This is a genomic window from Mucilaginibacter pallidiroseus (assembly GCF_007846085.1).
Taxonomy (GTDB): Bacteria; Bacteroidota; Bacteroidia; order Sphingobacteriales; family Sphingobacteriaceae; genus Mucilaginibacter; species Mucilaginibacter pallidiroseus.
The window spans coordinates 749,730-865,072 of record NZ_VOEJ01000001.1 but is presented as its reverse complement, the minus strand read 5'-3'; the positions used below and the strand labels follow the sequence as shown (position 1 = coordinate 865,072).

The window sequence follows — 115,343 nt, the reverse complement described above, 5'->3', positions numbered from 1 at the left end:
TTTGCTGGAAGAGAAAAACCAAGCCATTGAAGAGGCCCGCCAGTCTATAACGCAGAAGGCAAGCGAACTGGAAACCACAGGCCGTTACAAGTCCGAATTTTTGGCTAACATGAGCCATGAATTGCGCACACCACTTAACAGTATCCTGGTGCTTGCTCGTATCTTAAAAGATAACAAGCCGGCTAACTTGTCTGATGATCAGATCAAATATGCCAGCGTTATTTTTAATGCCGGTAACGATTTGCTTACGCTGATAAATGATATCCTCGATCTGTCAAAAATTGAATCGGGCAAGCTGGAAATGCAGAACGAAGATGTGCGCATATCCGAAATACTTGGCGATATGCAATCGCTGTTTGCCGAGTTTGCTATCAACAAAAAAATAAATTACCAAACAAAAGCCTTAGACACTCCGCTTACTATTTATACGGATAAGGTGAGGGTTGAGCAGGTAATTAAAAACCTGTTGTCAAACGCGTTTAAATTTACGCCGGAAAACGGTAGCATCAGTATTACCGCTAAACCCGGCTCGCGCGAAAATACAGTTAGCTTTAGCATTAAAGATTCCGGTATAGGTATCCCTGCCGAGAAACAAAAACTAATTTTCGAGGCATTCCAGCAGGCTGATGGATCAACAAGCCGTAAGTATGGTGGTACAGGTTTGGGCCTTTCTATAAGCCGCGAACTGGCCAGTTTACTCGGCGGCGATATTACGCTATCTAGCGAGCCGGGAATAGGCAGCGAGTTTACGCTTACACTGCCATATGAAGCTAAAAAGACAGTAACAGATGATGTGGTGCCAACAGTAGAAAGTTTTACACCTACGGCTACCTTCCTGGGCACAGCTGCCAAACAACGCCCAAGCACGCCAGACCGCGACCCATTAGTTGTTATTGTTGAAGACGATAAAAACTTTGCATCCATATTGGAAGATTATGCCCGCGACCATGGCTATACGTCGGTAATGGTGAATGAGGGCACCAACGCCGTGGAAATTGTTAAAGAACAACAGCCTGATGCCGTGATCCTTGATATTATGCTACCTGGTAAGGACGGCTGGCAAATATTAAAGGAACTGAAGCAGGATGAGGAAACAATGCATATCCCGGTGCACCTGATGTCGGCAGGGGAGGCGGCAGCTAATCGTGTACGTAAGGAGGGCGCTATCAGCTTCCTTAAAAAACCAGTAAATACCGAAACGCTCGATAAACTATTCGGCGATATTATGGCCAACAGCGGTACCAAGTTTAAGCAAATACTTTTAGTTGAAGATCATAAAGCGCAAAGTCAGGCGCTTAAGGATCTGATGCAAAGCCAAAACATCACTGTTGACCAGGCCTTCGATGGCGAATCGGCTTTCAGGATGTTGCACGAGAACGAGTACCAGTGTGTAATACTTGATCTCAACCTTCCGGATATATCAGGCCTTGATTTGCTTGATAAAATTAAAGAGGTTGACAAGTTTGCGTCGTTGCCGGTAATCATCAATACGGCAATGGAGCTTGACAAAACATCTGTTAACAGGCTTATGCACTACGCTAATGCAATGGTGGTTAAAACCAGCAAATCGTCTGACAGGCTGATTGATGAAGTAAACCTGTTCTTAAATAAAATAAGCGAAACTGCGCCCCAGGCTTCAAGCCCTGGTAACACAGCAAAATCAAAAACTATTAACAAGGGTAAAGATGCTATTAAAGGCAAAAAAGTACTTGTTGTTGATGATGATATGCGTAATATTTTCGCTCTGAGCAGTGCGCTTGAGAGCTACGACCTGAACGTTGTTATTGCCAATGATGGCGAAGAAGCTATACAAAAACTCGAAGAGGTAAGCGATATAGACATTGTGTTGATGGATATAATGATGCCTAAAATGGACGGTTACGAAGCTACCCGGCATATACGCAAGCAAAACAAATGGGCAAAACTTCCGGTTATTGCTTTAACTGCCAAGGCAATGAAAGATGACAGGGAGAAATGCATTGCTGCGGGCGCCAATGATTATATAACCAAGCCTGTTGATATTGACAGGTTAATTGCGCTGATGCAGTTGTGGTTGGATAGCTGATTATAAATGGGGACAACATCTAAAGAAACCTTGAGTTCCGGAGAGATACTGGAAATTATTGATATTGTAAAGCGCATACACGGCTTTGACTTTGGTGACTATACAAAGGCATCCTTAAAGAGAAGGATGGAACGTATAGTGATGCTAAAAAAGATAAGCTTTTATGACCTGAAACATATGCTTGTAAACAGTACCGATTTTTTCCAGGAGTTTTTGGAAGAAATTACGGTAAATGTTACCGAAATGTTTCGCGACCCGGCCTACTATAAGGCGCTGAATAGTCAGGTGCTGCCATATTTATCAACCTATCAACATGTAAAAGTTTGGTGCGCAGGCTGCTCATCGGGAGAGGAAGCTTACTCATTGGCTATACTTTTAAATGAAGCTAATTTGAGTCAGCGGTCATTTATATATGGTACTGATATTAACACAGAGGTTTTAAAAGAGGCTCGAAAAGGCATTTACAGCCTACGTAAAATAAAAAGCTATGCCGAAAACTATACGATGACCGGCTTGCCCGGTTCTATTACAGATCATTTTACAATTATGTATGATGCCGCTGCAGTGCATAGCGAACTTAAGCAAAATACCTTGTTTTCGGTACACAATCTGATATCTGATACCGTGTTCAATGAGTTTCAGATGATTACCTGCCGCAACGTTTTTATTTACTTTGAAACCGAGCTACAGGAGCGTATACTTGATTTATTTTACCGTAGCTTGTGCCCCCTTGGCTACCTGTGTTTAGGTAACAAAGAAACCATCCGGTCCGACGCTTTTCGTAAAAAGTTTAAGGCTATCAATCAGAAAGAAAATATATACCAAAAAATTGGCTCTTAACAGCGAGATAATCGAACAGTGGCAGCGCTCGTCCGTTCTGCTCATTGGCGGATCGGCAGGTTCGTTTAAAATCATTTTTCGCATGGTTAAATCGTTTCCGCACGATCTTAACAAAACGGTGATCATTGTCATGCACCGAAAAAAGAACTTTTTTAGCGAAATAGAAAAACTGTTTGCTGAGAACAGCCGTATGTTGTTGGTTGAGATTAGCGACAAGGAAGAAATTAGGGGTAATGCAATTTACATCGCACCGCCAAATTATCATTCGCTTATAGAGGCAAACGGGCATTTTAGCCTTGACGTGTCTGATGCGGTTTGGTACTCAAAGCCATCGATAGATGTAACTTTTGAGAGCGCTGCCGATGTATACAAAGATAAATGTACGGCAATACTGCTTTCAGGCGCAAACCAAGATGGAGCCGAGGGCTTGTTGCAATTGCGCAATGCGGGTTCTTTAACCATTGCACAGAGCCCGGAGGATGCTGAAATGGCCGATATGCCCAAGGCTGCTATTAATTTGAACGCTGCTAAATACGTGTTAACCTCAACAGATATTTTTTCACTGATACAGAGCAATACCTGACCCGAGATACAATAGATGACTCCGATAAATATCCTTATAGTTGACGACCGCGAGGAAAATATAATAGCTCTTGAAGCTCTTTTAGAGCGTAACGATATTAAGTTATTCACCACTACATCGCCAAACGATGCCTTGCGTATAGCCTGGGAAAATCCTATTCAGATTGCACTGGTAGATGTGCAAATGCCGGAAATGGATGGCTTTGAGTTAGTGGAGATGTTGAAATCGAACCCTCGCACAAAGGATATCCTGGTAATATTTGTTACGGCAATTTCCAAAGAAAGCAAATACGCTGTAAAAGGATTGGGTACCGGTGCGGTAGATTACTTGTATAAGCCGCTCGATCCCTATATTACATCGGCTAAGGTAGATTCATTTGTCCAGCTTGCCAGGCAACAGATGATGATCCTGGAAAAGAACGAAGAGTTGCAGGCCTATGCCATTGTGGTAAAAAACAGTGCCGACATTATTTGCTCGGTTGATGCCGCAAGTTTGCGGATTAGAACGATAAACCCTGCTGTTGAGCAAATATTAGGTTTTACACCTCAGGAGATGCTTAATAAAAGCCTTGTTGATTTGGCTATTGAAACTGAGCAAGACAACCTGCGCCAAAAGCTCGGTGGTATTATAAAAGATAATTTGTCGTATGCAAAGTTTGAATCGCAGTTTAATACGTTTGATAAGCGAACTATTTGGACTGAGTGCCGTGCATCATACCGTAACAAAACCATCTTTGTAAATATAAGCGACATTTCTCCCCAAAAGAGTTATCAGCAGCAATTGATCAAATCTAAAGAGGCTGCCGAGTATGGACGCAAAGTAAAGGAAACTTTCCTCGCCAATATGAGTCACGAATTGCGTACGCCGGTAAATGGCATTATTGGACTTACCAATATGTTGCGTAAATCGGACGTAGACGAGCAGCAGATTAATTTGATTGATATGCTTGAGTCGTCGTCCAAATCACTGCTTGGTGTTATAAATGATGTGCTTGATATCTCAAAAATTGAGGCAGGCAAATTTAAAATCGTTAATTCGCCCAATAATATTCGCGAGATCATTAATACCGTATATCATCTGCTCAAGTTTAACGCCGACGAGAAGGATATCCAGTTTACAAACGAGTTTGACGAGCGCCTGCCCGAAATGATTATGGTTGACTCGTTGCGTCTGAACCAAATTCTGATGAATTTGCTAAGCAACGCAATCAAGTTTACGGCGCACGGCAAGGTAAATCTTAAGGTTGACGTGTTAGCACAGCAAGCCGATAAGGTAAAAATTCGCTTTTGTGTTGAAGATAGCGGGATTGGCATACCAGCCGATAAACTTTCACGGATATTTGAGTCTTTTGAGCAGGCAGAAGACGACACCGCAAGTAAATATGGAGGCACAGGCCTTGGGTTAACTATCGTTAAAAAATTGGTTGAACTTACAGGTGGCGAACTTAGTGTAAGCAGTGAGGTAGGTAAAGGCAGCGAATTTGGTTTTACAAATTGGTTTGACATTGCTACCGATAAAGCCGAGAAGGTATCAGCAAAAGTTGGCAAAGTCTTGGAGCCTTTCGAGAATGTGAGTGTGCTTGTTGCCGAAGACAATATGATAAACCAGTTTATGCTGCAAAAAATGCTGAAGGACTGGAACGTGAAGGTTGAAGTTGCCGATAACGGCAATAGTGCGTTGGAGCGTTTAAAAGAGAAGGATTTTGATTTGATTTTGATGGATACCCATATGCCCGGCCAAAACGGTTACCAGGCTGCACGTGCCATACGGCTTGATTTTGAGGAGCCTAAGCGCAGTATCCCAATCATATCTTTATCTGCTGCTGCGTTTGAGGACGAGCATCGTGAGGCAATTGCATCGGGCATGAATGATGTGCTAGCCAAGCCTTTTGAGCCGCATCAATTGCATGAAAAAATGACGCAGTTAATTAAGAAATAAGCGAGAATTAAAACAGAGTGGCTTGCCCAACGCCGGCCACTTTTGCTTCGTGATCGATCAGCCAGCGCTTGCGCCAAACACCGCCTGCGTAACCGGTTAAACTGCCATCGCTGCCTATTACGCGGTGGCAAGGCACAACTATCCATAAGTTGTTTTTCCCATTTGCCGCTGCTATGGCGCGTACGGCCAGCGGATCATTCATCAATTTTGATTGTTGAGTGTAGGTAATCGTCGTACCATATTTAATAGCCATTAACTGCTGCCAAACGCGCTGTTGGAAGGCCGAGCCCGGTTGCTGCAAGGGCAAGTCGAAGTTTACACGCTTACCTGCAAAATATTCTTTTAATTGCTCAACGGCCATTTGTAAAGCCGGGGTAGCAGGAGCTGTTTCGTCAAGCTCATCATCCAGCACAGCAATTCGGCTTATGCGATCTTCGTTATCAGCAATAATATGCACAATGCCAATCGGCGATTTGTAATAGCATTCCATAGCCTTATTCTTTTTCAGCGTTAAGTAATGCTTTTGCATATACTCTGGCCATATTACCTGTAAGAAAGCTCTTCGGTAAAAAGTTCATAAACACCGCACCAATGCGGTTCATTAAACCGGGCATATAGTTGAATTTTCGAGCTACAAATGCATGTATAGCTTCTTTAGCAGCCTGCTTTACAGGCATCAGCCAACCCTTTAAATCGTTGAAACTTTTACCTTCCGTCATTTCGGTAGCGATGCCGCCGGGAGCAAATACAGTTATTGAAAAAGTCGGATTCTTAACTTCATAGTGCAGTGCACTACCAAAAGCCGTGATAAACGCCTTACTTCCAGAGTATGCTGCCTGATAAGGAACAGGGAAATATCCTGCCATGCTGGATACAAGCATCAATGCTCCCTCGGTACCAGGCTTGTCGAAATAACTTACAAGTGCATTAGTCATGCGTACTACACCCTTAACGTTGGTGTTGAGAATATTCTCAAAATCGGCCCAGGGCAATTGGCTATGGCGGCCAAAAAAGGTAACGCCTGCGTTTAAAATGGCGCCGTATAAATCACCGTCGGCAATGCTATCGGCAACAAGGCGGTCCGTGTCTTCCGTTTTTGACAGATCGGCCACTATCACTTTTACTTTTACACCGGCGGCCGACTCTAATTCTGTCTTTAGCTCGTTCAGCTTGTCGGCCCGGCGTGCTGCTATAATAAGGTTTGCTTTAAAGTTGTGGGCCAGCTGCCTCGCCATTTCCTTGCCCAGGCCCGATGATGCACCTGTAACCAAAATCCACTTATTTGCCAGCGCCAGTTTTTTCATGCTGCTAAGTTAAAATTCAATTGAAGAATATTTAAACTTTTGGGTTTTACTTTTTTATTTCACGTTCTTTGCAGCATGAAACTGGCGGGGCAAACCATCGAGCTGTTAAAAAAGGAAATATTGCTCGAGTGGCGATCGAAATATGCATTCAACGGGGTATTGCTCTACATCGTATCTACCGTTTTCGTGTGTTATATTTCTTTTAATCTAAATCCTGGTTTTAAAGAAAGCTCCGGGTATTCCATTGTTTGGAACATACTTTTTTGGATCATTATGCTGTTTGCATCAGTGAACGCTATTGCAAAAAGCTTTATGCAGGAGAGCAAGAGCCGTTTGCTATACTATTATTGCATTGCTCACCCACAAGCCATTATCCTTTCAAAAATCATTTACAATGCCTTATTGATGGGCTTGCTTAGTGTGTTGGCTTTTACCGTTTATACGCTCTTCTTTCCAAATAATGTAAACGATTTGCTGTACTACCTTTTTATTGTTTTGCTTGGCAGCACCAGTTTTTCTACAGTATTTACCATGATTTCGGCCATTGCTTCTAAAGCAGGCAACAATGGCACCCTTATGGCAATATTAAGCTTTCCGGTGATTATCCCTGTGATTTTATTACTGGTTAAAGTAAGCAAGTCTGCCATGGATGGGATAGACCGCAGCCTTGGGTATGGTAACGTAGGCATCTTATTGGCTATCAATGCGATAGTAATCGCCTTGTCGCTTTTGCTTTTCCCATATTTATGGAGAGATTGATATAAGAGCAAAGCCCTTAAATTGTTACAGGCAATTTCATCATCACTTCATAAAATTTTCGGAATTTAGTGGCTTAAACCCCAGTTAATATTAATGCGTGCCCTGTGGATTTTTGTTTGTTTGCTTGCCCTGCCTATTCTTGCAGTGGCGCAAAGCGGAGTAATTACCGGTAAAGTTATTATGGCCGGTACAAACAACCCGGTAGCGCGTGCCAGTGTATTTTTGAATAACGCAACATTTGGTACCGCAACCGCAGATGATGGTACATTTACCCTGCGTGGAGTTAAGCCCGGCCAATACGACCTTGTGGTAACAACACTTGGCTACGAAGATTATAACCAAAAGGTATTGGTAGGTTCAAAGGGCGTTGATTTAAGCATCCAACTAACCCAAAAGGTGATGATGATGAAAGCGGTGACTATCATCAGCAACGCCGACTGGAAGAAAAACTACGAACAGTTTAAAAAGGAATTTATTGGTGTTGAAGGTAATGCCAAGCAGTGCAAAGTGATAAATCCACGCATACTGGATTTGATATATTACCGGAAAACGCAAACGCTTGAAGCATCGGCCGATGAATTTTTAGTTGTTGAGAACCGCGCTTTGGGCTACCGCACCAAGTTTTTATTGAAGGCATTTAGCAGCAGTAATTTTACTCATGTAATTATGTATGGGGGCAAGGCCTTGTTTGAGGATCTGCCGGGCAGTGCCGAGCAGAAAAAAAAGTGGCAGGAAAAGCGTGACGAAGCTTACTATGGGTCGCGGCAGCATTTTTTAAGGGCACTATATAAAAATCAGTTGGAGCAGGAGGGGTTTGTAATATATAATTTTAGCCGCAACCTTAACCCCAACCGTTATCCCGAGCCGTTGATACAACAAAAGTTAAAGCGTTATACCAACATAAACCGCGACTCGATGAATTATTGGGCAAGGCAATCCGATGTGCCAAAGTGGGCGAATGAAAATGTTATGCGCCCCGCGCTGAAAGCGGCAGATGTATTAAGGCGCACACCCCAGGAAGGGCTTTTTGCAGTTACTTTTCCAAATTACCTTTACGTCACTTATGTAAAAAAGCGTGAGGAAACCTATTTTAAAGATGTGTACCGCCCGTTGGATATGCCCAATTATGAAACAAGCGTAGTTACCCTTTACAGTCCATACTTCGTTTTCGATATGAATGGCACGGTTGTATCAGATAGTCCGTTGTTTGAGGGGACATGGTCAAAGGCCAAACTTGCAGACATGCTGCCTGTAGATTACGAACCCGTTGGTCCCGCTAAAATTGTAAGCGAATAGATACTGTAGCAACGTCATTCCGTTGTAAAATCTAAATTGGCGTAAGTTGATTGATCGGTTGATCGCTGTTGATATAACCTTATAAATGCGTTTATCTATCAAACTTATAATCATTTAAGTTTACAATAAGCAAGTATTTAACATAGGCGGGCAAAGGCTGCAACAATAACAATAATGTACGCGATTGCTTAACTCAGCACAGCAATTGTTACATTTGCCGCATAATTCTCCAAATGAAGTTTATATATCAAACCTGGTGGAAAGTTTTGGCTGTTGTGTTGATTTTTTACACATTGATTGCCGGCTTGCAATTCAGGGTTCCTCGATTAGACATCCTGCACGAAACTATCCGCAATCTATATTTCCACGTACCTATGTGGATGGCTATGCTTTCGGCGTTGGTACTGTCTGTCTTTTTCAGCATACGTTACCTGGCTGGCGGCCGCGAAGAGGATGACCTTGCATCTGTAGAGTGCGTTAATACCGGGATGATATTTTATGTGCTTGGTTTAATAACCGGGATGATATGGGCCAAGTATACATGGGGCGAGTATTGGAGTAATGACCCCAAACAGAATAGTGCGGCAATTGCGTTTTTGCTGTATTGCGCTTACCTGGTGCTGCGTAATTCAATAGATGAAGAACAAAAACGCGCCAAAATATCTGCCATTTACAACATTTTCGCTTTCCCGATTATGATTGTATTACTGTTTGTATTGCCACGCCTTACCGATTCATTACACCCTGGTGGGGCAGGTGGTAACCCCGGCTTTAATAAATATGACCTTGACAGCCACATGCGCGTAGTTTTATACCCTGCGTTTATTGGTTGGAGTTTACTGGCTGTTTGGATTGCCAGTATTCGTTACCGTATACGCTTAATTGAAAACAAACGTCATGACATCAACTAACATGAAGAAGATATTTTTTTTGGCGGCCATGCTGCTTTGTTTTATTACCGTAAATGCACAGGATACCGGCAATGTTGAGATGGCCGATGTATTGCGCAGCTCCGGCAAGATCTACGTTGTAATTACAACTATAGCAATCGTTTTTATTGGCCTTGCGGTTGCGCTCTTTGCTATAGATCGCCGTCTGCGTAAGTTGGAAAAGGAAAATTAAGAAAGCAAAAGGGCCTTGCCATTGTTTAAACAGCACAATGTGTTTTATTGTTAACACATACTTGCTTGCGACTTAACTAATATTTGCATTATTGATAAAAAATGTACCAAATTTGCACTCCTTTTTAGGAGATTAATTATTTACCAATACTAAATTATGAATATCAATAATCCTACTGCAAATCAGGATACCCATTTCTTTGGGGATGTTTGCAAAAACTTTGATCATGCAGCGCAATTTACCAAGCACGATGCTGGCTTGTTAGACCAAATTAAATCATGCAATAGCGTTTACCGTTTCCGTTTCCCTATTCGCAAAGGCAACGGGTTCGAAGTAATTGACGCATGGCGTGTAGAACACTCTCACCACCAGTCGCCAACCAAAGGCGGTATCCGCTACAGCGAAATGGTTAACGAGGATGAAGTTATGGCACTTGCTGCCCTGATGACATATAAGTGTGCCATTGTTAACGTACCGTTTGGAGGTGCAAAGGGTGGTATTAAGATAAACCCTAAAAACTACACCGTGGGCGAGTTGGAAAACATTACCCGCCGTTACACTGTGGAGTTGATCAAAAAGAATTTTATAGGCCCAAGCATTGACGTACCTGCACCGGATTACGGATCGGGCGAGCGTGAAATGAGCTGGATAGCCGACACTTACGCAACCATGAACCCAGGTCAGTTAGATGCACTTGGCGCTGTTACCGGTAAACCGATTGCATTACACGGTATTGCAGGCCGCCGCGAAGCTACCGGCCGTGGCGTGGCAATCGCCGTGCGCGAATGTGTAGGTGTTGCCGAAGACATGCAGAAGCTTGGTTTAACAACCGGCCTTTCTGGTAAAAAAATCATTGTACAGGGTTTGGGTAACGTGGGCTTTTACTCGGCTAAATTCTTGTCGGAGTTTGGCGCGTTGATCGTAGGTATCTGCGAGTTTGAAGGTGCTATTTACAACGAGGATGGTTTGGATGTTGATGCTGTATTTCAGCATCGTAAAGAAACTGGTTCTATTTTAGGTTATGCCGGCGCTAAGCAGGAGTTTGCAAACACGATGGACGGCCTTGAGCAGCCATGTGATATCCTTGTACCTGCTGCTTTAGAGAACCAGATCACTGCAGAAAATGTAGTAAACATCAAAGCAAAGATCATTGCTGAAGGTGCAAACGGACCGACGTCACCGGAAGCCGAAGCTATTTTTTATAGCAATGGTGGTATCATCATTCCGGATATGTATGCAAACGCCGGTGGTGTAACCGTATCATACTTTGAGTGGTTAAAAAACTTAAGCCATGTTGCATTTGGCCGTATGAACCGCCGTTTTGAGGAAAACTCAAACCTGAACCTGGTAAACATGGTAGAAGGTATCACCGGTATTGCACTTACACCAATACAACGTGCAACTATCGTGAAAGGTGCGTCGGAGCTGGAGTTGGTAAATTCAGGTTTGGAAGATACCATGATCCGCTCTTACCACGAGATCCGCGAGATTTTAAAGAACAACCCGAAAGTGGAAACGCTGCGTAATGCGGCTATGGTGGGCGCAATAAATAAGATTGCTGTATCATACCAAAATCTTGGTGTGTGGCCGTGATCGATAGCTAAGCAACCCATGTTATAAATTTGAAAAAGCGCTTCGTAAGAGGCGCTTTTTTATTAATTGAAATATTATATGATTGCTATTACTATCGATAATAATTCTAAATAACATATATCCTTTGTAATAAACATATTTAGCTACACGTTTTGTATTTTTGCATTACGAATAAAAGGGACAAATACGATCAATGAAAAAAAGTTCAATTTTTGGGATTGTAATTATTGCAATAGCTATCGCGGTAATCATCAGCACCTATTCAAATACAAGCACATACGGGTCATTTAAAGACGCCCGCCAAACCAGCAGCGAGTTGCACGTGGTTGGTAAACTTAACAAAGGCAAAGAGTTGTTTTATGATGCCACCAAGGATGCCAATTACTTTTCTTTTTATGTGAAAGATAATAAGGGCGAAGAATGTAAGGTGGTTTTTGCCGGTACCAAACCGCAGGATTTTGAGCGTTCGGAACAAATTGTTTTAACCGGTAAAATGAAGGGGCAGGAGTTTTATGCTTCAAAAATATTGATGAAGTGCCCTTCAAAGTATAACGAGAAGTTAAACGTTACCGAAGCAAACGCTACCAAAAGCGCGAGCCTATAATTAAATTTAATGGATACAGTTTTTAAAGGCGAACACCTTTTACCGGGTAGTATTGGCCAATTTTTTATCGTCCTGGCTTTTGGTTCGGCGTTACTATCATTTATATCATATTTTTTTGCCACCACAACTGCCGATAAAGCCGACAACTGGTGGTTACGACTTGGCCGCATTGGCTATTGGTTAAATACCTTCTCAATTATAGGCATGGGTGTTTGTTTATTCAACATTTTGTACAGCCATTATTTTGAGTATCACTACGCCTGGTCGTACACGTCACGCACCTTGCCATCATATTACATCGTATCAGGTTTCTGGAACGGGCAGGAGGGTGGCTTTTTGCTATGGATGTTTTGGGAAGCAGTTTTAGGTAATATCCTTATCTGGAAAGCCAAATCATGGGAGAAACCGGTAATGACTACGCTTGCGCTATCACAGGTTGTATTGGGCACCATGATATTGGGCCTGCAAATTGGCAGTATGCATATCGGCAGCTCACCGTTTTTGCTTTTGCGCAATGCTATGGAAGCGCCCATCTTCCAAAATCCTAACTACCTTGATTTTATAAAGGACGGTAAGGGCATGAATCCCTCACTGCAAAACTATTGGATGATTATCCACCCGCCGGTGCTGTTCCTGGGTATCGCGTCGCTTGTTATTCCTTTTGCCTACGCTGTAGCCGGCCTGTGGGTTAGGCGTTTTAAAGAGTGGGTGGTGCCTGCTATTCCTTACGCTTTGTTTGGTTGCATGGTGTTGGGTACAGGCGTTATCATGGGTGCGTTTTGGGCTTATGAGTCGCTTAACTTTGGTGGTTTCTGGGCTTGGGATCCAGTAGAGAACGCTTCTATATTTCCGTGGTTATTCCTGGTGGCAGGTGTACATGTGCTTATCGTATTTAAAAATACCGGGCACTCATATTTTACAGCAACGTTTTTAACGTTAATGAGCTTTGTACTGGTTTGGTATTCATCCTTTCTTGCCCGAAGCGGCGTATTAGGCGAAACGTCGGTACATGCCTTTACAGATCTTGGTTTATTTTGGCAACTGGTTGCAGGCTTGTCCATATTTTTCGTGATTACAGTTTACCTATTGGTAACGCGCTGGAAAGAAATGCCGATCACCAAAAAGGACGAGGAAACATATTCGCGGGAGTTTTGGATGTTTGTTGGTGCGGTATTTTTATGCTTGTCATGCTTCCACCTCATCATTGTAACATCAGTGCCGGTATGGAATGCTATGTTCGGAACAAAGCTTGCGCCACCTACCGAGCCCGTTAAACACTATAACGTTATCCAAGCATCTTTTGCAGTAGTTATTGCCTTGCTAAGTGGTTTTACCCAATTCCTGAAATATAAAAAGACAGATGTGCAGCGCTTTTTCATAAGCACAGTTATCTATCTGATTTTTTCTGCTTTAATTACGGCATTGGTAGTTTACGTAACGGGAATTTATAAACTGCACCTGGTATTTGTATTACTGATGTTCTGCTCGATATATTCTGTTGTAGCAAACGCAAAAATTCTTGCGGATGCATTAAAAGGCAGCTTTAAGCTTGCCGGATCGGCAGTTGGGCATATTGGTTTTGGTTTGATACTGGTAGGTGCCCTTATAGCTGCTGGCGCACGCAGCGTGGTATCCATCAACAATACCGGCGAACGTTATAACGAAGAGTTTGCTAAAGATGAAGACCCGCGCGAAAACATATTGCTTTACAAAAACGAACCTGTAAAAATGGGCCAATACACCGTAACGTTTACAGGTGATACCATTGAAGGTGCACAGCATTTGTTTAATATCAATTACCAACGTGTCGAGGGTAACAAAGTAACAGAACAATTTGTATTAAGGCCAAATGTAATCCAGTCGCAAGGTGGCATGTCATCATCCCCAGATACCAAGCACTACCTTTTTCATGACTTGTACACGCATATCACCATGACCAATGTGATTAGCAGTGAGCAGGCAAACCCGGATGCCGACCAGCATGGCCCGGCGGATGATGACAAGAAGTATGATGCACCTATTGCGCATGAAATAGCCGTAGGCGATACCATGCGTTACCGCGATGGTATTATTGTACTTAAAGGGTTGAACAAAAGTGCAAAGATCCAAAGTATCCCGCTTACCGATAAGGACGTGGCAGTAGGCGCGCAATTAGAGATAACCACTAATGGCCGCAAGTACAACAGCGAACCTGTATACCTTATCAAAGGCAAAAGCGTGTTCGACTTTGGAAAAAAACTGGAAGATGCCGGTTTAAAGTTACGATTTACCAAAATATTGCCTGAGAAAGGCAAGGTAGAAATAACCGTTTACCAGCAAAAGGAAAGCGAGAAAAAGTACATTGTAATGAAAGCTTTATCGTTCCCTTACATCAACTTCTTGTGGGCAGGTACAATCATTATGGTGCTTGGCTTCCTGATGTCGATCTTCAGGAGAAACAAAGAAGTCAAAGCGGTATAATCCGATAAATAATATGCTTAGCCCCGGTATCGTCCGGGGTTTTTTATTTGATTTTATTTCCTATCCAAAAGTGTCATTTGGATAGGAAAGACACTTTTAAGAACACATGAAAATTTAAATGTTTAAGGTGAATGTAAACCATGGCCATGATATAGCTGCTAAAGGCTTTGCGGTTATAAACAACGTTTTTACGGCTAATCAAATAAGCGAAATTGAAAAGGCAATTAAAGAGACCGATTGCAGTAAATCTACCTTTCGCAAAACTGATGATCTGTTTGCGATACGGCAATTTTTGAAGGAAGTGCCGACCGCTTGCAAAAGCATTTTTAGCAGTAAGTTTACGCAACTAATTGAGGCGATTTTTGGGAGCGGTTATTTTGTTGTTAAGTCAATTTATTTTGATAAACCGCCCCAGTCAAATTGGTTTGTTGCATGGCATCAGGATCTTACTATTTCTGTAGCCAAACGTAAAAATGTGGCAGGCTACGGCCCCTGGACCGTGAAGCAAAACCAATTTGCGGTACAGCCACCTTTAAATATACTTAAAGATAACTTTACTATTCGTATTCATCTCGATGATGCTGATGAAGGTAACGGCGCTTTAAAAGTGCTACCGGGTTCTCATCTCAAATCTGTTTATCGGCCGGATAGCATTGATTGGTCAGTCGAGAGCGAGATGATATGCCCCGTAATGGCTGGCGGTATCATGATTATGCGCCCTTTGCTGATGCATGCATCAAACAGAACGGTAAATAGTAAGCCACGCAAGGTAATTCATATTGAATTTAGCAGAATTGAATTAGACGGCGGGCTTACATGGTCTGAGCAAATGGAAATGCGTAATTTTGCTGGCAGCTAACCTTTAACAATTATGCAACAGCAAAGCCGTTCGCCTAAACTTAAAACAATACAGATAATCCATCTGGCTCTATTAGCCGGGATGGTATTGTATGTCGCCATAGTGTTTTTTCTAAAGCAAAGTACAGCAGTGAAATTTGATAAGGACGATGTATTTGCATTTATAGTTCCCGTTGTGGCTATTATGGGTGCGTTTGCAAGTTATTTTTTATTTGGCAAAGCGTTGCCACAAGCCCAGCGGCAGCCAAGTGCGCAGGGCAAACTCGTTATCTACCAAACCGCTTTAATAATGCGTTATGCATTTTTAGAGGGGCCGGCGCTTTTTGCAACAACTGTATATTTCTTAACGGGCAACTTTTTATTCCTGGCAATCGCTATAGCTATTATAGCCTACTTTACAACCTTGCGTCCCACAAAAGAAAAACTTACCAACGACCTGTCATTGAATTATGACGATCAGCAGTTGCTTTTTTAGCCGCTATTACAACTTGCGTGCGGGACGGCCATACAGGCTCAATAATTCCACACTGCCTTACTTTTCCACAATGCAGGTAAAGCGCAGGCAATAAATTAAATTAGCAGATTATTATTTATACTACATCCCTTGGCTAAAAGCGAAACCAAAGAAACCCCTTTAATGCAGCAGTACAATGCCATTAAGGCTAAGTACCCCGGTGCTTTACTGCTTTTTCGAGTTGGCGATTTTTACGAAACTTTTGGACAGGATGCTGTAAAGGCTTCCGGTATTTTGGGCATAGTGCTTACACGCTGGGCCAACGGAGCCGCCGCTTATATCGAGTTGGCCGGTTTTCCGCATCACTCGTTAGAAACCTATCTCTCAAAACTGGTTCGCGCTGGTCAACGGGTTGCAATTTGCGATCAGCTTGAAGATCCGAAATCTGTAAAGGGTATCGTGAAACGTGGTGTCACGGAGTTAGTTACACCCGGTGTTGCCGTGAGCGACAATATCTTACAGCAAAAAAGTAATAATTACCTTGCCTCGCTTTATTTTGAAAAGAATAGCATAGGCATTGCCTTAATAGATATTTCCACAGGTGAGTTCCTGACGGCGCAGGGAAGCCATTCTTATATAGATAAATTATTGCAAAGCTATTCGCCCAGCGAAGTTATTTTCCCCAAGAGCCGTCACTCGGACTTTAAGGAATCGTTTGGTGACAGATTTTACACCTATACGCTGGATGAATGGCCTTATAGCGGCGATTACGCTACCGAGACGTTACTTAAACACTTCGGTGTAAAGTCGCTTAAGGGTTTTGGTATTGACAAACTAAACCTGGGTATTGTGGCTGCCGGCGTAGCACTCCACTACCTTAATGAAACTGAGCACCGTAACCTGCAGCATATATCTGCCATTGGCAGGATTGAAGAGGATAGGTATTTATGGCTCGACAGGTTTAGCATACGCAACCTGGAACTGGTTGGCTCGGCAAATGAAAACGCGTTGACACTTGTAGATGTGTTAGACCAAACATGCTCACCAATGGGGGCACGTATGCTGCGCCGCTGGATAGTAATGCCTTTGAAGGAAATTAAGCCCATTAAAGATCGGCTTGGTGTGGTTGAATACCTGATAGCCGAAGAGGAATTACGCGAAACCCTCCAAAACCATCTGAGGCAGATAGGGGACCTGGAAAGACTGATCTCAAAGATAGGCTTACAGCGCGCTAATCCGCGTGAAGTAGCACAATTAAGAAAAGCGCTTATAGCTACTGAAAACATAAAAAAGATTGCCTCGGAAAGCAATAGTGAGCCACTTAAAGCTATAGGTGACCAGCTTAACCCTTGCGTATCTATCTGCGAGCGTATTACCCGTGAGCTGCACCCGGAACCGCCTATTTTAATGGCAAAAGGTTCGGTAATAAATGATGGCATTAACGAGGAGTTGGACAGGCTGCGTAAAATTGCTTTTGGCGGTAAAGGCTATTTGCTTGAGATACAAAAACGGGAAGCTGAATTAACGGGAATACCGTCGCTTAAAGTATCGTTCAATAACGTGTTTGGTTACTACCTTGAGGTAACGCATAGCCATCGTGACAAGGTGCCTACCGAGTGGATACGTAAGCAAACGCTGGTAAACGCCGAGCGTTACATAACGCCTGAGCTAAAAGAATATGAGGAACAAATTTTAGGTGCCGAGGAAAAGATTCTTGCGCTTGAGACCAAGCTGTATAACGATCTGCTGTATGCGCTGGCCGAATATATAAAGCCTGTACAGCTTAATGCAAACCTTATTGCACGCCTTGATGTGCTGCTTAACTTTGCTACCATATCTATTAAAAATTACTATGTTAAGCCTGATGTGAACGACAGCCGTGTGCTGGACATTAAAGGCGGCCGCCACCCCGTTATTGAAAAAAACCTGCCTATAGGCGAGGAATACATTACAAATGATGTGTTCCTGGACTCGGATTCGCAGCAGATCATCATTATAACAGGGCCCAATATGGCGGGTAAGTCGGCGCTGTTAAGGCAAACAGGTTTAATTGTGCTGATGGCCCAGATGGGTTGTTTTGTGCCGGCTAAGGCTGTGTCTGTTGGCCTGGTAGATAAGATTTTCACAAGGGTAGGAGCGTCTGACAACTTATCTTCTGGTGAATCCACATTTATGGTGGAGATGAACGAAACCGCCAGCATCCTCAATAACCTAAGCGATCGCAGCCTTATACTGCTTGATGAAATTGGCCGCGGTACATCAACCTACGATGGTATTTCCATTGCCTGGGCTATTGCCGAGTATTTGCATAACCATCCATCGGCACGGGCAAAAACATTGTTCGCTACGCATTACCACGAACTGAATGAGTTGAGCAACAGCTTCAACAGGATCAAAAATTATAACGTGTCGGTAAAGGAAGTGGGCCAGCAAATCATCTTCTTACGCAAACTAGTACCTGGCGGAAGCGAGCATAGCTTTGGTATCCATGTGGCTAAACTGGCGGGTATGCCGGGAAAAGTATTGTCGCGCGCTAATGAAATACTCAAGAAGCTCGAAAATGAACGTACCGGTGGCGAGCACATCAAAGAGAGCATTCGTAAAGTGCAGAAGCAAGCAGTGCAAATGCAGATGTTCTCTATAGACGACCCGGTGCTTGTGAAAATTCGCGATACCCTTAATAACCTTGATGTAAATACCCTTACCCCGGTAGAGGCTTTGATGAAATTGGATGAAATACAGCGGGTTATTAAGAGCTGATTGAAGTAATTAGTGAATTACATTGATGATCTGAAATAATTTGCATCTATTTTCCATTATTTTAACTTAAGTGAAAAACCATTCGTTTTTTGCGGCTGATATTTGATCTATCAAATCACTTAAGATTTTAAATCATGGAATCAACTTATAAGTCGAACACGGCCATATCAGGGCCAACCGCTGCAACCGCAAACTCACTACGCAATCTGTACTTCATTAGGGCTGCCTTCTCTATAACGTGGGTAATCCTCGTGGCCTTGTTCAGCAAAACATCACCCGGTTTCGCGAGCATTTTACTAATCATTTATCCGGCATGGGATATAGTAGGTACATTTCTGGATATTCGCGCTAACCCAAATGCTCTTTCTAAGACGCCGCAATATATTAATGTTGCCATAAGCACAATTACAACTATAGCTGTTGCCATTGCGCTGCAAACCGGCGTTCCGCAAGCGTTAATTGTCTTTGGAGCCTGGGCGATATTAACGGGACTTATCCAACTTATATTGGGTTTAAACCGCAAAAAAATATTGGGTGGGCAGTGGCCCATGATAATCAGCGGCGGCCAGTCAATGCTGGGCGGAACGTCTTTTATAGTGCTCGCCAACGACCCGACGAAAGGTATTGGCAGCCTTGCGGGGTACGCAGCATTTGGGGCATTTTATTACTTATTATCGGCTTTTCGTCTAAACAAAAGCGCTGCTAAAACCACTGCAAATAATTAGTAGGTGTTGGGATAGGGAATTTACAAAAAATTGTCTATCCCAAATTATCGTTGTATTCGCTTTCGTATTCTGCTCAACGACGGGTTAGTGATGCCCAGATAAGACGATATATGATACGCTGGGATACGTTCAATGATATTGGGATGCTTATCAAGCAACCTTAAATAACGCTCCTCATGGGAAAAGAATAAGAGTTCTTCGGCACGCGATTGTGAGTAGGCAAAAAATAGTTCGGCAAGCAGCCTGCCAAATTTCGCCCAGCTTTTATTAGCATCGTATAGTCCCGTTAAATCAGCATGGGAGATAAAGAAGATTTCGCAGTCCTCCATTGCTTCGATAAAATAATGACAAGGGAAACGGGCTATAAAACTCCTAAAAGATACTACGAATTGGTTTTCAGTAAAGAAGAATACATTTTTTTCTTCGCCACTTTGTTCATCGCGGTAGTAAATCCGGAATATGCCCTTAACTACCAAGCCAAGATCGTTACAAACCATACTTTGCATGTTAAAAAAGTCGCCTTTTTTCATTCGCCGTGCTTTCCAGTAAGGCTGGCTTTCAACAATATCGTTATCTGTTAATTGGGCAAAACCTTTGAGGTGGTCATAAAGGATATCAAACTTCGCTGTCATTGATTGATGCTTCAATTATGAAATGTTACAGCATCAAATTTCGATAATACAATTCATGTTATTTTTAACCTTAGTTAAAATGATGCTACGGCGACAGGAGATTTGTCAGGCGGGCAAAAAAAAAGCCCCATAAGGGGCTTTTACAGACTATCATAAATTTTCGCCACCCGGGCCTTGCCCTTTGTTGGACGATGATTGATTTGTTGGGTTTTCTAATTCTGGTGTATCGTTCGGCGTTTCTTCCTGTTCGTTGTTTTCCGAGCCATCGTCGGCAACACCATTGGCAACTGTTTCCGGTGTTACGGTTGGTATCTCTTTAGCCAGGTCGTTATCTTCCTGTTTTAACGTATCATTATTAACGTTTGCAATATTTCCGGCTGTATCGAGATTTTGGCCCTGGTTGTTGGCTCTGTCAAATCCTTCTGGTTTGTTTTCCATGGTAGTATATGTTTAGATGTGTGTAAAATGATTAATCTGCTGCGCTAACAAATGCAATGGCCTCATTAAGCTCTGCAATTGCAAAGCCCTTTGATTTACCGGGAACAAATAAGCGGAATGCGTCCGAAAACCATTGCACACCTTTTTGGTCGCTCACAACAGCAATCCTGTTCCACTTGGTAAAGTTCTTTAAGCCCATCTTTACATCGTCCCACCAGGCACCGGCGGTCCAGTTTTGTACGTCAGTTTCCAAAACAAGCAGGTAGTTTATTTCACCTTGTCGGGCTACTAACTCGTCAATCTTAGGCAGCAAAACAGACTCCATATCTTGCTTGGTAACTTCGCCGGTAGCATGTATACCCACAACGTGTTGTGGTAAATCTTTAATGAACTGTAGCATATTGTTAGTTTACAGTATAACCTAAAAAACCGTACCAATTATAGTTACCGTAGTATTTTATATAAAATTACGTCTCCGGTGCACAGAGGGTACTGAGGCCTGTACTTAAAACAAATCGCATATCGTTATCTTTGTGTCAGCAATGCAAGTTAACCGTTTGGCATATTCTCAGTTTATAAAAAATGAAGCCCAAAAACTTGGGTTTTTGTTTTGTGGAATATCGCAGGCTGGCTTTTTAGAAGAGGAGGCACCAAGGCTGGAGAGCTGGCTAAATAAAAACATGCATGGTGAAATGCGCTACATGGAAAACCACTTTGATAAGCGCCTCGATCCGCGTTTGCTGGTAGATGGAGCGAAGTCGGTTATATCCGTTGGATTAAATTACTATAACGATCAGCTACAGCTTGATCCATCGGCGCCAAAAATATCTAAGTATGCATATGGTGCTGATTATCACTTTGTTATTAAAGACAAGTTAAAGCAGTTACTAGATGTTATTAATGAGCAGATAGGTGAGGTGGGCGGCCGTGCTTTTGTGGATTCGGCACCGGTGCTTGACAAAGCTTGGGCGAAAAAAGCGGGATTAGGTTGGATAGGCAAAAACGCCAACCTCATCAGTAAAAAAACAGGTTCGTTCTTTTTCCTGGCCGAGTTGATAGTTGATATAGAGCTTGAATATGATATCGAACCGACTGCCGACCACTGTGGCAGTTGTACCCGTTGCATCGATGCTTGCCCTACAAATGCTATTGTTGGCCCGTACATTGTTGACGGCAGCCGCTGCATATCATACCTTACCATCGAGCTGAAGAACGAGATTCCACAGGAATTTAAGGGCAAAATGGATAACTGGATGTTTGGCTGTGATATTTGCCAGGACGTTTGCCCCTGGAATCGTTTTTCGGTTTTGCACCAGGAACCTGCATTTAAGCCTCATCCCGAATTGCATGGTATAAAGCGTGCAGATTGGGAAGAAATAACTGATGATGTATTCAAGAAGGTATTTAAAAACTCGGCAGTTAAACGTACCAAACTGGAGGGGTTGAAAAGGAATATAGATTTTTTGAAACCAATAAATTGATTTACTTCATACGTCGTAAATAAAAAAAGCAGGTGACATTTACATATCGCCTGCTCTTATGAAGCTAAAAAGTCTTTTATATTTTGCCAAACTTCATTGCCAGTTGCTGTAGCATGTCGCCATCAACGGGCTTAGCAGGTTCTTCCTTCTTTTTAAAAGGTTTATTTGGTTGGTTATTTATTTGCGGGCTACTTTTGGGCGCATTGTTATTTAACGTGGGTTTAGGCGCTTGCTGTGGTTGTGCAGCACGATTTTGCTGGCGTTCCGCATTTTTCTTCGCATTCCAGCGTTTGTAAATTTCGTCAAGCTTGCGTTTGGTATATAGGGGGAAATCACCCTGCATCATCCACGAGTAATAGCTTGGCTCTGCATTTAAAACATCTTCTACGCGTTTGCCTTTGTGCTTGCCAAAGTTAATGCACTCTTCACCATCCTCATTATAAACCATTCTGCCTGCAAAATCTACGGGGCGGCTAAGGTTGGTAAATTTATGTAGCGCTTCTACATCGCCTACCACAGGTATGCTTCTGTTACCTTTTTTATCTTCCCATTCAGTTTCGGCATAACGCTCAATTTGGGCAAGCAACACTTCCATAGTTGCCCTGGTGTCTGCCTCGGCCGAGTGCGCGTTTATAATTTGTTTATCGCAATAAAACTGATATGCAGCTTTTAATGTACGCTGTTCCATCTGATGAAAAATGTTCTGCACATCCACAAAATGCCTGCTCTCCAAATCAAAGTTTACGCCTGCGCGTAAAAACTCTTCCATTAGCATGGGTATATCAAACTTGTTGGAATTGTACCCCGCCAGGTCGGCATCGCCAATAAATGCTGCAATTTCTTCTGCAATCTCCTTAAAACTCTTTTCGTTTTGCACGTGCTCTTCATAAATGCCATGCACTAATGATGATTCGAGCGGAATAGGCATGCCTGGGTTAACGCGAAGCGTTTTAGCCTCATCGGTACCATCCGGGTGCAGTTTTATAACAGATATTTCAACTATCCTGTCCGAACCAATATTTGTACCGGTAGTTTCAAGGTCGAAAAATGCAAGAGGGCGCTTTAAAATAAGTTTCATTTTGTATGATCAGAGTGCAAAGGTGGGCAAATTATCAAATAGTTTAAGTATTATTTTTTTTCTTTAAATTAAAGAGATTGTATAAATTTAAACCTCCTAATTAAGGTCACAATTATATGATTAAACGCTTACTATTGCTGTTAATTGCACTTTCCTGTGCAGCTATTTCTAACGCTCAAAAATTTCCTTATGGCCAGTTTACAGTTGAAGAACTTAATATGCCGAGGTATAACAATGATACATCGGCACATGCTGTTGTGCTGAACGAATTTGGAGAAACCCGCCTTGACGTAACGTCGAACGACAGAATTAAAGTGATTTTTGATTACCATGTCAAAATCAAAATTTTTGATAACAAGGGTTTTGAGAAGGGTACGGTTGCAATTCCATTCTACACAGAAAGTGATGATTCGGAAGATGTTGAGGAAATCAAGGCTATAATTACTTACAAAGATGAACAGGGAAGCGTTAAGCAGGCTGAGCTTGACCCCGGTAAGATTGTACGCGTAAAAGAAAACAAATACTGGAGCGAAGTGCGCTTCGCTATACCTAATTTGCGTGCCGGCTGCGTAATCGAATATTCGTACAGGCATTTAACCCCATATTTTAGCAAGTTCCCATCATGGAATTTTCAGGACGATATTCCAAAGGTACGGTCTCAATATGAAGTTCACATCCCGGCATTTTGGTCATACAATGCTGCATTAAAGGGCTTTTTAAAGTTAACCAGAAACGAATCCAAAGTTGAGAGGGCATGCTTTACCTCGCACGGAGCCAGTTGCGATTGTTCATACTTAACATTTGGTATCGACAATATTCCTGCCTTTATTGAAGAGGATTATATGACCGCACCCAGAAATTATATTTCAAATATCAGTTTTACACTTTCTGAATATACCAACCCGTATACGGGCGTAAAGATCAAGGTAGCAAGAGACTGGCGGGATGTTGATTACAACCTTAAAAAGGCAGATTACTTTGGTTCACAAATACGGCGAAAGGATATATTTAAAGAGCAGCTAACACCTTTACTTGCAGGTAAGCAAACACAAATTGACAAGGCCAAAGCTGTTTATGCTTTTATTCAAAGCAATATCAAGTGGAACGACATGAACTCGCGTGGAAGTGACGATGGCATAAAAAAGGCATTGGACAAGCATTCCGGTAACGTAGCCGATATTAACCTGGCGCTTATAAATGCCCTGAATACAGCCGGCGTTACAGTTGAGCCAATGTTATTGTCAACCAGGGTAAATGGGTTGATAAATAAGCTATATCCTGTGGAAACAGATTTTAATTACGTTATAGCGCGTGCAATTGTTGAAAAGGATACGTTCCTGCTTGATGCAACAGACCCGCTAATGTCCTTTGGAATGTTACCCTTGCGTGCAATAAATGACGAGGGACGTATTATGCACCCTGACAGGCCTTCCTATTGGGCAAAAATTCAGACAAATCAACGTAAGTCTTCTACAACATCGTTCAATCTTACTTTGCAGCCCAATGGAAAACTAACCGGCACAGTAACCATGTATTCGTCAGGATTTGATGGGTACGAAAAGCGTAAGGCGATCAAAAAATTTAATACGACTGACGAGTATATCGAGAACCTGGACGAGCGATTAAACAAGATTAAAATTGTTAAGGCCGCGGTTAATAATATTGACAGTCTTGATAAAACGCTGGTTGAGCAATACGATATCGAGATAGATGCCTTTGACAACCTCAATCATAACAGGCTATCATTAAACCCTTATATATTCGACAGGTTGGCAAGTAATCCTTTCAAGTTAGATGACAGGAACTACCCGGTTGATTGGGGCATGCCTACTGATAGGAGAGTGGTGATCAACGTGAGCCTGCCGGATGGTTATGTGATAGAATCGTCACCAACTGATCTGTCGCTTGGTTTACCTAACAAAGGTGGCCTATATATTACCAATTTTGCAGGTAATGGCAACAAATTTACCTTTTCAAACATAATGCAATTCAATAAATCAATTTATTACCCCGAAGAGTATCCGTATTTGAAAGAGATGTACAACCGCATTATAACTGCTCAAAAAGGCGAAATAGTATTTAAAAAGAAATGATGAAGTTTTTTTTGGCATCAGTATTTGCGTTAGTTGGTTTTAGCGCCGTTGCCCAACAAAATTATGCCGTGAGTTCAGTGCCTAAAGACTTGTTACCATATGCCAGTTCCGTTATACGCAACGAGGAGGTAACATATAAGGTGCTTGATCTTGACAATGTTGTTTACCACCTTAAAAAAGCGGTAACTGTATTTAATAAAAACGGCGATGACGCAGCGCAAATAGATATCGGTTACGATAAAAGAACATCTGTTAAATATGTTAGGGGTTTTGTATTTAATGAGTTTGGTCAACAAACTAATAAATTTACACTTAAGGAATTTAAGGATTACGCAGCAATAAGTAACTCATCATTATTTGAAGATAACAGGATTAAGCATTATGAGCCTGTAAACGCTGGATACCCATATACGGTTGAATACGAGTATGAAGTGAGCTATCGCGAATCGATAAACTTGCGCAGCTGGCTGCCGGTGGAGTCCGTTAACCAGGCAGTTGAAAAAAGCAGTTTTACGCTAATACACAAGCCAGACCTGACCATACGTTACAAGCAAATAAATCTCGCCGAAAAGCCGGTTATCATTACAGATGACAAAGGTTTTAAACTTACCACATGGCAGATAAACGACTCAAAAGCACTGAAGGATGAGCCTTACAGCCCAAATTGGCGCGAATACCTACCAAGACTTTTACTCGCACCGAATGAATTTTTATATGGAAATATAAGAGGCGGTTTTTCGGATTGGAACGGCATGGGCCGCTTTGTAAATACTAAATTACTTGCAGGACGCGACCGCATTTCTCCCGAAACAACATCTGCAATAAAAGCCTTGACTGAGAATATCACCGATGAGCGCCTTAAAGCCAGGAAGATCTACGAATACATGCAGCAGAAAACGCATTATATAAGTGTGCAGGTTGGGGTAGGCGGCTATCAGCCATTTTTAGCATCAGATGTAGATAAGCTCAATTACGGCGATTGCAAGGCGCTTGTAAATTACACGGCGGCCTTATTGAAGGTTGCCGATATTCCTTCTTACTACTGCATTGTAAAGTCTGGCGATGAAAAGGTAAGTCTGCTTACTGATTTTGCCAGTATGAGCCAGGCAGATCACGCTATACTATGTATTCCGCTAAAAAATGATACAGCTTGGGTTGACTGTACAAGCCAGAAAATGCCATTTGGTTATTTGGGCAGCTTTACGGCGGATAGGTTAGTACTTGCCTGCACGCCCGAGGGTGGTAAGCTAATGCGTACTCCTAAGTATAACGCTGCAACAAACCTGCAGGTTGCAAAAGGTTTATTTGCTATTGACAGTGCGGGCGTTTTAAGGGGGAATTTGACTACCACACTTAATGGTTTGCAATATGATAACGACGAAGGCTTAATTGGTGAAACAACGGGAGAGCAGGCAAAACTATTGCAAAAGCGTTACAGCAATATCAGCAACTTATATGTGCAGGGTTTTGATATCAAGCAGGACAAAGGTGATGCTCCTGCCACCACAGAAAATTTAAAAATTGAGGCGGTTAACTTTGCAAGCACTGATAACGGAAAATTGTATTTTTCAATAAATCCTGTAAACCGCATTAACAGGGCACCACGCGATGTTAGGAACAGGGCAACTAATGTTTGTATAACAACAGGTTATACCGACGAGGATGAACTTGTATACATACTGCCTGCAAACTACAAGAGTGACCATAATCTGCTGAACGTGAACATTGATAAACCTTTTGGGAAGTTTAGGGCCAGTATGACTATTAACGGCAACAAACTTACCTACAAACGTTACATGCAGGTTATCGATGGAACTTACAAAAAAGAGTTATACCGGGATTTGGTTGATTTTTACCAAGCAGCTGTAGATGCTGATAATTATAATGCAACGCTGATAAAGCTATAGCTCAACTAAAGATTATAATACCGAGTATAATGCCGACTATCATGATGAGATAAAGCAGTATTTCGTTACCTGCAAAACGCTTATACTTGGTCCAGAAAGAGTAGTCGGCTTTGGGTTTTGACATTGTGCAAAATTATCAAATAAGGTAGCTAAAAGCTAATTAAGGGTTGGTTTAATTTGTTGTAGAGTGATCAGTTACGGATCCGGCCCTTGAAAAGTACTGATATATGCCGCGGTCATGAAGGCGCACTACTATAACGCCCTTGCGGGTGCTTGCATGTACAATGTAACCGTTTTGCAGGTAAACACCCACATGGCTAAACTGCCTGCCGTCGAAGTCAAAAAAAACAAGGTCGCCTTCTTTCAGTTCGTCCTCGTATTTTCGTTTAACCGCGTTGGCCTGCTGGGCCGTTGTGCGTGGTACGGGTTGGTCATAAACCTGTAGCTGCAGTAAAGATACCAGGCCAGAACAATCCACGCCTTCCTTATCCATGCCGCCAAAGCGATAAGGCACGCCCAGCCATTCTTCAATAAAAGTATATAACCTGCCGTTTTGTATATCGTTGCGTTTAACCTGCATTATTGTAGCATACTTGTCGGCAATCTCCTTATCCGGTTTTACCATCACATACGGGCCGCGCTGTTTGGCCAGCATATCGTTCACCGCATCGGCAGTAGGGCGTTGTGTTAGTTTGCGCGAATGACAAGCCGATAGCAAAACTGTGGCCGTAATTAAAAAAAATATCTGCTTCAAATAAAGTCGTTGTAGCGGCATGTATATTACTTGGCGTTGTATAGCTTACTGTTGACGTAGGTAGCCTCGCTGATTATCTTGTTATCCTTGATTTTGAATACGCTGCAATTTCGCACATCATAGCGTATTGGGCTGTCGTGCCCCTCGCGAAGGCCGATCACATCATATTCCACTACAGCAACGGTATCATTAATAATCGTATTGCCCACAAGGTACTTTGCATCAGGCGATACGTAAAAAGTTTGATGAAATACCTGGTCGGCACCGGGCTGGCCATGCAGCTCGCCGGGGTAATCGCTCGTTACAATTACTGCTTTCGTGTCATATTGAGCAATCAATGGTTTTAGCTCGTGCTCGTTTAGTAATTGAAAATGCTCCTTTATTAATTTTGCGTTGCTTTCGGCAGGGCTTGGAGCCGGTTCAGTTTTTTTAGTATCACAGGCGGCAAGTGCTAAGGCAAAAGCAGTGGTGCAAGTAATTAAGCGAAGGTTGGCTATCATGGTTTAAATATAGTGATTGCAAAAATAAACCCCCTGATGTTGTTACAAAAGAGGGTTTACATTTTATTTAAGTAAGATTAAAAGCTACTGCGAACGTTGTTGCCAAATGTTTTTGTGCTCCAGTAACCGCTGTCTAATATTCTTCGGATGGTGAACAAAGGCTCGTTAGGATCGCGCTTTTCGGCCAGTTGGAAAGCGCCAATGAAGCCACGCTTCTTTAATTCAGGTATGCCCTGAGCGTTCCATAAGCCGAATGGGTATGCAAACCAGGTGATTTTTTTGCCTGTTATTTCTTCCAATTTCTTGGTTGGTTTATCTATCTGTGTTTCCCAATCTTTACCGGTAAATTTTTTAAAGTTGTGGTGATCCCATGTATGTGAGCCTATAACATGGCCAGCATCTGATAGTTGCTTAATTTGCTCCTTGTTCATGTAGTTTGGCCTGCCAATAGATACCGTCATTATAAAAAATACACCTTTAAAGCCGTACTTTTTCATCTCGGGCGCGGCTATGGTATACTGGTCAAGGTCGGTATCATCAAACGTAAGCATTATTGGTTTTTTTGGCAGGGCTGCACCGTTTACCAGGTAATTATACAATTGATCGGGCAGGATGGTGTGGTAACCGCTGTCTGCCAGCATCTTCATGTGCTCTTTAAAAGCTGCTATCTGTACTATATAGTCTTTAGCACCTTTCGAGTCTTTCGGGCGCCAGTCTCGTATTTGGTGATAGCATACAACAGGCACTTGTTTACGGGCCATTATTGCAGCTTTATCAATTGGGCCGGTTGCCACCTTTGCCCCCTCTGCAGGAGCATCGGCTGTTTTTTCGGTCGCGGCTGTATCGGCAGCTTTTTTATCGGCGGGGGCCGGTTTTGACTGGCAGGCAACCATGCCTAAAAAGCATAGGGGTAGTAGTGCAGAAAATTGCTTTAGCATAATAGTAGATAAAATTTGGGTGCTAAAATACTATAATTATATATCCGCGTATTAACTGTTAATAAATAATACAACGTGTAATGTTTGGTCCCAAACAGAAAGGCCCCAATGTGTTTGGGGCCTTTCGCATGTTTTAAAGTGGATACTAAAGGGCAATCCTTTTGCCTTCAGCTATTGATCGTTTGGAAGCATCCAGTATCTGCATTACAATAATATTGTATTTTAATGAAGACCTATCTGTAAGCCCGAGCAGCCTGTTTTGCAGCACCCGTTGCAAATAGCTTATAGGGTGGTTTTGATTTGCCTCAAGCGGTGGGGCATTACCACCTGTATTTTTTTTACCGGCGCGGGTATATACATAGTTTGGATCAACAGCATGCATATATCCTTCGTCGCCAAAAACTTCAAGATCTTTTATTGAAAACGGCCAGTTCCATGATGCTTCAATGATGCCAGTGGCAGTGGGATATTCCACTAAAATATTTACATCATCCTCAACTTTCGGATAGGTTTGAGGTTTGTAGTGCTTAGCAATCGCGGTGACCGCAATGGGCTTTTGTCCGTTCATCAACCAGGTCATCAAATCGGCACCGTAGCAGCCAAAGTCAATAAGGGCCCCGCCGCCGTTTAGTTCAGGGTCCGTAAGCCAGCTTACAAACTCTTTGCTGCATCCAATCTCTTTCGGCCCTTCGTGTCCATCATGTACCACCATTTTACGGATCTGCCCAATGCTATCTTTACTGGTCATGTTGTACACGTACTGATATGACGGATACCAGGTAGTTTCGTAGTTTGTTAAGACTTTAACGTAGTATTTAAGTGCTAAAAACTCCATACGGCGAGCCTGGGCAAGTGTAGCAGCTAAAGGTTTTTCAACCATTACCGATATCCCTAAAGGGGCGCAGGTTTCAACTACATCAATATGTTTTGCCACCGGGTTAAAGCCCAATACAGCGTCTGGCTTTTTTGTAACAGCCAGCTTTTTAAGGTCATCAAAAAATAAGGAATCAGGCAACTGATATTGTTGCTGATAGCGGTCACGGAGTTGCTTATCAGCCTCGGCTATGCCAACTATAACTACTTTACCGGCTTTATAGTCGTTCAGGATATTGTGTACATGATCATGCGACAAGCCGGCAATCCCTAACTTCAGCGTGCTTAGCAAGGCCGGGGCAGGGGGCAAAACAGCAACAGCGGCTGCTGTTGTTGCAGGCGCTGTTTTAACTGGTGTTTGTTGTGAAAAGGCGATCGATTTAAATAAACCTGTTACAAATATTAGGCAAATTAAAAATCTTACAGCTTTCATAGTTTCGTTTACTTTTCGGTAGATAAAGAATAAGGTACATCTGTTGTTTTTGTACCCCTTGTTTTATTAGGTGCTGCCGACATTTGGAAATTAAGCGTCGCGCCTTGTTGCAGCGCTTTGTGGCTTAACCAGTTTACACCATATGGCTTTCCGTTAACAGATAGCTGGTTAACATAACGGTTTGCATCGCTATTATTAGCAGCATTTATAACAACCTGTTTGCCATTTTCCAATGTAAGCGTAACTTTTCTAAATAGCGGTGCACCCAATACATACTGGTCTGTAGCGGGGCAAACTGGGTAGAAGCCCATTGATGAGAAGATGTACCAGGCTGATGTCTGGCCGTTGTCTTCATCACCGCAATAACCATCAGGTGTAGCTTTGTATAGCTTGTTCATTACATCACGCACATGCAGCTGAGTTTTCCATGGCTCGCCTGCGTAATTGTAAAGATATATCATGTGTTGAATAGGCTGATTTCCATGCGCGTATTGGCCCATATCTGCAATCTGCATTTCGCGGATCTCATGTATCACTTCACCGTAGTAGCTATCATCAAATATTGGCGGCAAGGTAAATACTGAGTCCAACTTGGCAACAAAGCGTTGCTTGCCACCCATCAGGTCAACAAGTCCTTGTACGTCATGAAAAACGCTCCAGGTATAATGCCAGCTGTTGCCTTCGGTAAAGGCATCACCCCATTTAAGCGGATTAAATGGGCTTTGGAATTTACCGTCCTTGTTTTTACCGCGCATCATGTTGTACTCCTTATCAAAAAGGTTTTTATAATTCATGCTGCGTTGTTTGAAAATGTCAGTCTCAGACTTCGGTTTGCCTAACGCGCGGCCCAACTGATAAATGGCAAAATCATCATACGCATATTCTAAAGTACGCGCGGCGTTTTCGTTTATTTTAACGTCATAAGGTACGTAACCAAGCTTGTTGTAATATTCAACGCCGTCGCGGCCGGTAGCATTTGGCCCGTCGTTATTTGCGCCGTGTACCACAGCTTCCCATAATTTATAGATATCATAACCACGGATACCTTTTATGTAAGCATCAGATACAACCGACGCCGAGTTGTTACCAACCATTACATCGCTGTAGCCCGGGCTGCTCCACTCGGGTAGCCAACCACCTTCTTTATAATCATTGATAAGGCCTTCCTGCATCTCTTTGTTTATTGACGGATAAACAAGGTTGAGGAATGGATACAACGCCCTAAAAGTATCCCAGAAACCGGTACCTGCAAACTTATAACCAGGCAAAATCTGTCCGTTTTGTGCGCTGTAGTGCATTACCTTGCCTTCTTTATTTATCTCGTACATTTTGTTCGGGAAAAACAGCATACGGTAAAGGCAGGAGTAAAATGTACGCACCTGGTCTGTGCTTCCGCCTTCAACTGCCAGGCGACTAAGAGTTTCGTTCCAGGTAGTTTTAGCTTCGGCTTTAACGGCATCAAAAGTTTTGCTGCCTATTTCGCGTTGCAGGTTAAGTTCGGCTTGCTCAAGGCTGATGAATGAAGATGCTACGCGCATATTAACCTTTTCGCCCTTTTTGGTTTTGAAGCTTACAACGGCCATTACGTGTTTAGCATCAAGTTCCTGCTTGCCCGTGGCAACAGTATCATTATAGGTTTGTGACGACGCAATAGGCTTATCTACATAAATCACAAACCAGTTCTTGAAATTCTTTAAAGGTCCGCGTGCCACTTTGGTAGTGTAACCTACTATTTTGCGCTCGCCGGGAATAACTTTAATGTAAGAACCCCTGTCAAATGCATCTACAATAATGTGTGAGCTGTCCGTCTGTGGGTAGGTAAATCTAAATTGTGCAGCGCGTTCTGTCGGGGTGATCTCGGTAGTTACATCATGATCGGCCAGGTAAACGCTGTAGTAGTATGGCTTTGATATCTCGGCTTTGTGAGAGAACCAGCTTTCGCGACCTTTTTGGGCGACTTTCACCTTGCCTGTTACGGGCATTATTGCAAACTGGCCATAATCGTTCATCCATGGTGATGGCTGGTGTGTTTGCTTAAAGCCGTTTATTTTGTAAGCGTCATAGGTATATTGCCATCCGTCGCCCATTTTGCCGGTTTGCGGTGTCCAGAAGTTCATACCCCATGGTACAGCTACAGCGGGGTAGGTGTTGCCATTACTGAGGTCGTATTTTGATTGGGTACCCATTAAAGGGTTAATCCACTCAACAGGGTCGGTAACTTTACTAACCTGTTGCGCAAATAAAGAAGCAGAACAAAGTACAGTACTTAAAAAGAGTAATCCTTTTTTCATGTTTAAAGAAAAGCTTGCTTAGATGTGAATAAATGTAAACCGCCGTAAATATAAAAGACTGGCGGGTATCGCCAGTCTTTTATATTGTATTTGTTACCAACCGGGGTTTTGAGTGAGGTTGGCGTTGGTTGCAATTTCACGCTGCGGTATTGGCCACAGGTAATACTGCTCCCTAAAGGTTACATTCTGCTCATTCGGTGTTGATGTTGCAGGGCCGAAAGTGTTAGCCTTTACATCGTACACCTGGTGAGTACGTTGTATATCAAAATAAGCTTTATTTTCGTAAGCCAACTCGTGATAGCGTTCTTTCCAGATAGCAATGCGGAACTGATCTTTTGTAAGGCCGCTCAGCGGAGCCAGGTTTGCACGTTTCCTTATAGCGTTTACTGCTGCGTAAGCTTCGGTAGTGGGGCCGCTAACTTCGTTAGTTGCCTCAGCATAAATCAGCTGTGCTTCGGGCAGGCGCAAAAACGTCCAGTTCTCATCGCTTATGCCGCTGCTTGCCGCGCTCTCAACATGAAAGTATTTGTATAAGGCATGTACACCAAAATTGATGACGTTTGCTGGATTACCATATTGCGGATAGCTTGAGTAATAAAACTGGCGTTCCTCGGTACGTTTGTCACCGGCTTCGTAGCTGTTAAAAAACTCGTTTGTTGGTATCATTGCTCCCAATTTATCGCCGTATGCACCAATTGGCTGGTTAAAAGGAATAGTAAGCTGTGGTATTGCATTATCCCTGATGCCCACAAGGTAGTTGGCCTGGAATATAAGCTCGCCACGGTTTTTGTTAGCGTTGTCGTGCAGGAAAGCATAATCGGTAAACAGTGTGTAGTTTGGCAATACATCTACCACCTCGGCAGCCGCCTTGGCATAGTTTTCTGTTTTTTGCAAAGGATATCCTGCCATGGTCAGGTATACACTTGACAATAACGTTTTAACTGCACCCAATGATACCTTACCTGTTTGATCGGTAGTTGGCAGGCCTGATGCTTTTGCTGCTTCCAGGTCACTTACTATCAGGGCATAAATATCTGCAACAGGCGAGCGCGATGGGTACAGGTTGGGGCTGGTTACTTCAACAGGCTCGGTAACCAATGGCACATCTCCGTATAACCTTACCAGGTGATAGTAGAAGAATGCTCTTAAAAAATAGGCTTGTCCTAACAAGTTCTTTTTAAGAGTTTCATCCATGGTAATACCCGGTATACGTGCAATAGCAAGGTTGGCATTGGCGATAGCGTTGTAGCTGCTGCGCCAAACCGTTTCAAAGCCAGGGTTAACAGCATCGGTACGCTGGTTTATAACGTTTCCGTTGTTAACGCTTTGCCCTAACGAAGTAGCGTGGCCGGCAAACAGTTCCATCGTTATAAAGGGACTCTCACCGTATGCGTCACCGTTTTGAAACATGTAAAGCGATGTGTAAATACCGTTTACAAAGGTTTGTGCCTGGCCTGCATTTTGAAAATAGTTGCCTTTATCAAAATTGCTGTTGTTTTTTTCGTCCAGATATTTTTTGCAGCCTGTAGTTCCAATTGTGAGGGCTCCTAACAAGGCTATACTATATATTTTTCTATTTAATTTCATGATGTTTTTAACTTTTAATGGTTTAGAAACTTGCATTTACACCAAGCACAAATACCCTTGGTTTCGGATAATCATAAAATTGAATGTTTTGCGTAAAGTTGCTTGATGCACCCTGGTTAAAATTAGGGTTACCATTATAGGTAGATACTTCAGGATCGTAACCGGTGTATTTGGTTATCACAAAAAGGTTTTGTGCCTGCGCATAAACCCTTAGTCTGGTTAGTTTGATTTTATCTAAAACAGATTTATTAAAGGTATAACCCAACGTTACCGCACGGCCACGAATAAAGTTTCCGCTCTCAACCTTGGTAGAATAGATCTCAGTTTGGTAGCGAACATAAGCAGGCCTGGTTTCGGCAATTGAGGTATTTTGGTTATCAGGCGTCCATGCATTCAATACAGTTGCATAGCTGTTTGCCTGGCCGGTACGGTCTTCGCCAGAGTGTTTGGTAAGGTTCATAATCTGGTTACCGTAGTTAAACTGTAACTCCACACCAAGATCAAATGATTTGTAAGTAAAGTTGTTGGTAAAGGTTCCATAACCGTCAGGGATTGATTTACCCAATACAACTTTATCTGCCGATGTAACGCGGCCATCGCCATTGGTATCCTGAATTTTTAGGTCGCCCGGCAATAAACCGTATGAAGCTGCTTGTGTTGCTTCAGCAGTACCCCAGGTACCCAGAACCTTGTAGCCGTAAAAGCTACCTGCAGGCAAACCAACACGCATTAAATTAAATTGAGATAGGAATGTAGGGTCGAGGAAGATATCATCATTAGATGCTCCCAGCGCAAGGATCTTGTTGCTCAGGAAGGAAATGTTGAATGATGTATTCCAAGTGAAGTCTTTGCTTCTGACGTTTACGGTATTTAAGGTTAACTCAATACCTTTATTTTGCAATTTACCGGTGTTTCTGAACACGCTGCTAAAACCACTTGTTTGCGGTAGGGGAGCGTTAAGTAATAATGCCTGTGTTTTTTTCAAATAAGCGTCGGCATCCAAGGTAACACGGTTGTCGAATAAGCCGAATGATACACCAACGTTGTACTCCGCTGTTTTTTCCCATTGCAATTCAGGGTTACCAATGCTGGTTAATGTTGTACCTATTGCCTGTGCACCACCAAACACGTAATTGCTTGTATTGATGTTTGCTAATGAGCGGTACTGGCCTATTTCCGAGTTACCTGATAAACCGTAGCTCAACCTAAATTTAAGGTCGGAAATGGTTTTATTGTCTTTCAAAAATTCTTCTTGTGATACGCGCCATGCAAAAGCCGCCGACGGGAAGAAACCGTATTTAGAGTTTTGACCAAATCTCGATGAACCATCAGCACGGCCGGTTACGGTAAACAAGTATTTCTCCATCAGGTTGTAGTTAACCCTACCGTAAAACGATTGCATTTGCCATGCGGTGTAATCTGAAGTGGGTATACCCGGTATTGCGCCTGCACCTAAGTTATAGTATTGATAAAAGTTGTCAGACAAGCCCCTGGTTGATCCGTACAATCTTAGTTGCTGGAAGTTTTGACGCTCTGTACCTAAAACAACATTCAAAGTATGGTCTTTACCAAACTTGGTGTTGTAGGTAAAGTAATTTTGCCATTGATAAAAAGTACGGTTATACTCATCAATAGATGCTGAGCTGTACGATTGATCGGCTGTTGGGCCGCCTACAAGGCCGCTCGCAAAGCGCGGTATGTAGTTAGCAGCAGTAGTTACGCCCAATACCGTGCGGAACTCCAGATTTTTTAAGATGTTGATAGCAGCGTAACCGTTACCATTAAATACGCGGGTGCGTGCAAGCTCCTGTATCTCTCTTGTTTGTGCAACAGGGTTATCGCCGCCCTCCATGTTAGGATAGTCGGTACGTTTGCCGTAAGTGCCGTCAGGATACTGGATAGGTATGATAGGGATCATCTCGATCAAACCACGAGGGATGTTGTTACCACCAGTGCCATAATTACCTGCACGCTGATCTTGGGCATTGTAGTTTAATGTAGCACCAATTTTTAACCATGGTTTTACCTGGTTGTCTACCGTTAACCGCGCATTGTAGCGTTTAAGGTAGCTGTTAAGGATAATACCCTGGTCGTCGGCATAGTTTAGGAACAAACCGTAGTTGATATTTTCGGCACCACCGGTTACCGACACGTTATGGTTTTGGCTGATGGCCGAACGGGTAGTTTCCTTTTGCCAGTCGGTGTCATATAATGGGTTAAGGTTTGAGTCAAATAGTTTGCCTATTAGCGCTGTACGGATCTTAACCGGATCGTCATCAACATATTTACCGCTTGCCCAACCAGTTGGGTCATATTTCTGGATGTTTGCGTAAGCTTTGTCTTCCAATGCTAAAAATTGGGCCGAGTTTAATACAGCCAGTTTTTTTGCCATGTTGCTTACGCTCACATAACCATCGTAGCTTACCGTGCTCGGGCGGTTTTTTGCACCACGTTTGGTGGTGATCAAAATTACACCATTTGCGCCACGTGTACCATAAATAGCGGTTGATGATGCATCTTTTAATACGTCGATAGAGGCAACGTCATTCGGGTTTATGGAGTTACCACCTTCTGTCCACACTATACCATCCACAACATAAAGCGGGTCGGTATTGGTGTTGATGGAACTATAACCACGGATACGAATTTTTGTACTACCACCCGGCTCGCCCGAGTTGCTTGAAACGTTTACACCGGCAAGTTTACCGGCAAGTTCCTGCTCAAGGTTGGTTTGCGGGCGTTCCTGCAATTGTTTGGAGCCAACGCTACCAACAGAACCTGTTAAGTCGACACGTTTTTGGGTACCATAACCTACAACCACAACCTCGCTTAATGCTTTTGGCACTTCTGCCATCGTAACATCAATTGTAGCGCGGTTGCTTATGGCAATTTCCTGCGATGTAAAACCTATAAAGCTAAATACCAAAGTGCCGTTGCCATCTGGAACGGATAACTTGTATTTGCCATTGGCATCGGTTTGGGTGCCTAAATCAGTACCTTTTAACTTAACGGTTACGCCGGGCAGTGGGCCTGCTGCGTCACGCACGGTACCGGTTACGTCAATAGCTGCAAAAACAGCCGGTTTGGCTTCGTCTTTCTTTTTAACAACAATAGTTTCTTCGAAGATTTTGTAGGTAAGCGGCTGATTAGCAAATGCACGATCAAGCGCCTGGCTAATGGTAACGTTATTTACTTCGATGTCTATTGCGCCTGCTTTTGCAACATCCTGCTTATCATACATGAAATGATAACCTGTTTGTTTTTCAATCTGGCGCAGTATTTTTTCCACGCTCGATTTCTTTTCCTTTAAGGTTACTATCTGGCTGTAGCTTTTTGCATAGACATTGGTAAGGGCTGCAATTATTATAATGGCAGTGAATTTCATAACCAAAATAATTTTGGAAAGTTTAGACCACGCCCAGGGCGTGGCCTTAGAATTAAAATTCATAAGTTTGTTGTGTTTGGGTTAAACATTAAGTTTCAATTCGTCGATTGTAATACTTGGGGAACCCGAATTGTTGCCGGGGGGTGGGTCGAAACACTCTCCGGTTTTTTTATGACCTGCAACATGCCTGTCGAATTGCATTTTACAGTGGGTTCGCCAGTCGGGGTTAACTTGGGGGGCGTATTGGTTTCGTCATAATTATTTGTTTTCTATCGTTTATATTGATTTGATTTTTTTGGCTAATTAACAATAAGCTTTTTGCCCTGAATGGAAACGTTTACACCTGTATACTCAAGCATTTTTAAAAGCTCAGACGCTTTTACCTTGCGCGATAATCTTCCGTTAAATTCACGTTGCGGGATATTACCTTTATAAACAACATCAACGTCATACCACCTTGAGGCCTGGCGTAATATCTGCGCAAGGCCTGCATCCCTAAATTGAAATATGCCGTTCTTCCAGGCTATTTCATCTTCTAAGTCCACATCGTTTATCACATTAGTATTTCCGCTTACGTCTATTTGCGCCTGCTGGCCGGGTTTAAGTTTACTAACCACATTGCCCAGCCTTACATTCACGGCACCTTCAAGCAGCGTTGTTTTCATTAACTTTTCGTCGTTGTAGGCCATTACGTTAAAATGAGTACCCAATACCTCAATAACGCCACGATAAGTTTTTACATGAAAGGGCATAGCAGCATTCTTGGTCACTTCAAAATAAGCCTCGCCGGTAATTTCAACATCGCGGGTTTTGCCCGTAAAACGGGTAGGGAAGCTTATTGATGAAGCTGCATTCAGCCAAACTTTGGTATCGTCGGGCAATATTACCTGGTATTCGCCGCCGCGTGGAGTGGCTATGGTATTTATTGAGATTGCTGCACTGGCATCTGCCTTGGCCGCTGCGTTATAAACCAGCCTGCCGGCTTCCGTTTTCTTAATAATAGTTGAGCCCTGTTTGGCCAGCGTGCCGTTCTGCGCATTGTCCAAAACAATGGTTTGCCCGTTGGCCAACGTAAGCAATGCTTTAGTGCCACCGGGCAGCGCATCATTTTTAGGGCGGGGCTGCACCTTTGTAATTTTTTTTTGCCTTACAGTGGGTTGTTTGCTTAGGTAGGTATACAAACCGGCGCCGGCAAACAGTAACAACGTTGCAGCCATGGCAAATCTGGCCCATAAATAAAGGCTGCTATTTTTTTTATTCGGCCTTGTATTGCGGCCATCATTTAATATGTTGTTGAGAATGCTTTCCATCTTCGATTCATCGAAAATGGGCGCACTCGCTGTCAGCTCATCCCAGGCACGGCGAAGCGCATCGGCCAGGTCATGGTCGTTAGCTCCTGCATTTATTACAGTAAATAGCTCGTCGCGCTCTTGCGGCGTAGCGGTTTTGCTGTAATAGCGTTCAAAAAGGTATAGCAACCTTTGCCTGGATGTATTCATCAGTTAAGTAAGTGTTTTTTCGATAATTGGTATTGGTAGATGAGAGGCTTAGGGATGCCCCTTTTATTGTAAGACACAACAACCCGTTAAAAAGGGGGTATGCGGTTCTGAAAAAATTTAAAAAAATAATGAGGTCAGTAACACCATCATGATTACATCGATATTTGCCTGTATAAAATTGGTGATTGACAGGGTAGATGCTTGAATATATTTTTTAACCGTCTCACGCGAAAGGCCCATTTTACGTGCGATCTCGTCATACTTAAGCCTGTCGTGCCTGCTTAGCAGGTAAGCTTTCTGTTGTTGTGGCGGCAAATGGTTAATAGCTTCATCAATTAGCGCGTAGTAGTTGTTGGGCTCGTTTATATCTGCAACTTCAAAAACAACCGAGCTTTCATCTATAGATACTTGAAAGGCGCGTTCTTTGGCAACTTTGCGCAGGCAGTTAAGCGCGTGATTTTTGGAAGAAACGTATAAAAAGGCTTTAAAGCTGAGTACAGTATCGAGTGTTTCGCGGTTCATCCAAATCTTCATGAACACGTCCGACACTATCTCTTCCGCAAGCTCCATCGACTCGGTAATACGGTAAATATGGTTACCCAATTGCTGGCTGTAGTTGCGGAAAAGCACGCTAAATGCGTGTTCATCCCCAAGGGCTACTTTGTCGAGCAGTTCCCTTTCAGTAAGTACTTCCAGTTCAGACATAGGTATAATTTGGTGCAGCCAATTACCGAAAAAAAATCAGCAGGTGCAACCTAATTATGCCCAAATGTTAAAAAAATTTCGCGTTGTGTAATATTTACACATTTGTAAATGCTTGTAAATTAAACATATACCTGATATGTATTAACTAAAGTATTCTCATTTGCTTTTAAAACAATGAGGGGTTGCCGCCCAATTTGATCCTACCGAGGTGTCTGTAAGCATACTCGGTAACTTCACGACCTCGGGATGTACGCATCAAAAAGCCCTCCTGTATCAGGAATGGCTCGTACACTTCTTCAAGTGTGCCTTCCTCTTCGCCAACGGCTGTGGCAATGGTTTTCAAACCAACTGGCCCGCCCTTAAACTTATCGATAATCGTAGCCAGGATCTTATTGTCCATTTCATCGAGCCCGTGTTCATCTACATTTAGGGCGTTTAGTGCATATTGCGAAATGGCAGTATCAATGTAGCCATTGCCTTTTATCTGCGCAAAGTCGCGTGTGCGGCGCAACAGGGCATTCGCAATACGTGGCGTGCCACGGCTGCGGCGGGCAATTTCAAACGCGCCTTCATCACTGATAGGCGTGCGCAATATGGCAGCAGATCGTAGCACTATAGTGGTAAGTAATTTGGCGTCGTAATACTCAAGCCTTGCGTTGATACCGAAACGCGCACGAAGCGGAGCAGTAAGTAAGCCGCTACGCGTTGTTGCGCCAACAAGGGTAAACGGGTTTAATGATATTTGTACTGAGCGTGCATTTGGTCCGCTTTCCAGCATAATATCAATTTTAAAGTCCTCCATAGCCGAGTATAGGTACTCTTCAACCAATGGGCTTAAGCGGTGTATCTCGTCTATAAAAAGTATATCTCCACTTTCCAGGTTGGTAAGCAGGCCGGCAAGGTCACCTGGTTTATCGAGTACCGGGCCGGATGTAATTTTAATACCGGCGCCCATCTCATTAGCAATAATATGCGATAGAGTGGTTTTTCCTAAGCCTGGAGGGCCATGCAATAGCACATGATCCAAGGCTTCGCCGCGCAATTTGGCTGCCTGCACAAATATCCTGATGTTATCGAGTATTTTATGCTGACCGGTAAAGTCTTCGAAAGCCTGGGGGCGCAATACCTTTTCAATATCACGTTCGGCAGGGGTGAGGCGTTCGCTTTCGGGATCAAGATGCTCGTTCATTGCCAACGAAATTAGTATTTTTTTCGGTAGTCGGAAAGTCTGGACGTCAGAAAGTCCGAAAGACGAACATATGTTGAAGAAGATCTAGACTCCTTACCGACTGCGGACTTGAAATCACCGCTCCGGATACTTCCTGAAAATGCTATTGATTTTCATTTGGATTACCCCAAATATGGCTTCTTTAAAGATACCTTTAGACATTTTTGAGGTGCCAACAGTGCGGTCGGTGAAAATGATTGGGATTTCCTTTACCAAAAAGCCGTGTTTGATACTGGTGTATTTCATCTCGATCTGGAAAGCGTATCCTACAAACTTAATTTTGTCAAGATTAATGGTTTCGAGCACTTTACGCTTGTAGCACATGAAGCCGGCTGTCGAGTCCTGTGTTGTGATACCTGTAATAAACCTCACGTAAACCGAGGCAAAGTAACTCATCAATACACGGCTCATTGGCCAGTTTACCACATTAACACCTTTGATGTAACGCGAGCCTATCGAGGCATCGGCACCATCTATGCAGGCCTGGCGCAGGCGAAGCAGGTCATCAGGGTTGTGGGAGAAATCAGCATCCATTTCAAATATAAAATCATAATGGCGCTCAATAGCCCACTTAAAGCCATGTATATAGGCTGTACCCAGCCCAAGTTTTCCTGAACGCTCAACTAAAAAAAGCTTTTGAGGATAGTCGGGCTGCAGGCGCTTGACAATGTTGCCTGTGCCATCCGGTGAACCATCGTCAATAATGAGCAAATGAAAATCGTGCGGCAGCGACATCACTTTGTGAATCATCCGCTCGATGTTTTCCTTTTCGTTGTAAGTGGGTATAATTACTATGCTATCGGGCACTTAAGGGCAAATGTTTGAAATCCGGGTATAATGTAACGCTGCGAAAATAGCCTTATTTTAAAATGCTTTAAAATAAAAAAACAGGAAAGTGGTGAGCTTCCCTGTTTTGTGACGAGTATTTTACTATACTGCGCTGTAGTACAGCTTTATACTATAGGATTGTCTGGATGGATTTCGTTAGTATGATCGCCTTTAATGTTTAGGCCTTTTGCCAGCGTATCATCAACAAGAAAGCTTTTCTCTTTAATGTACGGGCTTACGATGATGAATAACACAACAAAGAAAGCCATGATACCCACGAACAGCCAAAAATATTTATCGCCCTCGAAATATGAAAATACACCCTTGTTGGCAATGTTTTTACTGATAAGCGTGGTAAAGAAAGTACCTACCGAATAAGTAAAATACCACAGGCCGGTCATGGTACTTTTCATTGATGGCGGCGATTGTGTATAGGCGTATTCAAGGCCGGTAATAGATACCATAACCTCACCTGCAGAAAGTACAACAAAGGCTAGTATTTGCCACCAGATAGAAGGCTGGTGTCCGTTTTGTAAACCTATCTGAATAAGTGCTATAATTACAAAGCTAAAGCCGGTAATAAATAACCCCGCGCCGATTTTTCTGAGCGGAGTAAGTTTGATGCCGATTTTCTCTACCAACGGGTAAATGCCGTAATTGAAAACAGGTATCAAAATCAATAAAAACAATGCGTTAACAAATTGTACCTGTGATGGCAGGATATGGAGGTGCCCAAATAACGCCCCTAAATCCAAATTAAGTTTATCTGCCTGCAAGGCCCATTCAGAGCTGTTCATGTCCCACATTCCCCAAAAAATTGGTATAAAGGCAAACACCGCCATTACCGACCATATAGCGCGGATAGCCTCCGTTTTTTCGGCACCGTATTTAACTTCGGTATTTTGCCAAGCGGTTTTGGTAGGGGCTTTTTTAGAAAAAAGCTGGCCTATCATGTAAGCGCTTACTGTTATAAAGTTTTGCTTTTTTACGCCGCTTGGTGGCACCTTAACATATTGTTTGCGCCCGCTAAAAAATATAACGGTGGCTAAAGCCATTAAAACGCCGGGTACACCAAAAGCTACTGCTGCGCCAAAATGCTCGTACAGGTAAGGGATAAGCAATATACTTACTGTTGAACCTGCATTGATACTGAAGTAAAACCAGCTATAAATTTTGCTCATTAAATGCTGATTGCTATGATCGAACTGGTCACCAACGTTTGCCGAAACGCACGATTTAATACCGCCCGCAGCGATAGCTATAACTACCAGGCCAGCAACGAAACCGTTAAGCGACGTATCAAACATCGACAGAATAAAGTGTCCGAATGTGTAGATGATCGACCCGAAAAGTATTAGCCTGTATTTACCAAAAAACCAATCGGCAAGTACAGCGCCAACAAGTGGAGTAAAATACACAAGGGTTGAGAAAAGGTGGTTGTAGTAGTTTGATTGCGCCTCGGCAGTGGTTGTAAGCGCCGGGTTATGTGATGGATTGAAAAATTGGTTTACAAGGAAAATAGCCAGGATACTCTTCATCCCGTAAAAGCTGAAACGTTCCGAAAATTCGTTTCCTATAATGAATGGAACACTTCGTGGAATTTTGCCTTTGGGTCTCTCAATCTCTAAATCTTTCGCCATAAATCGATATTAAAATTTTGCCTAAAATAGTATAAATATGCCAATCCCGAATTTTATACCGAGAATATTACATGACAGTCGGGTATTGTTTGGGTAAGTTGAGTTGTAAAGTGTGTTTAATTTTTTGAGCGTACCGGCACTGACTTTCTATCTGCACGAGCCTGTATCTTGGGGTCGGTTAATTCGTTATCGTTGGCTTGCGGAATGTTGCGCATATCCAGATTCTCGGTAAACTTCCAGCGGCCGTTTGTCATGCGGTAACCGTCATAGCTTAGGTCAGGTCCGAAGGTCTCGGGGCGGTCTTTCATTTTGTCATCAGGAGGGGCCAGATGGTCAAAAACAATTAGTTGCTCATCCGGCACATATCTTAATAGCATTGATGCCTGGCGGGTGTACTCAAAAACCACACGCTTACGGTTTTTTACGATGCCGCCGTCAAACACCGGTGCGCCGAACACGGGCTGATTATCGCGATTGAACGACAGTACCTCGATCACCTTTTTGGTAGATTTTACATTGTTACCCTTCCAGCCAAGCATTACGTAATAAGGCCTGTCGGCGCTGGTGCGTATAATTTTATAGTATTGCGCACCGTACCAGTGGCGGGTATCGGTAACCGAATCCTCGGGATGTTTTATAAATGGTGAGTTGTCTTCAAGCGGGTACATTTGCAGCTTGCCACCTGTGTTCATCTGGATAGTGCCGTAATAACGGTAACTGCCATCCTGGTTCATAACGTGCCAGCTAAAAATACGGAAACGGTTATCGGGTGCGTTGATGATGCTAATGCTTTTAACCGAGTCGAAACCAAAATTGAATGAGTTTGGTACCCGCAAGGCGCTAACAAGCGTGGTAATAAACTTATAGTTGGCGTTTTTGCGCTCGATGTCGTCAGGGCTGTTTATAAACTTTTTTCCTAGTGATGTAAGGCTATCATGATAAACCCGCAGGTTTTGCAGATCTTTACCTTGCTGGGCGAAGGAAATAAACGGGCTTAATAAAAGCGCAAGCGCAAAAAAGAAACGTGTCATTAATGCTAAATACGGTAATTTAAAATACTTATTGCTAACTAATATTACAAAGCCATATTTTGGATAACCATGGCGCTTGCACCACCACCACCGTTGCATATGCCTGCCGCACCTAACTTGCCGCCATTTTGCTGCAGCACATTAATGAGTGTCACGATAATGCGGGCGCCCGACGCACCAAGGGGATGCCCGATAGCTACCGCACCGCCATTTACATTTACTTTCGCGGGATCAAGCTTTAACAGGTTAGTGTTAGCTACCGCCACTACCGAGAACGCTTCGTTGATTTCAAAAAAGTCAATATCATTAATAGTAACCACGGCTTTATGCAGTGCAAGGGGAATGGCTTTAGATGGTGCAGTTGTAAAATATTCGGGCGCTTGCTGGGCATCAGCATAGGAGATTATTTTAGCCAACGGCTTGATGCCCATTTCGTCGGCCTTTTCCTTACTCATTAAAACCAGGGCAGCGGCACCATCATTTAATGTTGATGCATTTGCAGCGGTTACGGTACCGTCTTTTTTAAATACCGGTTTCAGGGTTGGGATCTTGTCGAATTTTACCGTCTTTGGTTCTTCGTCGTTCTCGAATAGCGTAACGTCGCCTTTTTTATCTTTAAGTTCGACTGGGGTTATCTCGTCTTTAAATTTACCACTGCTTTGCGATGCGAGCGCTCGGTTGTATGATTCGATCGCAAAGTTATCCTGCTCTTCGCGGCTTACATTGCAATCAACCGCACAAAGCTCCGCTGCCGACCCCATGTGATAATCATTATAAACATCCCAAAGGCCATCTTTAACAAGCCCGTCAATAATTTGCCCGTTGCCCAAACGATAGCCGTTGCGCGCTTTGTCTAAGTAATAAGGTACATTGCTCATACTTTCCATACCGCCGGCCAACACAATGTCGTTATCGCCGTTGGCAATGCTTTGGGCCGCCAGCATTATAGCTTTCATGCCCGATGCGCAAACTTTGTTGACAGTAGTTGCAGGGATACTAGGCAGGCCAGCGTATATAGTCGCCTGGGTTGCAGGAGCCTGGCCCAAATTGGCCGACAGCACATTGCCCATAAATACTTCCTGAATGTCATCAGGCTTAAGGCCCGCTTTTTCCACTGCCGATTTGATAACAACAGCGCCTAACCGTGTAGCGGTGAGAGAGGCAAGGCTTCCGCCAAAGCTACCTATAGGTGTACGGGTTGCCGACACTATATAAACTTCTTTCATTTTTGGGAAATTGATAATTGGTAAAAGCAAAGCTATACAATTTAAAATGCCCTGTCAATTATTATGCATGCATAATAATTGACAGGGCAAAAGTCATTACTCTTCGCTTTGTTTTTTCTTGCGCGAGGCTTTTTTGCGGCTCTTCAAAGCTTCCTGCAGCAAATATTCAATTTGCCCGTTGGTGCTTCTGAATTCATCCGTTGCCCAACACTCAATTTCCTTGAGCATTTCGGGATTGATACGTAAAACAAATGCCTTCTTTTCTGCCATAATTAATGTGCCGCCGCCTGCTGTGCCCTTAGTAAAACAATGTGCAACCCTATTAAAGTGAGTAGGGGTATAGGCGGTATACCATCTATGTTTAACGCTTGCTGGAAATTTACGGTGTAAGGCTGCTTAATTTTAAAGGCGTGCTGTGTAAGCTCTAGGATGTCGCCATGAGCTGTACTTGTTAGCGAAAAGGATTTGGAAAAAACCTTTTTGTATTCATAGTTAGCTTCAAAGCCGTTATTCATTGCCAAAGCCATATCTCTTTTCCAGGTAGCGGGATTAAGCGTTCCTATTGTATGATCGTCGCCCTCATTAATTAAAAGCGCTCGCTTAAACCACCCTTTTTGTTTAATGGTCCAGCTGCCTTGTGCCGTTTCAATAATGGCGTAGCGCTTAAAATTATTTTTATAGCTGAGTTTGCCATATACAAACTGTCCGTCGGTAAGCTCGTAGTAGGGCATAAAAAACTTATGCCTTACTATTGATAATTCGTTTGTGCGTACCTGGCTAAACTCTCTGTAATAGTCCATACATGTTAATGATAAAGTGTACCTGCATTAACCACAGGGTTCACGCTCCTGTCTCCGCATAAAACAACAAGCAGATTGCTTACCATTGCTGCTTTGCGTTCTTCATCAAGCTCAATGATATTTTTTTCCTCCATTTTGTTAAGAGCCATTTCTACCATGCCAACTGCACCTTCAACAATCAGCCTGCGTGCCGATATAATTGCAGCTGCCTGTTGACGTTGCAGCATGGCGTGGGCAATTTCCGGCGCGTAAGCCAGGTGTGAGATACGGGCTTCTAAAACTTCGATGCCGGCACGTTCAAGCCTTTCGTTCAACTCTTTTTCCAGGATCATGCTTACCTGTTCGGCGCCGCCGCGAAGCGTTATGCTTGCATTTTCATCTTCAATATGATCGTAGGGGAATGAGTTAGCCAGATGCCTTACGGCAGCCTCACTCTGTATGTTTACATACTGTAGGTAATTTTCTACCGCAAAAACTGCCTTGGCGGTATCCTTTACCTGCCAAACAATTACTGCGGCAATTTCGATAGGGTTACCTACGCTGTCATTCACCTTTAACTGCTGCCCGTTCAGGTTATATGCTTTTAATGAAACTTTGCGCTTAACGGTAAAGGGGTTTACCCAAAAAAAGCCGTCCTGCTTTACCGTTCCCTGGTATTTACCAAACAGCGTAAGCACTTTTGATTCGTTTGGGTTTACAATGGCCAACCCCGGCAGTATAAATACAAAGTTTACAATAGTTATAATTACACCTGCAACAGGATATTGCCCGTAAAAGCACAAGGCCGCTACTGCTATTAAAACAAGCACTAAAACAAATGCGAGATAACCCGATGGAGCTGTTGTGATTTTTTCGTTATTCATGGTTTAAATTGATTTAATTTGATATCATAAAGATATCAACTTTGTATTGACAAAAGCAAGAAAAAATACATAAAACCGAAACTTATACTATTTTTGATAGGTTAAACGTACGTATGGCAAAATTATCATCATCGCGGCAAAAGGCATTATTGCGCAAATACGCCTTAAACCTAAAGTTTGTTATGACCCTGATGAGCATTATACTTATTGTATATGCTTTGCCAAAACAGGCCAAATTTGGTTATGAGTACGAAAAGGGGCGGATATGGAACCAGCGCGACCTTGTATCGCCCTATAATTTTGCCATCTTAAAAAGTAATGCTGAGATAGAGGCCGACCGCAAGGCGGCTTTAGCAACTGTTACACCTATATACCAGCGTAATGATGCCATGACTGCCGATCAGGTAGAAGGTTTTAAAAGCGACCTTGAAATAAAGTGGCATAACGCCGGTATAAATGATAAGCTTAAACCGAAGTATATAAGCACCGGAGCAGATTTGCTTACCTACGTTTACAATAGGGGGGTGTTAAAGCTAAATGCCCGTTATGGCCAAAACGGGGTAGGGTATGACCTTGCCGTTTTAAACAATAATGTATTAACAGAAAAGAATACGGCCGACCTGTTTACCCGTGAAACGGCCATTGCTTATTGTGATAGTGAAATTTCTAAATCGCCCGGCCTTGATAAGGCGTTTTTGTTGAATCTTATACAAGACAGGCTGCAAACTAACCTTGCTTATGATGCCAAGCTTACCGCCCGGCTTGAAAGAGAAGTTACAGAGAACCTATCGATTACGCGCGGTATGGTACAAAAAGGCGAAACCATTATAAGCAAAGGTTCAGTTGTAAATGACGAGGCTTACCAAAAGCTGTCGTCATATAAAAAGGCCTTTGAAGATAATGCGCGTATAAACGGCGATCGTAAGCTGGTTTTGCTTGGGCAATTTTTATTGGTAGGCATTACCACGTTGTTGCTTATGGTTTTTCTTTACCTTTTCCGTAAAGACATTTACAGGGATAACCGCTTGGTTGGTCTGATACTGCTTGTAGTTACAGCCATGTTAGCTACGCTATCGCTGGCGCTTAAAATGCAGTTGCCAAACCTGTACTTTATACCTTATTGTATTGTACCTATCATTATCAGGATATTGTTTGATACGCGTTTGGCGCTTAACATTCACTTACTGGTTGTGCTTGTTGCCGGTTTTTTTGTGCCCAACAGCTTTGAGTTTGCCTTTTACCAACTTACAGCCGGTATGGTGGCTATTTACAGCATCAAGAACCTGATACGCCGCGAGCAGTTTTTAACGTCGGCATTGCTGATAACGCTGATGTATTTCGTGGCTTTTTTGGGCATCTCCCTTATACGTGAGGGTTCATTTACCACAATAGATTGGACAGAGTTTATTCCTTTCGCCGTAAGCGTGTTGCTCACCTTGCTGGCCTACCCGTTGATCTACGCATTTGAAAAGGTTTTTGCTATAACGTCAGACATCACATTAATCGAACTTACAAACACAAATTCGCCTTTGCTGCGCGAAATGGCCTTTAGTGCGCCAGGCACGTTTCAGCATTCCTTGCAGGTAGCCAACCTTGCCGAGAATGCTATCTACGCTATTGGGGGCAATGCATTGTTGGTTAGGGCAGGGGCCTTATATCATGATATTGGTAAGATGGAAAATCCAAGATTTTTTATCGAGAACCAGTCGTCTGGATTTAATCCTCATGATAAGCTGCCGTACGAAGAAAGTGCGCAAATTATTATAAGGCACGTAAGCAAGGGGATTGAAATGGCCCGTAAGGCCAACCTGCCCGAGATTGTGATCGACTTTATCCGCACACATCATGGAAATACTCGTGTAGATTATTTTTACCAATCGTTTTTAAAGAACTTTCCCGAGAAATTCATTGACGAGAATATTTTCAGGTATCCCGGACCCATACCTTTTTCAAAAGAATGCGGCGTTTTAATGCTTGCCGATTCAATAGAGGCGGCATCAAGAGCCTTAAAAGAACCCGATGCTGAATCGATAAGTATTATGGTTGACCGTATAGTAAAATACAAACTCGATCAAAACCAATTGAAAGACAGTGATATAACATTAAAGGATTTGGAAACCATTAAAGATATATTCAAACGCATGCTTATGAGCATCTATCACGTGCGAATTGATTATTAAAAATCTGAATATTTTTTTTGACACATTAACCTAATTGCTATATTTGCAGTCCCTGAAAAAAGGGATATTCTTTAAAATAACGGTGAGGTGCCTGAGAGGCCGAAAGGATCAGTTTGCTAAACTGACGTACGGGAAACTGTACCGAGGGTTCGAATCCCTCCTTCACCGCGGAAACAATATCCAACACAGTAAAAGCCCTTAAATCCACGATTTAAGGGCTTTTTTTATTTATAGGAGTTTTTAATGAGTAAGTCAGTTATAAGAACTCATTTTTTCCATGCATTCACGAAGGGTAAGTCCTGCCAACCGCCGCAATCTGACTATTTGATACACGATAGATAAACTTACTCTTCAGCCTAAGTTTTAAATACAATTACAGATCAGCTCCATACTAAATCTTTGCGTCCTTAAATGTATTCGTACAGCCGGTAGCTGTTTTCCTTAAAATGTATCTGCATTGCCTTGTTTTGTGCAAATCACTTTTCATGATTACGCCGACTTTTGGGTCAACAAATAATTAAAAAGAAAATGGCAAAGACAATTTTTATAACAGGAGCTTCGCGCGGTTTTGGTAAACTATGGGCAGAAGCATTTTTAAAACGAGGTGATAACGTTATAGCTACAGCGCGTGATATAAATACACTTAATGACTTGAAAGCCGTTTACGGCGACAAATTATTAGCCTTGCAGCTCGATGTAAACAATAGGGCAGACGTTTTTGCTGCTATTGAAAAAGCTTCACAAAAATTCGATACTATTGATGTATTAATTAACAATGCAGGTTATGGCCTTTTCGGTGCTATTGAAGAAACCAGCGAAGCCGAAGCAAGGGCACAGATAGAGACAAATGTATTTGGCCTGCTGTGGGTTACCCAGGCAATTTTACCTTTGATGCGTAAACAAGGCCATGGGCACATTGTGCAGGTTTCAAGTGTATTAGGCGTAGCTACTTTACCAACTTTGGGCATTTACAATGCATCTAAATTTGCGGTTGAGGGTTTAAGCGAGACTTTGGCAAGCGAGGTGAAAGATTTTGGCATCAAGGTAACACTTGTAGAGCCAAACGGCTTTGCTACGGATTGGGCTGGCGCATCTGCCGCTGGTACAACACCAATTGATGCCTACGAGCCGGTAAGGAAAGCTTTTCAGGCTGGTACCACAGATGATGCTTTTGGTATCCCCGAAGCTACGATTGATGCTGTTCTTAAATTAATTGATGCAGAAAACCCACCTTTGCGCTTGTTTTTAGGTAAGGTGGCCCTGCCATGGGTTAAACAAGTATATGCCGATAGGCTTGCTACGTGGGAAGCCTGGAACGATGTTGCTGTTGCTGCACACGGTAAATAAATTAGGATTATTTATAAAGCGGAGGTGCCGTACACGGCGCTTCTGCTTTATTATACTTGCGTGACCTTGTATCTGATATTTAAGACTAATTTTATTTTGTCATGAAACACTATAAAAGCCTTATCGAACTTAGCCGTGTGGCGGGCACACCTGCACCGCGCATCCCTTTGATGAATATCGTGGAATGCAATAAAGTATGTTCGCTAGGCTCGGAAGAGTTCACCGGCGATTTCTACATGATAGGCTTTAAAAAGTTCATTTCAGGCATGTTTATGTACGGACGCACGCGTTATGATCATGATAACGGCTCTATGTCGTTTATTAAGCCGCGGCAGGCGTTGGCTTTAAACAAGCTGGAGTTTGAGGAAAATGGCTTTTTGATCTTCATTCACGAAGATTATTTAACGGGACACGGTTTGCACAACGATATCAAAAAATACGGTTTTTTTGAGTACGATGCCAACGAGGCTTTGCACCTGTCGCCTGATGAAGAGCAAACCATGTGGGACCTATATCGCAAAATAGAAGCGGAGTATAATAACAACCACGACGAGTACAGCCGCGACATTATTCTTGGTCACGTGGATACGATTTTAAAATATTCGCAACGCTTTTATAAACGTCAGTTTATTAATCGACAAAACCTATCAGGCAATACAGTGTCGAAATTCAACGATGTGTTAACAGCCTATTTTGATAAAGGATGGCTGCAGGAGAAAGGGTTGCCTTCGGTAAAACAGATGGCTACCCAGCTAAACATTTCACCAGGCTATCTTAGCGACCTGCTAAAACAGGAAACAGGTAAAACCGCTATCGAGCTCATTCACCTGTTTTTGGTATCCGAAGCAAAAAACTTGTTAAAAGGCACAAACAATAACATTGCCGAAGTAGCCTACCAACTCGGCTTCGAAAATTTGCCTTATTTTTCGAGACTATTTAAACGCGAGGTGGGCTTAAGCCCTGTACAATTCAAAAGAAATTTAGTAGCAAACTGAGTAACCCAGGATATATATCTAAAACTTTTATATCAATCAGGCAAATAAAATATCAGGCATTCATGGTAACGTTTTGTGATCTATTTAGTCTTGTTAGCAAAACAATGACTTTATGCACCCAAGATTATTTTTGTACCTCCTGCCTTTTATTTTATTTTCTTGTAAAAAAGGCGAGCCCGTTATTAAACCTGAAATTACACAACGCTTATCAAGCACACGCACTATTAATGACAACGGCCACAGTATATTAACCAGTTATGCGTATAATGATAAAGGCCAACTTTATTTAGAAACCATCAAAGACGAAACTGCCGGATCAGAACTTTATCAGCAATACATTCATAAGGATGGGCAGTTGCATGCCTCAGAAGTTTTGAACGATGAAAGAAAGCTTAGTAGAATAAATTACAGTCATTCCAATGGTTGGGTCTCAAAGATGCGTTACATTGACTACGATAAGTACCAAAATACGGAGCTAAACTTTGAATTGAATTTTGTATATGAAAACGACTTGTTGGCAAAAGTTATAACCATTAATAGTAACGGGCAGACAGGTAATAACACCGTATATACTTTCGCTAATAGCAATATTACCGAGACTAAAACATATAATTCAACAGGCACACTGCTGAGTAGTGATACCTACCAATATGATGACCGGCTGAACCCATACTACAAACAGTACGGTTATTTATATTCTTCACTTGCTTATAGCAAGGCGAATATTGTGAAAGCAATTCATAGAGATTACGTTGTTAACACCGTTACCACCCTCAACTACACCTACACCTATAACAAAAGTAATCAACCCATTACCCAAACGCTGCTTGGGGGCCAAGGTAAAATTATAATATATTATACCTACGGCGATTAATTATATGCTCAGCAATAAAAGGCTGGCAACGTCAAGCTTTAATGCGAAAAAACATAGCCGGTTTAAGCCGGCTATGTTTTAAAATTATCGTCTCGATGAAGTATCCGGAGCTTTTGGCGCAGGCGCGCCGTTTGTAGTATCCTGTTGGGTAAATGTTGTGTCGCCAACCGTGCCGGCGCCTGCCGACCCTGTGCCCGAGCCGGGAGCGCCTGTCCCGTCGTTTAGGTCAATTGTGTCCGATCCCGGCTTTTCATCAGATGCACCGGTGCTTCCGTTGCCCTTGCATGCCATTAAGCTTATACTTGCTGCAATACCAAGTATCCAGATGTGCTTTTTCATAATGTTCATTTTAGTTAAGTGTGTTGTTTATTAATGTTTTGAGCGGAGAATAACGCTCTTGCATAATATGCCTTAGTTTGAGTGCCATGATATTGTTACCTTTTGGTCGCCATGTATCATGTATTCAAAGCCCTTTTTATTTCTGTTCGCTTTGTTAATAACCCCCTGGTCTTCCTCATTTTCCACCTCTACGGTAAATTTCGGCAGTCTGCTTTCATCTTTAGGTACAATACATATGCGGCAAGTAAGCTGCTTATCGCCAAGCACTTTAAAGCTTACCGATGATTTTTTTTCGGTTTTGTCTGATATTGGATAATCTATAAAAACAAGGCAATTTTCATCTTTTACATTGATGTATTGACGCGGCACAATGCCAAAAGCTAAGCCGGCGCCATATACTTCCTGCCCAACCGATCCGGATTGCTCCCAACCGTCGTGAATATCTTCCAAAGCAATCCATAGATCAGGGTCAAGCTCACCTGTTTTAACTTCGGTAGAAAGCATTTCTTTAGGTAGCATAGGCGGATAATAGTAGACCGCGCGCCCAACCATATATTTTACAAATTCGGCTAACAGCAAGGAGACTGATGGCAAGATATCTAAACCCTCGGCATAGCTCAAATACTCATGTACGCCGGAGTAAGCTTCCTGTTCCTCGTACACGGCAACATAAGGCGCATCGCTAAGCGGATACAGTTTGAAAAAGCTTGGAAAATACTGCCCGTAGCCATAATTACATTCCCAGAGTGCAATATTTTTAAAAATATTGGCCAAGAATAAGTAGCTCAGGTCACGGTAGATTTCCTTTTTTGTTTCGCGGTACAGCAGCATCATGGCCTTTGCACCAAACATGGTATTGTTAGCCTGATAAAAAACATCAAAACCATGCTGTAACATGGACTCTGCCGCTTTCTCGGCCTCATGAAAATATTTTTTGTCGCCGGTTAGTTCCCAAATTTGCAACATTACGTGTGCGTAAATTCCCGCAACGTCTTTTTCGCCGCCCGCGCCCTCCTTTGCTTCAGCCTTTATCACCTCAAGCGTGTCCATCTTATAAAATACAGGCCACACATAGTTAAAGTGATGCGCAACTTTAATTGCATAATCAACCGATTTAAGCAATAAATCTTTAGCTAATTTATCGCCTGCAGAGGCTAAGCGTGCCAAGTTTAGTAAGGGATGATGAAGATACCAGGCGTCCATAACGAGCGGTACTTTTTGCTCTTCCGACTCGTCAAGCATGTGCTCTTCAGATGGCAGCCAACGCATTACTGTACCAATTTTTTTATCATAAAAAGCGGGTAGGGCATCTTTAATATTGGTTTCCATCTGGCTTTTAATTCCGCTCCATTCCGTATATTCTGTAATCGGCAACAATACAGCCAGCTGCACCATAATTTCGGGCGGTGTATTGTAGTCACATACGTATGCGTTAATGTATGGATGACCACTGCGGTGCGACCAGCATCCTTTATTGTTTTGCAGATCGTTTATAGCATTTTGTAATATGCCGGGATAGTCGTGATATTTTGTATCCGGTTTAGGTATCAATAAATATAAATCTGCAATTGCGTCAAGGAAGTTTTTGGAAAGCTCGAACTGATTGGATGGCGCTTTATCACTCAACAAAACAAATGCGTCAGATAGTGTATATTCCTTGCCGGCTTGCAGCGGTTTGTTTATAGCAGGCGGCAAACTCAAACCCAGTTCCGGCCACTGCCCGCCTACAACATCTGTTGCCGGTGTTTCGGTATCAACGTTATAGGTCTCGAGCGCTGTTAGGTTTTGAAAATATAAAAACGAACCTGCTTTAGGCTGTTTAAATGAAGCATAGATCAGGCCTGACCTGCCACCCGTTTGCGAAACGTGTATTTCTCCTGTTGTTTCATTTACGTTGCCTTTATCTCCTATAATAACAATGTCTCTTGGCCAAAACGGTATAAAGGTATCGTTGGCCGGTTTGTATTTAACGGTGTAATGTAATATCGACTCATTATTAACCGGCCAGCTTATCAAAACATTATAATTTCCCGTGAGCCCTTTAAGATTAATAATTAGGCCGTCTTGGTTCTCGGTAACATCAATGTTCAAATATCCATCAGGTGAATAAGCTGTTCTGAAGGCAATTTTTGACTTTTTTGTTAATTGAGCTGTAACCCATAAAGAGTCGTTAAGCTCAACAACTTCGAAGTTAAACCCAGGCGTGTTATGCTGGTGTAATGGTTTAATTTGCGCATCAGCCAGGTGGTTAGCAGCTGCTGCTGCCCAAATAGAAGTTCCGGTTGACATATATATAATTTGGTTAATTTTTAGTTGACGGTTGGCTGCAATTTTCCGTTTGTAGCCCGGGTTTGGTTTACATAATTAATTCCTTAAAAATTAATAACTGCTACAGCAAGTATTATGGGCTTATTGTATGAGTTATTTCCAACTCATACTGCCTTGATCACCTATCGGTGACTTATCATAGAATAAGCCTATAGAAACTGCCTTATTGATAATTGTAGTTTTACAACGTTTAGTTGTTTATGTTGTTTGTTTCTGGTTAAATTATTAATTTAATAAGAAACAAATGATTGCGGATTTGTTATTCATTTAACGATTCGGCAAAGACGTTGGGTCGATTAACATTTGACAATTATGGAAAATAAGGGAGAAAACGCAGTGGCCGGTGAAGGCAACAACAAGCAAGCTTACGAGCAGGATGTTACAAATGCTGTTGACGCAAACGATGCAGGTAAAGCAACAGGCATGCAGCAAAACAATGGGTATGGCAACACGCCATTAGAAGATGAAAATGGTAATGATGACGGTGTTGAACCTGCCGCAGAATGAATTATGCTCAATCCCTATCAATTATCTGCCAGCTTTTAAATTTATATAGTAGCGTGCACAAATTTACAGTGCTGCAGATGAAACATGGAACAGTAAGACCGCGCCGTAACGCAACAATTCTTATAGAGCCTTAATATCGTTCAAATGATCTGATTTTGGCAGAACTGATATGTACGGTTTTACGGATCCTTGTATCAAATTACGGTTTGCTTGATAGCTTTCGCGAAATGATAGCGTAGGTTGTTTTAAATGAAATACTTTAAGTTGGTGAGCAGCGGTAAGCTTGTCATTAACCCGGCCCATAAACGCAACTTGAGCAGCGTACGCTAAAACTTTTTTATCATCTTCATCAGTAACGTAAAAAAAAATATCGGGCAAGTTGTTAGGTGCCCATTCCATGAAACTGCTATTATCTGCAGCCACCGTGATGCAGGCACCAGTTTGATAATATGATAGCGCCCCTGCAGCTGCATAGTTTTTAGTATAAACCGTTAGTGATCCTTTACATGCGCTCTGTATATTTTTAGCCAGCTCTTGCCAACCTCTCATATCAGCGAAGTATTGTGGTACATCGTGTACGCGCCCATCGTCCCATCTAAGCGGCTGATCTATCTTCGCATACATTTTCATTAGCGAAACGTATCTGCACATGGTTGCGTAAGGCAAAATAGGGAGTACAACCGGCATGGCTATAATAGCAATAACTGCCAAACCACCTACAAGTATAAACTTTGAAACGGCTGCACGCCCGAGCATTTTTTCCCAACAAATACCGCCTGCGGCCATAAGTAGGGGAAAAGCACCGAGCAGGTAATATAGTTTACCATTCATCACAAATATTGCAAGCACCAGTACTAAAAAGCCTATACCTACATTACGGTAACTGCGGAATGCGCCTTTGTCGGTTAATATAAAAGCCAGTCCGGCAAGCCATACAGCCATTGCGGCACCATGGAAAAACAGTAGTTGAAAAAGATAGTCGCCCGCACCTAGATAAACATGCCTGTTTGTTACTACGCGCATGTACTGAAGAACAGGGAATCCGTTTTGGTATTGCCAAAAGAGGTATGGTGACAAAACGATTATGAATATTCCGCCGGAAAGGATGACAGACCAAATGTTTTGCCTATTAATTTTAACATTGAATAACCACACGCAGGCATATAACAATATGGACAGTTTGTTTAGCACACCCAAACTCAGTGAGATGGCAAATGCATACAAGTATACAGGACGTTTGCTTGTGGTGTAATATACCATACAAAATGCAATTGCTGTCCAAAAAAACTGGTCAAAAGCGGCGGGTTGCAGCAGGTAACCCATGGCAGTAAATGCCGGCGAACAAAGCATAGCTGTACAGGAGACGACGATGGCAAATGTATTGCCGCCCAGGCGTTTGGTAAGCTGCCCTGTAAGCACGATGGTAGCTGCAGATATCAGCGTAGGTAAAACCCGCCAGGCAAAAGTAGATGAGCCAAATAGCATGGCCGATAGCTTTACCATCCACACAATAAAAGGGCCATTGTCATAATAGCCCCATTGCAGGTGTTCAGCCATGGCAATATAGTATAGCTCGTCTGCATGGACACCATAGTTGGCGTTTGCTGCAAAATGCAGTAACACTTTCGCTAATGCAAAGCCTAAAATAATTAAATGGTGTATGTGTAACTTTAGAATGCGCAAAACCAGGATTTGTAAATTAAACAGCGCGCTGCTCAACTGGTTTTAAACGCTCAAAATATAAATACAGGCTTGCTCTATCAATGCGCAACCATCTCATGCGCAGCTTTCACAAACTCATCCATTTCAAAAGGCTTACTTATAAACCTGTTTGCGCCTGCCTGCATAGCTATCTGGTAACCATCATTACTGGCCGAAATGGCCATTACAGGTATCGACTTAAAGTGTTCATCACTCTTCAGTCTTTTAAGTATCTGATCGCCGGATAATACAGGCATCCACAGGTCAATTATGATCAGATCCGGATGTTCGGTCTTGATCCTGTCGTATAATTTTAAGCTGTTGGTTTCGCCTATTGCCTCAAAATCATTCATCTCAAGTATCAGCTGAGCCATATCGACAATGCCCGCATCGTCGTCACAAATAAGAATTTTTTTCTTATCCATTATTTTGATTCATCGTTTAGTAGGGGCAAAGTAAAGCTGAATGTGGAACCTTTATTTTCTTCGCTGTCCACCCATAAATCGCCTTTATGTTGTTTAATAATTTGTTCGCATACGTATAAGCCTATACCCATGCCCGGATATTTCTTTTGTATGTTGCTTACCCTGTAAAATCGTTCGAAGATTTTTGCCTGGTCATTTTGGTTTATTCCCAAACCCTGGTCGCTAACCGAAAATTTAAGGTAACCGCTTATTACCGACAGGTAAACCGATATTTCCTGATGATCTGGCGAGTATTTAATTGCGTTAGATAACAGGTTACTAATTACCTGCGTAAGCTGCGATTCGTCGCCGCTATACGTCACATTTGTTGCGCCGGAAAGCTTTATAGTATGGTTTGGCGATACCGATTGGATGTTTTCAATAACCTCTTTAACCATCTTGTCAAAATCAAAGACATCACGGTGTATCTCCAGGTTACCCGATTGTATTTTTGATACGTCAAGCAGTTCGGCAATCAACTTGTTCAGACGGTCAATCTGCGTACTTGTTTTGCCAACTATTTCCTTTAACTTATCGCCGCTTTGCTCGCTCAGCATATGGTTTATAACCTGAACGTATCCTTTTACGGTAGTTAACGGCGTTTTTAATTCATGGCTGGCAACAGAAAGGAAATCATCTTTTCTTACTTCTATTGCCCGGCGTTCGGTAATGTCTTCAATAGATAATAGTATCCTGTCTTTAAACTCGCCTTCAAGCTCTATACGGTAGGCATTCAGCAGCATCAGCTTCCTGCCGATATGAGGGAAATCATGCTCTACCTCAAAGTCCAGTACAGGATTATTTGTAGGTAATATATCATTAAGCAGCTCTTTTAAACGGTCAATATCCCACTGCCCGTTTCCAAGGTTAAATAAGTTCTGGCCTATAGTTTCCGATCTATCAACTTTAAACGTCTTAAGAAAGTGCTGATTTGCTGTCATTACCCGAAACTCAGCGTCCAATACCAGTAAGCTTTCCCTAACGGTTTGTATAATACTTTCGAGGTATTCGCGTGTTTGCTCAAGCGAAAGGGTGCGTTGCTTTACGGTTTGTTCGATAAGCTCGCGTTCGTTGCGCAGGGTATGCTCGGCGTTTTTACGTCTGGTAACATCATGCTGAACGCCCACAAAATGTGTTACCTGCCCTTCAGCATTTTTTATCGGGGATACATATAGTTCGTTCCAGAAAAGGGTGCCGTCTTTCGTATAATTCCTGATCTCAACATTCACAGTTTTTCCTTCGACAATAGCCTCCTTTAGCATTTGGCGTTCGGGTTGTTTCCGATCTCTTGCCTGTAAAAAGCGGCAGTTGTGGCCAATAATTTCAGGCCTGCTGTAGCCAGAAATTCGTTCGAAAGATGCGTTGCAGTAAACTATTGGATTGTCGGGCAGGCGGTTATCTGTAATGATTATACCCGACACACTTGAATCTAATGCTGCTTTAAGCAGCTCCAAACTTTCAGTAGACCCAGTACCGGTTATTAGCTCGCCAAATTGGTTGTCGTTCATTATATACGATCACATAAAATTAAAGTGACCAGTATCATCAACTTACATTTTAGTTTTTTGTTTAGCCATCTTTAACAAATTACTTTTTGTTTCCTTAACGCTAAAACAATGTAATTAATAGTAAAATTGCTGATTAAATTATTGGTTTAATGCAGATGAAATTGATATTCTGTCTTTAACATGCTTGACAGAAAGTCGCATTTAACAACTGGACAGATTTCAATCAGGAGCAGAGATTGCCACAAAACTTTTTATGTGGTACCTGCGAAGATGATAATCTTGTTGCATATAAAAAACAGCGCATCCTCCATATTAGGAAGATGCGCTGACAAGAATTTAAGGTACCATTGACTAAAAATATTAGATCTTAATGCACATTAATTTTTTGCCAATGCCGGGCTTTTAAAATCAAGTTTTTTGAGGCCGCGTTGTATTTCGGGGCAGCTCATAAATAAATTCCATAAAAGGCCGCTGCGATAGTTTTCAATCATCACAATTTCGGGCCCCTGGTCAATTGCAAGGTATGATTTTGCATACCAGTTTTTGGTTTCGCTAAAGGCATCGGTAAAACCATATTCGCCCCATATCTTGTCGCCAAGATCATAATAAAAATGGCGAAGGGCTTTCATAGAATATTCAGGCGTATAAGGGAAAGCTGATATAGCAGCAGTAGGCGTGATAACACCTAAATCATTATCGGGAGCATGGGCATTATAACCTTCGTAATTGTCGCTTGCTGTTAATCCCCAACAGTTTTCGCCATAGCCTTTAAACTTTTTAGGGTTATCCAGGCAATAAGCCCTGTTAATTAGGGTATGATTTCGGTTTTGTTCCCAGTAATCAGCATAGCGGTCTGTAAGTCCCTTAGGGTTTAAGCCAAGGAAGGAATATTGTGAGAAGAACAGCGGACCACCGTAAGCAAAACCCAGAGGCAGCTTATAGCCATAATAGGTATTACCGTTTTTAAAGAAATCGCTTTGGGCCCACCCGCGATGGTACACTGAAGCCGAAACAGGATAACGGTCGGCGGATGCGGCAAGAATATACGTTATCAGGCACTCATTAAATCCGCGAATGGGAAAGTTCATGGCCCAGCCGTTGTTCGGGCTCCAGTGCCAGTAGAGGTTATCACGACCATCGCGTGTATAAAAATCCCATTCAATTTCGTTCCATAGCCAGCTGATCACGTCGCGTATGCGGCGCTCTTTCGGTGTATCGGCCTTGAAGTATTGTTTGGCGCATAAAAGGCCCTGGAAAAGATAGGCAGTTTCAACCAGGTCGCCACCATCATCTTTACGGCCAAAGCGAATGGTTTTCCCTGTTTCGCCATTTAGCCAATGGGGAAATACGCCGTGGTAGGCATCAGCTTTGTACAAAAAATTAACCATCTTCACCATACGGTCTACTGCTTTATCATGCGGTATAAATCTGCGGCTGTCTGCTGCTATGAGTGCCATAATGCCAAAGCCTGAGCCGCCTGTTGTAACCACTTCGTTGCCATAGTCAAAAGAGGTGTTGCTGCGCTCGCGGGCCAGTCCGCTTACCGGATGCCCAAAATCCCAAAAGTAGCGGAAGGTTTGCTTTTGAACCACGTCAAGCAGGGCGCTATCAGTCAGATTTTTGATGATACCAACGGGTTTTATAACGTGGGTATTTTTTGCGGCCTTTTGTGCAAAGCCAATATAGCCAATAAGTGATGTTAAGGTAAGTATCAGTAGTTTTTTCATTTTTATTATTACAGGTTTGGGCTGTTGAAGCCGAGGTTTTTCATGCCTGTTTTTATTTCCGGGCAGCTCATAAAAAGGTTCCATAGCAGGCCGCTGCGGTAATTCTCAATCATTACTATTTGCGGCCCCTGGTCAATAGCCAGCGTTGAAGTTGCAAACCATGGGTCGGTTAAATTGAAGGCATCATAAAAACCATATTGGCCCCACATTTTGTCGCCAAGTTTATAGTAAAAAAAGCGCAATGCTGCCATTGATTCGGTAGGGGTGTAAGGTAAAGATGCAATAGCTGCGGTGGGAGCAATTACGCCAACATCATTGGTTGGGGAACTGGCTGTGTAACCGTTTTCGATATCACTTGCGGTAAGCCCCCAGCATGATGCACCGTAGCCATTTTTATTGTTTGGATTGGCTACGCAATAGTTATAATTAATTAGGCTGTGCGCTTTGTTTTGTACGCCATAATCGGCGTATGCGTCGCTCAGCCCATTGGGATTGATACCCAAGAACGAATAATGTGCAAAGAATAGCGGACCGCCCTGTGGCGGGCCAAGTGGAAGGGGTATGCCATAGTATGAGGCACCATTACGCATGCTACCGTTGCCCGCCCAGCCGTTATCATAAACAGCCTTAGGGATAGCGTGTGTATTTGATGAAGCGCCAAGCACGTAGGCAATTAAGCCTTCGTTCCAGCCGGTTATTTTCATGTTTATTGCCCAGGCATTATTAGGGCTCCAATGCCAGTAAAGCGTATTTTGCCCATTTTGCCTGAACCAGTCCCATTCAACACCATTCCAAAGTGTGTTGATGTCTGCACGAAGCGCTGTTTCATCTGCTCCCTGCCCGTTAAAATACTGACGTGCCGTAAGCAGGCCTTGCATTAAAAAAGAAGTTTCTATTAAGTCAGCGCCATTATCAAGCGTACTGAATGGTTGTACCGCACCCGTGGCACCGTTTAGCCAATGCGGGAAAGCGCCATGAAACTTAGCTGCGTTGTTTTTTAAAAAGCCAACCATTTTCTGCAAACGCGCAAGGCCGTCGGCGCGACTGATGAAACCTCGGTTTATACCCGCTACAATCGCCATGATACCAAAGCCGGATCCACCGGTAGTAACGATATCGCCGGAGGTATTGCGCTCGCGTGCTAAGCCGCTTGTGGGGTGCCCAAAATCATAAAAGTATTTAAGGGTTTGTTTCTGTATAAGATCAAGCAATTCGTTATCGCTGATGATCGGAAATTTATCTGCTGGGTTTATAGCTGTAGTTAGCTGCACGTTTAATGCCGACTGCAAGTCGCCACCTGATTTTGATTTGAGGCCGGTATTCACATCAACCGAGTACTTGGTAATATAATCAAGCGTTGGTGTAATTACCACCGAACTATCTCCATTTTCATAAGCCGTCGTAAAATTTACCGCTGCACCTGCTTTGTTTTTTAATGTGACGGCACCCGCTACTGAGTTGCGATCCAAAACAGTGGAGAACGAAAGCTTTATAACAGGCGTGTTGTTAACGTTCACATAATTAAACCCGTTAAATGTTCCGTTTACCTTTAAGGCGTTAAAACTAAAAGAACCGGGTACTGGAGCAGGTGTTACCGGCCCGGTGGGTGCAGGGGTGCTGCCTTTACTACAGGCAAACAAGGTAAGCAACAGACACAGGCCGATGTATATGTTAAATTTATTCATTTTATTATGGCTTTTGGCTTCGCCCGGTGTAGTACGCAGCCATAAAAATGGGTTGCCTGGTAAGCCCGGGCAACCCATTTTATTTTACAGGTTATTTTCCTCTGCCTTCGAGTTTCACAATTGCGCTTACTTCAAGGTCGGTAAGTGCCTTGTCGTATATCCTTATCTCGTCAAGCTTTCCGGTAAGGTAACTTGCCCATGGTTCGGCACCGTGCGATGTGGTTTGGCTCGGGCTGGTCATGAACTGCACGCAGCCAAATACAATTTTACCCGTATTCTTAAAGTTTAACGGACCGGTTAAACCGCCAACAGTACCCTGGTTAACCCTTGAGCCATTCACGTAAAGTTTGCAAACACCTGATGCTTGATCGTACGACACACCAATGTTAACAAACTTGTCAAACAGGTTTGTAATGCCGTCAACAGAATACGTTTTGTCATCGGTACCGTTAAACATGTGTATTCTTAGCTTACCATTATCATTGGTACTGCCGTTCTCGATAAAAATTTCAAGATTACCCCAAAACTGTGTGGTGTTAACCAAGCTAAACAGGCCGATAACCCCTGTAGATGGTGGAGGTGTGTTAACCCACTCGGTAAGCGTAAAGCTTTTTAAACCGCTAACCGCGGTTGACGGATCTGTTAAGACCCATGCATTGTTTGCGCCCTGTAGTGCGGCACCCTTTACACCGGCGTTGAAGGTTGTGCCTGTAGCCGTACCGGTATTTTTTGATACGCTGTCAATCAAATTATTATCGAACGACCAGTGTGCCACCAAGTTCGATGTTGCTACGCCTGCGGCGCTGGTATAACCGCCAATATCAAGCGGTGGCGCATATGATGAAGCGTCGAACTTTTTTTGGCATGATGATACCCCGGCTCCAATAAGCGCAAGGGCCATCAATTGTATGTGTAATTTTCTCATGATGATCAATGTAAATTATTAGTAACCGGCGTTTTGTGTTAATACTCCTGCAGAAAGGTCGATCTCGTTTTGCGGGATAGGCCAAACTTCGTTTTTGTTGGCCTTCCAGCCTTTAGGGCCAAATACGGCTGCTGCACGGCCCTGACGAATTACGTCGAAATAACGGTCAAACTCCATTGCCAGTTCCACCTGGCGTTCATGCCAGATAGCATTACGTAAAGCAGTTTGATCTGTTACCGTAACACGAGGTAATATATTTGCATTGTTGCCACGTGCACGCGCCCTAACACGCTCAAGGGATGCAAGCGCAAGAGTCGGGTTACCGGTTTCATTAGCAGCTTCGGCGTTCATCAGTAAAACCTCGGCAAAACGGATAACACGCACATTTTGATCTTCACCTTGATTTGATGTAAACGGAACGCTTTTAGGTACGTATGATTTTTGGTTGTACCTTGGGTTTGGCCCGGTCAGCTCAATTACATCTCCTTGTGGAGTGGTTTCGCCACGGAAAATAATTGTGGCATCCATACGCGGATCGCCAGGTTCAAAAGCTGCTACCAAGGCATCCGTAGGTACATTAAAGCCCCATCCTAAATTTAGGTTGCCCGGCACACCCTGAATTTGCGAATACTGGCTTGTTGATGCACCCGGAATAGCTGCCAGGTTTTGGCATTGAATTTCAAACACCGACTCCGAATTGTTTTCATTAGCTATCCTGAAAGATTTTTCGAAATCAGGAAAAAGTGAATAACCCATGCCCATAACCTGGTTGGTGTAAGTCAATACATCAGCCCATTTTTGTTGGTACATGGCCACTTTTGCATGTAACGACAATGCTGCACCTTTAGTAGCACGGCCAACATCGTTTGAGCCGTAGCTTTGCGGTAATACTGCTGCTGCCTCGGTTAGGTCTTTTTCAATAAAGGCCCATACCTGTGCTTTGGCTGTACGCGGCAAGTTGTACTCGCTGGCATCTTTGGCCACATGTTCGCGAAGTACCACATCACCAAAAGCACGCACTAATCTGAAATAATTGTAGGCCCGTACAAATTTGGCCTCAGCCAGGTAGCGGTTTTTGAGATTGGCATCCATGGTAATGTTTGGCACATTATCAAGCACCTGGTTACATAGGTTTATGCTTTGATATTGTCCGTTCCAGAAGTCCTGTAGCTGGCCATCGGTTGCGGTAACGGTAAAGTTGTCATATGCATTCATGAAGCTTGCATCGCCTGGGGTGCTGCCTTTTTCTGTTTCGTCAGACCCTAAGCTTTCAACCGCCATTGGCGCAAAAGCTGTTTGTTTCCACTCGCGTAAATTACCGTATATAGAGTTTACCGCTTTAGTAGCGTCGTCTTGTGTTTTAAAGAATTCTTCGCTGGGTTGCTGTGCCTGTGGCGGCACATCCAAAAAGCTTTTTTTACAGCCCTGCGTGATCATCAACACCGCACATGTACTTATAACAAATGCGTATTTATAGTTTTTATTAAACATGATCGAGAGTATTTTTATTTGTTAAAAAGTAACGTTTACACCAAAGTTGTAAGTTGCGTACAGCGGGTAAGCACCATTGTCGATACCGGCATTGGTTGGCGAGCCGCCAACTTCGGGGTTAAAGCCTTTGTAGCTGAAAGAGTTGTAGATGTTTTGTGCGCTGGCAAATACCCTAACACGTTTCATAAACAGCTTGTTGGCTACCGCATTTGGCAAGCTATAACCTAACTGCAGGTTACGGATCCTAAAATATGCGCCACTTTCAACAAAAAATGAGTTTGGTTTATAGTTGTTACCACCGCCAATGTTTGCAGAAGGGTAGGTGTTTGACGTACCCTCGCCATGCCAGCGGTTATCAAAAAAGTCTTTAGTGAAGTTTTCTGACCCGTAACGTAAGCCTTTATTAGCATTGTACACGTCAACACCGGCTACGCCCTGTAAATCGATAGTTAAATCGAACTCCTTGTAGTTAAAGGTTGTGTTTAAACCATAAAGGTATTTAGGGTTAGGGTTACCAATAACAGTGCGGTCTTTAGCGTCAATTACACCATCGTTGTTAAGATCTTTGTATATAAAATCGCCCGGGCTTGCATCTGTCTGTTTGGAAGCTGCCACCTGTGCTGCATTCTGGAATATTCCGTCAACTACTAAACCATAAAACTGCCCAATAGGCTGTCCAAGAATAGTCCGGGTACTTAATTGGCCACCTGTTGCAGCAGCACCACCACCATATATTGGGTTTGCGCCGGTTACCGTTGATAGTACTTTGTTATTGTTGATACTGAAGTTACCGTTAATGGTGTATGAGAGATCGCTTCCTACTTTACCGCGCCATCCGGCAGCAAATTCAAAACCCTGGTTCTGGAACGTGGCCTGGTTACCAATAATGGTACCTGCACTTGTTCCCAATGAGCCTAAAATTGGGATAGCAAATATGGCTTGTTCAGTTTTCTTTTGGTAGTAATCGGCCTCAAATGTCAAGCGATTACCTAAGAAAGCCATTTCGACGCCTACGTCGGTACCGACGCCACGTTCCCAGTAGGTTAGTGGGGGAACAATCGTAGTAATGTTTGCTCCCGTTGCCGGCTGGCCATTGTAAATTGCGGTAAAGTTGCCGCCGTTATTAACTGTAAGCACAGAAAGGTTTGCCGGTACTGATGCGTTACCGATTTTACCCCAGCTACCCCTGATTTTTAAATTATCAAAGATATGCTGATCTTTCATAAACTCTTCGTTGCTTACAACCCAGCCTGCACCTACAGATGGGAAGTAACCCCAACGTTGGTTGCCTATAAATTTAGACGAACCATCGGCACGGAAAGAAGCGTTTAGCAAGTACCTGTCTTTAAATGAATAGTTTACACGGCCGAAATATGACTCGTAAGTTGCTAACGATCCGCCATCCGTAATTGATCTCGGGAAATTGGTATCGTTTGAGCCCAGTGTTAAGTAAAGGTCACCGTCACTGGTGTATGGAACATTTTGAGCCGTAGCGCTGATGTTATAAGATTTATAACGTTGTGAAGACTGACCAGCCAAAACAGTTAGGTGATGGTCTTTGAAAGTCCTGTCAAAAGTCAGGGTGTTTTCCCAGATCCAGTTCCTCACCTCAGACCGTGAAACATTTAAATCGCTATTGTCATTAAACTGTGATGCTGTTGCCCTGTAAACAGGGTTGTAACCTAACACTTCGGCCTGGCCAAACTCGCCGCCAAAGCTGGTATGAAAGGTTAAATATTTGGCAAACTTGACGTCGGCATAAATATTACCGGTAAGGCGGTAGTTTTTCGATTTTTGGTTAAAAAAGTCTAACTGCGCCTTAGGGTTGTTTGTAGCATTACCAATAGGGAAGTCGCTTGGGTCGCCGTAAGTACCATCAGCATAATATACCGGTACGATAGGTGCAGCGGTAAACGCTTTGTATATGACAGCTCCGGGAGCATCTTTAGAGTTGCTGCCTTGTAATACGGCGTTATATCCTAACTTCAGGAAGTTGGTTGCCTGTATATCCTGTTGTAAGTGAGCAGTGATACGGTCATAATCGTTACCCGTTACTACGCCTTGCTGTTTTAAATAACCAGCAGAGAAATTGTACGATGATTTATCAGTACTACCGCTAACAGTAACGTCATGCTTCATGGTGAATGCATTGCGTAGTACTACGTTAAGCCACTCGGTACCGTTACCAAATTTTGCAGGATCGGCAAACGTAAGCGGATCATTAGGAAACTGAATCTGGTTCATTTCATTTATCAGCGTAGCATATTCGGTACCATTTGCCAGCTTTGGCTGGTTGGTTACTTTTTGCCAGCCCGCATAGGCACTGTAGTTAATTGATGGTGCACCTTTACCTTTTTTGGTGGTTACCAATACAACACCGTTTGCTGCACGCACACCGTAGATAGATTCGCTTGAAGCGTCTTTAAGGATGCTCATGTTTTCGATGTCATTGGGGTTAAGGAAGCTGATGTCATCAAACCAAACACCATCAACAACGTAAAGTGGGTTAGCGTTACCATACACGGTACCTAAACCACGTATTCGAATTTCCGGCGAGGCACCCGGCGAGCCGTTATTGGTGATTTGTACACCTGCTACTTTACCCTGCAATGAGCTTATTGCATTAGTTGATGCCTGTTTTGAGATATCTTCGCCTTTTACAGACGCAACCGAACCTGTTACATCAAGTTTTCGTTGCGTGCCGTAACCAACTACAACAACCTGTTGCAGCTCGTTGGCGCTCATGCCAAGTTTAACATCAATTGTTGTACGGCCCGAAACAGGTACCGACTGTGTAGTGTATCCTAAATAGGAAAATTGTAATACTGCATTTGCCGGGGCGCTTATAGAAAAAGCACCGTTGGCATCGGTTTGGCCACCGGTTGTAGTACCTTGTATCCCTACCGAAACGCCAATGAGGGCTTCGCCTGTTTTGGCATCGGTAACTTTACCTTTTACAGCAACGTTTTGCGCAAAAACAAGGTTAGACAAAAAAGTAAACAATAGCAGTAACCCTGAGATTTTGTAAATTCTCTTCATAGTGGTTAGTAATTGGTTTTAAGTACTGGGACTAATTGGTTTTTGTAGGGTCGAAATTGAGGAGATATTACTGTATACGCAAAAAAAGCAACTCTACATTAATACATCAGTGCAATTTTACCTGCTCTTGATTTAATAATGTATAACGTAAATTACTGGTTTATAAATATTTGACGTGATTGGTGTGTAACATGTACATACTACAGCTAGCTACTTTAGTAACGGGCTAAAAACATCACGTTTGAGAGGTAATGATGTAGTGTTATACCTCCATGAGAAACTCGGTTAGGTTCTTATCATGGTGTAAATTCAGCTTTTTACGCAGTCTGTAACGCCTTATCTCGACACCTCTTAAAGATATGTTCAATAATGAGGCCATTTCTTTACTGCTCATATTCATGCGCAGATAAGCGCACAGTTTTAAATCGTTCGGGACGAGCTCCGGGTAATCGTGTTTTAATTTTTTGAAGAAGTTTTCATGGGCTTCGTTAAAACTGGTTTCAAAAATATTCCAGTCCCGTTCATCTGTCATACCTTCTTCAATAACCTTGTTGATTTTCTTAAGCTGATCGTCGGACAAACTTTTACCTACACTGTCCTTAAACTTCCTTATCTCATCACTAATCTTTTGCAACAGCTCATTCTTGTAAACTATGTTCATTGCAGAGTTTGCCAATTCTCTGTTTTTGCTCTCCAGGTCGGCCTGCAATTGTTCATTCTTTATTGTAATGCGGTGCTGTTCATTAGCTAAGGCCTCCCGTTGTAAAAAATCTTCTTTTTCACGCTGTAACTGGCCTTGTATCTGCAGCTGATGTTCGCTCAGCTTAAACCTATAATAGTATCTGATAGCATAATACCCAAGTACTATAAGAACAACATAAAAAATCATTGCAACCCTACTTAAATACCAAGGGGGCAATATCTCGAACTTTAATGTTGTTATTTTTGATATGGCCTCATCATTGATTTTGGCACGCACCCTAAACTCATAATGTCTGTTATTTAAGTTGGTAAAATCCTTTACGCTCTGCGCTGTCCAGTCAGACCACTGTTTCGAATACCCCTCGAGGAAGTATTGAAACTTAACCTTAGCCTGTCGGTAATAAGGTAGGGTAAAAGATATGCGAATGTTGTTTTGGGAATAGGGTAGCTCCAACTCTTGCTCAATGCCAGCATCCGCAGCTATCATCTGTGCTTTGTCGGTGATGTTTTCGACTTTCCTGATAAGCACCTGAGGAACCTTTATATTAATCTTGTTCCTTATGTCTTCATCATTTAGTATCACAAAGCCATCATCAACGCTAATGAGGTAGATGGAATTATTAATGAGGCTTATATTTTCATAATGCTGCACCATTTGCCCGTTCAGAATACTGAACCTGTTAGAGTCGATACTTAACTTTCCCGAAACGGATAGATCTGCCAGCGATACCCGGCCTTTATTTATAAACCAGTATTTTTTCGCTATTGCAGGTATGACCTTGCCGGATGATGCAAAGCTCCCGAGTTTTTTGTTGAGTTGCGTATACTTTTCAAAGCGATCGGCTATGTCATCATAGATATAAAATCCGGCATCTGACGAAAATACAATCCGGTTATCCAGGTTAAATACGCCAATGTTATAGCTTCCCGGCAAGCCTTGGTTTTGGTCGTAGTATTTGGTCTTGATTACTCTTTGCAAATCCTCACTCAGCGTAAGTTGATATATTCCTTTGTAAGCATGGCTAACCCAAATCTGACCCTTACTGTCCTGCTCTACATAGCGCGACGGCTCATTAAATCCCTGTATTTTATGGCTAAACACCCAATTACCACCGGCATCTTTACGGTATATAACCAAGCCCGTATAAGTGCCCTGGATCAGTTTGTCGTCATTAAGTTTTTTTATGATCCATCCCCCGCTTTGAGCAGATATCTTGTTTATCGAACCGCTATTTACCTGATACGTGCCGTTATTATGGCCGCAAAGCAAACGTCCGTCTTGCAGCGATAAATCCCATACCTGTCCTTGAGAACCGGGGATCAATTTAAAGTCAAATGTTTGAAGGGACCGACCAGTACTTTGGTGCGTCCATTCACTGTAAAATAAGCCTTGGTTGGTACCTAAGTATATCTTTCCATTAAAAATTATACTGCTATAAACTGTACCAAATCTGCCCGTTTTATCGAAGTAAAAATAAAGTGGGGAGTTTAGTTCAATCCTGTCAATTCCGTTGTCAAGGCCGGTCCATAGGTTTTGCTCGGCGTCTGTGTACAGGCTCAGTACGGTATTATTTTGTAAGCCGCTGGCTTTATTAATGTGTTGCACAATATTGCCGGCAGCATCTATAATAAACACACCGTTCAGTATGGTGCCGTAAGCAAAGTATTTACCCGATATGGCGGCGCCATTATTTAGTTGAAAGGTTTTTAAGAAATCGTTGGCTTGGTTGTTCCAGGGTTTAATAATTGCCCCGTCATAAATAAACAAACCATTTTTTGCCGTACCGATGAGGAACTGGTTGTTAGTAAACGGCAATACCGAAAGCACGCCGCTATTGCCCAATATACTGCTGCCGGGCAACAGCTCGAGTTTGTTGTTCTTTAGTTCAAATAACCCGGCGTCTACCTGTTCAACAAAATAACGGTTGTTGCTTTTTAACAAGAACAGAAAAGGCTTAGCACCCTTAATAACTTTTACATGGCCCTTGGAATAGATAAGTATAGAACCGAAAGATTGAAAGATAACCCTGTCGTTATCAACGTATATTTTCCAAATTTCTTCTTTTGCTAAGTCTGTGGAATTAACTAAAGCTACGAGGGAATGATATCGTAGAAAACCAAGCTTATCGGTTTCCCAATATCCAAACTCGCCGAAACTGCCGGTGTATATTTTGCCCTTGCCGTCAGCAGCTACCGACCGCACAATTTGCCCGTTGGGCATTGTATGTAATTGAAAGTAACTTCCATCATAAGCCAGCAGCCCCTCGGCGTTGCCAAAATACATTATGCCTCGTTCATCGCGTGTAATGGCCCAATTTTGATTTCCCGCCTGGTATTGCGCCTTGGTGTAGTTTTGAACGTAAGGCACGCCTATGCTTTTAATATCTGCAGCTGAGAGTATATTAATGGACAGTAAAAAGCAAAATAAAAAGTGGATGGCTTTACGCATAAGTGGGAACAACAACCGTTGTAAAACAACTAACGAAATAAGGCAACTCATTTGATAATATCAAATAACTATTTTTCCGTTATGCGCACTTAATTACTCAAATATCTATTGACCTGATGTTGGTGAGGGTAGTGTCATGTTTTGTAGGTGTTACAAAACTAATGATGGTGCGAGACAAGCAATTTGATAGCAAATGGTAGCAGGGGTGTAAAGTGTCTGCTACCATTTGCTCTAGTTTTAAAAGAAGCTACTATTAACTTTTTTTAGAAGAACTTTTAACACAGTTCGGTACGGTTTTGCCGTCTTTCTTTTTTGTTCCTTCTTTTTTGTAGCCCGACCAGCACGGGTCTTTTTTTTCTTTCGTTGCCATAGGTATATGTTTTATATAGCAGGTATCAACTTCTGTTCCATTTAACATTTGGTTAATTTATTTACCTGTTTTACAACGTACCAGAATGCTTTTTGTCGCTGTATAATAATCTATGTGTGATAGTAGCAGCCAACGAAAACACAACGTGTGCAGGTATACGCTGCCAATAGTAATGGGTGTAATTTAACCACGGCGGCAGGGGGTGCGCTTTAAAAGTACCCTTCCAAATTAAAAACCCGGCAACTCCACTTATTACTCCCAATACCAGGCCGTTTCTGATGTTTCGCTTGATTTTTCCGGTCTCCCACAGCTCAACATAAATAGCGGCGAAGATAAAGCCCATTGCATAATGCGCCCCCCAAGCGGCAATTTTTTTGCTATGCTTACTTAAAGCGGGGGCAAGGCGACTTATCATGGTTTCTAAATGATCGGGCTCACTAAAATTTTCGCCTGCTAATAATGACATCAGCTCGCTTGATAGGGTCATGATATTTGTACCCATAAAATCTGTTGCAGCAATTCTTCCTAATCTGTTCATCGCAAAAAGTATTAATTGTTTACATGCCAAAGCAACCATTGCGCGCCGTAGCCGGTAAGCGGAATAGTTAATTTGCCATTTGTTATACTTAATTTACTTGCCTGGCCGGTAAGCAGCTCTTTATCTGCCGATCCGGATAAGTCCGTTTTAATCTCAGCTGTTAAAGGCCTTTCGGCAAAATTGAATACTGTGAGTATCGGGCCTTTGCCATCCTCATGTAGAAGGCACAACACATTGTCTGTATTGGTTTCCAAAAGTTTCCATTGACCTTTTCCTGCTAATTGATATTGCTTGCGTAGTGATGATAGCCTGCGTATGTAGTTTAGCAGCGATAAGTATTGCTGGGATTGCTTTTGTACACTTACAGCTTTATAACTATATAAGCCTGTATCAATAACTGGCCGGAAGGTCTTTTTAGCCTTTGAAAATCCCGCATTGGCACTGCTATCCCATTGCATAGGTGTACGCACAGCAAGGCGTTCAAACAAATGCAAATCATCGCCCATGCCTATCTCTTCGCCATAGCGCAAAATTGGTGTGCCGGGCAAGGCATAAAGCAAGCTATAGGCAAGTTGTAAGCGTTGTTGGTTATTATTTAGCATAGGTGCCAAACGCCTGCGAATGCCCCGTCCGTAAAGCTGCATATTTGAGTCGGGACCCATTTTTTGATTAACCAGTTCAAAATCTTTCTTGTTCAATTTACCCAGGTCAACCTCATCATGGTTCCGCAGAAATACGGCCCACTGATCGGACGCTGGTTTCTTTGCGGTTACTTCAAGTGCTTTTTTTAGTTCCTTTGTTTTGCCGGTTGCCAATGCCAGGAAGGTATACTCGTTTACCTCAAAATTCAACATCATATCAAGTCCGTCATTGTTCTTCGAAAAATAGTCCCTGTTTTCCTCGGGTGATATATTGGCTTCCCCTAATATCAAGGCCTGCGGATTTTTAACCTTGATATAACCCGCCAACTGATGCAGTAAGGTAAAATCATGATCGGGCTTTTCGCTGGACTTTCTCGGATCATCAATAATAAACGGTACGGCATCAAACCTGAAGCCATCCAGTCCGAGCGAGAGCCAGTGGTCAAGAATACGTTTCGACTCCTGCATTAATGCAGGGTTTTGGAAATTCAGGTCGGGTTCAAAGCGGTAAAACCGGTGAAAGTAATAAGCGTCAGCGGCGCTGTCAAACCGCCAGCTTTCCTTTTCTACCTCGGGAAAGCCCATACCTTTGTCCCAATCTTTAGGGCGTTGCCTACTCCATAGGTACCAGTTGCGTTTTACACTGCTCGAATCTTTACTCGCCAGGAACCACGGATGCCTGCTTGATGTATGGTTAAGCACCATATCCATAATTACCCTTATGTGTTTCGCCTTTGCAGCCTTTATAAAATTCTTAAAATCCTGCTCGCTGCCAAGGCGCTGGTCAACAACCATGTAGTCGGTAATATCATAACCGTCATCTTCCCAGGGCGAGGGCTGGAAAGGGGCAAGCCAGATAGTATTTACGCCGAGAGAAAGCAAGTAATCCAATTTAGATGTCAATCCGTTAAAGTCGCCAAGCCCGTCGCCGTCGCTATCTTTAAATACCTTTACATCCAGGTTATAAATTATGGCTTGCTTATACCATGCAGGCTTGCTGTTATCATAACCAGCCGGCGATTTTTTGCACGCTGATGCTATAAGCACAGCAATTAAAAATAATAACAATCTGCTTGCAAGGCCTGTGGGCATGGTATTTAACTTTTTTGAAAGCATCAATTAATTCAATTGTACTGCCGCCGTCCATTCTGTTTTTTGGCAGTTGGGGCACTTGTTTAAATCAGTGTCATTAATATGTTGTATAGCTGTATAGCCGCAAAAACAACAAACTTGTTTATCGTCATGACTATACGCAGCCAAAAAGCTTTTATCAATTTTTGGGATAATGGAAAGTCCGCTTTTTACGTCATCTGTTTTAATAACGCTAAAGGCGCCGTTCGCTTCAATGTAAACCCGCTTAACTTCTCCAAGGTGTGCAATACTATTACATCTTAACTCGGCAAAAAGGCGCTCTCGAGACAGGCCAACAGCTTCCAATGCTTTCACCTCAATTACGGAATCTTTAATTAGTGTGCTAATGTTTCCCTGCGTAAGGCGTTCGAAGCTTTGATTTTTTGAGGCCGCTTTCGCAATAGTGCGCTGAATGGCAACCAATACAAAGGCTATAACAATGGCCGGTAATATGCCCCTGTCTGGCGCCATCATGGGCACACCAATAGCTGCGGCAAGTGATACCATTGCTGCCAATTCATTACGGCTTAATTGTGACGACATCCTTTTGCCCATACTGCGCATGGCTACCATTAATATCAGGTAGATAATTAGTGCACGTATAATCAATTCAATAAAGAAAGCACCGGGCACCTCTCCAATGAACATTCGCTGTAAATCGCCAAACTTAATATCCTCTGGTTTCATTCTCAGTTAATTGCTGGTATCCAATTGTTTTGGCCACAGTCATGGCAATTTTTTTTGTCTTCAGACGCTTGTACATATCCACAGTTTATACAGGCCACAAGTACTTCTTTTGGCAAGGCCTCCATCAATTCAGTATCATCAGGCGGTAGCAGTGATAAGCCTGGCTGCGGCGGTGATGCCGGGAAAATGCTGAACAATCCGCCCGCTTCCAGGTAAACACGTTTCACTTTACCTAATTGGTAAATTTCTTTGCTCCGCAGATGTGCAAATAGTTGTTGTTTGGATATGCGGCACTTTTCCATTTCATTCAATTGCAGTTTACCGTCAATTACTAATATGTTTAAGGTACCCTGCGTAATGTTTTCGATAACATTATTTTTATATCCCAACCAGCCGAGTCCACGCTGAAATGCCAGTGTACAAAGCAACACCACGGCACTAAGCAAAATACCCCTGTCTGGCACCTGCATGGCTACAGATACTATGGCACCTAAGGTTAACATAACAGCCATTTCCATAATGGTAAGTTGGCCGCTCATGCGTTTGCCAAGCCAGCGTACAATTACAAGCAGTATAAGGTAGGTTATAACAGTCCTTATAAGTACTTCAACTAAAAATTCGGGAGGTGCCACACCGAATAAAATGCGTTGCCAGTCATCAAGATGTATCTCTTCCTTTTTCACTGTAGTTGTAAGGCTTTATAACAAAGCCATTTTTAATACAGCAGCAATCATAGATAGTTTTCTTAATGGTTTAATTATTTAATAAAAATGAATGTTCTATTCTTGTGATAAAATTTTTCGGGCACCCTTAATGCTTTTTTATCTTAACTCCGAATAGTTGTGTATTGGGAATTGTTTCTACGCGAGAAAACTCTATTTTAGCAAACTATCTATCGTTAATTTAATTCGCTATTTGCACTTTGTTAATTCATTGGATTTGTGCTATCGGATTGAGAAAATATTGCCAACTTAATGGTTAAAAACAAAAACTTTGATTCGGAATTTTGCGGAAGCCTACCACTGCATCACATCAACGTAGTGCAATCATACGGTTACCTGCTCATAGTGAATAAAGCAGATCTGAACATCCTACAGGTAAGTGAAAATGTGGCTAACCTATTTAATACAGATTTACCCCAAATAATCGGTCAATCGATATCCAAATTTACCGACACCGAAAACCTACAGGAATTACTGCGCAGTTACAACGGGCTTAGCAAAGAAAAAATTCCCGCTACGCTTACCATCAATAATGAGAAACTGCCGGCTCTGCTTCATTTAAAAGAAGCGTATCTTATACTGGAAATTGAGAACAGGGCGGCAGCGTCTGAACGTAGCTTTGTTAACGTGTTTGGCGAAGTGCGATATGCCATTGCGGCCATTGAACACGCCACTTCAGTTGAAGAAGTTAGCCGTGTTGCTATCAGCGAATTAAGAAAGGTTACCGGCTTTGATGGTGTGATGATGTACCGTTTTGACAACGAATGGAATGGTACCGTTATTGCAGAAGACAAGGTAGACGACGAGCTTGAGCATTACATGGGCCATACTTTTCCTGCTTCTGATGTACCAAAGCAGGCAAGGGAGCTGTACTTGAAAAATCCATACCGGCTAATACCCGACCGGGAATACCAACCTGTTCGGTTGTATCCGGTGATAAATCCCGTTACGCAAAGCTTTATTGACCTGTCTGACTGCAACTTACGCGGGGTTGCTGCAGTACATCTTGAGTATTTAAAGAATATGAATGTGCAAGCGTCCATGTCAATAAGGGTAGTGTACCAGGGGCAGCTATGGGGCTTAATAGCTTGTCATCACTTAACGCCGCATTACTTAAGTTTTGAGCTTTGCGCAGTTTGTGAGTTATTATCATCGGTAATATCCAATAAAATTACATCCATACTTTATAAGGAAAGATTTGAGGAGGAGACTAAACTACAGCGAGAGCAAACAGACTTGATTGCACAGGTTTATTCAAAAAACGACCTTATTGACGGCCTTTTTCCAACGGAGGGCAAAGGCCTGGCCAATTTATTCGATTCTACGGGCGTTGTTGCTATATTAAACGGAACTACTTACACCAACGGAGTTGTTCCCGACAAGGATTTTATTGGCGACATGGTTTTATGGCTGCAAAGTAAAGTGGTCAAAACCGTTTATGCTACAGACCACTTGCCGCAGGTGTATGAAGATGCTGCTTCGGTGGCGGGTGTAGCAAGTGGCGTGCTTGTACTGCCTGTTGATTTTGCTAAAGGCGATTTCGTGATTTGTTTCCGGCCTGAAGTTGTAAAGGAAATTAAATGGGGTGGTAACCCTAACCAGGCTATTAATTTTGAGGCTGATGGTAAAAATTATCATCCGCGCAATTCCTTTAAAATATGGCAAGAACAGGTGCACCATACCTCTAACGCCTGGACGCCGCAAGAAATGCGTGTTGCCGATGTGTTACGCAGTTTTATTTATGAATTTAAAACAAAACAGGCTTTAGTGTAATTAACAACGGCGTGGCAAAATCAAAGCAACTCACCTTTCCTGAATCAAAACCGCTTGATCGTTACATCATTGCTATTGGTGCGTCTGCCGGTGGCCTTGAGGCTATTCATGATTTTTTTGACCACATGCCCGGCAATTCGGGTTTTACATTTGTGGTTATACAGCACTTATCGCCAGATTATAAAAGCTTGTTGGTTGAGTTGGTTTCCAAACACACCCACATGAAAGTGTTTGAGGCTACCAATGATATGACATTGCAAAGGGATTGTGTTTATATCATCCCCAATAAAAAATTAATGACCATTAAAGGTCATAAACTGCGTTTGGCAGACAAGCTTAAAGACAAGTTACCCAATACCGCAATAGATACCTTTTTATTTACCCTTGCCAAGGATAAAAAGGAAAAAGCAATAGCTATCATTTTATCGGGCACCGGTACCGACGGCACCAAAGGCGTGGAGGCGATTAAGGAATTTGGCGGGATGGTTATTGTACAGGACCCATCATCTGCAAAGTTTGATGGCATGCCAAACAGTGCCATCACATCCGGCAATGCCGATTTTGTGCTTCCGCCATCAAAAATGCATGTCGAGATTTACAACTACGTAAATCAAAGCCGTGTGCCATCATTAGATAGACAAGATTTTGACGACCAGCTATTAGATGAATTGTTTGAGCTGGTACACCGAAGCAGCGGTCAGGATTTTAACCTTTATAAAACACCTACCATTTTGCGGCGCATTGCCCGGCGCATGGCCACCAATGAAATAAAGACGCTAAACGATTATATTGAATTGCTAAGAAAGGACGCGGCGGAAGTAAAACTTTTGGCCAAGGACTTTTTAATAGGCGTTACCAAGTTTTTCAGAGATAAGCCGGCGTTCGATATATTAGCAAAGGACATTATACCCACCATTGTTAAGTTTAAGCAAGAAGGCGAAATACTTAAAGTTTGGGTTTGTGCATGCAGCACCGGAGAAGAGGCTTACACCATTGCTGTACTCATCAACGATCATCTGGCTAAAATAGGCAAACATCTGGAAGTGAAAATTTTTGCGACCGATGTTGACGAGTCGAGCATTGAGATTGCTGCAAAGAACAGTTACCCACTTAGCGTTGCCAAAGAAATACCTGCCGACATTTTAAAAAAGTATTTTATAAAGGAGGGCAACAGGTATTCGGTAATCCCGTCTGTACGTAAGCAAATTGTTTTTGCGAGGCATAATGTTATCAAATCGCCGCCTTTTATAAAAAATGATTTGGTTACCTGCCGTAACATGCTCATCTACATGAATACGCTACTGCAGGAAAAAGTAATTGCTACTTTTCATTATTCACTTAATAAACACGGTTTCCTGTTTTTAGGATCGAGCGAAAACGCGGCCAGTATCAGGGAAGGCGTGACGGAAATAAGCAGTAAGTGGAAAATTTACCAAAAGTCGGGCACGGTTAGCTATGGTTTGCATCACACATACACTGCGGCTACTACAAACCTAAAATACACAGATAACAGGATTCCCGTAAAACCGATTGACACAACCAAAAGCATCGAGGAGGAGTTTAAATCCCTCGTGATGGAGGAATTTGGCCCCGTTGGTATATTTATAGATAGGGGATACATTATAAAAGAAACTATAGGTGATTTTAGGCGTTTTCTGGAACTGCCCGAAAAAAAGCTCGAACTTAACGTACTGAGCATGGTGAGCCGCGACGTTTCTATCGCGCTTAATGCAGCTATACGGAGAGCCTGGAAAGAACATCAAAAAGTTCATTTAAATAAAGTCCGTATTAAAAAGGGCGACAACGACTTACAATTACAAATTACCGTTAAGCCACCTGATAGCCGCTCACCAAATGGATACACGCTATTGATGTTTGCCGAGGTGAAGGTAGATGTTTTTGCAAAAGAAGGTATTGTTTTGCCACCGGTGGATGGCGCCCCGCAACAAGAGTACCTGATGGAGATGGAGGCGGAGCTGAGCGAAACCCGTATTAATTTGCAGATGGCCGTTGAGGAAATGGAAACCACCAATGAGGAACTGCAATCAAGCAATGAGGAGCTGCTGTCTGCTAATGAGGAATTGCAATCGGGGAATGAGGAACTGCAATCCCTCAATGAGGAATTACATACCTTAAATACGGAGCACCAGCTCAAAATTCGTGAGCTTGTCGAACTAAACGACGATTTAGACAATTACTTCAAAAGCACGGACATCGGCCAGGTGTTTATAGATGCCAATTTGCACATTCGCAAGTTTAACCCGGCCGCTATAAAAATGATTAACCTGATTGAGGCTGATATAGGCCGGCCAATAAATCACATTTCCAGTAACCTTGTCTATGATGACTTGATCAACGATATCCACACCGTTTTGGCTAAGGATAAAGTAGTTGAAAAGGAAATTCAGCTTAAGAACGGTACTAATAACCTGATGCGTATAATGCCTTACGTAAAAAAGGACAAGCAACGCGACGGGGTAGTAATATCATTTGTAGATGTTACCAAGATTACCGAGCTCAATAACATGATTTCGGGTGTATTTAACGCCAGTACCGCTGCTATATTGGCATTTAGGAAAAGCAAGACACATGATTATAAAGCTGCTGATTTCAAATGCCTTGCTTATAACCATGCAGCTGCTGCCGTATTCCATAAAACTAACGACGAGATGGAGGCACATCCATCCATCAGGGAGTTTCCGCAACTTATTAAAACTGTAAGCATCGACAAACTTATTAAGGTGGTTGAAAGCGGAAAGCCATTGCAAACGGAGATACAGGATGGCGATAATTTGTGGTACCACGTGATTATTGCTAAGATGAACGATGGCTTTATTGTAAGTCTTACCGATGTAAGTGAAAGACACGCCGCCGAGCAGAAGCTGCGTAAAAATTATCACGAACTGATTACTGCCCGTGAGGGTCTGCGCAATTTAAATCATCAATTGGAGGACAAGATTTATGAGCGCACCCGCAAACTTTCTGAAAGTGAGGAGCGGTTTAAGCTGGTGTCGCAGGCTACTAATGATACTATATGGGATTGGAACCTGGTAAACAATACCATGTGGCGAAGCGAAAACTTTACCACCATGTTTGGCTATCCACGAAATGAAGAAACCAACCGCATTGGTTTCTGGATAGACAAGATCCATCCGGATGACAGAAAAAGGGTAGAGGATAGTGTATACCATGCCATTAACCACCACATCATGCAATGGTCGGCCGAGTATCGTTTTGAAAAAGCCGATGGCTCTTTCGCTGTAATACTTGACCGCGGCAGCGTGCTTGAAGATGAATTTAAGACACCTTACCGCCTTGTGGGCTCGGTTGTAGACATAACCAGGCTAATAGAAACTGAAAAGCGCCTTACCGACAGCGAAAGCAAGTTTAAAAAAGTGTTTGAGTCCAATATGATCGGGATGCTTTTTGCGCGGCTCGACGGAGAGATTTTAGAGGCAAATTCTGCCTTTTTAAATATGTTGGGCTATGAGGAAAATGACCCCGCAGTCATGGGTATGAACTGGCTGAACATAACACCGCCAGAGTATCATGAAATAAGTTTCTGGGCTGTTGACCAGCTGGAGCAAAACGGAATATGCCCACCATTTGAAAAGCAGTACATCAAAAAAGATGGCTCCTATATTTGGGTCTTGATGGGCTCGGCACTTTTGGAGCAGGACGGCGAAAAAACATCTGTTAGCTATATTATAGATATATCTAAGCAAAAGGAGGCCGAAAAGCGACGTACCGAACTGCAGGACTTAATAGTAAAGCAGCAGGATGAGCTTATGCAGAAGAAAGACGAGTTTATGAGCATTGCAAGCCATGAACTTAAAACGCCTGTTACCAGTATAAAAGGATCATTACAGATATTGGAGCGCATGGCCCGTAAGAGGAAGGAAAACGACCCAATGGTTGCTTTTATTGATAAGGCCAATAAGCAAACCGGCAAACTTACAATATTACTGAATGACCTTCTGGATGTGACTAAGATACAAGAGGGTAAGATGCTTCTTAACTACACAACCTTTGATGCACATGCAATGGTTAGGGAATGTATTGACGAAGTAATGGCGCAAGAAAACTCGCATGAATTGGTTTTGGGTGTTGATTGTGAAACGATGGTAAGTGCAGACCGCGTACGACTGGAACAGGTAGTTATCAATTTCCTTACTAATGCAATTAAGTATTCACCAGAGGCAAACAAAGTAAAAATTACTTGTAACATTGTAGACAAGGAACTAAAAATTACCGTGCAGGACTTTGGCATAGGTATCCCAGATAGTAAAAAGGGATTTTTGTTCGACCGCTTCTTCCGTGTGCAGGAGTCGTCTACCCATTTTTCGGGTTTAGGCTTAGGCCTTTATATTTCGGCAGAAATTATAAAGCGCCATAACGGTAAAATAGGTGTTGATAGCAGAGTAGGCCAGGGGAGCACCTTTTGGTTCACAATCCCCTTATAAGAATAACAAGCATTTAAAAAAATCAGCGGGCACTCAGTTGCCCGTTAAGCAATTCCTGCACCTTGTTTAGTAAGTCCTGCACATCAAAGGGTTTAGATACAATTGCGTCTGCGCCGTAATCACCCAAAGAATCTAACAGTACCGAGTAGCCGGATAATATCATAACCGGTATATGAGAGGTAGCACTATTAGTTTTTATCTGGTGGCAATATTCGCCGCCATTTATTCCATCCAATATATAATCAGTGATAACCAGGTCGGGTTTGTGTGCGGATACCGTTTTTATGGCATCATCAATTGCTGTAAGTCCTGTAACCTGGTAGCCCTCATCTGTAAAAATTTGCTTGAGTACATCAAGAATATCAAGGTTGTCTTCAAATATTAAAATATGTTTTTCCAAAACGCGCTACTCCCTTTTTTATAAAAAGGCATCTTAAAATTAATTGTTTGGTTGTATAACCGTTTATTGTGAGATTTTTTCGTGAGCCAATTACTTCAAACTACAAATAGGCAGAAACGGTTTGTTGCAAATCATCCAAATCAAATGGCTTGGCCAAATAAGTGTTGGCTCCGGCTTGTTTAGCTAATGTTTGGATATCGCTATTGGCCGAAAAATATACCACAGGGATAGATTTTAAGTCGGGATCGTTTTTCAAGATCTGCGTTGCTGCTATACCGCCAGAATCAGGAATCCAATTATCCATTAATATTACGTTAGGCTTAATACTGCTTACACGTTCGGCAACGTCGTTACAATCCGTAAACGAATGGACTTCCCAGCCATCCTCTTCCAGTATATATGAGCATATCGAAATTATATCTTCATCATCGTCAAAAAGAATTATTTTCTTAGGATCGGTAGTCATGAAAGGCAAACGGTCAAGTAAGTATATAACGCCAGTTCATTAACTGACAGCATACAAACCAGAATGTGGAGATATTGTTTTCATAAATTCGTTATAAATTGTCACTTAATTCAGATCTGCAAAATATAAGTAAATGTTAAGTTACTACCGGTTCCGGGCCATGGGTATTTGCATCAGCGCGCTTGACGATTTTTGCCGGTTTGCCTTCTTTCGCAGATTTATAAATGGCTTCCATAATTATATGATCCTGCAAGCCTTCTTCGCCAGGAGTAAACGGGCGCTTATTTTTTAAAATGCACTCGGAAAAGTGATCCATTTCGGCACCAAATTGATTTATCTCCGCTAAGCCAATCTCCTCTTGTTTTTCCATCTTACCATCCGCCTTTGCAGTGGTAAGCTTTTGGCCCTTATAAGCATATGCCTTATCCATGTTAAGCCAACCTCTGTCGCACATCACTCTATAACGGCGGCTTTCGTGCACGTTATAATCTGTAGAGCAATTTGCAATTACTCCGCTTGGAAAACGCATCTGCCACGATACTAACTCCTCCACCTCGGTAAACAGCGGGTTGCCCGGAGTGCTGTATTGATAGGCAAATACCTCGGTTGGTTCTTCGCCTAAAATAAACCTCGTAGTGTTTAAGCAGTATAAACCTATATCTGGCAGGGCGCCACCCCCGGCTAAGGCAATTTTATGGCGCCAGTGTGCCGGGTTGGCGCTGCTTTGCGAATTGCAGGCTTCAACAAATTTTGGTACTCCAAAGGTTTTGTCTTTAACCAAATCCCGAAGCTTGCGGTTATGCGGCTGGTACTGTATGCGATAGGCAACCATGAGTTTAACATTGGCTTTGTTGCAAGCGGCAATCATCTCTTCGCATTCCTTTGCCGAGATGGCCATCGGCTTTTCACACAAGATGTGCTTGCCGGCTTTCGCACCACGAATAACATATTCTTTATGCAACGAATTTGGAAGCACAATGTAAATCACATCTACTTCCATGTTATCCTTGAGCTTGTCGTAAGTTTGGTACGTGTAACAATTTTCGGCTTTAATGCCGTACTGTCTTGCAACTTTTTGCATCTTTTCGGGACTATCACTTACCAGCGCAGTCAGTTTTGATTTTTTACAGGCGAACAAAGCGGGTATGATTTCTTCGAGAGCTAAATGCCCCAAGCCTACAACGGCATATCTTACGCGCCTGTCAGGCGGCAATGGGGTTGGGGTAGGCCCCGACTGCTGATCAACATCAGATTTCCAGGCTTCTAAAACTATCGGCTCCTCGTCTCCTGGCGGGATGGCGGCCGGAGGCGACATGGCTTTGTTGGAGGTTTGTCCAAACGCATCGTTCTGCAATAGCCCCGCAAGGCTTAAAGTGCCGGCTGCGCCAACGGCTACCGATCTGCCGGTGATTGCCAAAAATTCTTTCCTCGAGAGGTTTTCTTTGTCCTTGTCTGTGTTATCAAGATTCATATCCGCTTGTGTGTGGTCGTTAAACTTTAATTTGAACGAATCGCGGATGTTTCTGTTTGATAAAATTAGTTTCTTGTATTTAAGAACGCTTGACTACAAGATTTAAATTATCATCCTACTTCGGAGGCGATAATTGCGTCTTTTTAATTAAGCGTGAAACATTTTTGCGTACGGCTATTGACGGTGCGTATAGGTTATCGGTAAACTCACGCCCAATATTTGACCTCAGCTTGTTACGCAATGCGGCGCGCATGTGCATCTTTACTTTCTTACTCTTGATTTCACCCACCTCTTTTACTTTACTTAACAATTGCAAAGACGCAAAGGCAAGGGTGCCGCCAATTATGAAAAAGTAATTCCACCCCTGCAGATCTATAATAGTGTATGTGGTGCCCGCAAAACTAATTTGGTAACTTATATGGTGTCCTGCAAAAAAATCGGCCAGCAGGCCACCAACCATGGGCGCAATAGTTGAAAAGAATGCCACAAACATATTCTTGGCAGATATATAAACAATAGCCTCATTTTTTGGAGCCAGTTTCATGCCGATATTGCTAAGCGCCAAGTTTATTCCTGCGGTTGATAGTCCGGTTACTACGTGTATACATCCCAACAAAATAATGGCAGTTAGTTTAGACGCAGGCATTGCTGTAAAGGCAAAAGCAACAATGCATGTTATGTAAAGCGGTGCACATATGTTTATAATAGTTTTGTTGCTAAACCTGTCCGAATAAGCTCCCCACAGCTTGATAAAAGCAATGCTGCTTAGCTGGCTTAAAATGCCAAGACCAATTACGTATGATAACGGCAAACCAATGGTTTTAAGCATGAATACTGCAAAAAAAGGTGTAGCCAGATTAAGTGCAAATGCCCAAAGCGAATTGAAGGCTAGCAAATTTCTAAAGTTGTTGTCCTTTAGTGAGCGGCCAAAAAGCTTTAATACTTTGTCATCCATTGGAGTTGGTTTGGGCTCAGGTGTACGCAATAGCAAAAATACGCTTATCATACCCAACGCACCGCCGGCAAGGAACAGGGTAGTATAGGCCGTAATTTCGTGAGCCGGGTAGTGGGCTTTAACGTAGTCTATCCCCATTGCTGTTGCAAGGCTAAGCGTTACATTAAGTGTTTGTGCCATCCGGCTGCGTTTGCTAAAAAATGCGCCAAGCCGCTCGCCCGGTATCAGATCCTTCATCCACGAGTTCCAACTAGCGCCCGCAATATCTCCAAAAATGTGTTGGAAGAATAGTAATACAAGTAATACCTGTATGGTTGTAGTGCCCCTAAACATCAATGGCATAACGCCGATGGCAATAAGCGGGAAACGCGCAAGCAAGTTGAATAAGGAGGTTATGGCTTTACGATTGTTCCACCTTTGAACCAACCATATGGAGGCTAACTGGAAAATGGTAGTGAATGTTGGCAACGCGGCCAACAAACCCAGCTGAAAGTTTGTAGCGCCCATGTGGATAGCCATTGCGGTTAAGAAGGTGCCGCTTGTAAAAACAACCATGGCTTCGGCCGAAAGGCCGTCGGCAATTACATAATTAAGGCCACGGTTTAATTCAGTAACAGAAATTTTTTCTGAGGGTCGTAAATTCATAACCACAAGTAACCAAGCAGGTTATCGCTTTCGTTTAAAAAAATAATCAATCAATTAGGGTAGGCTTTCACCTGCGCACGTATTTGCAAATTGTCCGCCAGATGCTTACTAATTTATGAGTTATATATATGTTGTTGATTTTCAGTTATTTAAGTTTAAAGAAAAATAAAATTAACTATAATTTTATGAGTGGTGTGGACTGTGGAAGCGGAACAAGTTGCACAATTTGGGGAAGCGTTTTGGTTTTATTTCTACTGACTGCTTTATAAAATTCAAAAAATGCCGTTTGAATGGTATTTAAGTCAATATTGCATATAGATGTTAACATTAACATACATTCGAAAATTTGATACGTCCGTACCAAAAAGTTCAGTTGTTATGGAAACGTTACATCTTTGGCGGTTTTAAGCAAGATTAAATTATAACTCTTGAATTATTTATTAATAAACTTATTGTATTCCTAATTAAATTTTGTTTGGCGCTGTTGTTGTCTTTCATGGATACTTTATACCATCACACCAAGCATGAAAAACAGATTGAAGATTTTTACCTGGCACATTCACGGCAGTTATTTATATTATCTATCTCAAGGGAATTACGACATCTACATACCTACCACGCCCGAAAAAACCGAAGGATACTACGGGCGTGGCGAAACCTTTCCGTTTGCTGATAATGTAATTGAAGTTCCTGCGGCAGAAGTGAAAAATCATGAATTTGATGTAATTCTCTTTCAAACCAACAATAACTATCTTACCGATCAGTTTGCGATACTTTCTGAAGAGCAACGCCGGTTGCCAAAAGTATATATTGAGCACGACCCACCCCGGCAGCACCCTACCGATACCAAACACATATTAGATACGCCTGATGTAACGCTTGTTCACGTTACACATTTTAACAAGTTGATGTGGGACAATAACAACACACCTACCAGAGTAATTGAACACGGCGTTACCGATAGCGGCATAATGTACTCGGGCGAATTAAATAAGGGCATTGTTGTAATCAATAACTTACCCAGCCGTGGAAGATTGCTTGGCCTTGATGTTTTTTTGGAAGCAAAGGAGCAAGTGCCGCTTGATTTGGTTGGGATGGGTACCGGTGATCTTGGCCTGGGCGAAGTTTTGCATCCGCAGTTGCCGGAGTTTCAGAGCCGCTACAGGTTTTTCTTTAACCCTATCAGATATACCAGTCTTGGCCTTGCCATTTGCGAAGCCTTGATGATGGGCATACCGGTTGTTGGGCTTGCCACAACAGAATTATCTGCTGTTATAGATAATGGATACTCGGGCTTCATCCACACGGATATTAACTACCTCGTAGATAAGATGAATTTGCTATTGAGCAACCCCGAACTGGCTCGTGAGATAGGAGCTAATGGTCGTGAGCTTGCGTTAAAGCGTTTTGGGATAGAAAGATTTGCACGGGATTGGGAATCACTATTTGAGGAAGTGGTTAGCAAATCAAGTCAGGCATCTACTTTAAACTTAGCGGTGTAATATTATGAAGAATCAGCTTAAACATATCGCTTTCATAAGCGAACATGCATCGCCCCTTGCTGATCTTGGTGGTGTTGATACTGGTGGCCAAAATGTGTATGTTGCGCAGTTGGCTAAACATTTGGCTAATGATGGGTACCTGGTAGACGTTTTTACCAGGCGCGAAAGTGTATCGCAAAAGGATATTGTAAATTGGTTGCCCGGAGTGCGCGTTATTCACATTGGTGCCGGCCCAGCAGATGTTATTGCCAAAGAAGAGCTTTTGCAATACATGGATGAATTTAAAAGCAACATGTTAAGGTTCATTAACGAGCAACGCTTCGACTACTCGTTGGTACACGCCAACTTTTTTATGTCGGCCCTTGTTGCTATGGGTATAAAACAGGTGTTAGGCATTCCATTTGTTGTTACCTTTCATGCGCTTGGCTACGTACGCAGAGCGCATCAGGGTGGTAATGACAATTTCCCGATGGAAAGGCTCGCTATTGAAACTGAAGCTGTTAAACAAGCAGATTATATTATTGCTGAATGCCCGCAGGATAAAACTGATTTGATGGAGCTTTACAATGCCCCGTCAGAAAAAATCACCATTATACCATGCGGCTTTAGTGCAACCGAGTTTAAACCGATGGATAAGCAGGCTGCGCGCAAATTGTTGGGCCTGCCGCAACATGAGCAGATTATTTTACAACTTGGGCGTATGGTGCCGCGTAAGGGTGTTGACAATGTAATACGTGCCCTTGGCTATCTGAAAGCTGCAGGACAGACAATTAAGCTATTGATTGTTGGGGGCGAATGCGAAGAACTGGAGGAAGGCACTTGCCCCGAATATGCACGTTTACTCACCATTGCCCGCGAACATAATGTTGTAGACAATATTATTTTTGCAGGCCGGAAAAATCGGGATAAACTCAAGTTCTATTATTCGGCTGCGGACATTTTTATAACCACGCCATGGTATGAGCCTTTTGGCATTACGCCGTTGGAAGCCATGGCCTGCGGTACGCCGGTGATAGGCTCTAACGTTGGCGGCATTAAATACAGCGTGGCCGACGGCCAGACGGGCGCACTTGTGGATCCGCATAACCCAAAAATGCTGGCAGATAAGGTTGCTGAATTATTTGAAGATCCCGCGTTGCTTGAGCAAATGGGAGAGAATGCTATTAAGCGGGTTAACAGCCAATTTACCTGGGCAAAAGTGTCGTCGCAGGTAAATAATTTGTATATGCGTTTGCAACCGGTTGCAATCAATTCAAACATCAGCTTAAACAAATACAAGGCTGCTTAATGACGAAAGCTATTTTTTTAGATAAGGACGGCACACTTATCCCTGATATACCGTATAACGTAAACCCTGAATTAATTACACTGGAAACTAATGCTATCGAAGGCTTAAAACAGCTTGCTGCGCAGGGTTATCTGTTAGCTGTTATCTCTAATCAATCGGGAGTTGCACGGGGGCTTTTCGAAGGAGGCAAACTGGCCGACGTAGAAACTAAGCTACAGAGTTTGCTTAACAATGAGGGGCTTGATTTGGCCGCATTTTATTACTGCCCGCATCACCCGGAAGGTGACCAAGGCGGTTTTAATATTGATTGTGATTGCCGAAAGCCAAAGCCGGGAATGTTGTTGAAGGCTGCGACAGACCTTAATGTCGACTTATCATCATCGTGGATGATAGGTGATATTTTGAATGATGTTGAGGCAGGCAACCGGGCCGGATGCAAAACCGTATTAATTAATAACGGCAACGAAACCGAATGGCTGGAAGGTGACTTTAGGAAGCCGACATACATCTGTGAAAATATAAATCAAGCCGCGCAGAGAATATTAGCTGCAAATTAATGAGCTGGAAAGACTGTAAAAATATATTATGTATCCGCCCGGATAATATGGGCGACCTGATCATGACCGGCCCGGCCATACGGGCACTTAGACAAAGTTTCGGTGCGAAGGTAACCGTTCTTACATCGTCAATGGCTAAGGGCGTAATCAGGTTGATGCCTGAAATTGATGACCATATCATATATGATCTTCCGTGGGTGAAATCAAAGGAATCGCCGGACGCCGAAAGCATCAATAGGGTGGTTGAAGAAATCAAATTACGTGAGTTTGATGCAGCTATAATTTTTACGGTCTACAGCCAAAATCCATTACCCACAGCTATGCTGGTCTTTATGGCAGGCATTCCTAAAGTGTTAGCTTATTGCCGGGAAAACCCTTACGGTTTGCTAACTGATTGGGTGCCAGATATCGAACCTTATTCCTTAATCAAACATCAGGTACGCCGCGATCTGGATCTTGTTGCCGCTGTTGGCGCTACAACGACAGAAGAAGACCTGCAATTACAAGTTGATGAAGATTTGTGGCCAAATGTTGAAGCAACCCTTGTTAGCAACGGTGTCGACATCAATAAGCCCTGGCTTATATTACACGCCGGTGTAAGTGAAGAAAAACGTGAATACCCAAAGGAAAAGTGGGTCGATGTTGCAAAGTTAACAGTAGAAAAAGGTTTCCAGGTATTGTTTACCGGCTCGCAATCCGAAAGCGAACTTGCAAAAGGGTTAGCTGCGAAAGCAGGGGTGGACTGCTTTTCTGTCGCCGGATGTTTCGACGTTGCTCAATTTGCTTGCTTAATTAAACAAGCTGCCTTGGTGGTTTGTGTAAATACAGGTACACTGCACATTGCAGCAGCCGTGGGCACGCCGGTTGTAGCTCTTTATGCACAAACCAACCCTCAGCATACACCTTGGAACATACCTAACAGGGTATTTGAGTTTTCTGTCCCACCAGCTTTACGCAGCCGAAATGAGATTATAGCTTACGTTAACGGTAAGCTGTATCAGGAGTTGATTCCTCCGCCCCGGCCAGAAGGCGTTGTTAACGCAATCAGTGATCTACTTAACTTGCCAGGCTAACAAGTTCAACAGTTTCGCGGAACACGGAGTGGAAATCGGGCGATTGCAACCAGTTGATGGTGCGATGCACCCGGGTATCTAATGGTCCCCATCTATGTGGCTCCCCATCCATACTAATTACAATACTTGGCGTTTTAAATGCTGAAGCGATATGTGATACACCTGTACAGTTTGATATTAACATGGCAGCATTCTGTATCAAAACAGCTACTGCACCCATAGATGTTTTGCCCACGGTATTAATGGGCTCGTGTCGCATATGACCAATAACGGCATCAATAATCTCGGCCTCCTGAGGTATACCTGTAAGTACTACCTTAAGTCCTTGTTCAATGCAGTAATCTGCAAGGGCGGCGAAGTATTGCACAGGCCATTGCCTCCATGATCCTCGTGAGCCTGGATGAACGCATACATACCCTTTCGGTTCAATGTCGAGGTGCAATTCATCAAGCGCATTATAATCTGCAGTTGTCAGCGGATACTCAAGATCGTTCCCCTGAGATTCGATGCCCAAAAACTCCATCAACTTTATATGCCTGTCAATTTCATGTCCTTCATTGGGGTATTGCATAAATAAGCCGCTATCTGGTGCGTAATGCCCCTGAGTGGTGTAGCCGGCTGTATATTTTGCACCAAACAACTCTATCATAGGATTGATTATCGAGCCATTGCCTTGCATCTGCAAAACCAAATCAAACTCCTCATCCTGAATGCGCTTCAAAAAAGCAGTGAAGTCTTTCGGATTAAGTTCCTGTTCGGGCAAGCCCGGATAGCCCGGAAAATGTATAAAGCCGTCGAAATAAGTGTTGAACCTTTCTGTAAAGGATTTGCCCCAGGGCAGCCCAAGCAGAACAATATTTGCATCAGGATAAGCATTCCTTAACGCTTTAATAGCCGGAATAATGCATAGCATATCGCCCAGTTGCAGGGCACGGAAAACGGCGATCTTCTTAATTTCGGACGGTGGAAGTTTCATTATTAAATGTATAATACATGGTATTTAGCAGCGCCATACCATTGCCAAAAAATGGAAACAAATGGAATTACTGCAGAGGTAACAATCATTTCTGAAATATGATTTAAACTAAGTTTAGTTGAATAAAGGCGCTTAAATATAAAATACCCGGTAAGTGCTGCCCAAAACGCCAAGCCTATACTTGCCAATTGGTTATGCCCTATAACAACGCCGATAAGCATTGTGAGGAAGGATAATATGATAGCATAATATAATATAGGCGACCGGGCGCTTATTTTTTTTCGAAACAGAGCGGGGTGTTTTTTATAGAGCAAAGCATCGTATTGCGTTTTCTTTTGCTCTTTTATACTCACACCCCAAGCCGACTTCCGAACAGGGTGCGTTACAATGGCCGTCTCTACCTTTGTTATTGGTATGTTGTTGTTGATAAACTTAAATTCCAAATCACTGTCTTCGCGCCATGCCATGCTAAATTGTTCGTCGAAGCCGCCTGCCTTTATCAAGGCCTTTTTTGTACAGGCGCAATTAGCCGTTATAAAGTCGGCAGTTTGCAAGTGCGATGTATTAAGCTCATAGTCGGTAGGCCTTTTACTTATCGGTACAATCACTCTGCCCGTAACCACCTGATCCAGGTTAGGGTTGCAATTATTTACAATTTCCCTTAGCCAATGTGCGTGAGGCAGGCAGTCGTCATCTGTAAAAGCTATTATTGTACCCTTTGCGTTTTGCCATCCAAAATTGCGTGCAGCAGCAGGGCCCATCTTTTTGGGTAATGGCAAATATCTCAGAGCAGGATAATCATATCCTGCAAAATCCTGAAATATTTGCTCCGTATCCCTATCCGGGCCATCGCTTACCACTATTATTTCATAATTGCTTCTATCAAAGCTTTGCGCCAGTAGTGCTTTTAAACAATTAATTAGCAGTTTCGGCCTCTTGTAGGTTGGTACCACTATAGATGCGGTTATCATTTCCGGTTTCCTTTTCAATTACAAATGATCCAATTACTAACGCGTCAAATGGCGACGACCAAAAGCATTCAACTGCATCCCTCGGCGTGCAAACAATTGGCTTACCCAGTGTATTAAAAGATGTATTTACAAGCACAGGCACGCCGGTTTTATTTTCAAAGGCTTTAAGCAGATCATAGTAGTCTTTGTGCTGTTGCTCGTTTATTGTCTGGATGCGGGCAGTACCATCTGTGTGTCTAACAGCTGGTATCTTGTCAGCCTTATCTTCCTTTACATCATAAATGAATAGCATGAAAGGGGAGTACTCCGCATTATTAAACCAGTCACTTGCTTTTTCCTGCAATACAACAGGAGCAACCGGCCTAAAGTCTTCGCGATCCTTAACCTCATTTAAACGCGCTTGCATAGCCGGGTTAATTGGCGATGCCAGGATGGAGCGACTACCCAAGGCCCTCGGCCCAAATTCCATGCGGCCCTGATACCAGCCTATAATTTTGTCTTGCGCTAAAATGTCTGCAGTTTCTTCGGCGATGTTTTCCAGTTTGCGGTAATGTACTTTCCAAAGCTTTAGTTGCTTTTCAATCTCTGCATCAGTATATTGCGGCCCCCAGTAGCAATGATCCATTACAAAGGTTTTCTCGTTGCTTTTTCGCTGTTGCGCATCAATCCACAGGGCTGCACCCAAAGCAGTACCGTCATCACCAGAGGCAGGTTGTACCCAAATGTTTTTAAACAGACCTCTATCGCGTATACGGGCATTGGCAACACAGTTTAAAGCCACACCGCCGGCAAGGCACAGGTTTTCTTCGCCGGTTTGTTGTTGCAGCCAGCCGGTAAGTTCAAGCATCGCTTCTTCCAACACCAATTGCATAGAATGTGCTATGTTGAAATGGAAAGCTGTAAACTCTTCATGTCGTAGACGTTTTGGCCCGAAGCGGCCGGTTAAGTTTTGGTTATTTATAGTGTATTGGCCATTGCTCCCTATTTGCACAATTTCCCTAAAATCTTTCACAAATTCGGGTTTCCCATACGATGCCAGGGCCATTACCTTATACTCGTCAGACGAGTGAAGAAAGCCCAAATGTGTTGTTACATCTTCATAAAGCAAGCCTAAAGAATGGGGCAAGTTAACCTGGCCAATGCGGTTTAATTGTTGCCCTGTGCCAACGTTGTACGTAGTAGTCGCCTGCTCTCCGCGGCCGTCAACTGTCATAACAGCAGCAGTTTTGAACGGCGAGCAATTGAATGCGCTGGCGGCATGGGCTATGTGGTGTTCTACAAAGTGCCATTTTTCGCGGCCTATGTTACAGCCAAAGAAGCGTTGCTGCAAATGATGTGGCCAACCATCTCTTAGCTGCCCCGGCGCATTAACTATAGATGATAAAAACAGGGGTTCCCAAGGGTTGCAGAAATCATCATTTAAATGTGAGCGGCCTTCCTCAAACGGAATCTCGATAGTTTCCTTTCCGCGATAGTTTTCGCCAATAAGTAAATATGGGTCGAATGAGTAGGCAATGTTATCTATTTCATTTATGTGGATACCTGCAACCTTCAGGCAGTAATCAATTGCGTGAAAGGGGAGTTCCCAGGTGGAGAACGGGACCGGCCGTTTACCGTGTTTGAAGTGAGTGAAGCGTTCTTCTTCTGTTGCGGCAAGCAATATACCGTCTTTAACAATGCATGCAGCCGAGTCATGAAAGGCCGCGTTAATCCCTAAGGTATACATCAGATGGATAGGTTTTTAAGTAGATGATAAAATTCTAACTCTGTTGCGTCGGATCTGCAGAGGTGTAAATTGATAGTGTATTAATTACGCAACACCATATAAACATCAGTATTGATGTTATAGTTTTAGGAAATATTTTTATTTATCGAATTAATGATGAACGCTGAGACGACATCTGCTTAATCAGCGACAATTAAGCCAAAAACTTCTGTTACCGCCTGTTTAGCAAGCTTCATTAGGCAAAAATCAATTAAGTCACATGGTTTTACCAGTTAAAATATTTTTTTAAAACTATAATTTAACGGCTGATGTTATCACCATGACTTACCAATCTACCGTCACTATTATTTATGATGTTACACAAAATTAAATCTCGACCCTGGCTGCTGTTATTTCCGATCATGTTTGGCAGCTTAAATGCATCAGCTCAAAAAGGCTTACCATCCGAAACACCTTTTACGGCAACGGTTAACACCAGCTATCCTGCGCACGTTGACTTTAAAACGGCAATGGTAAATAAATTGACAGTTCCGGCTGGCATGAAAGTTACTGTGGCCGCATCTGGACTGGGCAAGCCTCGTATTATGGCAATTAATGATAACGGAGGACTTTATGTTACGCGACGCGACGTAGGTGACGTGCTATTGCTTACCGATGAGGACAAAGACGGCAAGTTTGAAACACTTAAACCCGTTTGGACACAGTTTAATGATGTACATGGCATTACCATACATGATGGCTGGCTTTATCTGGTGTCGAGCAAATTACTTAAGCGGGCTAAAATTGCTAATGATGGAATGCTTACCGATACCGCTACCTTGCTTACTGATTTGCCTGACGGCGGACAGCATAACAACCGCATGATTAGTTTTGGTAAGGATGATAAACTTTACATGACTGTTGGCAGCGATTGTAATGATTGCGGTGAAACCAATAAGCAGCACGCAACGATGTTGGTTATGAACGCCGACGGCACCGGCCGCCGCATTTTTGCGAGGGGTTTGCGCAACACCATAGGTTTTGATTGGCAGCCACAAACAGGTGAGATATGGGGTTGCGACAACGGCACCGACTGGAGAGGCGACGAAATACCACCCGAAGAACTTAACAAAATTGTAGATGGCGGCGATTACGGCTGGCCATTGGTTTTTGGCAAACAGCAGGTTGACCCAACACGTGAAGAGCCGCCCGGCAGTACTAAAGCGGCCTACGCTAAAACAACTGTTCCATCGGTTATGGAATTCCCGGCGCATGCAGCACCTATCGACTTTAGATTTTTAGGGGACAAACCGGGCATACCTACGGAATTTAAAAACGATGCAATTGTAGCGTGGCACGGTTCATGGAACCGCAAAAATCCGGAGGGTTATAAGGTGCAGCGCATTCACTTTGTTGATGGTAAACCGGTATCCGTGCACGATTTTTTTTCAGGCTTTTTAACCGATGGCGGAAAGAGCCGCTTTGGTCGACCGGCCGGCCTGTTAATTACAGGTAAAGGAGATATCTACGTGTCTGACGATGAGAATGGTAACATTTACAAACTAGCATCAAACAAATAGTCATGAAAGCAAAAAGATACATAGCTGCTATTTTGTTAACGGGATTATCAAAATTTGCAACAGCACAAACACCAAGAATAGATATTAAAGTAAAAGGCTTGTACCCCGAAGGCACTGTATATGATGCTGCGCAGGCCAAGTTTTTTGTAAGCTCGGTAGTTGACGGTACAATAGGTACGGTTGATAAGCAAGGTAAATACACAAAATTTTATCAGGATAAGAGCATGCGATCTACCTATGGCATGAAGGTAGACGCAAAGCGGAACCGCTTATGGGTTTGCGTGAGCGATGCTAATTATAGCCAATATTCCGACTCATCTACTTTTAAAAAATTGGGCCGCTTAATTGCTTTGGATACTAAAACTGGTAAAAAAGTGGCTGACATTGATTTAGCAAAACTTTACAACGGCAAACACTTCATCAATGATTTAACGCTTGACGAGGCGGGTAACGCTTATGTAACCGACAGCTTTTCGCCTGTAATATACAAAGTTGATGCAAACGGCAAAGCAAGCGTATTAGCACAAAGCGACTTGTGGAAAGGCGAAGATATAGGGCTGAATGGCATAGTTTACAACCCTGCAGGTTTTTTGCTAGTTGCTGATGGGCGTGCTGGCGCTATATATAAAGTAGATATCAAGAATGCTAAGGCGATTAACAAGGTTAAAATTGACCAGTTTTTGCCCGGAGCTGACGGTATGTTACTACAGGATAATAACACAATTGTATTAGTACAGAATAAGGGTGTGGATAAGATTTTTCAGATCTATAGCATAGATAATTGGCAGACAGCGAAAATTAAAGCCGCTACCGCAGCTACAGATCGTTTTCAACAACCAAGTACAGCCACTATGGCCGATGGGAAAATTTTTGTGCTCAACTCAAAATTAAACGAATTGGCCGACCCAACCAAAAAGCCTTCTATTTCATTCCCATTGCAGGAGGCTGTGTTCAAACCCGCCGAGTAAGCATTATATTTTAATGAAATCAATCTATTATAAACGCTTTTTTAAGAAGTCATAGTAATTAAACTGAAAGCTTTCGTCAAACAAATAAAACATCAACTATGGAAACTAACAAAACAGCCCTTATAACCGGGGCAACCAGCGGGATAGGTAAAGAGTTGGCAAAACTTTTCGCTGCTAATAAATACAATTTAATAATTGTGGCGCGCGATCAGGCCGAGCTTGATGCCACCGCTGCGGAACTCAATCAAACCGGCGTAAATGTAACTACGATAGCCAAGGATTTGTCCGATCTGGAACAAGTGAAAGCCTTGTGCGCCGATGTTAACCAGCAGGTTGATGTATTGGTTAACAATGCAGGCCAGGGCGCCTATGGCTTGTTCAAAGACAACGACCTTGAGAAAGAGCTCAATATCATCAATTTAAACATTGGCGCAACGGTGATACTAACCAAGCACTTTGTGAAGCAAATGGCTGCCCGCGGCGACGGTAAAATACTTAATCTTGGCTCAATTGCCGGTAAGGTTCCAGGTCCTTGGCAAGCCGTTTACCATGGAACAAAGGCCTTTGTGCTGTCATTTACCTCGGCAATCAGGGAAGAATTAAAAGATTCGGGTGTTACGCTTACGTCATTGATGCCGGGTGTTACCGACACCGATTTTTTTAATAAGGCGGAGATGAATGATAGTAAAGTAGTGCAAGATCCGGAAGCAATGGCCGATCCCGCGGATGTAGCCAAGGATGGATACGAAGCGTTGATGTCTGGCGAGGACCGTATAATATCCGGCTTCAAAAATAAGGTTCAGATAGGTATGAGTAATGTGATACCTGATAGTGCAGCCGCCCATATGATGAATGAACAACAAAAGCCGGCGGATAAATAAACACCCGGCTATATCTGTTATTGAAGGGCTGCCGCGTTGCAGCCCTTTATTATAAAACAGAAGTTTTTAAAAGCGGTTATTAGAATATGAATTTATTTGACAAGCTAAATGGCAAAACCATAGTGATAACAGGCGCTTCAAGTGGCGCAGGCAGAGCGGCTGCATACCAATTTGCGCAGCAAGGTGCATGGTTGGTGTTGGCATCCCGCAATGAAGCAGCGTTGAATGAAGTAGCTGAAGAATGTCGCGAATTAGGGGCAAATGTCTTGGTTGTTCCCACAGATGTAACCGACGCTAAAGCAATGATCGCATTAGCTAATGCTGCTGATAATTGGCAAGGCAAAGTTGATGTATGGATAAATAATGCCGGTGTTTTGGCTGCGGGCGACTTCGACAAAACGCCGATGGCCGTGCACAAACAAGTTATTGAGATCAATTTATTGGGATATATGAATGGCGCCCATGCCATTTTACCCATCTACAAAAAACAGGGCTACGGTACAATTATTAATAATATTTCAATAGGCGGCTTTTTACCTGTACCGCACGGTGCCGGTTACACGGCCAGTAAGTTTGCGCTGCGAGGCTTTTCGGAAGCATTGAAAGGAGAACTTGCAGGTTGGAAATCGATATATGTGTGTGATCTGTTCCCTGCATTTTTGGACACTCCGGGGATTGAACACGCGGCTAATTACACAGGTAAAGCGCTAAAGCCGGCTCCGCCGGTGTATGATCCAAACAGGCTTGCGGAGGCTATGATTAAGGTGGCTGCCAACCCATCAGCTAATACTTATGTAGGTAGTGCATCTTTATTGCTCAAGGCCGGACATGCTTTGATGCCCGAATTAATGACTAAGTTGACAGGCCTATTTATGCGCGGTTATTTTAAGACAGCTGCGCCTATTGAATTAACCGACGGTAATATTTTTAATACAGTTGATTACGGGATGAGCACCCATGGCCGGTTTGGTTACCCAGGTAAACCAAAGGCCCATCGCAAGTATATAGCGGCAGGGTTATTAGGCGTTGCCTCATTGGCTTTGCTGGCAATATTGCCAAGTTCGAAGAAGTAAATCAGATTGAATTTATTTTTGTAAAACACCAATTGAATAATAAAATGGCTGATAGCAGGATAGATGAGTGTGCAGAATTAATGGCCAATAAAGGTTTAACGATAGCCTTTGCAGAGAGTGCTACCGCCGGCTGGTTATGTTCGGAATTTGCATTGACACCGTATTCCGGAAAGGTGCTTATAGGCGGCATTGCCTGTTACGATGCCTCGTTAAAAGTATCGTTATTGAAAGTGCCGCAAAGCCTTATAGATGACTTTACGCCCGAATCTATGGAGGTTACCAGCGAGATGGCACATCGCCTTTCAGAACTGATTAATGCAGATATTTATGTTACAGTGACCGGCCTAACTACGCCTGGCGGTAGCGAAACCGAAGAAAAGCCTGTAGGTACTATGTTTGTATTTGCATTGATAAACGACAAGCCCGCAAGTTTCAGAAAAGTATTTGAAGGTAGTTGTGAGGATATAATCCGGAAAACCATACACGCCACTGCGGATATGCTTATCAGCGAATTGAGTGATGACAGCGCACCCTGAACAATACGTCTCCCATGTCAAAACATGTGATGGGAGATGTATTGTTTGTTTATTCTCTCATAACAGGCGACAAATGCCACTTACCTGCTATATGTTAACAAATTAGACACGGTCAAATTGCAGCGTCCACTTTCTCATCTTTTTAACAGGCATTTCTGCAAGTTGTTCATCGGTAAGTTGCCATGTCCAGTTGGATCCATTACCGGCTGGAGTATTCATTCTGCTTGTCTCATCCAGTTCAAGCCAATCCTGCATTGGTATAACAGCCCGGTCACAAACAGAAGCCATCGCTGCCCTTATCATGGTCTTGACTATGTTTTTCTCATTTACATCCACGCCAAGATATTTTTTCAAATTTTTAGCCGTCACCTTATCGGCATCTTGCCTAAACCAGCCGAGTGTGGTATTGTTATCATGGGTGCCGGTGTAAACTATATAATTCGCCTGATGATGGTGTGGTACATGGCCGGACGTTGCAATATCATCACCAAATGCAAACTGTAAAACCTTCATGCCGGGCAGGTTATAGCTATCTTTCAGTTCTATTACTTCATCATCAATTTCGCCGAGGTCTTCAGCTATTAGAGGCAGCTTTGGGAATGCTTCACTTAGTTTTTCAAAAAAATCCTGCCCTGGCGCTGTAACCCACTTGCCATTAATAGCAGTTTGCTCGTTTGCAGGGACTGCCCAATAGGCGGCAAATGCCCGGAAATGATCAAGCCTAAGCAAGTCATACCAATCCAGGTTTTTGCTTATCCTTTTTATCCACCAGTTGTAACCATCGGCTTTATGCTTATCCCAATTATAAACAGGCATCCCCCAGCGCTGACCTTCTTCATTAAAATAATCGGGCGGCACGCCGGATACATTTACCATATCAAAGTTTTCATCCAACTCAAACAACTGAGGCATCGCCCAAACATCTGCCGAATCGTAACTGATATAAATAGGCAGATCTCCTAATATTTCAATGCCTTGTTTGTTGCAGTACTGTTTTAGGTTGTTCCACTGCTTTGTGAAAATAAATTGCAGCCATTTAACCTTTTCAAGTTCCTGCGAATGATGCTCAATTAGTTCGGTAAGGGCATTTTTTTCACGCAGTTTGTAAACATCGGGCCAGCTATGCCATGGCGCTTGATCATGGATACGCTTTAAGACGCTGTAAAGCGCATAATCATCTAACCAATCGCATTCACGGCTGCAAAATAAATCAAATTCATTTTTTAACGCTTCGGTTGGATGGTTGCTGTAAACGTCCCATGCTCTGTCAAGCAAGGTTTGCTTTATACTTTCGGCCGTGTCAAAGTCAACAAAGCCGCTAATCTGGGTTTCAACCACACTTAGATCGGTAGTGGTTAGCAATCCCTCTTCAACTAACAGGGCAGGGCTTATCAACATTACGTTACCTGCCTGGCTTGATATAGCGCTGTAGGGCGAAAAGCTATCGGTCGCACTTACGGCATTTAACGGCAATATTTGCCAGCAACGCTGGTAACTTTTACTAAGTAAATCGGCAAATTGCCTGGCCTCGGTGCCAAAATCACCAATGCCAAATTTAGAAGGCAATGATGTAATATGCAGCAAAACACCTGCACTTCGTTTATTATCAGAATTGGAAAGGCGCAATACTGCAACCGGCATGTCTTTCAATATTGTACTGATCTCTAGTTCACTACCTGCAACACCTTTAACATCTGTTAAGGTATTGATGTATGCTACTGGGGCGGTTGCTGGGAAGTTTACATATGTGTTTTTCAGATCAGTTTCTGCGCGTGTTGGTACAACCGTTACAATCCATTCGTTATTATATACCCGTGCAAACGCTATAGCATCATCAGCATGTTTACCTGTTAACTCAAGCGGTATGTAATCGCCCTTTGCAAAAACTTCGCTATGGCTTGCCCTTAAGCTTAGTAAAGACTGGGCCAGTCGTGCTTTGATGGCGCCATTAAAAGGAGTTTCCCAAAGTTCGCCCAAATCGGTGTCTTTGTCGCCAAGACACTTTCGGCGCAACTCATAATCAACCGGGCGACGGTTGTCTGGATCAACCATACTTAAATCCCAAAGTTCGCAACCTTGGTATATATCCGGTACACCCGGGCAGGTTAGCTTTAATGTTAGCTGCGCAAGCGAATTTACCACACCCAGTCGGCAAACTTTTTTATGAAAATCCGTGAAGCTTTGCCAAAATAGTTTGTCAGCGTCCAATAAGCTTAAGGCAAAATCTATCGTAGCCTTCTCGTAATCCTCGTTAGGTGCCGTCCAATTGGTAAATCTTTTTGCCTCTCGAAGGGCTTTTTGCAAATAGTCTGTCAGCCGTTGCTTAAAATCATCTTCAGGTTGGCCCGGCATTGGGTATGAGCCAATGAGCGTTTGATAAATAAAGTATTCATCGTTCGCATCCGGTTGGTTATCTTGTATCGCTGGCGCATTAAGCTCGCGCCACTCTGTAACCTTGGCTTTCCATTCTGCGGCTATTGTACTTAGAACGTTTAGCCGGGCGCGTGCACCTTCTCCGTGTTTTGTATCATGGGTGGCTGTAGCATTTAGTGCCAATGGCCATTTTGCCTGGCGTTCCTGCATAAGCGTATGGAAGTCTTTAACTTTAAGCCCAAACGCGTCCGGAGAATCACCAACCTCATTGTGCCCAACAAAGCGGTTATATGTATACATCAGCGTATCTTCAACGCCTTTAGCCATCAACGGCCCGCTAAATTGCATGCAGCGCCTGTAAAAGTTTACGATGTTTTCATCGGCGCTGTCAGCATTAATAAGTGGGGCAAGGTTAGTTGCCTTAATATCTTCTATAATATCTGCCAGTTTTTTTTGCTCGTCAGGGTCAAGAGGCCAGCTGTTTCCATAAAATCTATAAACCGGGAAGCTCACCAATAAACGGGCAATATCTTCCTTAATAGCTTTAAAATCATCTGCCTTACCCAAATTTAGTTCAATAAAATAATTAGTTAAATTATTGAGCTCTCCATTCATGTGAGTGGTGAGAATGAGATTTTTTTTCAGCGGCACCTGGTTTTCAACCGATTGTTTGTCGCCGGTGAGTTCCTGGTAAAATTTAGTCAATGTTTTTTCGGTATCCGGGTTTGTAAACAAGTTGTTTACATGTGCCAAAAAATCATAACCCGTGGTGCCCTGTATGGGCCAATTGGGCAACTGCTCACCCTGTTCTAATATCTTCTCAGCAATAATATACGTGTCGGGGCCGGCCAGTTCTCGCAGGCGTTTAAGGTATTGATCAGGATCGTATAAACCGTCGATATGATCAATACGTAAGCCTTGGATGATATCTTCTTTAAGCAACGAAGCTATTAACTGGTGATAATGGTCAAATACTTCTTTGTGCTGAATGTTGATGCAGATAAGACTGTTCACCGTAAAAAACCGGCGGAAATTTATAGTATTGTCAGTTTCTTCCCAACTGCAAAGCCTGTAATATTGCTGGTTTGCGATGGCTTTTAATTTTTCTTTGTCATGGTTGATAGTCTCTAAAGCTGACACATCCAGGTCAACAGTTGAGGCTTCATTAATCGGCCATAGCTGGTCGGCATAAGCAAACCAAAACTCATTATCTTGATGCACAACTTTAAGGTCGCCTTGTTCAACAACATCATCGAGGCTACTGCCTAAAAATGGAACCATGATAGGCCCTTTAAAAAAGGAACCATCAGCAAGGCTTTGGTCAAAGTAGTTACGGTAAGGCGATGCCGGTCCGTTTCTAAGCAAATCCATCAACCAGTGGTTATTATGATGGAAAGCCATGTGGTTAGGTACAATATCCTGTAACCAGCTCATGCCAAAGCCTTTTAATTTTTTGCTTATGGCTTTTAGCTGTTCCAACGTTCCAATTTCAGGGTTAATAGTTAGCGGGTCGGTGCCATCATATCCGTGATTGCTACCAGGTACCGCGCTGAAAATAGGAGAAGCATACAGCGTTTTAATACCAAGATCTGCCAAATAAGGAATAATCTGTTCAAGGTGATCAAATGTAAAATCTTTATGAAACTGTATGCGATAGGTAGAAACCGGATTAAACATATTAGTTGGTATATATGATAACTGATTGTGGTTGTAGTTGATTCTCTGATTGGGAATTTGTTGACGAAGAGTTCAGCGCAATAGTAAAGTTGCCCTCGGGTGGCACAAATGATTGCGCTTCATCCGAAAAGTTCATGTAGCAATAAACCTGATTTTGTCCTTCCCAACGATACAGACGTAGCGTTTGCGCACTTTCATCGAACTCAACAGCCAGGTTTTCGCGATTATAGCCGTGCAGTGCTGGTATACTTTTCCGTAGTTGGATGAGTTGCTTGTAGTAGCCCAGCATAGTTTGGTGGTGTATACCATTCAGGCTATCCCAATTGAGTTTCGATTGTTCGAAAGTATCCTCGGCTTGCGGGTCAGGTGCTTCACCCTCGCTATGAAAGGCCTTAAATTCATCCTTTCGCCCTTTGCGTACCGCCTCGATGAGTTCCTTATCGGTATGGCTTACAAAATATAAGAAAGGTTTTTGCTCGCTGTATTCTTCGCCCATAAATAGCATTGGCAAATAGGGGCTAACCATTACTGCCGCCGCCATAAGCTTCTGCATCTCGAAGCTAAATAGGGTACTGCTGCGTTCGCCCAGCATGCGGTTACCTACATGATCATGGTTTTGTGAGAAAGCCACAAATTGCCAGCCGGGATTATTTGTTTTCGTTCCAAAAGTTTTTTGTCTTTTTGGCGAATAGACGCCATCGTACACATAGGCATCCTTATAAGCCTTAGCCAGGTGCTGCAGACCGTTAAAATCCGAATAATAACCGTTTCTGTCGCCGCCGACCGTAACACGCAAAGCGTGGTGAAACTCATCTATCCATTGTGCATGCATACCAAAGCCATGGTTATCTATCGGGTCGATAAAGCGTTTGTCGTTTAAGTCAAATTCAATAATCAAATAGTGGGTTTTTCCGGTTTTAGACATTAGCTCGTCAACAGCTTCGCGCATTTCCTGCAGAATGTGCTTTGGGCTGAAATCTTTAATGGCGTGTACAGCATCTAAGCGTAATGCATCAATGCCAAAATCGCGAAACCACATCAATACGTTTTGCACAAAGTAATTGCGAACCTCGTCGCAACCGGCGTCATCAAAGTTTACCGCATTGCCCCACGGTGTATTATATTTCTGGGTAAAGTATGGGCCGAACTCGTTAAAATAGTTTCCTTCAGGGCCAACATGATTGTACACTACATCCAGAATTACCGCGAGGCCATGCTGATGACAAGCGTTAACCAAATTAAACAGTGCTTCCGGGCCGCCGTAGGAGTTTTGCACAGCGTAGGGAAACACGCCATCATAGCCCCAATTACGTTCGCCTGGAAACTGCGCCACCGGCATAATCTCGATGGCTGTTATGCCTAATTCCTTTAAATACGGCAGCTTATTTTCAATATCGGCGAATGTGCCATCGGGCGTAAATGTTCCCGTGTGTAGTTCATAAATGATGTAGTCCGTCAGCGGCAAATTGTTCCAATCTGCTGCTTCCTTGCGGTATGCTGCCAAATCTATTGCCTGCGATGGGCCATGCACACCGTCCGGCTGAGATCTTGAAGCAGGATCGGGCAGTTCATCGGTGCCATTTAAAATGAATTTATACTTATCAAGCGGCTTAAGTTTTGAAGTGTTAAGCGTCCAGTAGCCTTTGTCAGCTTTATTCAAAGAAATACCACCCTCTTCATCTATCTTAATAGATACGTCTTCTGCTTTTGGGGCCCAAAGCACAATTTGCGCTTCGCCGTTTTGTGAAAATGTAACTCCGGGTACCAATTTGTTTTTGTAAGAATTATCCATAAATAATTTTATTGCATAACACCATTACCGATCGACCTTCAACAATAATACTATTGCCGGTATGCAAGTTTTGTTCCTCAATTTCATCATTACTTGTATCTAATACAATTTGCCAGTCTTTCGCGCTTAGAAAGCCCGGAAGAGTGTAGCTGATAGGTTCGTAATGCGCATTAAACATGATGTAAAAGTTGTCGTCTTTAATGGGCACACCCTGTTGGTCGCTTGCATGCAAGCCAAGTCCGTTTAAGTAAATGCCTAACGAGCGTGCAAAGTCATGATCCCAATGGTGGTCTTCCATTTCGGTCCCCTCCGGTAAAAACCAGGCAATGTCTCCCGGGCCTTTACCCTTAACAGGCTTACCCTTAAACCACCTTCGGCGGCGGAAAATCGGGTGATTTTTTCTCAGCGTTATTAATTTGCTTGTAAATGAAAGTAATTGCTCATCAGCGTTGTTCCAATTGAGCCAGGATATTTCATTGTCCTGGCAATAGGCATTATTGTTACCCTGCTGCGTGCGCCCAAATTCATCGCCGGCGACCAACATAGGTACCCCCTGCGATAGAAAAAGCGTTGCCAAAAGGTTGCGCTTTTGCCTGTTTCGAAGCTTTATAATTTCCGGGTCATCAGTAGGGCCTTCAACGCCGCAGTTCCAGGAACTGTTATGGCTTTCACCATCATTGTTTCCTTCACCGTTAGCTTCATTATGTTTTTCATTGTACGATACCAGGTCGTTCAGTGTAAAGCCATCATGAGCAGTTATAAAGTTAATGCTGGCCGTTGGTTTACGGAATTCCTCCTGGTAAAGATCTGGGCTGCCGGTAAAACGCTGCCCAAACTCACCAAGCATGCTATCGGCACCAATCCAATAATCGCGGATACAATCTCTGAACCTGCCGTTCCACTCACCCCATCCCGGCGGAAAGTTGCCTACCTGGTAACCACCTTCACCCACATCCCATGGTTCGGCAATCAGCTTCACCTGCGATATAATGGGATCCTGATAAATGATATCAAAAAAGCCACTCAACCTGTTTACCTCATGCAACTCGCGGGCAAGTGTAGCGGCTAAATCAAACCTGAAACCATCCACGTGCATTTCTGTAATCCAGTAACGTAAGCTATCCATAATGTAACGTAGCACATTTGGTAGCATGGCGTTCAGCGTATTGCCCGTGCCTGTGTAATCCATGTAGTACCGGTTATCGTTATCAACCAGCCGATAATAAGCCGAGTTGTCAATCCCTTTTAAAGACAATGTCGGGCCCATATGGTTGCCTTCGCCTGTGTGATTATAAACCACATCAAGGATCACTTCAATACCGGCCGCGTGCAGGTTTTTTACCATTTGCTTAAATTCCTGCACCTGTTGGCCTTTGTCTACATTGCCGGCATAACGTATATCGGGCGCAAAAAAACCTACGGTATTATACCCCCAATAATTTGTAAGCCCTTTTTCTACCAGGTGTCTGTCGGCTACAAAATGATGTACCGGCAATAGCTCAACTGCAGTTATACCCAAGTTTGTTAAATGCTCGATACAGGCAGGGTGACCAATAGCTGCGTATGTTCCCCGGATATCTTCCGGAATGTCGGGATGTAATTGTGTGAAACCCTTAACATGCGTTTCATAAATTACCGACTGATGGTAGGGAGTACGGGGCGGCTTGTCATCACCCCAATCAAAAGCAGAATCTACAATTACAGATTTTGGCATGTAGGGCGAACTGTCTAATTCGCTAAAGCTTAGGTCAAGCGCAGGGTCGCCAATTTTGTAGGCGAACAGCGAATCGTGCCAGTTGATTGTTCCAGAGATTGCTTTTGCATAAGGGTCAATCAATAATTTATTGCCGTTAAACCTGTACCCGTTTTGCGGCTCATATGGGCCGTATACACGGTAGCCATAGTATTGCCCCGGACGGGCTTCTGGCAAGTAGCAATGCCATATCTGGTGTATACGTTCGGTTAAATTTATTCTTACCTCAGGTTCTTTACTGTCGGGGTCCGAATCAAAAAAACAAAGTTCAACACGGGTAGCATTTTCGGAGTATAGTGCGAAGTTAACGCCGTTTCCGTCCCAGGTTGCCCCAAGCGGATAGGGTTTTCCGGGATATATTTTTGTCATGCATTTATAATGCACGTATTCTCAAAATTGTTTTAAAAGGAAAATATTTATTTAGAAATTAAATAATGTCGTTGACTGGTAAATTCAAGAAGTGAAAACGGCTAGAAAGAACCCTACCTAAAGTGGTAACTGCAGTACATCATATTATAAGCCTGTACCGTATAGAAGCATTGTTTTCATATTTAGAACAGCTTTTTCTGATGAATCTTTAATACAAAAATGAGTAGGGTAGTAAATTAGCGATATATAGTCACTTATAGCATTTCCCAAGTGTTGCAAATAGCTGATTTTTAGAGTTTTGTTGAGTGGATTGCCTATTGATAAAGATAGGCGCAAACATGCGGGGCCGCGACCCGTTAAGTTAATTATAAAACGATACAAAATGTCAAAAAACGTAGCAAAGCAATTGGTAGATATGCTGGTGGCAGCAGGAATAAAACGTGTTTATGCAGTAACCGGCGATAGCCTTAACGAGTTAAATGACGCTGTGCATTCAACGCCGGGCATTCAATGGATACATGTGCGGCATGAAGAAGCCGGTGCCTTCGCGGCGGCCGCCGAGAGTGAGCTGACAGGCCTGGCGTGTTGCGCCGGTAGTAGTGGGCCTGGACACGTACACCTGATAAACGGTTTGTACGATGCACATCGCTCAGGGACGCCGGTGTTGGCCATAGCCTCGACATGTGCCACCACAGAGTTTGGCAGCGACTATTTCCAGGAAACTAACACTATAAAACTTTTTGAGGATTGCAGTCACTACAATCAAATTGCAGCCTCTCCGGCACAATTAGCAAGAATGACGCAGGCTGCAATACAACACGCGTTGTACAAACGCGGCGTAGCTGTACTTGGGCTTCCAGGCGACGTAAGTGCCATGGACGCAGTAGAGAACAAGTCGTCCGACGCTAATTACTTCCCTAAGGCTAATATTGTGCCGCACATGACAGAGCTGAGCCAGTTGGCTGCGCTTATAAACAGTAATGCCAAAATCTGTATTTTTTGCGGGATAGGCGCTGCCGATGCGCATGACGAAATTGTAGCGTTAGCCGCAAAAATAAAGGCACCGGTAGGGTACTCGTACAGGGGTAAAATGAGTATCCAGTATGATAATCCGTATGAAGTGGGCATGACAGGCCTTTTAGGATTACCATCTGCTTATCATAGCATGCATGAAAGTGACGTAGTGGTATTGCTGGGTACTGATTTCCCGTATGTGCCATTTATGCCTACTGACAAAATTATTGTTCAGGTTGATATCAATCCCGAGAAACTTGGCCGCAGGGCGAAATTAAACATGGCGCTATACGGCGATATCAAAAGTACAGTGACTGCACTGCTGCCATTGTTGAACGAGAAAAAAGACGACAGCTTTTTAAATGCGCAATTGCATGTGTATGATAAGGTGAAAGAGCACTTGCTAAGCTATGTTGAAGACAAGGGTAAAGTTGATATGATACACCCGGAAGCGGTAGCGTTTGAACTTGATAAACTGGCAACTAACGATGCAATTTTTACGGTTGATACCGGTATGTGCTGTGTTTGGGGTGCGCGTTACATACGCGCTACGGGGCAAAGGCGCATGCTTGGCTCTTTTGTACACGGTTCAATGGCTAACGCGTTACCACAGGCAATAGGTGCTTCGCTGGCTTTGCCGGGCAGGCAGGTGGTGGCCATGTGCGGCGATGGTGGTATATCTATGCTCCTTGGCGATTTGGCTACCATAAAACAATACAATTTACCGGTTAAAATAATAGTATTCAACAACCGCTCGTTAGGAATGGTAAAGTTAGAAATGCAGGTTGCCGGCTTGCCGGATCATGAAACTGATATGGTAAACCCCGACTTTGCGATGATAGCGCAGGCCACCGGCATTAGAGGCATAACCATTAATGATCCTGAAAAGCTTGACGAGTCGCTGGCTGAGGCCTTTGCTTACAACGGCCCCATATTAGTAAACGTTTTTACGGACCCTAATGCATTGGCTATGCCGCCAAAAATTGAATTTAAAATGGTTAAGGGTATGGCTGTGTCTATGACTAAATTAATGCTTGGCGGAAAGTTTGAAGAAGTGCTTGACACTGTAAAATCAAATTACCTGCACATCAAAGATATCAACGACTAATCGGCAAAGTCTTTGAATTTGGAAGGGCGATGGCTAACTAAGTCACCGCCCTTTTACATTTAATCAATACTTCAGTATAAATCGACATGTTTTAATGCTGATAAGCCGACCCAGGCAAGACGATGCTCCGTCCAAATTCTCTCATTATCAATTGCATCAGCATAGATAATTAATTAGCTTTAACAACCAATTCCATAAACCATGCGGAAGCTAACTTTACTTAAGCCGACACTTGTCGTGCTGATTTATTTTGTATGTCCTGAGATGTTATCTGCACGAAGCAAGCCCGATACCACGAGCGTTATTCAGTTACTGGATGTTGAAACTGGAAAAATAGATACCTTGCTTTCGTTAAAGCAGCATATTGAAGCGCCCAACTGGCATCCTGATAATTACCTGATTGTAAATAGTAAGGGTAAACTTTATCAGCTGGATATTGCCTCTAAGCAACTAACAGAAATTAACACGGGCTTTGCTAACGAATGCAATAACGACCACGGTTTATCGCCCGATAAAAAATGGCTGGCAATAAGCCATAACGCACGGAACGACACGTCGCGCAAAGGATATAAGTCTGCGGTGTACATTTTACCTGTTAAGGGCGGTCAACCAAGACGCATTACGCCAGGCGTACCATCGTATTGGCACGGCTGGAGTGCCGATGGCAAAACGTTAGCCTATTGCGCCGAACGCAACGGCAATTATGATATCTACACCATCAATACCAAAGGTGGGAAAGAAACGAGGATCACAACCGCCGAAGGTTTAGACGACGGCCCAGATTACTCGCCCGATGGAAAGTTTATATATTTTAACTCGTACCGTACCGGGCATATGCAAGTTTGGCGCATGTTGGCCGATGGTAGGAAGCCGGAGCAACTTACCTTTGATGAAAATTCCAATTGGTTTCCGCATCCTTCGCCGGATGGTAAGTCAATTGTTTATATAGCCTACACCTCGGACGAAAAGCAAAATCATTTATTCGGTAAGAATGTTAAGTTGCGATTACTAAACCCGGTTACCAAGGCTATTAAAGATATAACGCCGGTGTTTTTTGGCGGACAAGGTACCATAAATGTTAACTCTTGGGCGCCCGATAGCCGACATCTTGCATTTGTAAGTTATATCGTAAAGTAGCAGCATTAAGCAAGATGGTTGGCATGATTAGGCAACATTTGTGATGATTGTGTCCATCTAAATTATTTGATGTACCCTTGTAACAGATCTTAATGGCAGACTATTATATTAGCTGCATGGCAGATTACAAACTGGAGGCGGCAAAGGCTGCTTTAAAACTGATCGCTCCTTATCAATACATTGGCCTGGGTGCGGGCAGTACAATTGCGTACCTGGTGCAGGCACTTGCGGCAGACAATCAACTTGCTGCATCGCTCACCGTTACATCATCATCTTTTAAAACTAACCAATTATTGTTGAGCCATGGTTTAAAGGTGCAGGTACCTGCGTTAATTGACAAGTTGGACTGGTATTTTGATGGTTGCGATCAGTTTGATGCGGAACTTAATGCGCTTAAAAGCGGAGGCGGCATCCATACAACAGAGAAGATCCTGGCATCGGTAGCAAGCAACTTCGTGTTATTGGGCGACGATGCTAAGCGTGTGCCCACGCTTACCAATGCATATCCGCTGGTTATAGAAATTTTACCACAAGCCTTGCAGATAGTTTTACGAGAGCTGCATGACTTGTACCCATCTGCGAAAATTGCACAGCGTATGAGCACGCAAAAAGATGGTGCGCTGATATCTGATAATGGCAACATGCTTGTTGATGTCTATTTTGCAGAAATGCCGTCGCCCGGCGTACTTAATACCCAGATTAAGATGATTCCCGGGGTTGTTGACCATTCACTTTTTTACCAAATAGCAAACAAAGCAATTATTGCTGGTGAAAGCGGCGTTCGGGAAGTTTTGCCGGTTAGGTAAAGAAACTTGAGAATGGTGTTCAAAAATTTGATAATTGCATGTTTTTAAGGATGAGTGTGATAGCGCAACAATTGTTAAATTTGTAACAATGACAGACTTGAACGAATATGAATGCGAAATGCTTGATGCGCTGCTGCAGGCTTTCGGTGTTCCGGATAGTTTAACGCGGCTTCAGATTATGGACCTGTTTGATCAGGACGAAGCTACAGCTTTTGCAATGGTACAGGCCCTAATGCGCGAGGGCTTTATAACGTCATCCGGCAAGCACGGTAATTACGAATTGCCCGAACTGCTGATACTCAAACCAAAAGGCGAAAAGTTTTTAAAAGATGGTGGTTTTACCAAGCGCTATCAATTGGAGCAGCAAAAAACGGTGGTAGTTGGCGGCACACTTGCCAAGTTGCAGCAACAAAATATGAAACTGCAAAATGAAAAGCTTTCAAATAAATCCCGAATAGCCGATCTGCAAAAAGAGTTGAGTAAAATGCAAATCCGCGTCTATTTGGTTGCGGGGGCAGCAATTTTACTTTTTATTGCGGGTATAATTATTGGCCGTTGGCTATAATCGCTTATGCGGCTAATCACTATCTATCTTTTGTTGTTTTTAAGTTGCAACGCCGCTGGTCCTAAATCGGGTAGGGGCACTACGCAAATCAAGACCCCGCTCATACTCAAAACATCCAAACCAGTTTTGCTGCAAGGTGCGCACGATGTAATAATTTCAGGTAAAGAAATCAGCGGCGGTAAATTGCCTGCCATTCACCTCATCAATTGCTATAACATACGCATTGTGGGCAATAGACTTACGAAGTCAGCCAATGTAGGCATCGAGTTGTATAACTGCCATAATATCACCATTGATAGTAATTATATATCGGAAGTAAGCACAGGTGTATACGCCGACAAGTGTGTTGGCGGTATTGTGGTAACCAACAATATTTTCCTTAATATGAAAGGGCCGTTCCCGCGGGGGCAATTTGTTCAATTTAATAATGTAACAGGCCCAGGTTGCCTAATCAGTCATAACAAGTGCGAAAATGTATTGGGTAAAAGTTACCCTGAAGATGCCATAAGTATCTATCAAAGCAGTGGTACCTTGTGTAACCCCATCCGAGTTGAGCGCAACCTAATACGCGGAGGAGGTCCCAGCGCAAGTGGTGGCGGTATTATGTTAGGTGATGGTGGCGGCCAGTGTATTAGGGCCAAAAATAACGTGCTTGTCAATCCCGGCCAGTACGGCATGGCAATTGCCGGTGGCAGCCATATAAGCATCATAGCAAATACTATTTATGGCAAAGCTCGGCAGTTTACCAACGTTGGCTTGTATGTAAATAGTCCCGCTAAAACTTCTACCCACACAGTAAGTGATAATCGAGTTTTGTTTTTTAACAAGAGCGGCAACCAAAACAATAGCTGGCTTGCACCTGGCACACCGCAGCCAATTGGCTGGTCGTCAAATGTATTCGGTGCTAAATTAGATGAAGCGCTTATACCTGCAGATTTTATAAGCAAGCGTTAATACGGCAGTTAGCAGAACGTATGTACATCTTTAAAACGCTTCGCCCAAACTAAAGTTGATTGAGCTGTAACCTTTGCTTACACCGTAATCAATGCCGATGTTGGTATTTGACCCTTTGTTAAATTTCACACGAAGGCCGGTACCTGCGGCAGGGTGCCATGAGCGGAAAATATCGCCCGAACCACTTACAGTATTGATATTGGTAAATAACACAAAACCCAGCAAGCCATTTTCGGTAATATCGCGGCGATACTCTGTTTCGACATAAAATAGCGTTTGGCCTCTATAGCGGTTTTGATCGATACCACGGCCAGAACGGTTGTTAGGATCCCAGCCGATGCTTGGCAAATCGAGATACGGCGTATTTTTGCCTAGTGCACGCCACAAATATGTCCATATCGCCAACGTATTTTGTTGATTGGGCTTTTCAGGATTTAAGCCAATGTATTTACGCACGTCGAAGTAAACGGATTGCCAGTTGCTTTGGCTGCCCAGAATTTTAGGATTTACGCGATACACAAAGTTAGCATAAGCCCCCGGTAGCGGGTTTATAGAGTTGTTACTATTCCGTGTATCGTACAATAAATTTAAGCTAAGTCCCGATGAAAATGAATTGCCTGACGTGCCGTAAGGATAATTGGTAAACTCGGGCAGGGAAACTGCCGGGTCCTCACTTTTTATATTTATGCGATAATCAAGATTGTAGCCAAGGCCTGCAAAAAAGTATGGGGTAATACGTTTTAAGGCGCTTTGATAAAATCTGATATATTGGTAATCGACAGTTACACGCGGATCTTTTGGACGATTGTTTCCCAGTCCCCATGTATATTGCGGATAAACTAAAAAACGCGTATCTCCCTGTATCGTCCACTCGTTGTTTGGAAACCAGATGCTGGTGCGCAAAGGAAGCCCATACCGGCCCTTGAAGTTAAGGTAGGGCGCAAAGGTAGCACTTGAAATGTTGGTTGTTTTGCGCGGACCGAGGTAAATACCTGCCGTGGTACTTGTTATTAGCGCTCTGCCCGCACCGCCGGGTACGGCCGAACTTACGGGAAGGATAGAAAAATAAACCTTCTTATCTTTTTCCTGACGAATCTTTTGCTCTTTAAAACTAAAAAGACGGTTAGCTATATCTATTAAATCAGTTTGTCGGGAAGTATCTTTAACCGTATTGTTATCCGGTATAATGGTAGACGCATTTTGGCTGAATGCACTTGTGCACACTAAACATAAAACTACAAGTAGGAAATTTTTTGTCATAAATATGGTAGCAGGGGCAATTACCATACAATACGTATGTGTTGTACATTATGTTTTTGTAAACAACATATAAAAGGGGCAGAAAATTTACTATGTGCGCTAACGCGCTTCTATAGCGTAATACAATACGTAATCGTCACTAAGTTCTTTGAGCGAAAACCCTTTGTAGCCGGGGAAACATTTTAAAATCATGCTGGCCCGTATACCGATGTAGTTATGCGGCATCAAAATATATAGTGGCCCGGCGTGTCCCTTATACACGGAGGCATCAAGATCAAAGCTCATATCGCCGTTGATTGGGTCCATTGTTATGGCACGGTTATGCTGTATTTCAAGTGGCAAATCGGGGCTGAAAAAAACGAACGTGGCGTTGCTGCTTTTCCGGTCGAGCATACCGATATAGTCGACAGACGGCTGATCGGCAAACTGATGCGCGATGCCGGTTGCGCCACGGGCAACTTCCGTATTTAATGCAACTGACGACAGTATGTAAAACCGCACGCTAAAAAATAAGATGACAGACGCAATCCCAACAAATGCATATTTGTAAGCCACCTTTCCTGTGTTCAAAACAACGTAAATGAGGCCCGGCGTTACAAGAAGTCCGATATTCCTGAAATGCCTGCTCTCGTAAGAAATATTTAAGGAACGTAAATATGAAGTGCCGAAGAATAAGATACTTATAGCATAAATACTTAAAAGGACTACCTTATATTTTGAATTATTTACCGCTTTCACGATAGCATAAATCAGCGCAAGGCTTAATACTGCAAGCACCGCAACAATTACCGTAGCTGTATCAGGGCTAAACAAAACCTTGTTATTGTGTTCTACGAGCCCGTTTGCCAGATCATCCGCAGAAAAGCCTGACAACAACGGCGAGGCCAGCGGATAAGTAACCGCATTTACAGTTAACGGCATTTCAGACTTTTCAGTCACCGGGCTTGAACCTTTCGACAAGAAGAAAAAGAAAATGCACAGCACCGAAGCTACCGCCGGGATACCAATCCAAATGCCATTGGTGAGCCAGGTAACAACCTTTTTTGTGTTGTTTGACAAGATTATCCAAACAGAAAGCAAGCCCGCAGCATACATCCATATAAATGATGATTTGCAAACGAAGCCTAATAAGCCGCAAGCAAAAACAAATATTGCCAATGTTACACCAGGCTTGCTAAAGCTAAGGCAGCCATATAAAAACCATCCGCAAAAAGCAAAAAGCAGTATTTCGCCGCCGGTGTAAAATATAAATGAACCGAAAAAAGCCTGTTGTGCAACTATAAATAGCAGGCTCATTAGCGCAATATTTTGATTGAAGCCTGCCTTTGTAA

At 43.0% G+C, this 115,343-nt stretch carries 90 protein-coding genes and 1 tRNA gene (2 of these 91 cut by a window edge); 40 read left to right on the top strand and 51 right to left on the bottom strand.

What is annotated here, in order from left to right; genetic code table 11:
* The 4 genes in view from FPZ43_RS03795 to FPZ43_RS03780 are tightly spaced (at most 15 nt apart) and all read left to right on the top strand, a layout consistent with a single transcriptional unit that may run on beyond the window.
* Positions 1–2,065: the 3' portion of a response regulator gene (locus FPZ43_RS03795; protein ID WP_146380501.1), read on the top strand. The gene continues 1,376 nt to the left of window position 1, outside the view; 2,065 of the gene's 3,441 nt are visible here — the last part of the coding sequence; its start codon lies beyond the left edge, outside the window; the stop codon is at positions 2,063–2,065.
* A gap of 6 nt (positions 2,066–2,071) precedes the next feature.
* Positions 2,072–2,905, top strand: coding sequence for a CheR family methyltransferase (locus FPZ43_RS03790; RefSeq protein WP_146380500.1), 834 nt, complete (start codon positions 2,072–2,074; stop codon positions 2,903–2,905).
* Positions 2,895–3,488, top strand: coding sequence for a chemotaxis protein CheB (locus tag FPZ43_RS03785; RefSeq protein ID WP_146380499.1), 594 nt, complete (start codon positions 2,895–2,897; stop codon positions 3,486–3,488). Before FPZ43_RS03790 ends, FPZ43_RS03785 begins: the two co-directional genes overlap by 11 nt.
* A gap of 15 nt (positions 3,489–3,503) precedes the next feature.
* A complete protein-coding gene (locus tag FPZ43_RS03780) occupies positions 3,504–5,426 on the top strand; it encodes a hybrid sensor histidine kinase/response regulator (RefSeq protein ID WP_146380498.1) in 1,923 nt (640 codons plus the stop codon).
* A gap of 7 nt (positions 5,427–5,433) precedes the next feature.
* Here the strand turns inward: FPZ43_RS03780 and FPZ43_RS03775 are convergent, their stop codons facing one another.
* Together FPZ43_RS03775 and FPZ43_RS03770 are read right to left on the bottom strand one after the other, a co-directional pair.
* Positions 5,434–5,955, bottom strand: coding sequence for a methylated-DNA--[protein]-cysteine S-methyltransferase (locus FPZ43_RS03775; RefSeq protein WP_261380978.1), 522 nt, complete (start codon positions 5,953–5,955; stop codon positions 5,434–5,436).
* A complete protein-coding gene (locus tag FPZ43_RS03770; protein WP_146380496.1) occupies positions 5,921–6,730 on the bottom strand; it encodes an SDR family NAD(P)-dependent oxidoreductase in 810 nt (269 codons plus the stop codon). The genes FPZ43_RS03775 and FPZ43_RS03770 overlap by 35 nt, the downstream gene beginning before the upstream one ends.
* Positions 6,731–6,805: 75 nt before the next feature.
* Between FPZ43_RS03770 and FPZ43_RS03765 the strand changes: the two genes are divergently transcribed.
* The 11 genes from FPZ43_RS03765 to FPZ43_RS03715 all read left to right on the top strand — a co-directional run bounded on the left by FPZ43_RS03765 (position 6,806) and on the right by FPZ43_RS03715 (position 19,361).
* Positions 6,806–7,489, top strand: a complete 684-nt coding sequence (locus FPZ43_RS03765; protein WP_146380495.1) for a heme exporter protein CcmB — start codon at positions 6,806–6,808, stop codon at positions 7,487–7,489.
* Between the two features lie 93 nt (positions 7,490–7,582).
* The gene (locus tag FPZ43_RS03760) at positions 7,583–8,785 is read left to right on the top strand and encodes a carboxypeptidase-like regulatory domain-containing protein (protein ID WP_146380494.1); all 1,203 of its coding nucleotides are present in this window, start codon (positions 7,583–7,585) and stop codon (positions 8,783–8,785) included.
* Positions 8,786–9,018: 233 nt separating this feature from the next.
* Positions 9,019–9,696 carry a cytochrome c biogenesis protein gene (locus FPZ43_RS03755; RefSeq protein WP_391563956.1) on the top strand — a complete coding sequence of 226 codons (678 nt, stop codon included), beginning with the start codon at positions 9,019–9,021 and terminating at the stop codon, positions 9,694–9,696.
* The gene (locus tag FPZ43_RS03750; protein ID WP_261380977.1) at positions 9,683–9,907 is read left to right on the top strand and encodes a CcmD family protein; all 225 of its coding nucleotides are present in this window, start codon (positions 9,683–9,685) and stop codon (positions 9,905–9,907) included. Before FPZ43_RS03755 ends, FPZ43_RS03750 begins: the two co-directional genes overlap by 14 nt.
* A 156-nt stretch (positions 9,908–10,063) precedes the next feature.
* Positions 10,064–11,500, top strand: coding sequence for a Glu/Leu/Phe/Val family dehydrogenase (locus FPZ43_RS03745; RefSeq protein WP_146380493.1), 1,437 nt, complete (start codon positions 10,064–10,066; stop codon positions 11,498–11,500).
* Between the two features lie 193 nt (positions 11,501–11,693).
* The gene (locus FPZ43_RS03740) at positions 11,694–12,104 is read left to right on the top strand and encodes a cytochrome c maturation protein CcmE domain-containing protein (RefSeq protein WP_146380492.1); all 411 of its coding nucleotides are present in this window, start codon (positions 11,694–11,696) and stop codon (positions 12,102–12,104) included.
* 9 nt (positions 12,105–12,113) lie between these two features.
* Entirely contained in the window at positions 12,114–14,564 is a 2,451-nt protein-coding gene (ccsA, locus tag FPZ43_RS03735; RefSeq protein ID WP_146380491.1) for a cytochrome c biogenesis protein CcsA, read from the top strand.
* 118 nt (positions 14,565–14,682) lie between these two features.
* On the top strand, positions 14,683–15,423 hold the full coding sequence (locus tag FPZ43_RS03730) for a phytanoyl-CoA dioxygenase family protein (RefSeq protein WP_146380490.1): 741 nt from the start codon (positions 14,683–14,685) through the stop codon (positions 15,421–15,423).
* Positions 15,424–15,435: 12 nt separating this feature from the next.
* Positions 15,436–15,897, top strand: a complete 462-nt coding sequence (locus FPZ43_RS03725) for an ATP synthase F0 subunit C (RefSeq protein ID WP_146380489.1) — start codon at positions 15,436–15,438, stop codon at positions 15,895–15,897.
* A gap of 129 nt (positions 15,898–16,026) precedes the next feature.
* A complete protein-coding gene (mutS, locus tag FPZ43_RS03720; RefSeq protein WP_146380488.1) occupies positions 16,027–18,636 on the top strand; it encodes a DNA mismatch repair protein MutS in 2,610 nt (869 codons plus the stop codon).
* A gap of 134 nt (positions 18,637–18,770) precedes the next feature.
* On the top strand, positions 18,771–19,361 hold the full coding sequence (locus FPZ43_RS03715; RefSeq protein ID WP_146380487.1) for a hypothetical protein: 591 nt from the start codon (positions 18,771–18,773) through the stop codon (positions 19,359–19,361).
* Positions 19,362–19,405: 44 nt separating this feature from the next.
* On the opposite strand, the gene FPZ43_RS03710 is transcribed toward FPZ43_RS03715, so the two are convergent.
* The 3 genes from FPZ43_RS03710 to FPZ43_RS03700 all read right to left on the bottom strand — a co-directional run bounded on the left by FPZ43_RS03710 (position 19,406) and on the right by FPZ43_RS03700 (position 20,831).
* A complete protein-coding gene (locus FPZ43_RS03710) occupies positions 19,406–19,993 on the bottom strand; it encodes a Crp/Fnr family transcriptional regulator (RefSeq protein ID WP_146380486.1) in 588 nt (195 codons plus the stop codon).
* 150 nt (positions 19,994–20,143) lie between these two features.
* Complete coding sequence (locus tag FPZ43_RS03705; RefSeq protein WP_146380485.1) at positions 20,144–20,431, bottom strand: hypothetical protein; 288 nt, start codon at positions 20,429–20,431, stop codon at positions 20,144–20,146.
* A 31-nt stretch (positions 20,432–20,462) separates the two neighbouring features.
* Positions 20,463–20,831, bottom strand: a complete 369-nt coding sequence (locus FPZ43_RS03700; protein ID WP_146380484.1) for a SpoIIAA family protein — start codon at positions 20,829–20,831, stop codon at positions 20,463–20,465.
* 142 nt (positions 20,832–20,973) lie between these two features.
* Here FPZ43_RS03700 and queG point away from each other — a divergent pair, with 142 nt between their 5' ends.
* A complete protein-coding gene (queG, locus tag FPZ43_RS03695; protein ID WP_146380483.1) occupies positions 20,974–21,912 on the top strand; it encodes a tRNA epoxyqueuosine(34) reductase QueG in 939 nt (312 codons plus the stop codon).
* A 76-nt stretch (positions 21,913–21,988) separates the two neighbouring features.
* Here queG and FPZ43_RS03690 read toward each other — a convergent pair whose 3' ends face one another.
* The gene (locus tag FPZ43_RS03690; RefSeq protein WP_146380482.1) at positions 21,989–22,990 is read right to left on the bottom strand and encodes a 3'-5' exonuclease; all 1,002 of its coding nucleotides are present in this window, start codon (positions 22,988–22,990) and stop codon (positions 21,989–21,991) included.
* Positions 22,991–23,106: 116 nt separating this feature from the next.
* Between FPZ43_RS03690 and FPZ43_RS03685 the strand changes: the two genes are divergently transcribed.
* Complete coding sequence (locus tag FPZ43_RS03685; protein ID WP_146380481.1) at positions 23,107–25,083, top strand: DUF3857 domain-containing protein; 1,977 nt, start codon at positions 23,107–23,109, stop codon at positions 25,081–25,083.
* Positions 25,080–26,990 (top strand): DUF3857 domain-containing protein, encoded by a 1,911-nt coding sequence (locus FPZ43_RS03680; RefSeq protein ID WP_146380480.1) that lies wholly within the window; start codon positions 25,080–25,082, stop codon positions 26,988–26,990. Before FPZ43_RS03685 ends, FPZ43_RS03680 begins: the two co-directional genes overlap by 4 nt.
* 1 nt (position 26,991) lies before the next feature.
* Here the strand turns inward: FPZ43_RS03680 and FPZ43_RS19480 are convergent, their stop codons facing one another.
* The 18 genes from FPZ43_RS19480 to FPZ43_RS03595 form a co-directional block, all read right to left on the bottom strand.
* Positions 26,992–27,114, bottom strand: coding sequence for a hypothetical protein (locus tag FPZ43_RS19480; protein ID WP_261380976.1), 123 nt, complete (start codon positions 27,112–27,114; stop codon positions 26,992–26,994).
* Between the two features lie 48 nt (positions 27,115–27,162).
* Positions 27,163–27,744: a C40 family peptidase gene (locus FPZ43_RS03675; protein ID WP_261380975.1), complete on the bottom strand. Its 582-nt coding sequence runs from the start codon at positions 27,742–27,744 to the stop codon at positions 27,163–27,165.
* 26 nt (positions 27,745–27,770) lie between these two features.
* Positions 27,771–28,244 (bottom strand): nuclear transport factor 2 family protein, encoded by a 474-nt coding sequence (locus FPZ43_RS03670; protein WP_146380478.1) that lies wholly within the window; start codon positions 28,242–28,244, stop codon positions 27,771–27,773.
* A 77-nt stretch (positions 28,245–28,321) separates the two neighbouring features.
* Positions 28,322–29,182 carry a polysaccharide deacetylase family protein gene (locus FPZ43_RS03665; RefSeq protein ID WP_146380477.1) on the bottom strand — a complete coding sequence of 287 codons (861 nt, stop codon included), beginning with the start codon at positions 29,180–29,182 and terminating at the stop codon, positions 28,322–28,324.
* 145 nt (positions 29,183–29,327) lie between these two features.
* On the bottom strand, positions 29,328–30,488 hold the full coding sequence (locus FPZ43_RS03660) for a Gfo/Idh/MocA family protein (RefSeq protein WP_146380476.1): 1,161 nt from the start codon (positions 30,486–30,488) through the stop codon (positions 29,328–29,330).
* 8 nt (positions 30,489–30,496) lie between these two features.
* A complete protein-coding gene (locus FPZ43_RS03655; RefSeq protein WP_146380475.1) occupies positions 30,497–32,779 on the bottom strand; it encodes a GH92 family glycosyl hydrolase in 2,283 nt (760 codons plus the stop codon).
* A gap of 93 nt (positions 32,780–32,872) precedes the next feature.
* Positions 32,873–34,366 (bottom strand): RagB/SusD family nutrient uptake outer membrane protein, encoded by a 1,494-nt coding sequence (locus FPZ43_RS03650; protein WP_222430919.1) that lies wholly within the window; start codon positions 34,364–34,366, stop codon positions 32,873–32,875.
* A gap of 22 nt (positions 34,367–34,388) precedes the next feature.
* Entirely contained in the window at positions 34,389–37,814 is a 3,426-nt protein-coding gene (locus tag FPZ43_RS03645) for a TonB-dependent receptor (protein ID WP_146380474.1), read from the bottom strand.
* A 236-nt stretch (positions 37,815–38,050) separates the two neighbouring features.
* Positions 38,051–39,250: a FecR family protein gene (locus FPZ43_RS03640; protein WP_146380473.1), complete on the bottom strand. Its 1,200-nt coding sequence runs from the start codon at positions 39,248–39,250 to the stop codon at positions 38,051–38,053.
* 117 nt (positions 39,251–39,367) lie between these two features.
* Complete coding sequence (locus FPZ43_RS03635) at positions 39,368–39,955, bottom strand: RNA polymerase sigma factor (protein WP_146380472.1); 588 nt, start codon at positions 39,953–39,955, stop codon at positions 39,368–39,370.
* 166 nt (positions 39,956–40,121) lie between these two features.
* Positions 40,122–41,144, bottom strand: coding sequence for a Holliday junction branch migration DNA helicase RuvB (ruvB, locus tag FPZ43_RS03630; protein WP_146380471.1), 1,023 nt, complete (start codon positions 41,142–41,144; stop codon positions 40,122–40,124).
* Positions 41,145–41,258: 114 nt separating this feature from the next.
* Positions 41,259–41,990, bottom strand: coding sequence for a polyprenol monophosphomannose synthase (locus FPZ43_RS03625; RefSeq protein ID WP_146380470.1), 732 nt, complete (start codon positions 41,988–41,990; stop codon positions 41,259–41,261).
* A gap of 146 nt (positions 41,991–42,136) precedes the next feature.
* Complete coding sequence (locus FPZ43_RS03620; RefSeq protein WP_146380469.1) at positions 42,137–43,651, bottom strand: POT-type proton-dependent oligopeptide transporter; 1,515 nt, start codon at positions 43,649–43,651, stop codon at positions 42,137–42,139.
* Between the two features lie 116 nt (positions 43,652–43,767).
* Entirely contained in the window at positions 43,768–44,682 is a 915-nt protein-coding gene (locus FPZ43_RS03615) for a hypothetical protein (RefSeq protein WP_146380468.1), read from the bottom strand.
* Between the two features lie 44 nt (positions 44,683–44,726).
* Positions 44,727–45,908, bottom strand: a complete 1,182-nt coding sequence (locus FPZ43_RS03610; RefSeq protein WP_146380467.1) for an acetyl-CoA C-acyltransferase — start codon at positions 45,906–45,908, stop codon at positions 44,727–44,729.
* Positions 45,909–46,004: 96 nt separating this feature from the next.
* Complete coding sequence (locus FPZ43_RS03605) at positions 46,005–46,178, bottom strand: Arc family DNA binding domain-containing protein (protein WP_146380466.1); 174 nt, start codon at positions 46,176–46,178, stop codon at positions 46,005–46,007.
* 2 nt (positions 46,179–46,180) lie between these two features.
* Positions 46,181–46,708 carry a hypothetical protein gene (locus FPZ43_RS03600; RefSeq protein ID WP_146380465.1) on the bottom strand — a complete coding sequence of 176 codons (528 nt, stop codon included), beginning with the start codon at positions 46,706–46,708 and terminating at the stop codon, positions 46,181–46,183.
* A gap of 5 nt (positions 46,709–46,713) precedes the next feature.
* Positions 46,714–47,571: an SPFH domain-containing protein gene (locus FPZ43_RS03595; protein ID WP_146380464.1), complete on the bottom strand. Its 858-nt coding sequence runs from the start codon at positions 47,569–47,571 to the stop codon at positions 46,714–46,716.
* Positions 47,572–47,684: 113 nt separating this feature from the next.
* On the opposite strand from FPZ43_RS03595, the gene FPZ43_RS03590 reads away from it, so the two are divergent.
* The 5 genes from FPZ43_RS03590 (at position 47,685) to FPZ43_RS03570 (ending at position 52,967) form a co-directional block, all read left to right on the top strand.
* Entirely contained in the window at positions 47,685–49,751 is a 2,067-nt protein-coding gene (locus FPZ43_RS03590; protein WP_146380463.1) for an HD family phosphohydrolase, read from the top strand.
* Positions 49,752–49,832: 81 nt separating this feature from the next.
* Positions 49,833–49,919 (top strand) — tRNA-Ser (locus tag FPZ43_RS03585).
* A 360-nt stretch (positions 49,920–50,279) separates the two neighbouring features.
* Positions 50,280–51,098: an SDR family NAD(P)-dependent oxidoreductase gene (locus FPZ43_RS03580; protein WP_146380462.1), complete on the top strand. Its 819-nt coding sequence runs from the start codon at positions 50,280–50,282 to the stop codon at positions 51,096–51,098.
* A gap of 101 nt (positions 51,099–51,199) precedes the next feature.
* Positions 51,200–52,093, top strand: coding sequence for a helix-turn-helix domain-containing protein (locus tag FPZ43_RS03575; RefSeq protein ID WP_146380461.1), 894 nt, complete (start codon positions 51,200–51,202; stop codon positions 52,091–52,093).
* 112 nt (positions 52,094–52,205) lie between these two features.
* Positions 52,206–52,967: a hypothetical protein gene (locus tag FPZ43_RS03570; RefSeq protein WP_146380460.1), complete on the top strand. Its 762-nt coding sequence runs from the start codon at positions 52,206–52,208 to the stop codon at positions 52,965–52,967.
* 84 nt (positions 52,968–53,051) lie between these two features.
* On the opposite strand, the gene FPZ43_RS03565 is transcribed toward FPZ43_RS03570, so the two are convergent.
* On the bottom strand, positions 53,052–53,306 hold the full coding sequence (locus FPZ43_RS03565; RefSeq protein ID WP_146380459.1) for a hypothetical protein: 255 nt from the start codon (positions 53,304–53,306) through the stop codon (positions 53,052–53,054).
* A 72-nt stretch (positions 53,307–53,378) separates the two neighbouring features.
* Complete coding sequence (locus FPZ43_RS03560) at positions 53,379–55,595, bottom strand: hypothetical protein (RefSeq protein WP_146380458.1); 2,217 nt, start codon at positions 55,593–55,595, stop codon at positions 53,379–53,381.
* 351 nt (positions 55,596–55,946) lie between these two features.
* Between FPZ43_RS03560 and FPZ43_RS03555 the strand changes: the two genes are divergently transcribed.
* The gene (locus tag FPZ43_RS03555) at positions 55,947–56,141 is read left to right on the top strand and encodes a hypothetical protein (protein WP_146380457.1); all 195 of its coding nucleotides are present in this window, start codon (positions 55,947–55,949) and stop codon (positions 56,139–56,141) included.
* A gap of 120 nt (positions 56,142–56,261) precedes the next feature.
* On the opposite strand, the gene FPZ43_RS03550 is transcribed toward FPZ43_RS03555, so the two are convergent.
* From FPZ43_RS03550 to FPZ43_RS03490, 13 genes are all read right to left on the bottom strand, one after another.
* The gene (locus FPZ43_RS03550) at positions 56,262–57,764 is read right to left on the bottom strand and encodes an ArnT family glycosyltransferase (protein WP_146380456.1); all 1,503 of its coding nucleotides are present in this window, start codon (positions 57,762–57,764) and stop codon (positions 56,262–56,264) included.
* Positions 57,765–57,901: 137 nt separating this feature from the next.
* On the bottom strand, positions 57,902–58,267 hold the full coding sequence (locus FPZ43_RS03545) for a response regulator (protein WP_146380455.1): 366 nt from the start codon (positions 58,265–58,267) through the stop codon (positions 57,902–57,904).
* Positions 58,267–59,814: a PAS domain-containing sensor histidine kinase gene (locus tag FPZ43_RS03540; RefSeq protein WP_146380454.1), complete on the bottom strand. Its 1,548-nt coding sequence runs from the start codon at positions 59,812–59,814 to the stop codon at positions 58,267–58,269. Before FPZ43_RS03540 ends, FPZ43_RS03545 begins: the two co-directional genes overlap by 1 nt.
* A gap of 377 nt (positions 59,815–60,191) precedes the next feature.
* Positions 60,192–61,541, bottom strand: coding sequence for a glucoamylase family protein (locus FPZ43_RS03535; protein ID WP_146380453.1), 1,350 nt, complete (start codon positions 61,539–61,541; stop codon positions 60,192–60,194).
* 8 nt (positions 61,542–61,549) lie between these two features.
* Entirely contained in the window at positions 61,550–63,226 is a 1,677-nt protein-coding gene (locus FPZ43_RS03530; RefSeq protein ID WP_146380452.1) for a glucoamylase family protein, read from the bottom strand.
* A 91-nt stretch (positions 63,227–63,317) separates the two neighbouring features.
* A complete protein-coding gene (locus FPZ43_RS03525; protein ID WP_146380451.1) occupies positions 63,318–64,151 on the bottom strand; it encodes a LamG-like jellyroll fold domain-containing protein in 834 nt (277 codons plus the stop codon).
* Between the two features lie 18 nt (positions 64,152–64,169).
* Entirely contained in the window at positions 64,170–65,642 is a 1,473-nt protein-coding gene (locus FPZ43_RS03520; RefSeq protein ID WP_146380450.1) for a RagB/SusD family nutrient uptake outer membrane protein, read from the bottom strand.
* A 21-nt stretch (positions 65,643–65,663) separates the two neighbouring features.
* The gene (locus tag FPZ43_RS03515; RefSeq protein WP_146380449.1) at positions 65,664–68,681 is read right to left on the bottom strand and encodes a SusC/RagA family TonB-linked outer membrane protein; all 3,018 of its coding nucleotides are present in this window, start codon (positions 68,679–68,681) and stop codon (positions 65,664–65,666) included.
* Positions 68,682–68,943: 262 nt separating this feature from the next.
* Positions 68,944–71,832, bottom strand: a complete 2,889-nt coding sequence (locus tag FPZ43_RS03510) for a triple tyrosine motif-containing protein (RefSeq protein WP_146380652.1) — start codon at positions 71,830–71,832, stop codon at positions 68,944–68,946.
* A 440-nt stretch (positions 71,833–72,272) separates the two neighbouring features.
* The gene (locus FPZ43_RS03505; protein WP_146380448.1) at positions 72,273–72,740 is read right to left on the bottom strand and encodes a hypothetical protein; all 468 of its coding nucleotides are present in this window, start codon (positions 72,738–72,740) and stop codon (positions 72,273–72,275) included.
* An 11-nt stretch (positions 72,741–72,751) separates the two neighbouring features.
* Positions 72,752–74,473: an alpha-amylase family protein gene (locus FPZ43_RS03500; protein ID WP_186461751.1), complete on the bottom strand. Its 1,722-nt coding sequence runs from the start codon at positions 74,471–74,473 to the stop codon at positions 72,752–72,754.
* Positions 74,474–74,500: 27 nt separating this feature from the next.
* Positions 74,501–75,199 carry a DUF421 domain-containing protein gene (locus FPZ43_RS03495; RefSeq protein WP_146380446.1) on the bottom strand — a complete coding sequence of 233 codons (699 nt, stop codon included), beginning with the start codon at positions 75,197–75,199 and terminating at the stop codon, positions 74,501–74,503.
* Positions 75,200–75,201: 2 nt separating this feature from the next.
* Positions 75,202–75,882: a DUF421 domain-containing protein gene (locus tag FPZ43_RS03490; RefSeq protein ID WP_146380445.1), complete on the bottom strand. Its 681-nt coding sequence runs from the start codon at positions 75,880–75,882 to the stop codon at positions 75,202–75,204.
* A gap of 291 nt (positions 75,883–76,173) precedes the next feature.
* Here FPZ43_RS03490 and FPZ43_RS03485 point away from each other — a divergent pair, with 291 nt between their 5' ends.
* Positions 76,174–77,694: a GAF domain-containing protein gene (locus FPZ43_RS03485; RefSeq protein WP_146380444.1), complete on the top strand. Its 1,521-nt coding sequence runs from the start codon at positions 76,174–76,176 to the stop codon at positions 77,692–77,694.
* A gap of 11 nt (positions 77,695–77,705) precedes the next feature.
* The gene (locus FPZ43_RS03480) at positions 77,706–82,157 is read left to right on the top strand and encodes a chemotaxis protein CheB (protein ID WP_146380443.1); all 4,452 of its coding nucleotides are present in this window, start codon (positions 77,706–77,708) and stop codon (positions 82,155–82,157) included.
* 22 nt (positions 82,158–82,179) lie between these two features.
* Here FPZ43_RS03480 and FPZ43_RS03475 read toward each other — a convergent pair whose 3' ends face one another.
* The 4 genes from FPZ43_RS03475 to FPZ43_RS03460 form a co-directional block, all read right to left on the bottom strand.
* Positions 82,180–82,557, bottom strand: a complete 378-nt coding sequence (locus tag FPZ43_RS03475; RefSeq protein ID WP_146380442.1) for a response regulator — start codon at positions 82,555–82,557, stop codon at positions 82,180–82,182.
* Positions 82,558–82,657: 100 nt separating this feature from the next.
* A complete protein-coding gene (locus FPZ43_RS03470; protein ID WP_146380441.1) occupies positions 82,658–83,023 on the bottom strand; it encodes a response regulator in 366 nt (121 codons plus the stop codon).
* Positions 83,024–83,159: 136 nt separating this feature from the next.
* A complete protein-coding gene (locus tag FPZ43_RS03465; protein ID WP_146380440.1) occupies positions 83,160–84,494 on the bottom strand; it encodes a Gfo/Idh/MocA family protein in 1,335 nt (444 codons plus the stop codon).
* A 115-nt stretch (positions 84,495–84,609) separates the two neighbouring features.
* Complete coding sequence (locus FPZ43_RS03460; protein ID WP_146380439.1) at positions 84,610–86,094, bottom strand: MFS transporter; 1,485 nt, start codon at positions 86,092–86,094, stop codon at positions 84,610–84,612.
* Positions 86,095–86,618: 524 nt separating this feature from the next.
* Between FPZ43_RS03460 and FPZ43_RS03455 the strand changes: the two genes are divergently transcribed.
* The 4 genes from FPZ43_RS03455 to FPZ43_RS03440 are packed head-to-tail and all read left to right on the top strand — an operon-like array spanning position 86,619 to position 90,514.
* A complete protein-coding gene (locus tag FPZ43_RS03455) occupies positions 86,619–87,596 on the top strand; it encodes a glycosyltransferase family 4 protein (protein WP_146380438.1) in 978 nt (325 codons plus the stop codon).
* 4 nt (positions 87,597–87,600) lie between these two features.
* On the top strand, positions 87,601–88,884 hold the full coding sequence (locus tag FPZ43_RS03450; RefSeq protein ID WP_146380437.1) for a glycosyltransferase family 4 protein: 1,284 nt from the start codon (positions 87,601–87,603) through the stop codon (positions 88,882–88,884).
* Complete coding sequence (locus tag FPZ43_RS03445) at positions 88,884–89,441, top strand: D-glycero-alpha-D-manno-heptose-1,7-bisphosphate 7-phosphatase (RefSeq protein WP_146380436.1); 558 nt, start codon at positions 88,884–88,886, stop codon at positions 89,439–89,441. Before FPZ43_RS03450 ends, FPZ43_RS03445 begins: the two co-directional genes overlap by 1 nt.
* Entirely contained in the window at positions 89,441–90,514 is a 1,074-nt protein-coding gene (locus tag FPZ43_RS03440; RefSeq protein ID WP_146380435.1) for a glycosyltransferase family 9 protein, read from the top strand. Before FPZ43_RS03445 ends, FPZ43_RS03440 begins: the two co-directional genes overlap by 1 nt.
* On the opposite strand, the gene FPZ43_RS03435 is transcribed toward FPZ43_RS03440, so the two are convergent.
* From FPZ43_RS03435 to FPZ43_RS03425, 3 genes are read right to left on the bottom strand one after another with little or no spacing between them, the layout of a single operon-like run.
* On the bottom strand, positions 90,498–91,490 hold the full coding sequence (locus FPZ43_RS03435) for a glycosyltransferase family 9 protein (RefSeq protein ID WP_146380434.1): 993 nt from the start codon (positions 91,488–91,490) through the stop codon (positions 90,498–90,500). The genes FPZ43_RS03440 and FPZ43_RS03435 overlap by 17 nt on opposite strands.
* A gap of 2 nt (positions 91,491–91,492) precedes the next feature.
* Entirely contained in the window at positions 91,493–92,461 is a 969-nt protein-coding gene (locus FPZ43_RS03430) for a glycosyltransferase (RefSeq protein ID WP_146380433.1), read from the bottom strand.
* Complete coding sequence (locus FPZ43_RS03425) at positions 92,406–94,187, bottom strand: carbamoyltransferase family protein (RefSeq protein WP_146380432.1); 1,782 nt, start codon at positions 94,185–94,187, stop codon at positions 92,406–92,408. Before FPZ43_RS03425 ends, FPZ43_RS03430 begins: the two co-directional genes overlap by 56 nt.
* A gap of 350 nt (positions 94,188–94,537) precedes the next feature.
* On the opposite strand from FPZ43_RS03425, the gene FPZ43_RS03420 reads away from it, so the two are divergent.
* The 5 genes from FPZ43_RS03420 to FPZ43_RS03400 all read left to right on the top strand — a co-directional run bounded on the left by FPZ43_RS03420 (position 94,538) and on the right by FPZ43_RS03400 (position 99,204).
* Positions 94,538–95,746, top strand: coding sequence for a PQQ-dependent sugar dehydrogenase (locus tag FPZ43_RS03420; protein WP_222430918.1), 1,209 nt, complete (start codon positions 94,538–94,540; stop codon positions 95,744–95,746).
* A 2-nt stretch (positions 95,747–95,748) separates the two neighbouring features.
* A complete protein-coding gene (locus FPZ43_RS03415; RefSeq protein WP_146380431.1) occupies positions 95,749–96,714 on the top strand; it encodes an SMP-30/gluconolactonase/LRE family protein in 966 nt (321 codons plus the stop codon).
* Between the two features lie 98 nt (positions 96,715–96,812).
* Positions 96,813–97,595 carry an SDR family NAD(P)-dependent oxidoreductase gene (locus tag FPZ43_RS03410; RefSeq protein ID WP_146380430.1) on the top strand — a complete coding sequence of 261 codons (783 nt, stop codon included), beginning with the start codon at positions 96,813–96,815 and terminating at the stop codon, positions 97,593–97,595.
* An 86-nt stretch (positions 97,596–97,681) separates the two neighbouring features.
* A complete protein-coding gene (locus tag FPZ43_RS03405) occupies positions 97,682–98,668 on the top strand; it encodes an SDR family oxidoreductase (protein ID WP_146380429.1) in 987 nt (328 codons plus the stop codon).
* A gap of 44 nt (positions 98,669–98,712) precedes the next feature.
* The gene (locus FPZ43_RS03400; RefSeq protein ID WP_146380428.1) at positions 98,713–99,204 is read left to right on the top strand and encodes a CinA family protein; all 492 of its coding nucleotides are present in this window, start codon (positions 98,713–98,715) and stop codon (positions 99,202–99,204) included.
* Positions 99,205–99,306: 102 nt separating this feature from the next.
* Here the strand turns inward: FPZ43_RS03400 and treY are convergent, their stop codons facing one another.
* Genes treY through glgX form a run of 3 tightly spaced genes read right to left on the bottom strand, consistent with a single transcriptional unit; the run spans position 99,307 to position 107,168 of the window.
* On the bottom strand, positions 99,307–103,254 hold the full coding sequence (gene treY, locus FPZ43_RS03395) for a malto-oligosyltrehalose synthase (RefSeq protein ID WP_146380427.1): 3,948 nt from the start codon (positions 103,252–103,254) through the stop codon (positions 99,307–99,309).
* A 1-nt stretch (position 103,255) separates the two neighbouring features.
* A complete protein-coding gene (gene treZ, locus FPZ43_RS03390; protein WP_146380426.1) occupies positions 103,256–105,046 on the bottom strand; it encodes a malto-oligosyltrehalose trehalohydrolase in 1,791 nt (596 codons plus the stop codon).
* Positions 105,039–107,168, bottom strand: coding sequence for a glycogen debranching protein GlgX (gene glgX, locus FPZ43_RS03385; protein WP_146380425.1), 2,130 nt, complete (start codon positions 107,166–107,168; stop codon positions 105,039–105,041). Before glgX ends, treZ begins: the two co-directional genes overlap by 8 nt.
* Before the next feature lie 382 nt (positions 107,169–107,550).
* Between glgX and FPZ43_RS03380 the strand changes: the two genes are divergently transcribed.
* The 5 genes from FPZ43_RS03380 (at position 107,551) to FPZ43_RS03360 (ending at position 112,752) form a co-directional block, all read left to right on the top strand.
* Complete coding sequence (locus FPZ43_RS03380) at positions 107,551–109,290, top strand: thiamine pyrophosphate-dependent enzyme (protein ID WP_146380424.1); 1,740 nt, start codon at positions 107,551–107,553, stop codon at positions 109,288–109,290.
* Between the two features lie 201 nt (positions 109,291–109,491).
* On the top strand, positions 109,492–110,427 hold the full coding sequence (locus FPZ43_RS03375) for a TolB family protein (protein WP_146380423.1): 936 nt from the start codon (positions 109,492–109,494) through the stop codon (positions 110,425–110,427).
* A 116-nt stretch (positions 110,428–110,543) separates the two neighbouring features.
* A complete protein-coding gene (gene rpiA, locus FPZ43_RS03370; RefSeq protein ID WP_186461750.1) occupies positions 110,544–111,233 on the top strand; it encodes a ribose 5-phosphate isomerase A in 690 nt (229 codons plus the stop codon).
* A gap of 88 nt (positions 111,234–111,321) precedes the next feature.
* Entirely contained in the window at positions 111,322–111,798 is a 477-nt protein-coding gene (locus FPZ43_RS03365) for a hypothetical protein (protein WP_146380421.1), read from the top strand.
* A gap of 6 nt (positions 111,799–111,804) precedes the next feature.
* On the top strand, positions 111,805–112,752 hold the full coding sequence (locus FPZ43_RS03360; protein WP_146380420.1) for a right-handed parallel beta-helix repeat-containing protein: 948 nt from the start codon (positions 111,805–111,807) through the stop codon (positions 112,750–112,752).
* Between the two features lie 30 nt (positions 112,753–112,782).
* Here the strand turns inward: FPZ43_RS03360 and FPZ43_RS03355 are convergent, their stop codons facing one another.
* Entirely contained in the window at positions 112,783–114,012 is a 1,230-nt protein-coding gene (locus FPZ43_RS03355) for a BamA/TamA family outer membrane protein (RefSeq protein ID WP_146380419.1), read from the bottom strand.
* 99 nt (positions 114,013–114,111) lie between these two features.
* Positions 114,112–115,343: the 3' portion of a hypothetical protein gene (locus FPZ43_RS03350; RefSeq protein WP_146380418.1), read on the bottom strand. Its footprint extends 352 nt past the window's final position; only the last 1,232 of its 1,584 coding nucleotides appear in the window; the start codon falls outside the window, past its right edge — the gene reads right to left on this strand; its stop codon occupies positions 114,112–114,114.

Bases quoted from the DNA above. Each gene is read 5' to 3' on its own strand.
- ruvB (WP_146380471.1), bottom strand. From the start codon at position 41,144: ATGAACGAGCATCTTGATCCCGAAAGCGAACGCCTCACCCCTGCCGAA.
- FPZ43_RS03780 (WP_146380498.1), top strand. From the start codon at position 3,504: ATGACTCCGATAAATATCCTTATAGTTGACGACCGCGAGGAAAATATA.
- rpiA (WP_186461750.1), top strand. From the start codon at position 110,544: ATGGCAGATTACAAACTGGAGGCGGCAAAGGCTGCTTTAAAACTGATC.
- FPZ43_RS03685 (WP_146380481.1), top strand. From the start codon at position 23,107: ATGATTAAACGCTTACTATTGCTGTTAATTGCACTTTCCTGTGCAGCT.
- FPZ43_RS03410 (WP_146380430.1), top strand. From the start codon at position 96,813: ATGGAAACTAACAAAACAGCCCTTATAACCGGGGCAACCAGCGGGATA.
- FPZ43_RS03365 (WP_146380421.1), top strand. From the start codon at position 111,322: ATGACAGACTTGAACGAATATGAATGCGAAATGCTTGATGCGCTGCTG.
- FPZ43_RS03495 (WP_146380446.1), bottom strand. From the start codon at position 75,199: ATGAAACCAGAGGATATTAAGTTTGGCGATTTACAGCGAATGTTCATT.
- FPZ43_RS03375 (WP_146380423.1), top strand. From the start codon at position 109,492: ATGCGGAAGCTAACTTTACTTAAGCCGACACTTGTCGTGCTGATTTAT.
- FPZ43_RS03485 (WP_146380444.1), top strand. From the start codon at position 76,174: ATGGTTAAAAACAAAAACTTTGATTCGGAATTTTGCGGAAGCCTACCA.
- FPZ43_RS03380 (WP_146380424.1), top strand. From the start codon at position 107,551: ATGTCAAAAAACGTAGCAAAGCAATTGGTAGATATGCTGGTGGCAGCA.
- FPZ43_RS03540 (WP_146380454.1), bottom strand. From the start codon at position 59,814: ATGAACGACAACCAATTTGGCGAGCTAATAACCGGTACTGGGTCTACT.
- FPZ43_RS03600 (WP_146380465.1), bottom strand. From the start codon at position 46,708: ATGGACTATTACAGAGAGTTTAGCCAGGTACGCACAAACGAATTATCA.
- FPZ43_RS03670 (WP_146380478.1), bottom strand. From the start codon at position 28,244: ATGATAGCCAACCTTCGCTTAATTACTTGCACCACTGCTTTTGCCTTA.
- FPZ43_RS03640 (WP_146380473.1), bottom strand. From the start codon at position 39,250: ATGAATACATCCAGGCAAAGGTTGCTATACCTTTTTGAACGCTATTAC.
- FPZ43_RS03615 (WP_146380468.1), bottom strand. From the start codon at position 44,682: ATGACACGTTTCTTTTTTGCGCTTGCGCTTTTATTAAGCCCGTTTATT.
- queG (WP_146380483.1), top strand. From the start codon at position 20,974: ATGCAAGTTAACCGTTTGGCATATTCTCAGTTTATAAAAAATGAAGCC.
- FPZ43_RS03580 (WP_146380462.1), top strand. From the start codon at position 50,280: ATGGCAAAGACAATTTTTATAACAGGAGCTTCGCGCGGTTTTGGTAAA.
- FPZ43_RS03680 (WP_146380480.1), top strand. From the start codon at position 25,080: ATGATGAAGTTTTTTTTGGCATCAGTATTTGCGTTAGTTGGTTTTAGC.
- FPZ43_RS03450 (WP_146380437.1), top strand. From the start codon at position 87,601: ATGAAGAATCAGCTTAAACATATCGCTTTCATAAGCGAACATGCATCG.
- FPZ43_RS03430 (WP_146380433.1), bottom strand. From the start codon at position 92,461: ATGATAACCGCATCTATAGTGGTACCAACCTACAAGAGGCCGAAACTG.
- FPZ43_RS03605 (WP_146380466.1), bottom strand. From the start codon at position 46,178: ATGGCAGAAAAGAAGGCATTTGTTTTACGTATCAATCCCGAAATGCTC.
- FPZ43_RS03420 (WP_222430918.1), top strand. From the start codon at position 94,538: ATGATGTTACACAAAATTAAATCTCGACCCTGGCTGCTGTTATTTCCG.
- treZ (WP_146380426.1), bottom strand. From the start codon at position 105,046: ATGGATAATTCTTACAAAAACAAATTGGTACCCGGAGTTACATTTTCA.
- FPZ43_RS03620 (WP_146380469.1), bottom strand. From the start codon at position 43,651: ATGGCGAAAGATTTAGAGATTGAGAGACCCAAAGGCAAAATTCCACGA.
- FPZ43_RS03755 (WP_391563956.1), top strand. From the start codon at position 9,019: ATGAAGTTTATATATCAAACCTGGTGGAAAGTTTTGGCTGTTGTGTTG.
- FPZ43_RS03730 (WP_146380490.1), top strand. From the start codon at position 14,683: ATGTTTAAGGTGAATGTAAACCATGGCCATGATATAGCTGCTAAAGGC.
- FPZ43_RS03745 (WP_146380493.1), top strand. From the start codon at position 10,064: ATGAATATCAATAATCCTACTGCAAATCAGGATACCCATTTCTTTGGG.
- FPZ43_RS03610 (WP_146380467.1), bottom strand. From the start codon at position 45,908: ATGAAAGAAGTTTATATAGTGTCGGCAACCCGTACACCTATAGGTAGC.
- FPZ43_RS03655 (WP_146380475.1), bottom strand. From the start codon at position 32,779: ATGAAAAAAGGATTACTCTTTTTAAGTACTGTACTTTGTTCTGCTTCT.
- FPZ43_RS03565 (WP_146380459.1), bottom strand. From the start codon at position 53,306: ATGAAAAAGCACATCTGGATACTTGGTATTGCAGCAAGTATAAGCTTA.
- FPZ43_RS03530 (WP_146380452.1), bottom strand. From the start codon at position 63,226: ATGAATAAATTTAACATATACATCGGCCTGTGTCTGTTGCTTACCTTG.
- FPZ43_RS03590 (WP_146380463.1), top strand. From the start codon at position 47,685: ATGGCAAAATTATCATCATCGCGGCAAAAGGCATTATTGCGCAAATAC.
- FPZ43_RS03520 (WP_146380450.1), bottom strand. From the start codon at position 65,642: ATGTTTAATAAAAACTATAAATACGCATTTGTTATAAGTACATGTGCG.
- FPZ43_RS03725 (WP_146380489.1), top strand. From the start codon at position 15,436: ATGCAACAGCAAAGCCGTTCGCCTAAACTTAAAACAATACAGATAATC.
- FPZ43_RS03435 (WP_146380434.1), bottom strand. From the start codon at position 91,490: ATGAAACTTCCACCGTCCGAAATTAAGAAGATCGCCGTTTTCCGTGCC.
- FPZ43_RS03545 (WP_146380455.1), bottom strand. From the start codon at position 58,267: ATGGATAAGAAAAAAATTCTTATTTGTGACGACGATGCGGGCATTGTC.
- FPZ43_RS03570 (WP_146380460.1), top strand. From the start codon at position 52,206: ATGCACCCAAGATTATTTTTGTACCTCCTGCCTTTTATTTTATTTTCT.
- FPZ43_RS03645 (WP_146380474.1), bottom strand. From the start codon at position 37,814: ATGAATTTTAATTCTAAGGCCACGCCCTGGGCGTGGTCTAAACTTTCC.
- FPZ43_RS19480 (WP_261380976.1), bottom strand. From the start codon at position 27,114: ATGTCAAAACCCAAAGCCGACTACTCTTTCTGGACCAAGTATAAGCGT.
- FPZ43_RS03790 (WP_146380500.1), top strand. From the start codon at position 2,072: ATGGGGACAACATCTAAAGAAACCTTGAGTTCCGGAGAGATACTGGAA.
- FPZ43_RS03705 (WP_146380485.1), bottom strand. From the start codon at position 20,431: ATGGAAAACAAACCAGAAGGATTTGACAGAGCCAACAACCAGGGCCAA.
- FPZ43_RS03500 (WP_186461751.1), bottom strand. From the start codon at position 74,473: ATGCCCACAGGCCTTGCAAGCAGATTGTTATTATTTTTAATTGCTGTG.
- FPZ43_RS03535 (WP_146380453.1), bottom strand. From the start codon at position 61,541: ATGAAAAAACTACTGATACTTACCTTAACATCACTTATTGGCTATATT.
- FPZ43_RS03360 (WP_146380420.1), top strand. From the start codon at position 111,805: ATGCGGCTAATCACTATCTATCTTTTGTTGTTTTTAAGTTGCAACGCC.
- FPZ43_RS03505 (WP_146380448.1), bottom strand. From the start codon at position 72,740: ATGAACAGATTAGGAAGAATTGCTGCAACAGATTTTATGGGTACAAAT.
- FPZ43_RS03400 (WP_146380428.1), top strand. From the start codon at position 98,713: ATGGCTGATAGCAGGATAGATGAGTGTGCAGAATTAATGGCCAATAAA.
- treY (WP_146380427.1), bottom strand. From the start codon at position 103,254: ATGTTTAATCCGGTTTCTACCTATCGCATACAGTTTCATAAAGATTTT.
- FPZ43_RS03415 (WP_146380431.1), top strand. From the start codon at position 95,749: ATGAAAGCAAAAAGATACATAGCTGCTATTTTGTTAACGGGATTATCA.
- FPZ43_RS03740 (WP_146380492.1), top strand. From the start codon at position 11,694: ATGAAAAAAAGTTCAATTTTTGGGATTGTAATTATTGCAATAGCTATC.
- FPZ43_RS03515 (WP_146380449.1), bottom strand. From the start codon at position 68,681: ATGAAGAGAATTTACAAAATCTCAGGGTTACTGCTATTGTTTACTTTT.
- FPZ43_RS03575 (WP_146380461.1), top strand. From the start codon at position 51,200: ATGAAACACTATAAAAGCCTTATCGAACTTAGCCGTGTGGCGGGCACA.
- FPZ43_RS03700 (WP_146380484.1), bottom strand. From the start codon at position 20,831: ATGCTACAGTTCATTAAAGATTTACCACAACACGTTGTGGGTATACAT.
- FPZ43_RS03470 (WP_146380441.1), bottom strand. From the start codon at position 83,023: ATGACTACCGATCCTAAGAAAATAATTCTTTTTGACGATGATGAAGAT.
- FPZ43_RS03765 (WP_146380495.1), top strand. From the start codon at position 6,806: ATGAAACTGGCGGGGCAAACCATCGAGCTGTTAAAAAAGGAAATATTG.
- FPZ43_RS03595 (WP_146380464.1), bottom strand. From the start codon at position 47,571: ATGAATAACGAAAAAATCACAACAGCTCCATCGGGTTATCTCGCATTT.
- FPZ43_RS03770 (WP_146380496.1), bottom strand. From the start codon at position 6,730: ATGAAAAAACTGGCGCTGGCAAATAAGTGGATTTTGGTTACAGGTGCA.
- FPZ43_RS03425 (WP_146380432.1), bottom strand. From the start codon at position 94,187: ATGTATACCTTAGGGATTAACGCGGCCTTTCATGACTCGGCTGCATGC.
- FPZ43_RS03750 (WP_261380977.1), top strand. From the start codon at position 9,683: ATGACATCAACTAACATGAAGAAGATATTTTTTTTGGCGGCCATGCTG.
- FPZ43_RS03760 (WP_146380494.1), top strand. From the start codon at position 7,583: ATGCGTGCCCTGTGGATTTTTGTTTGTTTGCTTGCCCTGCCTATTCTT.
- FPZ43_RS03465 (WP_146380440.1), bottom strand. From the start codon at position 84,494: ATGAATCTTGATAACACAGACAAGGACAAAGAAAACCTCTCGAGGAAA.
- FPZ43_RS03460 (WP_146380439.1), bottom strand. From the start codon at position 86,094: ATGAATTTACGACCCTCAGAAAAAATTTCTGTTACTGAATTAAACCGT.
- FPZ43_RS03355 (WP_146380419.1), bottom strand. From the start codon at position 114,012: ATGACAAAAAATTTCCTACTTGTAGTTTTATGTTTAGTGTGCACAAGT.
- FPZ43_RS03525 (WP_146380451.1), bottom strand. From the start codon at position 64,151: ATGAGAAAATTACACATACAATTGATGGCCCTTGCGCTTATTGGAGCC.
- FPZ43_RS03665 (WP_146380477.1), bottom strand. From the start codon at position 29,182: ATGCTAAAGCAATTTTCTGCACTACTACCCCTATGCTTTTTAGGCATG.
- ccsA (WP_146380491.1), top strand. From the start codon at position 12,114: ATGGATACAGTTTTTAAAGGCGAACACCTTTTACCGGGTAGTATTGGC.
- FPZ43_RS03455 (WP_146380438.1), top strand. From the start codon at position 86,619: ATGAAAAACAGATTGAAGATTTTTACCTGGCACATTCACGGCAGTTAT.
- FPZ43_RS03660 (WP_146380476.1), bottom strand. From the start codon at position 30,488: ATGAAAGCTGTAAGATTTTTAATTTGCCTAATATTTGTAACAGGTTTA.
- FPZ43_RS03560 (WP_146380458.1), bottom strand. From the start codon at position 55,595: ATGTCAACCGGAACTTCTATTTGGGCAGCAGCAGCTGCTAACCACCTG.
- FPZ43_RS03710 (WP_146380486.1), bottom strand. From the start codon at position 19,993: ATGACAGCGAAGTTTGATATCCTTTATGACCACCTCAAAGGTTTTGCC.
- FPZ43_RS03440 (WP_146380435.1), top strand. From the start codon at position 89,441: ATGAGCTGGAAAGACTGTAAAAATATATTATGTATCCGCCCGGATAAT.
- FPZ43_RS03690 (WP_146380482.1), bottom strand. From the start codon at position 22,990: ATGAAACTTATTTTAAAGCGCCCTCTTGCATTTTTCGACCTTGAAACT.
- FPZ43_RS03715 (WP_146380487.1), top strand. From the start codon at position 18,771: ATGGAATCAACTTATAAGTCGAACACGGCCATATCAGGGCCAACCGCT.
- FPZ43_RS03510 (WP_146380652.1), bottom strand. From the start codon at position 71,832: ATGCGTAAAGCCATCCACTTTTTATTTTGCTTTTTACTGTCCATTAAT.
- FPZ43_RS03405 (WP_146380429.1), top strand. From the start codon at position 97,682: ATGAATTTATTTGACAAGCTAAATGGCAAAACCATAGTGATAACAGGC.
- FPZ43_RS03555 (WP_146380457.1), top strand. From the start codon at position 55,947: ATGGAAAATAAGGGAGAAAACGCAGTGGCCGGTGAAGGCAACAACAAG.
- glgX (WP_146380425.1), bottom strand. From the start codon at position 107,168: ATGACAAAAATATATCCCGGAAAACCCTATCCGCTTGGGGCAACCTGG.
- FPZ43_RS03775 (WP_261380978.1), bottom strand. From the start codon at position 5,955: ATGCAAAAGCATTACTTAACGCTGAAAAAGAATAAGGCTATGGAATGC.
- FPZ43_RS03445 (WP_146380436.1), top strand. From the start codon at position 88,884: ATGACGAAAGCTATTTTTTTAGATAAGGACGGCACACTTATCCCTGAT.
- FPZ43_RS03650 (WP_222430919.1), bottom strand. From the start codon at position 34,366: ATGAAATTAAATAGAAAAATATATAGTATAGCCTTGTTAGGAGCCCTC.
- FPZ43_RS03635 (WP_146380472.1), bottom strand. From the start codon at position 39,955: ATGTCTGAACTGGAAGTACTTACTGAAAGGGAACTGCTCGACAAAGTA.